The 115,343-nt window shown below is 56.6% G+C and carries 100 protein-coding genes and 1 pseudogene (1 of these 101 cut by a window edge); 31 read left to right on the top strand and 70 right to left on the bottom strand.

What is annotated here, in order from left to right:
- The 26 genes from HMPREF0577_RS09825 to HMPREF0577_RS09700 all read right to left on the bottom strand — a co-directional run.
- Nucleotides 1–525 carry the 5' portion of a flagellar biosynthetic protein FliR gene (locus HMPREF0577_RS09825; protein ID WP_004014131.1) on the bottom strand. The gene continues 225 nt to the left of window position 1, outside the view, so 525 of the gene's 750 nt are visible here — the first part of the coding sequence; its start codon is at nt 523–525; its stop codon lies beyond the left edge, outside the window.
- Nucleotides 526–535: 10 nt separating this feature from the next.
- On the bottom strand, nt 536–808 hold the full coding sequence (locus HMPREF0577_RS09820; protein WP_004013731.1) for a flagellar biosynthetic protein FliQ: 273 nt from the start codon (nt 806–808) through the stop codon (nt 536–538).
- Between the two features lie 11 nt (nt 809–819).
- On the bottom strand, nt 820–2,328 hold the full coding sequence (fliP, locus tag HMPREF0577_RS09815; RefSeq protein WP_004013730.1) for a flagellar type III secretion system pore protein FliP: 1,509 nt from the start codon (nt 2,326–2,328) through the stop codon (nt 820–822).
- Nucleotides 2,325–3,020 (bottom strand): flagellar biosynthetic protein FliO, encoded by a 696-nt coding sequence (locus HMPREF0577_RS09810; RefSeq protein WP_004013729.1) that lies wholly within the window; start codon nt 3,018–3,020, stop codon nt 2,325–2,327. Before HMPREF0577_RS09810 ends, fliP begins: the two co-directional genes overlap by 4 nt.
- Before the next feature lie 154 nt (nt 3,021–3,174).
- A complete protein-coding gene (fliN, locus tag HMPREF0577_RS09805) occupies nt 3,175–3,921 on the bottom strand; it encodes a flagellar motor switch protein FliN (protein WP_004013728.1) in 747 nt (248 codons plus the stop codon).
- On the bottom strand, nt 3,918–4,841 hold the full coding sequence (locus HMPREF0577_RS09800; protein ID WP_004013727.1) for a flagellar motor switch protein FliM: 924 nt from the start codon (nt 4,839–4,841) through the stop codon (nt 3,918–3,920). The genes fliN and HMPREF0577_RS09800 overlap by 4 nt, the downstream gene beginning before the upstream one ends.
- Before the next feature lie 89 nt (nt 4,842–4,930).
- A complete protein-coding gene (locus tag HMPREF0577_RS09795) occupies nt 4,931–5,518 on the bottom strand; it encodes a flagellar basal body-associated FliL family protein (RefSeq protein ID WP_004013726.1) in 588 nt (195 codons plus the stop codon).
- A gap of 79 nt (nt 5,519–5,597) precedes the next feature.
- Entirely contained in the window at nt 5,598–6,575 is a 978-nt protein-coding gene (locus tag HMPREF0577_RS09790; protein WP_004013725.1) for an OmpA/MotB family protein, read from the bottom strand.
- A gap of 90 nt (nt 6,576–6,665) precedes the next feature.
- The gene (locus tag HMPREF0577_RS09785) at nt 6,666–7,445 is read right to left on the bottom strand and encodes a motility protein A (RefSeq protein ID WP_004013724.1); all 780 of its coding nucleotides are present in this window, start codon (nt 7,443–7,445) and stop codon (nt 6,666–6,668) included.
- 3 nt (nt 7,446–7,448) lie between these two features.
- Entirely contained in the window at nt 7,449–7,721 is a 273-nt protein-coding gene (locus HMPREF0577_RS09780; RefSeq protein WP_004013723.1) for a flagellar FlbD family protein, read from the bottom strand.
- Nucleotides 7,722–7,862: 141 nt separating this feature from the next.
- Entirely contained in the window at nt 7,863–9,263 is a 1,401-nt protein-coding gene (locus HMPREF0577_RS09775; RefSeq protein ID WP_004013720.1) for a flagellar hook protein FlgE, read from the bottom strand.
- A gap of 35 nt (nt 9,264–9,298) precedes the next feature.
- Nucleotides 9,299–10,303, bottom strand: coding sequence for a flagellar hook capping FlgD N-terminal domain-containing protein (locus HMPREF0577_RS09770; RefSeq protein WP_004016065.1), 1,005 nt, complete (start codon nt 10,301–10,303; stop codon nt 9,299–9,301).
- 100 nt (nt 10,304–10,403) lie between these two features.
- The gene (locus tag HMPREF0577_RS09765; protein WP_004013718.1) at nt 10,404–12,125 is read right to left on the bottom strand and encodes a flagellar hook-length control protein FliK; all 1,722 of its coding nucleotides are present in this window, start codon (nt 12,123–12,125) and stop codon (nt 10,404–10,406) included.
- Nucleotides 12,126–12,128: 3 nt separating this feature from the next.
- A complete protein-coding gene (locus HMPREF0577_RS09760) occupies nt 12,129–13,154 on the bottom strand; it encodes a C40 family peptidase (RefSeq protein ID WP_004013717.1) in 1,026 nt (341 codons plus the stop codon).
- Nucleotides 13,151–13,630: a flagellar export protein FliJ gene (locus HMPREF0577_RS09755; RefSeq protein WP_004013716.1), complete on the bottom strand. Its 480-nt coding sequence runs from the start codon at nt 13,628–13,630 to the stop codon at nt 13,151–13,153. Before HMPREF0577_RS09755 ends, HMPREF0577_RS09760 begins: the two co-directional genes overlap by 4 nt.
- 10 nt (nt 13,631–13,640) lie before the next feature.
- Nucleotides 13,641–14,966 carry a FliI/YscN family ATPase gene (locus tag HMPREF0577_RS09750; protein WP_004013715.1) on the bottom strand — a complete coding sequence of 442 codons (1,326 nt, stop codon included), beginning with the start codon at nt 14,964–14,966 and terminating at the stop codon, nt 13,641–13,643.
- A 6-nt stretch (nt 14,967–14,972) separates the two neighbouring features.
- A complete protein-coding gene (locus HMPREF0577_RS09745) occupies nt 14,973–15,674 on the bottom strand; it encodes a FliH/SctL family protein (protein ID WP_004013714.1) in 702 nt (233 codons plus the stop codon).
- Nucleotides 15,664–16,692, bottom strand: a complete 1,029-nt coding sequence (gene fliG, locus HMPREF0577_RS09740; protein WP_004013713.1) for a flagellar motor switch protein FliG — start codon at nt 16,690–16,692, stop codon at nt 15,664–15,666. Before fliG ends, HMPREF0577_RS09745 begins: the two co-directional genes overlap by 11 nt.
- A gap of 2 nt (nt 16,693–16,694) precedes the next feature.
- Complete coding sequence (fliF, locus tag HMPREF0577_RS09735) at nt 16,695–18,305, bottom strand: flagellar basal-body MS-ring/collar protein FliF (protein ID WP_004013712.1); 1,611 nt, start codon at nt 18,303–18,305, stop codon at nt 16,695–16,697.
- Nucleotides 18,305–18,733, bottom strand: a complete 429-nt coding sequence (gene fliE, locus HMPREF0577_RS09730) for a flagellar hook-basal body complex protein FliE (RefSeq protein WP_004013711.1) — start codon at nt 18,731–18,733, stop codon at nt 18,305–18,307. The genes fliF and fliE overlap by 1 nt, the downstream gene beginning before the upstream one ends.
- Nucleotides 18,734–18,739: 6 nt before the next feature.
- Nucleotides 18,740–19,138 carry a flagellar basal body rod protein FlgC gene (flgC, locus tag HMPREF0577_RS09725; RefSeq protein ID WP_004013710.1) on the bottom strand — a complete coding sequence of 133 codons (399 nt, stop codon included), beginning with the start codon at nt 19,136–19,138 and terminating at the stop codon, nt 18,740–18,742.
- Nucleotides 19,135–19,482, bottom strand: a complete 348-nt coding sequence (locus HMPREF0577_RS09720; protein WP_004014116.1) for a flagellar basal body rod protein FlgB — start codon at nt 19,480–19,482, stop codon at nt 19,135–19,137. The genes flgC and HMPREF0577_RS09720 overlap by 4 nt, the downstream gene beginning before the upstream one ends.
- 548 nt (nt 19,483–20,030) lie before the next feature.
- A complete protein-coding gene (locus HMPREF0577_RS09715) occupies nt 20,031–20,336 on the bottom strand; it encodes a hypothetical protein (protein ID WP_004013708.1) in 306 nt (101 codons plus the stop codon).
- A complete protein-coding gene (gene fliS, locus HMPREF0577_RS09710; RefSeq protein WP_004013707.1) occupies nt 20,326–20,772 on the bottom strand; it encodes a flagellar export chaperone FliS in 447 nt (148 codons plus the stop codon). The genes HMPREF0577_RS09715 and fliS overlap by 11 nt, the downstream gene beginning before the upstream one ends.
- Before the next feature lie 97 nt (nt 20,773–20,869).
- Nucleotides 20,870–22,582, bottom strand: a complete 1,713-nt coding sequence (fliD, locus tag HMPREF0577_RS09705; RefSeq protein WP_004013706.1) for a flagellar filament capping protein FliD — start codon at nt 22,580–22,582, stop codon at nt 20,870–20,872.
- Nucleotides 22,583–22,748: 166 nt separating this feature from the next.
- Nucleotides 22,749–24,116 carry a sigma-70 family RNA polymerase sigma factor gene (locus tag HMPREF0577_RS09700; RefSeq protein WP_004013705.1) on the bottom strand — a complete coding sequence of 456 codons (1,368 nt, stop codon included), beginning with the start codon at nt 24,114–24,116 and terminating at the stop codon, nt 22,749–22,751.
- A gap of 168 nt (nt 24,117–24,284) precedes the next feature.
- Between HMPREF0577_RS09700 and HMPREF0577_RS09695 the strand changes: the two genes are divergently transcribed.
- The 4 genes from HMPREF0577_RS09695 to fliW all read left to right on the top strand — a co-directional run bounded on the left by HMPREF0577_RS09695 (nt 24,285) and on the right by fliW (nt 29,557).
- Nucleotides 24,285–24,767 (top strand): flagellar protein FlgN, encoded by a 483-nt coding sequence (locus tag HMPREF0577_RS09695; RefSeq protein ID WP_004013704.1) that lies wholly within the window; start codon nt 24,285–24,287, stop codon nt 24,765–24,767.
- A gap of 194 nt (nt 24,768–24,961) precedes the next feature.
- Nucleotides 24,962–28,066 carry a FlgK family flagellar hook-associated protein gene (locus tag HMPREF0577_RS09690; protein ID WP_004013703.1) on the top strand — a complete coding sequence of 1,035 codons (3,105 nt, stop codon included), beginning with the start codon at nt 24,962–24,964 and terminating at the stop codon, nt 28,064–28,066.
- Between the two features lie 5 nt (nt 28,067–28,071).
- Entirely contained in the window at nt 28,072–29,082 is a 1,011-nt protein-coding gene (locus HMPREF0577_RS09685; protein WP_004014113.1) for a flagellin N-terminal helical domain-containing protein, read from the top strand.
- Between the two features lie 28 nt (nt 29,083–29,110).
- The gene (fliW, locus tag HMPREF0577_RS09680; RefSeq protein WP_004013701.1) at nt 29,111–29,557 is read left to right on the top strand and encodes a flagellar assembly protein FliW; all 447 of its coding nucleotides are present in this window, start codon (nt 29,111–29,113) and stop codon (nt 29,555–29,557) included.
- A gap of 263 nt (nt 29,558–29,820) precedes the next feature.
- Here fliW and csrA read toward each other — a convergent pair whose 3' ends face one another.
- Nucleotides 29,821–30,312 (bottom strand): carbon storage regulator CsrA, encoded by a 492-nt coding sequence (gene csrA, locus HMPREF0577_RS09675; RefSeq protein WP_036342831.1) that lies wholly within the window; start codon nt 30,310–30,312, stop codon nt 29,821–29,823.
- Between the two features lie 262 nt (nt 30,313–30,574).
- Between csrA and HMPREF0577_RS09670 the strand changes: the two genes are divergently transcribed.
- The 9 genes from HMPREF0577_RS09670 to HMPREF0577_RS09630 all read left to right on the top strand — a co-directional run bounded on the left by HMPREF0577_RS09670 (nt 30,575) and on the right by HMPREF0577_RS09630 (nt 38,824).
- Complete coding sequence (locus HMPREF0577_RS09670; protein ID WP_004013698.1) at nt 30,575–33,007, top strand: chemotaxis protein CheW; 2,433 nt, start codon at nt 30,575–30,577, stop codon at nt 33,005–33,007.
- Between the two features lie 6 nt (nt 33,008–33,013).
- Nucleotides 33,014–33,478, top strand: a complete 465-nt coding sequence (locus HMPREF0577_RS09665; RefSeq protein ID WP_004013697.1) for a chemotaxis protein CheW — start codon at nt 33,014–33,016, stop codon at nt 33,476–33,478.
- Nucleotides 33,479–33,613: 135 nt separating this feature from the next.
- Nucleotides 33,614–34,741 (top strand): protein-glutamate methylesterase/protein-glutamine glutaminase, encoded by a 1,128-nt coding sequence (locus HMPREF0577_RS09660; RefSeq protein WP_004013696.1) that lies wholly within the window; start codon nt 33,614–33,616, stop codon nt 34,739–34,741.
- A complete protein-coding gene (locus HMPREF0577_RS09655; RefSeq protein ID WP_004013695.1) occupies nt 34,738–35,562 on the top strand; it encodes a CheR family methyltransferase in 825 nt (274 codons plus the stop codon). Before HMPREF0577_RS09660 ends, HMPREF0577_RS09655 begins: the two co-directional genes overlap by 4 nt.
- Nucleotides 35,559–35,933, top strand: coding sequence for a response regulator (locus HMPREF0577_RS09650; RefSeq protein ID WP_004013694.1), 375 nt, complete (start codon nt 35,559–35,561; stop codon nt 35,931–35,933). Before HMPREF0577_RS09655 ends, HMPREF0577_RS09650 begins: the two co-directional genes overlap by 4 nt.
- 115 nt (nt 35,934–36,048) lie before the next feature.
- Nucleotides 36,049–36,510, top strand: coding sequence for a chemotaxis protein CheX (locus HMPREF0577_RS09645; protein WP_004013693.1), 462 nt, complete (start codon nt 36,049–36,051; stop codon nt 36,508–36,510).
- A 12-nt stretch (nt 36,511–36,522) separates the two neighbouring features.
- On the top strand, nt 36,523–36,882 hold the full coding sequence (locus HMPREF0577_RS09640; RefSeq protein ID WP_004013692.1) for a response regulator: 360 nt from the start codon (nt 36,523–36,525) through the stop codon (nt 36,880–36,882).
- Complete coding sequence (locus tag HMPREF0577_RS09635) at nt 36,879–37,367, top strand: hypothetical protein (RefSeq protein ID WP_004013691.1); 489 nt, start codon at nt 36,879–36,881, stop codon at nt 37,365–37,367. The genes HMPREF0577_RS09640 and HMPREF0577_RS09635 overlap by 4 nt, the downstream gene beginning before the upstream one ends.
- Before the next feature lie 65 nt (nt 37,368–37,432).
- Entirely contained in the window at nt 37,433–38,824 is a 1,392-nt protein-coding gene (locus tag HMPREF0577_RS09630; protein ID WP_004013690.1) for a PhoH family protein, read from the top strand.
- Nucleotides 38,825–38,862: 38 nt separating this feature from the next.
- Here HMPREF0577_RS09630 and HMPREF0577_RS09625 read toward each other — a convergent pair whose 3' ends face one another.
- Nucleotides 38,863–39,030, bottom strand: a complete 168-nt coding sequence (locus HMPREF0577_RS09625; RefSeq protein WP_050750041.1) for a hypothetical protein — start codon at nt 39,028–39,030, stop codon at nt 38,863–38,865.
- 194 nt (nt 39,031–39,224) lie between these two features.
- Between HMPREF0577_RS09625 and HMPREF0577_RS09620 the strand changes: the two genes are divergently transcribed.
- Nucleotides 39,225–40,511 carry an adenylosuccinate synthase gene (locus tag HMPREF0577_RS09620; RefSeq protein ID WP_004013688.1) on the top strand — a complete coding sequence of 429 codons (1,287 nt, stop codon included), beginning with the start codon at nt 39,225–39,227 and terminating at the stop codon, nt 40,509–40,511.
- Nucleotides 40,512–40,867: 356 nt separating this feature from the next.
- The gene (locus HMPREF0577_RS09615) at nt 40,868–42,709 is read left to right on the top strand and encodes a phosphoenolpyruvate carboxykinase (GTP) (RefSeq protein ID WP_004013685.1); all 1,842 of its coding nucleotides are present in this window, start codon (nt 40,868–40,870) and stop codon (nt 42,707–42,709) included.
- 332 nt (nt 42,710–43,041) lie between these two features.
- Here HMPREF0577_RS09615 and HMPREF0577_RS09610 read toward each other — a convergent pair whose 3' ends face one another.
- Both HMPREF0577_RS09610 and HMPREF0577_RS09605 read right to left on the bottom strand, forming a co-directional pair.
- The gene (locus HMPREF0577_RS09610; RefSeq protein ID WP_004013684.1) at nt 43,042–44,127 is read right to left on the bottom strand and encodes a sulfite exporter TauE/SafE family protein; all 1,086 of its coding nucleotides are present in this window, start codon (nt 44,125–44,127) and stop codon (nt 43,042–43,044) included.
- 389 nt (nt 44,128–44,516) lie between these two features.
- Nucleotides 44,517–45,944 carry a PfkB family carbohydrate kinase gene (locus HMPREF0577_RS09605; protein ID WP_004013683.1) on the bottom strand — a complete coding sequence of 476 codons (1,428 nt, stop codon included), beginning with the start codon at nt 45,942–45,944 and terminating at the stop codon, nt 44,517–44,519.
- Between the two features lie 1,070 nt (nt 45,945–47,014).
- On the opposite strand from HMPREF0577_RS09605, the gene HMPREF0577_RS09600 reads away from it, so the two are divergent.
- From HMPREF0577_RS09600 to HMPREF0577_RS09585, 4 genes are all read left to right on the top strand, one after another.
- Complete coding sequence (locus HMPREF0577_RS09600) at nt 47,015–47,869, top strand: ABC-three component system protein (RefSeq protein WP_248613783.1); 855 nt, start codon at nt 47,015–47,017, stop codon at nt 47,867–47,869.
- On the top strand, nt 47,853–48,107 hold the full coding sequence (locus tag HMPREF0577_RS09595; RefSeq protein WP_170315179.1) for an ABC-three component system middle component 6: 255 nt from the start codon (nt 47,853–47,855) through the stop codon (nt 48,105–48,107). The genes HMPREF0577_RS09600 and HMPREF0577_RS09595 overlap by 17 nt, the downstream gene beginning before the upstream one ends.
- Nucleotides 48,094–49,782: an ABC-three component system protein gene (locus HMPREF0577_RS09590; protein ID WP_004013679.1), complete on the top strand. Its 1,689-nt coding sequence runs from the start codon at nt 48,094–48,096 to the stop codon at nt 49,780–49,782. Before HMPREF0577_RS09595 ends, HMPREF0577_RS09590 begins: the two co-directional genes overlap by 14 nt.
- 126 nt (nt 49,783–49,908) lie before the next feature.
- A complete protein-coding gene (locus tag HMPREF0577_RS09585; protein WP_004013678.1) occupies nt 49,909–50,394 on the top strand; it encodes a hypothetical protein in 486 nt (161 codons plus the stop codon).
- 65 nt (nt 50,395–50,459) lie between these two features.
- On the opposite strand, the gene HMPREF0577_RS09580 is transcribed toward HMPREF0577_RS09585, so the two are convergent.
- From HMPREF0577_RS09580 to HMPREF0577_RS09550, 7 genes are all read right to left on the bottom strand, one after another.
- Nucleotides 50,460–54,524, bottom strand: coding sequence for a cell wall-binding repeat-containing protein (locus tag HMPREF0577_RS09580; RefSeq protein ID WP_004013677.1), 4,065 nt, complete (start codon nt 54,522–54,524; stop codon nt 50,460–50,462).
- Between the two features lie 205 nt (nt 54,525–54,729).
- Nucleotides 54,730–54,870: a hypothetical protein gene (locus HMPREF0577_RS11610; RefSeq protein WP_004013675.1), complete on the bottom strand. Its 141-nt coding sequence runs from the start codon at nt 54,868–54,870 to the stop codon at nt 54,730–54,732.
- A 22-nt stretch (nt 54,871–54,892) separates the two neighbouring features.
- Nucleotides 54,893–55,570 carry an RloB family protein gene (locus HMPREF0577_RS09575; RefSeq protein WP_004013674.1) on the bottom strand — a complete coding sequence of 226 codons (678 nt, stop codon included), beginning with the start codon at nt 55,568–55,570 and terminating at the stop codon, nt 54,893–54,895.
- Entirely contained in the window at nt 55,563–56,939 is a 1,377-nt protein-coding gene (locus tag HMPREF0577_RS09570; protein WP_004013673.1) for an AAA family ATPase, read from the bottom strand. Before HMPREF0577_RS09570 ends, HMPREF0577_RS09575 begins: the two co-directional genes overlap by 8 nt.
- Nucleotides 56,940–57,148: 209 nt before the next feature.
- Nucleotides 57,149–57,475, bottom strand: a complete 327-nt coding sequence (locus tag HMPREF0577_RS09565) for a DUF2283 domain-containing protein (RefSeq protein WP_244854213.1) — start codon at nt 57,473–57,475, stop codon at nt 57,149–57,151.
- A 253-nt stretch (nt 57,476–57,728) separates the two neighbouring features.
- A complete protein-coding gene (locus tag HMPREF0577_RS09555) occupies nt 57,729–58,124 on the bottom strand; it encodes a hypothetical protein (protein WP_004013670.1) in 396 nt (131 codons plus the stop codon).
- 314 nt (nt 58,125–58,438) lie between these two features.
- Nucleotides 58,439–60,190 carry a CAP domain-containing protein gene (locus HMPREF0577_RS09550; protein WP_050750040.1) on the bottom strand — a complete coding sequence of 584 codons (1,752 nt, stop codon included), beginning with the start codon at nt 60,188–60,190 and terminating at the stop codon, nt 58,439–58,441.
- Between the two features lie 244 nt (nt 60,191–60,434).
- Between HMPREF0577_RS09550 and topA the strand changes: the two genes are divergently transcribed.
- Together topA and HMPREF0577_RS09540 are read left to right on the top strand one after the other, a co-directional pair.
- The gene (gene topA, locus HMPREF0577_RS09545) at nt 60,435–63,458 is read left to right on the top strand and encodes a type I DNA topoisomerase (RefSeq protein ID WP_036342825.1); all 3,024 of its coding nucleotides are present in this window, start codon (nt 60,435–60,437) and stop codon (nt 63,456–63,458) included.
- Between the two features lie 4 nt (nt 63,459–63,462).
- Complete coding sequence (locus HMPREF0577_RS09540) at nt 63,463–64,797, top strand: MFS transporter (protein ID WP_004013667.1); 1,335 nt, start codon at nt 63,463–63,465, stop codon at nt 64,795–64,797.
- A gap of 70 nt (nt 64,798–64,867) precedes the next feature.
- Here HMPREF0577_RS09540 and HMPREF0577_RS09535 read toward each other — a convergent pair whose 3' ends face one another.
- From HMPREF0577_RS09535 to HMPREF0577_RS09505, 7 genes are all read right to left on the bottom strand, one after another.
- Complete coding sequence (locus tag HMPREF0577_RS09535; protein WP_004013666.1) at nt 64,868–66,007, bottom strand: DUF4300 family protein; 1,140 nt, start codon at nt 66,005–66,007, stop codon at nt 64,868–64,870.
- Between the two features lie 369 nt (nt 66,008–66,376).
- Nucleotides 66,377–66,904, bottom strand: a complete 528-nt coding sequence (locus tag HMPREF0577_RS09530; protein ID WP_004013664.1) for a hypothetical protein — start codon at nt 66,902–66,904, stop codon at nt 66,377–66,379.
- A complete protein-coding gene (locus HMPREF0577_RS09525) occupies nt 66,901–67,266 on the bottom strand; it encodes a PadR family transcriptional regulator (protein WP_004013663.1) in 366 nt (121 codons plus the stop codon). Before HMPREF0577_RS09525 ends, HMPREF0577_RS09530 begins: the two co-directional genes overlap by 4 nt.
- Nucleotides 67,267–67,715: 449 nt before the next feature.
- The gene (locus HMPREF0577_RS09520; RefSeq protein WP_004013662.1) at nt 67,716–68,174 is read right to left on the bottom strand and encodes an AAA family ATPase; all 459 of its coding nucleotides are present in this window, start codon (nt 68,172–68,174) and stop codon (nt 67,716–67,718) included.
- A gap of 521 nt (nt 68,175–68,695) precedes the next feature.
- Nucleotides 68,696–69,784 carry a Fic family protein gene (locus tag HMPREF0577_RS09515; RefSeq protein WP_004013661.1) on the bottom strand — a complete coding sequence of 363 codons (1,089 nt, stop codon included), beginning with the start codon at nt 69,782–69,784 and terminating at the stop codon, nt 68,696–68,698.
- Between the two features lie 681 nt (nt 69,785–70,465).
- A complete protein-coding gene (locus HMPREF0577_RS09510) occupies nt 70,466–72,487 on the bottom strand; it encodes an ABC transporter ATP-binding protein (RefSeq protein WP_004013659.1) in 2,022 nt (673 codons plus the stop codon).
- Nucleotides 72,484–74,559 carry an ABC transporter ATP-binding protein gene (locus tag HMPREF0577_RS09505; RefSeq protein WP_004013658.1) on the bottom strand — a complete coding sequence of 692 codons (2,076 nt, stop codon included), beginning with the start codon at nt 74,557–74,559 and terminating at the stop codon, nt 72,484–72,486. Before HMPREF0577_RS09505 ends, HMPREF0577_RS09510 begins: the two co-directional genes overlap by 4 nt.
- Nucleotides 74,560–74,754: 195 nt before the next feature.
- Between HMPREF0577_RS09505 and HMPREF0577_RS09500 the strand changes: the two genes are divergently transcribed.
- On the top strand, nt 74,755–75,717 hold the full coding sequence (locus tag HMPREF0577_RS09500) for a phosphatase PAP2 family protein (protein ID WP_004013657.1): 963 nt from the start codon (nt 74,755–74,757) through the stop codon (nt 75,715–75,717).
- A 104-nt stretch (nt 75,718–75,821) separates the two neighbouring features.
- On the opposite strand, the gene HMPREF0577_RS09495 is transcribed toward HMPREF0577_RS09500, so the two are convergent.
- The 3 genes from HMPREF0577_RS09495 to HMPREF0577_RS09485 all read right to left on the bottom strand — a co-directional run bounded on the left by HMPREF0577_RS09495 (nt 75,822) and on the right by HMPREF0577_RS09485 (nt 79,929).
- Nucleotides 75,822–77,180, bottom strand: a complete 1,359-nt coding sequence (locus tag HMPREF0577_RS09495) for a pyridoxal phosphate-dependent aminotransferase (protein ID WP_004013656.1) — start codon at nt 77,178–77,180, stop codon at nt 75,822–75,824.
- A 166-nt stretch (nt 77,181–77,346) separates the two neighbouring features.
- Nucleotides 77,347–78,699, bottom strand: coding sequence for a hypothetical protein (locus HMPREF0577_RS09490; protein WP_004013655.1), 1,353 nt, complete (start codon nt 78,697–78,699; stop codon nt 77,347–77,349).
- Nucleotides 78,700–78,810: 111 nt separating this feature from the next.
- Nucleotides 78,811–79,929, bottom strand: coding sequence for a cysteine peptidase family C39 domain-containing protein (locus HMPREF0577_RS09485; RefSeq protein WP_004572157.1), 1,119 nt, complete (start codon nt 79,927–79,929; stop codon nt 78,811–78,813).
- A gap of 915 nt (nt 79,930–80,844) precedes the next feature.
- On the opposite strand from HMPREF0577_RS09485, the gene HMPREF0577_RS09480 reads away from it, so the two are divergent.
- The 4 genes from HMPREF0577_RS09480 (at nt 80,845) to HMPREF0577_RS09465 (ending at nt 87,972) form a co-directional block, all read left to right on the top strand.
- A complete protein-coding gene (locus HMPREF0577_RS09480; protein WP_256585205.1) occupies nt 80,845–82,749 on the top strand; it encodes a ribonucleoside triphosphate reductase in 1,905 nt (634 codons plus the stop codon).
- A 317-nt stretch (nt 82,750–83,066) separates the two neighbouring features.
- Nucleotides 83,067–83,903, top strand: a complete 837-nt coding sequence (locus tag HMPREF0577_RS09475) for an anaerobic ribonucleoside-triphosphate reductase activating protein (RefSeq protein WP_004013651.1) — start codon at nt 83,067–83,069, stop codon at nt 83,901–83,903.
- A 166-nt stretch (nt 83,904–84,069) separates the two neighbouring features.
- Nucleotides 84,070–85,569: a variant leucine-rich repeat-containing protein gene (locus tag HMPREF0577_RS09470; protein WP_004013650.1), complete on the top strand. Its 1,500-nt coding sequence runs from the start codon at nt 84,070–84,072 to the stop codon at nt 85,567–85,569.
- A 93-nt stretch (nt 85,570–85,662) separates the two neighbouring features.
- Nucleotides 85,663–87,972: an N-acetylmuramoyl-L-alanine amidase gene (locus HMPREF0577_RS09465; RefSeq protein WP_004013649.1), complete on the top strand. Its 2,310-nt coding sequence runs from the start codon at nt 85,663–85,665 to the stop codon at nt 87,970–87,972.
- On the opposite strand, the gene HMPREF0577_RS09460 is transcribed toward HMPREF0577_RS09465, so the two are convergent.
- The 14 genes from HMPREF0577_RS09460 to uppS form a co-directional block, all read right to left on the bottom strand.
- Nucleotides 87,967–88,938, bottom strand: coding sequence for a ribokinase (locus HMPREF0577_RS09460; protein WP_004013648.1), 972 nt, complete (start codon nt 88,936–88,938; stop codon nt 87,967–87,969). The genes HMPREF0577_RS09465 and HMPREF0577_RS09460 overlap by 6 nt on opposite strands.
- A gap of 13 nt (nt 88,939–88,951) precedes the next feature.
- The gene (locus HMPREF0577_RS09455) at nt 88,952–89,950 is read right to left on the bottom strand and encodes a LacI family DNA-binding transcriptional regulator (RefSeq protein WP_004013647.1); all 999 of its coding nucleotides are present in this window, start codon (nt 89,948–89,950) and stop codon (nt 88,952–88,954) included.
- A 171-nt stretch (nt 89,951–90,121) separates the two neighbouring features.
- On the bottom strand, nt 90,122–90,688 hold the full coding sequence (locus HMPREF0577_RS09450; protein WP_004013646.1) for an RpiB/LacA/LacB family sugar-phosphate isomerase: 567 nt from the start codon (nt 90,686–90,688) through the stop codon (nt 90,122–90,124).
- Nucleotides 90,685–91,716, bottom strand: coding sequence for an ABC transporter permease (locus HMPREF0577_RS09445; RefSeq protein ID WP_004013644.1), 1,032 nt, complete (start codon nt 91,714–91,716; stop codon nt 90,685–90,687). The genes HMPREF0577_RS09450 and HMPREF0577_RS09445 overlap by 4 nt, the downstream gene beginning before the upstream one ends.
- A gap of 4 nt (nt 91,717–91,720) precedes the next feature.
- The gene (locus HMPREF0577_RS09440) at nt 91,721–92,809 is read right to left on the bottom strand and encodes an ABC transporter permease (RefSeq protein ID WP_004013643.1); all 1,089 of its coding nucleotides are present in this window, start codon (nt 92,807–92,809) and stop codon (nt 91,721–91,723) included.
- Entirely contained in the window at nt 92,806–94,314 is a 1,509-nt protein-coding gene (locus HMPREF0577_RS09435) for a sugar ABC transporter ATP-binding protein (RefSeq protein WP_004013641.1), read from the bottom strand. The genes HMPREF0577_RS09440 and HMPREF0577_RS09435 overlap by 4 nt, the downstream gene beginning before the upstream one ends.
- Nucleotides 94,315–94,331: 17 nt before the next feature.
- A complete protein-coding gene (locus HMPREF0577_RS09430; protein ID WP_004013640.1) occupies nt 94,332–95,381 on the bottom strand; it encodes an autoinducer 2 ABC transporter substrate-binding protein in 1,050 nt (349 codons plus the stop codon).
- A 545-nt stretch (nt 95,382–95,926) separates the two neighbouring features.
- Nucleotides 95,927–97,264, bottom strand: a complete 1,338-nt coding sequence (gdhA, locus tag HMPREF0577_RS09425; RefSeq protein WP_004013639.1) for an NADP-specific glutamate dehydrogenase — start codon at nt 97,262–97,264, stop codon at nt 95,927–95,929.
- A 75-nt stretch (nt 97,265–97,339) separates the two neighbouring features.
- On the bottom strand, nt 97,340–97,942 hold the full coding sequence (locus HMPREF0577_RS09420) for a peroxiredoxin (RefSeq protein ID WP_004013638.1): 603 nt from the start codon (nt 97,940–97,942) through the stop codon (nt 97,340–97,342).
- A gap of 107 nt (nt 97,943–98,049) precedes the next feature.
- Entirely contained in the window at nt 98,050–100,371 is a 2,322-nt protein-coding gene (gene purL / locus HMPREF0577_RS09415; protein ID WP_004013637.1) for a phosphoribosylformylglycinamidine synthase subunit PurL, read from the bottom strand.
- Nucleotides 100,372–100,533: 162 nt separating this feature from the next.
- The gene (purQ, locus tag HMPREF0577_RS09410) at nt 100,534–101,229 is read right to left on the bottom strand and encodes a phosphoribosylformylglycinamidine synthase subunit PurQ (RefSeq protein WP_004013635.1); all 696 of its coding nucleotides are present in this window, start codon (nt 101,227–101,229) and stop codon (nt 100,534–100,536) included.
- Nucleotides 101,226–101,474, bottom strand: coding sequence for a phosphoribosylformylglycinamidine synthase subunit PurS (purS, locus tag HMPREF0577_RS09405; RefSeq protein WP_004014057.1), 249 nt, complete (start codon nt 101,472–101,474; stop codon nt 101,226–101,228). Before purS ends, purQ begins: the two co-directional genes overlap by 4 nt.
- A gap of 82 nt (nt 101,475–101,556) precedes the next feature.
- Nucleotides 101,557–102,540 carry a phosphoribosylaminoimidazolesuccinocarboxamide synthase gene (locus HMPREF0577_RS09400; protein ID WP_004013633.1) on the bottom strand — a complete coding sequence of 328 codons (984 nt, stop codon included), beginning with the start codon at nt 102,538–102,540 and terminating at the stop codon, nt 101,557–101,559.
- 115 nt (nt 102,541–102,655) lie between these two features.
- Nucleotides 102,656–103,432 carry a polyprenyl diphosphate synthase gene (gene uppS / locus HMPREF0577_RS09395; RefSeq protein WP_004013632.1) on the bottom strand — a complete coding sequence of 259 codons (777 nt, stop codon included), beginning with the start codon at nt 103,430–103,432 and terminating at the stop codon, nt 102,656–102,658.
- Nucleotides 103,433–103,485: 53 nt separating this feature from the next.
- Between uppS and trhA the strand changes: the two genes are divergently transcribed.
- A complete protein-coding gene (trhA, locus tag HMPREF0577_RS09390; protein WP_004013631.1) occupies nt 103,486–104,454 on the top strand; it encodes a PAQR family membrane homeostasis protein TrhA in 969 nt (322 codons plus the stop codon).
- On the opposite strand, the gene HMPREF0577_RS11500 is transcribed toward trhA, so the two are convergent.
- The 3 genes and pseudogenes from HMPREF0577_RS11500 to HMPREF0577_RS09385 all read right to left on the bottom strand — a co-directional run bounded on the left by HMPREF0577_RS11500 (nt 104,451) and on the right by HMPREF0577_RS09385 (nt 105,654).
- Nucleotides 104,451–104,663 (bottom strand): hypothetical protein, encoded by a 213-nt coding sequence (locus tag HMPREF0577_RS11500; RefSeq protein ID WP_155812137.1) that lies wholly within the window; start codon nt 104,661–104,663, stop codon nt 104,451–104,453. The two genes, trhA and HMPREF0577_RS11500, sit on opposite strands and share 4 nt — an antisense overlap.
- Nucleotides 104,664–104,784: 121 nt before the next feature.
- Nucleotides 104,785–104,985: pseudogene (locus HMPREF0577_RS12090) on the bottom strand (DUF3800 domain-containing protein); the annotation flags it as partial.
- A gap of 336 nt (nt 104,986–105,321) precedes the next feature.
- Nucleotides 105,322–105,654, bottom strand: coding sequence for a DUF3800 domain-containing protein (locus tag HMPREF0577_RS09385; protein ID WP_004013628.1), 333 nt, complete (start codon nt 105,652–105,654; stop codon nt 105,322–105,324).
- A gap of 168 nt (nt 105,655–105,822) precedes the next feature.
- On the opposite strand from HMPREF0577_RS09385, the gene dcm reads away from it, so the two are divergent.
- Nucleotides 105,823–107,097, top strand: coding sequence for a DNA (cytosine-5-)-methyltransferase (dcm, locus tag HMPREF0577_RS09380; RefSeq protein WP_004013627.1), 1,275 nt, complete (start codon nt 105,823–105,825; stop codon nt 107,095–107,097).
- 248 nt (nt 107,098–107,345) lie between these two features.
- Nucleotides 107,346–107,831, top strand: a complete 486-nt coding sequence (locus HMPREF0577_RS09375) for a GreA/GreB family elongation factor (protein ID WP_004013625.1) — start codon at nt 107,346–107,348, stop codon at nt 107,829–107,831.
- A 94-nt stretch (nt 107,832–107,925) separates the two neighbouring features.
- Here HMPREF0577_RS09375 and HMPREF0577_RS09370 read toward each other — a convergent pair whose 3' ends face one another.
- The 3 genes from HMPREF0577_RS09370 to HMPREF0577_RS09360 all read right to left on the bottom strand — a co-directional run bounded on the left by HMPREF0577_RS09370 (nt 107,926) and on the right by HMPREF0577_RS09360 (nt 110,707).
- Nucleotides 107,926–108,789: a sugar phosphate isomerase/epimerase family protein gene (locus HMPREF0577_RS09370; RefSeq protein ID WP_004013624.1), complete on the bottom strand. Its 864-nt coding sequence runs from the start codon at nt 108,787–108,789 to the stop codon at nt 107,926–107,928.
- 39 nt (nt 108,790–108,828) lie between these two features.
- The gene (gene iolG / locus HMPREF0577_RS09365) at nt 108,829–109,818 is read right to left on the bottom strand and encodes an inositol 2-dehydrogenase (protein ID WP_004013623.1); all 990 of its coding nucleotides are present in this window, start codon (nt 109,816–109,818) and stop codon (nt 108,829–108,831) included.
- A 148-nt stretch (nt 109,819–109,966) separates the two neighbouring features.
- Nucleotides 109,967–110,707 (bottom strand): sulfite exporter TauE/SafE family protein, encoded by a 741-nt coding sequence (locus HMPREF0577_RS09360; RefSeq protein ID WP_004013622.1) that lies wholly within the window; start codon nt 110,705–110,707, stop codon nt 109,967–109,969.
- Nucleotides 110,708–110,938: 231 nt separating this feature from the next.
- Between HMPREF0577_RS09360 and HMPREF0577_RS09355 the strand changes: the two genes are divergently transcribed.
- Nucleotides 110,939–111,334: a hypothetical protein gene (locus HMPREF0577_RS09355; protein WP_004013621.1), complete on the top strand. Its 396-nt coding sequence runs from the start codon at nt 110,939–110,941 to the stop codon at nt 111,332–111,334.
- Nucleotides 111,335–111,504: 170 nt separating this feature from the next.
- Here the strand turns inward: HMPREF0577_RS09355 and HMPREF0577_RS09350 are convergent, their stop codons facing one another.
- Nucleotides 111,505–112,614 carry a zinc-binding dehydrogenase gene (locus HMPREF0577_RS09350; RefSeq protein WP_004013620.1) on the bottom strand — a complete coding sequence of 370 codons (1,110 nt, stop codon included), beginning with the start codon at nt 112,612–112,614 and terminating at the stop codon, nt 111,505–111,507.
- An 84-nt stretch (nt 112,615–112,698) separates the two neighbouring features.
- Nucleotides 112,699–113,661, bottom strand: a complete 963-nt coding sequence (gene iolC / locus HMPREF0577_RS09345; RefSeq protein WP_004013619.1) for a 5-dehydro-2-deoxygluconokinase — start codon at nt 113,659–113,661, stop codon at nt 112,699–112,701.
- A gap of 319 nt (nt 113,662–113,980) precedes the next feature.
- Here iolC and HMPREF0577_RS09340 point away from each other — a divergent pair, with 319 nt between their 5' ends.
- Nucleotides 113,981–114,754, top strand: coding sequence for a GntR family transcriptional regulator (locus HMPREF0577_RS09340; RefSeq protein ID WP_004013618.1), 774 nt, complete (start codon nt 113,981–113,983; stop codon nt 114,752–114,754).
- 81 nt (nt 114,755–114,835) lie between these two features.
- On the opposite strand, the gene HMPREF0577_RS09335 is transcribed toward HMPREF0577_RS09340, so the two are convergent.
- A complete protein-coding gene (locus tag HMPREF0577_RS09335; protein WP_004013617.1) occupies nt 114,836–115,060 on the bottom strand; it encodes a hypothetical protein in 225 nt (74 codons plus the stop codon).
- Nucleotides 115,061–115,343 lie beyond the last annotated feature (283 nt).

Genomic DNA, 115,343 nt, shown 5'->3' with positions numbered 1-115,343 from the left:
GGACATGGTTAGTTCCGCGAAGCGATAGACCAAGCGTTCGGCATAGTTCGACATGTCGAACATCATCCCCGGTGGCATCGCGGTAAAAGACCGTGCCAAGCCCATAATCAACAGTTGATACCCGTTGGTGGTGAACAGTAGTGCCATAGCGGTCAGTTCATAGACCCGCCCGAAAGTGGCTTGGTTTGTCATTGTCAAGGGGTCAAAGGCTTGCGCCATCGCGAAACCGCCTTCGAGGTCCAGCAAAGAACCGGCCATCTGGATGGCGGCGAGGATAATCCGCACCATCAGCGCCATGGAAAATCCGATAAACGCCTGGATTACGCATTCCACCACAAAGAAATCTGTTTGTGCTACCGGTCCGATGCGTTGCATGCAGGCCAACCCCAACCCAGCTCCGAGCATCGCCTTGATTCGCCCGGAAAATGCCCGGTTGGAAAACGGCGGACAAAAAACCAGAAACACGGTGGCCCGGATCGAGGCCAACATGAAAGCGGTAAGGAATCCGAGGTGTATCGTTATCACGATTGGCACCTCATGAATTCAACAAATGCGGAATGCGCGCCATCATGTCCAGGGTCGTGTTCACCATCGTTTGCAACATCCAGTACCCGCAAATATACAGGGCGATCCCCACCGCGATGGTTTTCGGCACAAAGGTCAGGGTGACTTCCTGGATTTGGGTAATCGACTGGAACAGGGAAATCACAAAGCCGACCACCAGCGAGGTTATCAGCACGGGTGCGGCCAGTTTCGCGCCCATAATCATGGCGGTCAACGCCAAATCCAAAACCGCAGCGGAATTCACAGCCCACTCCCTTACCGGTATGTCCCAATCAGGGTCTGGGTCAGCATACCCCACCCGTCGACCATCACGAACAGCAATACTTTAAACGGCAGGGACACCATGACAGGCGGCAGCATCATCATACCCATACTCATCAAGGCCGCGCCCACCACCAGGTCTATCACCAGGAACGGAATGAACACAACAAAGCCGATAATGAAGGCGGAGCGTACTTCCGAGATCATAAACGCCGGCACCAGGGTCGTAAATGGGGTTTTATCCAGGCTTTCCGGGTTGGGGCGGTTCGCGGCGCGGGTCATCAAGGCGATGTCTTCTTCGCGGGTCAGCGGTCCCATAAAGTCCCGGAAGGGTTTTTCGCCCAGCTTGAATACTTCTTGTACCTCGATTTTTCCGTCCGTCAAGGGTTGCACCACGTCGGTCCACAGGGTGTTAACGGTGGGTGCCATAATGAACAGTGACAGGAAAATCGCGAGTCCCGACAGGACTTGGGTGGGGGGAATCTGGTTCAAACCCAAAGCGTTGCGTGCCATCGCCAAAACAATAAAAATCTTGGTGAAAGAGGTCATCATCAACAACAGACTCGGCGCGACCGACAGCACGGTTATCAGCAGGAACACCAAGACGGTGGTGGTGGGTTTCTTGTCGAAACCAATCAGTTGTACCCCGATTCCGGGGTCTGGGGGGTTGGCCGGGGGGGTGGGTGAGTCGGGTCCGCCCCGATTGGGGTTGCGTTGTTGTTGGTTGGCGCCCCGATTGGGGTTGCGATTGGGGTCGGCAGCACCGGGGGCGATGCCTGTGGCGGCGTTGGCGCTGGTCGCGTTGGCGCTGGCGGCGGTGATACCGGTCTGGCTGGTCACGTTGGCCACGTTCGCAAGGCTGGTGTTCGAGGTGGTGGCCACGGCTTCACGAGGTGCCATTTGTATTCCAGCGGGGCGGGAATCAACCCCCGCCGGGATTCCGGATGGCACCTCATGAACGGCTGGCGACGCCACGGGGGGCGCCGTGGCCACCGCTCCCGGCAGCGTCAAATAGCCCGCGAACAGCGCGATAACCGCCAGGAACCACGCCACCGCCAGTTTCAAGCGGTTGCGCCACTGGACGGGCGACCACTCGCGGCGCGCCAAGCCGAAACCGAAACGGGAGCTGTCGGCCGGGTTGTTGGCGGTGGGGGTTTGGCCGACCGCATGAGGTGCCGGCTCGTATCCCCGACTTTCCGCACTAAATTGCGGCGTGATGGAACTATAATCCCCCGCCGGAGCCAGGGTGTCGCGGGTGAAATCGAGGGGCATATCCACCCGGAATCCCAGGCGTTGTAAGCGTCGGGCGGTGGTGGCGAATTGTTGGCGGCACAGTTCCTGGGTTATGGCCTGGCGGCGTTCCCGTCGCTGGGTTGTTTGGACGCGACGTGCCTCCCGTCGCTGGGTTGTTTGGACGCGACGTGCCTCCCGTCGCGTCTGCCATTCCTGGAATTCCCGCAAGGAAGCCTCGTGCGAACGGGGGTGGCAACTGAAATCACTCATGACGCACCCCCCAATCCCGGTCGTCCCCCGAATTCGGCGGCGATTTGAGCGGCCAGCGCATCCATCTGTGCCTCGCTAATACTAGCAGGTTCAACTGGTTCGGGGCGGGGGCGAGTCACCGGTTTCGACCGGGACACGATTTCTTGGCCCGGCGTAGCGCCCGGCGGGGTTCGCAGCTTGCCAACCGTCGTGCCACCAGGTTTTCCACCGGGTTTACCGCCGGGTTTACCGCTGGGTTTGCCGGCCGCCATCGTTTCACTCGCGACGGCTTTCCGACTGATTTTGGCTAAAACCTGGCCAAAGGGGCGTTTCACAGCTTCCCGGCCTTGTGCCTCGGCGCGGGCAGCCGCTGTGGCCGCTTGGGATTCCAGTTCCGCAGCCATTTCCTCGGTGTCATAGAGTTCCGCAATGGGGGTCACCGTTGAATCCCCGGCTCCCACCAGGAACATGCGCCCCCCGATTTCCACCACCGCGACTTGCGCGGATCGACTCAAGGCCAAGCGTGAAACCAGTCGCAAACCCGGGCCTTCGTATTCCCCCAGGCTCGAATGTTTCGCCCACCGGTACAACAGCCACATGGCCAGAAACACGACCGCGATGCCCACCAGGAAACGCACCATCACGGTCAAAGGGTCGGGGCCGGAATCGAGGCGTTTAGATTCGCTCGCGACCAGCAGCAACGCCGTTTCCATCTGCCCCTCCTTTCATGCTTCCTTGGGGGTGGCTCCACCCCCGCCCCGCCCGGTCTTGGTCGCCCCCGGAATCCTAAACCGGGGCGCGATCCGGGGAAAGCCGGATGTCCGGGATGGCACCTCGTGAAGCCGCCCGAAACCCCACCCGGCGTAACTATTGCCGATTCTGTTGTTCCGCCAGGGACACGATTTCTGTAATACGAATCCCGTATTCTTCATCGACAACCACAATCTCGCCGTGCGCAATCAAGCGCCCGTTGACCATCACGTCGGCGGCGGAACCGGCGGAACGGTCAAGCTCTATCACCGAGCCGGGCGAGAGATCCAACACGTCATGCACCGCCAGCTTGGTGCGGCCAATCTCGGCGGTCAGGGTCATCTCGACGTCATAGAGCAGCTTCATGGATTCCGCGCGCTGCTCTGCGGTGGCACTGGCTTGGGAAGCCGGCGGCGTGGTCGCAGATTCCCCCTCTTTTTTCGGAGCACCAGCAGCACCAGCGGCGATTTCCCGCACTGACAGCCAGCCTTCCACCGAGTTTTCGGCTTCCAGGGTGGCACTCGTCCAATCCCCGGCGGCTAATTGTTCGGCCGCATTGGCCTGGCTGGTGTTTTCTAGCACCCCCGTAGCCAGGGTGGCGGCCGCAGCTTCAAGCGCGGGAACCAGCGCCTGCACCGGGGTCATGCCCTCGGCACCTTCCAGGGCTTCGGCTATCGGATCCGAGACCGCCAGCATAACCTGCATCGAAGTTTCAGCCGAGAGCGTGGCGATAACAGCAGGAGCACCCGCAGCGGGCAGGGGATCACCGGTTTCCCAGGACGAAGCACTAAGCTCGGTGGTCGAGGGCAACAGGGGAATTGCGGCGCGAGCCGCATCCAATACCTGTAAGGGCGTCAGAGTCATTTCTTTTCTCCTTTGTTAACGGAAACCACCATGGCGGCCAGCCGGGAACCCGAGGTTCCCGCCGCCGCTTCGGCCAAAATCAAATCATCGACCATCAAATCCAGGGGACGCGAAGTGGGGTGAATCAAGGGCAGCGTGTCGCCCACCGCCAAACCATCGAGTTCGCGAGGGTTAATCTTGCGCCGCGAAAAACGCACCGCCACCTCGACGGGAATTTCTTCGAGATTATCCACCAAGCGTTGGCGCATAATCGCGGCCTCGCGTTTTTGTTCCTCCGAGCGGGTATCCGCATTCGCGTCACCCTTGTGGATGGCATCGGTAATCATGGCTACCGGCATCATAATCGAACAATCGTCGACGTGTTCGCCGGTGGTTAAAGTGATGGGAGCGAACAGTATCGGGGTGGATCCGTCATAGGCCTGGACGAACTGGGGGGCATATTCCAGGTTCAACAATTTTGTTTCCAGCGGCAGCATCCCCGCAAAGGCCATATCCAAATCCATCATGACACGTTTAAGGAAGTCGGACAGAATCGAAACCTCGACTTCGGTCAGCTGCCGGTCGGGGGTGGATTCGATATCGCCTTGACCCCCCAAAAGGTGATCGACCCAAGCCAGGGCGGTTTGTCGCGGGAACTGCAAGATTCCCTTGTTGCGCCCGTTTTGGAAATCCATAATCACCATACAGGTGGTAGAGGGCATTTTCGCGATGTAGTCGTCATAGGAACGCATCACCAAGTCACCCGCGCTCCCGGTGATAACCACGTGGAGTCGCCCCACCAACTGGTTTATCCAAGAGCGCGTAAAGGCTTCCAGAGCCAGCTCCATAATCCGCGCATACTCGCGCGGCAGCTTCATAGGTTTACTAAAATCGTAAACCTTCGCCTCCGCAGCGCGGTCAGCCTTACTTTGCTTTGCCATATGTCTTCCAGCTTATCTATGAATGTTTAATCCGTTGGCATAAATGCAAACTAAATCAGAGCTCCACATTCCCCAAAACGAAGCGCTTCCTATTGATAGGCAAAGGTAGTGAACCGCACCTGAACCACGTGGCCGTCATAGGGCGGAATCATTTCCTTATTGATTGAATCCAGGTATTTCTTTTCCAGTTCCTGTATCGCCCCGGGTTTGTCCAGTTCTTCCTTCTTCATGCCTTTGAACAGGTTCAAGGCAACCGCCCGCGCCGGCGAGGCATCCAAATCCCCACTGTGGCCTTCGGTGGTGATGGACTCGTCGAAATACAGCGTGGCCTGGAAGGACAGGAAGCCATCAGCCAGGTTCACGTTCAGCGGTTCACCGGTGGATACGGTGACGGTTCCCAGCTTCAATTCGGTTTTGGTGGGGGTGGGTTCGGCTTGGCCTTCCCCGCCGCCGCCACCGCCACCCAGGATTCCCAGGGCTTTCAACAGGAACAGGGTTCCCACTGCCAGGGATACCAGCAGCAGCACCACCACGGCGATAACGATGATTAGTTTAATTGGTCCGCCTTTTTTGCCTTCCGATCCGGCGGGAGGCGCGCTGGGTGGCGCGGCTGGTTTGGCGGGGGCGGCCGACTTGGCTGCCCCACCGGCTGGTTTAGCTCCAACTCCAACTGGCATATTTAATCTCCCTCCCCGACGCGCGGCTTTGGATTGTTGGCAAAACGCCACCTTAATACTATAAAGACTACCATTGACCTTAGTTCACTGTGCGAACTTCCGAACGCAAAGTGCCCCCGTTCTTGCCGGTCTGGTTGCTGGTTCCGCTGGTTTCGGGGGCATTCCCGCCGCCACCCGCATTCGGCCCTATCTGGGGTGTCTGGGGGCCGTTGGGTGCCTGGGGCAAGCCTTGCGACAGCTGTTTGGCTGCTTCGGGCAGCATGGCGCGTACCGAGTCCTTGGCTCGCGACATAATCACGATGTCGACACGCCGGTTCAGTGACCAGGCATCCTGCCCGGCCTCTACCTGGGTTTGGTGATCCGCGCCATAGGAAATGGTACGCAGTTTCGAGCCTGGAACCCCGCCGTTTCTAAGGTGAATTAATACTTCGATAGCACGCCCGGCAGCCAGGTGATAGTTAGAAGGGTATTTCGCGGAATACTGTGGATTGGGGTCGGCGTAGCCTTCAATAGCCACATCTTCGGGAGTGCCGGCCAATACGGGGGCGAGTGCCGCCAACACGGCTTGGGCGGTAGGTTGCACCTCGGCGTCCCCCGGTTTAAAGTACGTATCACTGGCCACCATCCCCAGCACCAGGCCTTTTTCGGTGATGCGCATCTGCAGCGCTCCGGTTTGTCCGGCAGCAGCCAGGGCTTGTTCCACCTGTTGCTTGATTTGGTTAAGGTGGCTGGCTTCCGCCATGGCCTGGATGCGTTCGGGCTGTCCGGCGGCCGTGGTGGTGTCGTTTCCCATCATGGATCCCAGGTTCACCGCAGAGGTCGACCCGGACAGCAGCCCCAGTCCGCTGGTGGTGTGCAGGGGGCTGACGACTTGCAGGCTCTGGTTGAACCCGGCTGCCAGCGATTTACTCAGTTTCGCCAGTTTCCCGGCATCGACTTGCGAGATGGCATAGAGCACCAGGAAGAGGCACATCATGACGGTAATCATGTCCAGATAGGACACCGCCCAGCGTTCGGTGTTTTCCGGTTCGGGACACTCGTGTTTTTTCTTCGCCATTGGGTTCCTCCTCTCGGTTACTTTGGGGTGTGGCTTGGGTTTATTTTCGGGTTCATGAGGCGCTAGCCAAAACCAGGGGCGTTATTCCACTTAGGCGGCCTTTCCTTCTTTCCCGCCCTTGAGCTGGCTGGGGGGTATCAAGGACCGCAGGCGTTCGCCTACCTGGCGCGGATTCGCCCCGGATTGCAGACTAATCAGGCCTTCGGTAATGATTTCCATTCGCGCGATTTCGAGTTGGCTGATACGCTGCAGGCGTCCGCTCATCGGCAGCCAAATCATGTTCGCGGAAAGCAGCCCCCACAGGGTCGCGACGAAGGCAGAGGCAATCATGGGGCCGAGGGTTTCGGGGTTGGACAGGTTGGTCAATACGTGTACCAGGGATACCACGGTACCGATAATGCCAATGGTCGGGGAATACCCGCCGGCTTGTTTGAACCATTCATAGGCGCCTTTGTCGGATTCTTTTTTGGCTTCGATTTTGTCGCCCAGCATTTCGCGCAGTTCTTCGGGATCCATCCCGTCGATGGCGCTCATCAGGCCTTCACGCATAAAGGTGTCGTCGATGCCTTTGGCGGCGTCTTCCAAGGCTAGCAAGCCTTCGCGCCGGGCTTTTTCGGACAGGGACACGATGGTGTCGATGGCTTCGGTGGGGTCGGGCAGTTTCGCGGTCAGTCCTTTGGGGAATCGCGAGAACGCATAGATGAAGTCTTTCATAGTAAAGGTGGCCATGGTTGCCAGGAGGGTGCCGCCGAACACCAGAATCATGGGGGGCGGCAACAGGATGGAGGTCAAATGCGAGCCTTCCATATAGAGCATGGCGACCACGGCGACCATAGCGCCGACCATGCCGATGATTGATGCGGGATCCATTGTTTACTCTTCCTTCCCTGGTGATGAGTACGCCACCGAGAGTTGCACTGGGGCAGTGGTTTTTTGGTTGTCTTCTTGAATCAGTTCTTCGACGCGTGCCAGCAGACGTGCGCGGTCTTCGCGAATTAACTCTATAACTTCGGTCACTGTTTGTTCCACGATATACCTGGTGGCATCGACCATAACAATTATGGTATCGGGGGCTGATTCGACGCGCTCGATTAGATCCGCGTTCAAAACAAACTCGGAGCCGCCTAGTCTTTTGAGGGCTATCATTATCGGCCTCCTTTCGGTTGGTGCTGGGTTTATCGTGTTACGGGTTCATGAGTTGCGGGTGGGTTGTGGGGTTTCCGGAATTCCGGAAACCCCAAAACCCGGCGGCTGTTAGAGCCCGGCGGGCTCTAACAGCCTTTAGGCTTAACGCTTCATACTGACTAATTCCTGCAGGATTTCGTCCGAGGTGGTAATCACCCGGGTATTGGCCTGGAATCCGCGTTGGGACAAAATCAGGTTCGTGAACTCGGCCGCGAGGTCGACATTCGACATTTCGATGGCCCCGCCGGTCATGGCTCCACGAGTACCGCTGCCGGGCTCCCCGATTTGCGGTTGCCCCGAGTTCCCGGATTCCACGAAGTACGACGCCCCGGCTTTTTCCAAGCCCAGCGGGTTCGAAAACGAGGCGGTGGCAATCTTTGCCAAGGCTCGGGAACTACCATTAGAGAAAGTCCCGCGAATCGTCCCATCGGCTTCCACTCCGAACCCGGTCAGAGTACCAGCAGGGTTACCATCCACTTGGTCAACTGCAAAGTTTTTCAAGCCTGCATAACCTGTGAGATTAGAAAGATTCAACTTGGCTTCGTCATTGGCTACTTTTGTTTTAGTTACATCAGTTTTGTCATCATTTACTTTGTATTCGTTAATCTCAAAAGGCAACGCCTTGAGCGCTTCCTTATCTGCATCCGACAGCTGACCCTGAGAGTCAAAACTTAATTCTACACTGTCTTTCTTGTTTATTTGAATCAAAGCCTTTTCCTTATTAGCGTCCTTCAGTTGTTCATAACTTTTAGAATCGTAGAATTGGACTTTCCATGTTGACCCTGGCGCGCCACCCAGACCCGGCTTACCACCGGCAGGTGCAGGAATGTTCGTACGCGTAAACTTCATTAAAATTTCGTGTGGATTTCCTTTATCATCATGCACTACCAGAACTTGAGCAAATTGCTTAGCGTTCCCGGCTGTATTAGGATTTTGCATACTAGGATCATTGTATAGCTGATCCGCAGGCATATTGCCTCCGAAAATCACTTGCGTGGTAGGATTAGCTTTCATTGACTGGGTTAGAGGAAGAGTTATATTACCCGGTTGACCTGAAGCATTTACTATACCTTTTGTATCCGCTTTCCACCCCTGGACAAAGGAACCGTCGGCGGCGACGACCTGGCCTTGGGCGTCCAGGCCGAATGACCCGTTGCGGGTGTACACCTGGGTGCCATTGGTTTTCTTTAGCACAAAGAAGCCGTCGCCGTTAATCATGGTGTCCAGGTTGCGCCCGGTGTTTTGCGCCGCGCCCCCGGTAAAGTTATTGGTAATGGACTGCAGTTTCACCCCCAGTCCCACCTGGGCGGGGTTCATACCGCCGCGCTCGTTGAGCCGGGGCGCCGCCCCGGATCTCACCAACTGGCTAAAGGTGTCCTCGAACCGGGTGGAAGCCGATTTGAACCCGGTGGTATTCACATTGGCGATATTGTTCGAGGTCACATCGAGCATGGTCTGGTGCACACTCAGACCCGAGATTCCGGTAAACAGTGAACGTAACATTTTTCTTTTCCTCTCTGGTTATGTGTTGCCAGGCCTCATGCCTGAGTGTTACTTACGCCAACTCCGGTGGCGCTTGGTTTCCGATTGCTAGTTCCCGCGGCCGCACTCGCGGCCGCCGTGGCGGCGGGGGTGGAACCCAGGGTGGTGCCCGCCGTGGCGGCTGGCGCCTCATGAACCCCGGCGGAACCAGCGGCACCCGGTGTCCCCGCAGCCCCCGTAGAGCTACCCGGCGTCCCCGCCGCAGCACTCTTGCCGGTTTCGCCAGTTTTCCCGGACTCCTCGGGTTTACCGGTCTTCCCAGCCTCGCCTGTCTTGCCAGTTTCCCCAGTTTTCCCGACTTCACCGGTCTTGCCGGTTTTCCCGGCCTTCCCGGTCTTTTTATCCTGGTTTTGTTCCTGCAGGGCTTTCGCAATGGCCTTAGCCAAATCCGTTTCACCCTCGCTGGGGTCGGCGATACCCAGAATGTCTTCCATCTTGACCTTCTTGTCGCCAATATGCGCCAGCACCTTGCCCTCGGCCAGGAACTCGACCGCATCGACCTTCCCGGCGGTGGTCTTAGCATTACCCTCGTCGTCAATCAGGTCATAGACAGCAGTGCGCCCCACCATCGAAGCGCCCTGGACGCGCTGCTGCGCCTCATAGGCTCGCTTGGAGGCCTCGGTCATCTGAATCATCTGTTCCATGTTAGTCATGGTAGAGGTCTGTTCCAGCAACTGCGCGGTATCCATCGGCTGGGTCGGATCTTGATACTTCAAAGTCGCCAACAACAGCTTCATGAAGTCATCCTTGCCCAGCTTCGTGGGGTCTTCCTTCTTGGTCTGCGCCTTGTCGGTGCGCTGGCCTTCATTCATTTTCTTAAGGAACAAGGCCTCTTTTTCCTTGTCCGTGAGTTTTTTATTCGTCGCCAAGGTCTCGGCTTCGGCCTTTTTCTTGGCATTCGCACCGATAGAGTAATTATCCACGCTGGGGGCTTTATTAAAGGCCTGCGCGGCGGCAGCCGTAGCTCCGCCCGCTCCGCTTCCCACTGCATCTACTGGCATTTTCATCCCTCCTCTATAAGCATCCTGGCTTGTGGTTGTGCTTCCTGCGATTCTATCCGGGATTCCCCGGCTCCGTCGGGCAATCCGCCCGTCCTAAAACTTAGGTATACATATCCACCGATCCATCCGAGCCGTCCTTCAAGACATCCCCCACTCGGGGTGCGCTCTCGCCAATCTCGGAGCCCCCCTCCGGATCGCCCGCACCCCCACCGCGTGAACCCGACGCGCTGCCCTCGCCGCGCGCCCCGGATTGTCCGTCCTGACCCGCTTGGGTGAACTGGGCGAAATGCTGGTCTGACTGCGCGAGGTCAAGCTGCGCGTTCAAGCCCGTAGAGGCCAAATCCCGCCGGATTTCCCCCAAGGCCTGGCGTAGTTGATCGCGCGCGGCCTCGTTGGCTCCCAACAGCTGCAACTGCACCGAGCCATCAGCCTGGAAGTTCACGGCCACCCGCACCGGTCCGAAAGCCTCGGGTTTAATCGCCAGCTTTAACTGGTGCATCCCCTCGCCCAGGGCGCGCAGACGCCCCAGATGATGCTGCAATTGGTCGAAAACCTGCCCCGGCAAATTCGGGGCATAGGTCGGCGCACTGGGATTCACGGCTGCGGGTGCCGCCGAGCCAGCCAGCGGGGCGGGCGCCGCCACAGGCGTTCCCGCCGTCGCATTCCCGGAAACCCCAGACACATTCGCTCCCGCCGTCTGGCTGGTTCCCGCCGCGCTGGCCTCTGACTCTAGGCTAGCCAAGTTCATCGGGGCAAAACCCGCCGCCGTACTGCCGGTGGATTGCCCGGCCAAAACCCCGCCGAAATTATTGACTGCATCCGGCCATGGGGTTGGCGCCTCATGAGCCCCGACCTCACCGGTGGCACCGGGAACCCCGGCTTCACCCCCGGGGGAAACCGCCTCGGCCAAGCCCTCAACCGGCAGCTCGTCGCTGGTAGAGGGGTTCGCGATGCTCGCCAGGATGTCGCGCATCAAGGCCTGTCCGTCCATCGCGGGGGTTTTCGCTTCGGCCGGGGTTTCGCCGCTCAAGGCGGCCAAGGCGGCGGTGTTGGCAGGGAATTCGCTCGCGACAGGCACGCTTGGGGCGGGTTGAGCCGCAACGGGGGCTTCCGTTGGCGTCGCTACGGTTTCCTCGGCACGAGGTGCCAGCTGGGCAACCGGGCTCTCTCCCTGAGTTTGGCTGGCCACGCCCGGGTTTCCGGAAAGTTCCGCCGCGAGGCTCTGTTCCAGCGCCTGAACCTCTGCCTCGGTAACCGGGGTGGCGGTTGCCTGCGGGTCAACAGCACTGGGATTCACCCCGGGCTTCGACCCGGTTTCCCCGCCTGTACCGCTCACCGCCGGATTGCCCGTATTATCCACGGAATTCGGGGCGGTGTCCCCCTCGGATTTCGGGGTTTTAGCGTCATCTATCCGCTGAGGTTTGCGGGGTTCCGGGCTGGATTTCGCGGGGGTCGGCGGATTCTCGCGGGACTCCACCCGGGTAGCCTCCGGGCGGGCGGCGGGCTTGGGGGTGACTCTTACCGGTTTAACCCTGGGTTTCGTGGCGGCCCGATCCGCCGCGCGCGCCGCTAGCTCAGCCGGGCTGGGTACCCCGGAATCCCGGCTGGATGTCGGTGGAGCAAACGGCTCGCGACCCGCGATGGCACCTCGTGAAGCCGGGGCAGAATTAAATATCACGCCACTTGAACGAGCCTCGCTTGCCAAAGCGCTCATCAAGGACTCGAAAGCCGTCGTATCCCCTGACCTCGAATTGTGACCGGACACCGCCGCCCCCACGGGATTCGGCTTAGCTGGCGGATTGTGAACCTGGTTTTGAATCATGATTTACACCCCCAAGGCGGAACGTAGCGCGGACATGGCACCCAGCGAACGGGCGGTAGTATTCAAGGCGGCAGTCGAAGCAGTGCTGCCCAACGGCGGCATCGCGTCCGAGGTCGCCCCGGCCAAAGGATTCAGGGCGGGATTCGCGACTGTTCCCGCGCCCACCAGTTGACTGAGCAAAGCGGCATTGGCCGAAGTCGTACCAATCCCGCCCTGCCGGGTTCCCCCGTAGGCGCCCGACACCCGGTTTTGTCCCGAAAGCTGGTTTACCAGGGTCGACGCCAAATCCCCCGACGGGTTGAATCCCACATTCGCCTCTAGCGGCGCCAAAGCCGCCACAGAAGCCATCCGGCGCGTCGCAGCAGCAGTGGGCTCCGCCGTGACCGTGGGGGCGGGGTCGTTCTCGGAGCGCATCACGCGGCGAATCGTGTCAATCGGCCCCATATCCTTGACGCTGGCCTCGGTCACACTCTCGCCGGGACGCGGGGCGTGAATCACCCGGTTGTCACCGATATATACCGCGACATGCCCCGATTTGTGGCAAATAATCAAGTCGCCGGGGCGAGCATTCTCGATGCCGTCGACCTCCTCGCCGGCGTGTTGCTGGTCATAGGTCACGCGCGGCAGTTTCACCCCGACCTCGCGAGCAGCGGTCTGTACCAGGCCGGAACAATCCAGGCCTTTGGCCGGATTCGTGCCGCCCCACACATAGGGCACCCCAATATAGGATTTCACACGCTGGACAAAGGCTTCGGCGGTGCCGGGTTGGCCTTGGATAACGCCGCGCCCATGAAAGAGGCTCGATTTGCCGACTTCGGTCGAGGTGATTTGTTTGGCGTATTCACTGGCAAAAGGACTGGTGGACTTGGCGGCGGCACTGGCAACCCCGGCGGCACCGGCAGACGCGGGGTTCTTGCCCCCCAGTTCCGTAACAGCTACCGGCGGCCGCCCCTGGTTCGACAGGGCGGCAATCTTTTCTTGGATAGCGGCAATGCGGGATTGCACGCTGGCTACTCCATCCAGGCTCACTGGTGTCCTCTCACGGTCTCGATTTCTTCATGGCGTAATTTGGTTTTAGCGCCATCCGTGGCGTTCGGGGCGCTGCCCCGTTGAGATGCTATCTCGTCGAGGACAATCTGCTCCTTGTGTAAATCATCGGCCAACACGGCCTCGTTATGACGATTTTCAAGCTTTTCCAAGGTGGCAGCCAATCGTTTCGCGCCCTTCCATTCTTGCTGACGCTGTTCCACCACTGCCTCGGCGTATTCCTTACGGGCGATTCCCTCTTGGATCTGCATCCGGGCAGCGTTGCGCATCGCCGCCGCCACCGCCAGGTTGGAACCGCTGGTCGCAGTCATATTGCCCAGCCGGCTGCGAGCCGCTTTGAGTTTCTGGTCGGCCTGGTTCAAATCCGCGTTCGCGGTGGCGAGGTTTCCCTTGGCTTGTTCTTCTTGCAGGTGGCGCAGGTTCAGCAAGCCTTGCAATCTAAATGCTCTTTCTACCATTCACGCCCCCTTACGCTGCCTGCTCTTTTTGGAATGACTGGTACAAATCGAACAGTTGTTGCCAGGCTTCATCGAAGGTAATCTTTTCGTCCGTTTTCTGGGTCAAAAAGGCCTCGATTTCCTCGTCATATTGCAAGGCCAAGTCCACTTCCGGGTTGGTGCCCTGCTGGTAGGCACCCACATCCAGCAGATCTTGTACCCCGCGTTTCGCCCCCATAACCTGGCGCAAAGCGGTGGCGGCTTCCTTTTGTTCCCGGGTGCACACTTTCGAGGCCACACGGGAAATCGAAGCCAGGGCATCGACGGCGGGATAGTGCCCGGCCACCGCCAGTTTTCGATCCAGCACGACGTGGCCATCCAAGATTGACCGAGCCTGGTCGGCGATGGGCTCATTGTGGTCGTCCCCATCCACCAGCACGGTATAGATGCCGGTGACCGAGCCGACCGCGCCCGAGCCGGCACGCTCCAACAGTTGCGCCATCATGGAAAACGTCGAGGGCGGATACCCGCGCGTGGCGGGGGGCTCACCCACCGACAGCCCAATCTCGCGTTGCGCCATACAGGTACGGGTCAGGGAGTCCATCATCAGCAGCACATGGCGTCCCGCGTCGCGATAATATTCCGCGACCCGGGTCGCGGTGAAAGCGGCGCGTTTGCGCAACATGGGGGATTCATCCGAGGTTGCGACCACCACCACGGAACGCGACAGGCCTTCCTCGCCCAGGTCGTCTTCCAGGAATTCGCGCACCTCGCGGCCACGTTCGCCCACCAGAGCGATAACACAGACCTCGGCGTTAGTGCCGCGCGCAATCATGGACATCAAGGTGGATTTACCCACCCCAGAACCGGCAAACAGGCCAATACGCTGACCCCGCCCCAGCGTGACCAGCGTATCCAACACGCGCACCCCCATCGCCACTGGCGTGTCGATGCGGGCGCGCTCCAAGGCATTGGGCGCACTGCCGTGAATCGGAACGTGGTCAGCGACATATATCGGCCCTTTGCCGTCAATCGGCCGCCCGGCCGCGTCGATGACGCGCCCGAGCAGCGCCGGGCCTACCGGCACGGTGGCCGGCAGCCCCGTCCCCCTGACCGGGGACCCGACACGCAGACCATCCAAATTATCCAGTGGCATACACGAAGCCAGCCCGGCATCCAAGGCTACGACCTCGGCCGGGGTTCCCGTGCCATCCCCCACCAAGACAACTTCCCCCACCCGACAGTCCAGGCCGCGCACCTGTACCGAGAGTCCGACCACGGACTCTACTTCACCTACTCGCTGCGGTTTGGTCGCATTCAACAGAGAGGTAAATGCTGGTGAGGTCAGCAGATCCACAGGGCGTCACTCCTCGGCAGCCTGAACTGTGGCCAGAGCTTCGCGGGCACGTTCCACGGCCGAGGATAATCTGGCATCCAGCAATCCCTCCGGCATATACGCGACCGCATCCCCCGGATCGAGTTCAGCATCGGGAACCAGCTTTACCGGGCATTCCACACCCAGGCTGTTCAGCGTCTCCACATCCTGTGGGTTCATGTTTACTTTGACGATTTCTTTCGGATCATTCATCGACAAAGCGCGTTTCAAGGCGGATTTCGCCCCGGTTTCCCGGTCAGATAGCTCCGCTCCCAACAGGGCTTCCGCCAAGGTCAAGGCGGCTTCCATCAGGGCAGATTTCATCTCGTCTACAACCAGGGCGTCGCGCGATTCTATTGCATCGGCCATGGCCTGGATTTCGTCCATGGCATCCACATAGGCTTCGGTGCGGGCTTCTTCCGCGAGGCGGGCATCTTCGGAGATAACCGCGCGTTCCGCTTCGGCTTCACGAGTGGCACGTTTTTGTCCCGCCGCCCAGCCGGAAGAGAACCCCTTGGCATACCCAAAGGCCTGGGAGGACTTGTCGTTGGATTTGTTTTGGTTGGTGGCCGAGGCCAATTGGAAGTTTGCGGCCGGGGAATTGTTGACGGCCGGCAGCACGGTCTTGGCCGCCACCCCCCCGCGTCGCTGGTTTTCCTTGACTTCCAACAGGTCTTGATCAAGCCACATATTCGTCCTCCTCTTCGCGGCGGATTACTATCTGGCCGGATTCTTCCATCTTGCGAATCAGCTGCACGATTCCCGCGCGCGCTTCCTGGACTTGACTCATGCGCACCGCGCCAAGCATATCGATTTCTTCCATCACGTTTTGCCGCGCGCGCTCCGAGAGGTTCTTCATAATGCGCGAGCGCAAATCTTCGTTGGTGCCTTTGAGCGCCAAGGCCAGTTGTGCCCCGTCCACTTGCCGCAACACCAGCTGAATGCCCCGGTCTTCGAGCATCACGATATCTTCGAAGACGAACATGCGTGAGCGTACTTCGTCGGCCAGTTCCTCGTCGTGTTCTTCGAGTCCCGTCAGAATCATTTTTTCAGTGCCGGGGTCAGCGCGGTTGATAATATCCACCAGGGGTTCCACCCCACCCACGGCCTGCATTTCCTCGGAGTTGATAACTTGTTCAGCTTTCTTTTGCAGGGATTCCGCTACCAAGGCCACCATTTCTGGGTTAGCACGTTCCATCTGGGCGATACGCAAGGCGACTTCGCCTTGGAGCTTCGGATTCAATCCGGCCATAACCCGCGCGGCGTGGTCGGGGCGCAGATGCGCCAAAACCAGGGCAATGGTCTGGGGATGCTCCGAAGATACCAAGGTCACGATTTCGCGGGGGTCGGCGGATTTCAGGAAGTCAAAGGGTTGGCCTTGCATCCCTTGCATGAGGCGCTCCATGATTTCCTCGGCTTTTTCCCGACCAAAGGTTTGTTCCAAGACTTTCTGGGCATAGTCCAGGCCACCGTGCCCCAGTTGCAGCGAGGATGCCACCACCGAATTCTCGTAGAATTCATCGATAACTTCGGCGGAAATCTCGCGTGGCACATTGGACATGCGCATAATCTCGGCCGAGAGCGCTTCTACCTCGTCGTCGTTCATTTCGCTCATAACCCGCGCGGCACGATCCTTGCCGATTTGAATCAACAGCAAGGCGGCTTTCTGTAAACCGCTAAGAGCCAAGGCTTGCGCTCCGACTGCCATGTTTAGTGACCTCCCATCCAGGCACGCAACTGTTCAGCGACCAGTTGCGGCTTATCCAAAGCCAGCTCCGCGATTTCTTCACGTTTCGCTTCGAGCTTGAGCATAATCGGATCGAGCTCTGGTTCTGGTTCTTCTTCCGGTTCGGGTTCCGGTTCGGGCACCTCGGCGGCTTCAATCGCCAGGGCTTCTTCCTCGGGCGGGGTAAGGGTGTAGGGATCTGGCAGTTGATCCAGCTCGCCTAGATCCAGCGCTTCACGTTCGCGCGCCTTGGCGCGTTTCTTGGCTACCGCCGCGATAATAATCAGCAACAGGATAATCAACCCGGCTATCACGGCTTGACGAATCAAAGTCGTGGTCTTGGCGCGCTCTGCCGCCGCTGCGGCTTCCTCGGCGGCCTTCTCCCGTGCCTTCTGGGCGGTGTCGTCGAAGGGCGCGCGCGAAACATTGATGACATCCCCGCGCGCGGCATTAATCCCCGTGGCGGCCGCCACCGAGTCCCGTACCTGGGTCATGTCCAAACGTCGGGCAGTTTCCTGGTTCAGCACCACCGAGATGGTCTTGCTCATCGCTGCCCCGGGGCTACGGGTGGTATTGGTCAGTTCTTCGTTGACGGCATTGTTATTGACGGTTTGGTTGTTTTCGTACTTTCCGCCATTGCCGTTACGCAGTTCGTAGGGGTTGCCGATATTATCCGGTCCCAACACGCCGCCGACCACCGCGCCACCGCCCGAGTAATTCTCGGAGGCCTTGGAAGACGACAGTTGTTTCACGCCGCCCTCTGGGTCGGTATAGACTCGAGTGGTTTTCTGTTCGGTTTCCTGGGCTAGCTCGACATGCGCCGAAACCTTGGCATTACCCACCCCCACCAGGGGTTCCACCATCGCCAATGCCTTGGCAACCAGACTTTTTTCTGTCTCTGTGGCGGCAGCCGATCCGGCGCTGACCTTGTCCGACAGCGTGTTACCAGCGGTGTCCACCACGGACACCCCGCCTTTAGCGAGGTTTGGAATCGAGGCGGAAACCATATTCACAATGGCTTGCACCGTGTTATTGTCGACCTCGCGCCCTTTTTTGGGTTCCACCGTCACCGAAGCGGTGGTGGCTACGGGTTTCTTGGGATCGGCAAACACTGTTTCCGCTGGAATAGCCAAAGCTACCGAGGATTTTTCGATTACATCCATCGAATTAATGGTTTTGGCTAGCTCGCCTTCTAGAGCGCGTTTCTTGGCCATTTGCTGTTGGAAATCCGAGGCGGCCACGCCCAGGTTATCCAAAACGGCGTATCCCGTGGTGGGCTCAGCCGGCAGGTTATTAGCCGCCAGATCCATGCGTGCCCGCTGGATGTCATTGCTAGGCACTTTCACGATACCGTTATCGGCAACCTGGTATTTAATCCCGGTGGCATCGAGCTGCTGGGTGACCGCAGCTTGGTCCTTTTCTGTCAGACCGGAAAACAGGACAGTATAGCTGGGGCGTCCAACCCACGAGTACAGCACCACGCCGCCCAGCACCAGCACCGCGACCCCGATAATAACCAGGGTTTTTTGCGCCAGAGTGAATTCCTTAACCGTGTCTTTGACTCTGTCTAAAGTATTGACTATAACCGGTGGCATTAGGCTTGCATCCTCATAATTTCGTTGAACATGTCAACTGCTTTGTTCCGGATAGTGGAAGACAGTTCAATGGTCAACTGGGATTCTGCGGCTGCAATGGTGTAGTCGTGAACATCATTTAGTTGACCGGTAACGGCTTGTACTCCCAAGCGGTGGGCGGTACGTTCGCGCATCTGCATATTAGCCACCACATCAGCAAAGATATTGCCAAAAGAGGTTTCCCGCACATCGCGGATGTCCCCACCTTGAGCCACCCCAAGTCGAGTGGGCTGCAAGGTAGCAGGATTCGCGCCCAGGCGTGCCGCTCCTGCTTGGGTGGCGTACGAGCGGGAAAAACCCAGAGATTGCGCCATTTCATTGGACATCTGCTGGGAGCCTTGCAGGCGCCCAGAGAGGTTAGAACCGATTCCATCCACTGAATAAGGCATCAGGCGTTACCTCCCGATTTGCAGGGCTGACTCGTAGGTGGCCTTGGCTCGATCCACCACCGCCGCGTTTGCCTGATATGCCCTTTGCGCCATAATCAGCTGTGACATTTGGGAGCCCAAGTCAATATCGGGGTGGCGCACATAGCCTTCGGCGTTGGCGTTAGGGTCTTTGGGGTCATAGACGATACGTCCGTCGGTGCCACCCAGGGCGATACCCGCAACCATGGTTCCGGCGGGACGGCCGTAATCAACTGCCTGCGCCACGACGTAGCGGGCTCGGAAAGCCTCTTCGTTCATGGGCTTGGTGGTGTTGATATTGGCAATGTTATCCGAGATGCAGTCCAACCACTTACGGTTGACTGTCATGCCCGTACCTGCAATTCCAATAGCTCCAAAGGTCGTCATGATGTTGTCCTCATCGCTGTGCGGATACCGTTATAGTGTGCGCTCATTGCTTGGGTTGCCAGTTGGAAGCGCAGCACCGTATCCACGGAGCTGATGGTTTCCGTGTCAAGGTTGACATTGTTGCCATCAATCCGGGTGGGTTCCAAGGAGCGCGCAGTAGCAATATGAGCACTTTGCGGGTTGCCGAAGCGAGTGGCACGCGCCAGTTCATCTTCAAAGCGAACCTTGCCGGCTAGAAAGCCGGGAGTCTGGATATTCGCGATATTGTCAGCGATAACCCGCTGACGCATCGATAAACCATCCAGCGCAGTCCTCATGGCTATGTAGTTGATTGAATCAAACACGAAAACCTCACATAGTTTTCACTGGATCATCCTGAAATCCGATTACCCACAATCTCCTGCTGTGGTTCAACGCTTCTTGCCCTGACATTATCATTATCGGCCGAAATGACCGTTTTGTCGAACCCTAATAGCAACTTTCCTTCAGGTTCAAAAATTACTACCGTAATTTTACAGTACTTTTACCGCAATCTCGATTCCTTAGTCGAGAAAACCCGTGCATCACTACTGTTCACGCGGATTCTGAAAAGTTACCCAGGTGGAATTCTGGTTCAGACTACCCTCCACACTCGGCTTTAACCAGAGTTTACTTTATTGTGATATTTCTCTCTACGGCATCAGATTCCACCCCAAACCCGTACGGTAAACCTTACCTACACCGCTATTCTATTCAAGACATGAACATTATCGGGACTTAAGGGATGGGTGTGATATTTATTACATTAACTAATGCATTGCTTATAATCATTCAGGAATCACCCAGCAAAGATAATTCCCAGGAAACTCCCAGAAATAAAGGTGACCTGGTACTATGTGGCGCTAACGCAAGCTCAGCTCTCGGTATCCAAGTAAACTGGCTTGGATTCACGCGGCCGCTTCACAGTCATACGCAACCGGTCACGGTCAGCAAGGTTTTGTTCCATTTGAGCTTGAATCAACACGTTGATATTATCCAGCTCCACTCGAATCTGTTCGGCCTCGAGCCGCAGCTCGGCGGGCAAAGACCCCAACTTTGGTTCCATCCACCGGTCAGTTTCCGGAATCTCTCCCGCCGCCAACGCATCCTTGGCGGCGGCAATATCCGCCCACAGCTGCTCTAGTTCCCGCTGCCACGCCGCGAGATTATCAGCCGACACCAAGATCACCACTAGCGGTGCGCTTAACTTCCCCCGACTTACCCGAAGCCTTGGATCGGGCTTCCTCGGCTTCCAACTGGGCGGCGGCCTGCTTCCAGGCATCAGCCAAGGGTTTGAACAGTTCGTGAATCTCGCGTGCCTTGGTGGCATCCTGGTTCACATTGGCGTTAACCAATTCCTTCATGGCATAGACATAGAGCGCCATCAGCCCCTCGGCACCATCCCACACATCCATGCGCAGCGAGGACATTAGCTCCGCGATAATATCTTGGGCGTGAGTCAGGTTCTTGTGTGCCTCGACCCGGTTCTTGCCCGCCAAGGCATTTTCAGCTCGCCCCAAATCCAACAACAGCCGGTCATAGAGCATTGTCAACAGCCGAGCGGGCGAGGCGGTTACAATCGAATCCTGTTGGAAACGGTTTATCGCAGTCTGCATATCTCCTCCGTGTAAGTCCTTAGCCCTAAGCTTACTTCGGCTGGGCGCGGAATGTGCCACACCCAGCCGAAGTCTATGAAGTTTTCACCTGTGGCGTTTACTTGCCACCCATCATTCCGCCGTTAAGCTGTGCCAGCTGGCCTTGCAACCAGGCCTGCTTTTGACCGAAAGCCGCCAGGGCAGTCTGCAACCGAGCGTACTGCTTCTTCATGTTCTCTTCCTTGGCGTTAATGCGCTGCTGGAAGTCGTCAATCCGCCGGTCGTAATAGTCGCTTTCGCTCTTGCGGCTGTCGATAGTCTTGGTGACCATACCCTCCGAAGAGTCGGAGAGCCGCCTGCCTATTTCCCCGACCTTGTCGCCCAGGGCGATGGCGAGTTTCTGGGCAGTTTCGGGGGATTTCTCCATCAGCTCCTTGAACTTCGCCGATTCGAAGTTCACCGACATCTCTTTGGTGTCTTTATCTATCTTCAGCTCGATGCCCAAGTCATTCAAGGAGTAGGTCTGGCTGTTACCCTTGGCGTCCTTAATCGTGATGCCTTCAGACACCACAGAGCCAATCTGGCTTTGTACCATGCGGCCGATGGAGTTAGACAACGCCCCGGGAGCCTTCCACTTACTTTGGGTGCCGTCCTCCTCGGTACGAATCTTTTCCACCGACTTCATGCCTTGACTCAGGGTACCCAAGACCTTGTTCAAGGCACCCACCATAGATTCAACCTTCTTGGTGGCCACATCCCCATCCTCGGTGAGGTTAACCTTAATCCCTTTAGCGACAAATTCCACGCCGTCCTTTTCCACAAGTTTAGGATCTGTGCTGCTCGGTTTTCCAGCACCAGCCGCTCCACCCTGAGTGGATACAGTCGAGGTTCTCTTGGTCTCCCACTGCAGAGCCTTGCCGGTAACGTTCTTTCCATCGGCATTCTTCTGCTGTTCCACGCCAGAAATATCGATGGTCACCTTGTCCATCAGCTCGAGCTTGTTGGAAGCATAGAAGTAATCCTTGTCATACATCTTGATGTGCGCATCCGCAGCATTCTTATGCAGAGCCTCTAGACCCTGAACCCCTTCTCCGTCGCGCAGCGCCGCCTTGGCTTTTCCGTAATCGGCAAAGGTATAGGTAATAGACTTGGACGCAGCATCGTACTTAATCTTATCCTTGTCCAAACCCGCACTTTTGGCGATATCCCCGGCAAAAATACGGAAGTTACCTTCGTTCTTTCCGGTATCTCTCCCGACAATCTGGAGCATCTTTTCTTCTTTGCCGTCTTGGCCACGCAGCTTCACCACCGTGGCGGACACCCCGGCATCCTTAACCGCGTTAATCGCCTTGGCCATATCCTCCATAGAAGTCGAGGCGGGTTTAATATTGGTCACCTTATTGCCAATATGGATGGAGAAAGACCCGTCCCCCTTAGCCATCTCGTCAGTCAAAACCGCCAGCGTCTTGGCGTCATACACTTCCCTCTCGGCGCTGGCCTTAGACACCACATCGAACTCTACCGAACCCACCTTGGCACCGGTCTTGGCTTCAACCGTCACCCCCTTGTTATTCGAGGAACCCTTGACGGCACCCCAGATATCCATCGGGTCAGAGGTCTTGTCAAACTTGTCTTTCTTCCCAGAAATCCCCCACGCCGCACTGGTCAGGGAAGCTAACTGCGAGTTAAGATTTTGGAACACCTTGGTTCCCGCATTCAAATCCTTTTGTTTCTGCGCCAGCAAGATACCCGGTCGCTTTTCCAGCGCAATAAGCTGCTTGACGATGTTCTCGGTGGGAAACCCGCCAATCCCGTCCAATGAGATACCCATGATTTATTCTCCTTCCATGGATTTTCGTGGCTTTATCCTTGAGATAACGCCTGGGTCGTAAGTATCATGTCACCAAAGACACTACCTCAACAACTATCTTCGGTAAACCCCTAAAATTATTTAGGAAAACATCCGGAAATTCTCGCCAAGTTTTTCGTCTCTCCCGCTACTTGCCGCCGGCTCCATGTGCTCGCAGCGAGAGTCCCCCCAGGTAAGAGGCCATTGGCGGCTGCGGTGAGGGTTCGGGTGGGGGCTCAGCCGCCGGGGTTTTCCGGGTTCGTCGCGCCCGGACTTTGTCTTTACTTTTACGTTTTTCTTCCTCGGCGGCGCGCGCCTCGGCTTCGGCGCGTAACTGGGCTCGAGCCTGGGCGCTGCCCTTGGAGCGGCTGGCCAAGAAAGACGTGGCCGAGGACGTGGGTCGCAAGGGGTCGAGTTTCGCCTGTACCGCCGGGGTTTTCCGGGGTGTCGCCCCGGTTTTCGCTCGGCTCGTTGCGGGCGCGGGTTCATGAGGTGCCATCACCTCATGAACGGAAGCGCCCTTACTGCCCTCTCCCGAACCAAGCGACCCCGCCGATTCCACGGCGGCCGGCGTTTCCGCCTTCGGCTCCACCCCGGATGGCACCTCATGAGCCGGCACAACCTGGCCACCCGACACGGCAAGCCCCGCCGCGACAATCCCCGACGCCCCCACCCCGGCGAAATCCTCGGTGGACGCCTCGCGCAAAGCCTCGGCGGTGTCGGCGACTTTTTTCAGGTAGCTCTGGCGGCGCTTCTCGACGATGCCCACCTTTTGTTGCGGTTCATGAGGTGCCTCCGCCGCATCGTCAGGCTCCAAATGGTGCACCATTCCATCTCGAATCATGGACAAGGCCTCGGTGCGCAACTGGGAAACCCTAGATTGGGTCACCCCCAGGGACGCGGCCACCTCGTTGACCGATTTCTCTTCGAAAAACACCTGTTCCACCACGTAACGCAGGCGTTGCGGCAGCGCCTTTACCGCCGCCTTCAAGTAAACCAGGCGCTCATCAGTTAGCACTGTATCCTCGGGATTCAAGCCATCATCGACAATCTCTATCGAACGCGGATCATCCTCGCTATAAGACACATCAATCGAAACCATCCGACGCGAAGCATCCAGCTGGGCGGCCTCGACCTGTCCCACCTCGATTCCCAAAGCGACGGCCAGTTCCTCGCGGGTCGGCGCGCGACCCGCAGCGGCCGTGAGGGCGGCCGTCATTTCCTCTAGCTGCTTGGTGCGGGAACGAGACCCACGCGTCGCCCAATCCATGGCACGCAGTTCATCAAGCATCGCGCCGCGAATCCGAAAAACCGCGTAACGGTGAAACGGCACCCCGGTTTCCGGGTTATAACTTTTAGCGGCCTGAACCAGCGCCAGCGACCCCGCCGAAGCCAAGTCTTCGCGCTGGACGAAAGAAGGCACACGTCGCAGCAACTCCGCGACCTGGTAGCCCACCAAGGGGAGATTTTTCTCGATTAAAGCATCCCGATCCAGCTCTACGGATTCGGCTCCCACCAGGCCTCCCCTCGGAACTTCGCAGTAAACTCTTCCCCATTTTACCCTTTAACTGGGCTTGGAGCGACGTTTTTAATTACAGCTGGGGCGCGACAGCGGGGCGACGCGCTAGACTTTAGAGTAAGCCGGGTCAGATAAACCGGTAGCAGCCGCCAGAAAGGAGAGGCCGTGTCACTGGACGCTTTATCACGCCAACTGTGGAAACAGCGCGAGATTTTGGAATCGATGCTGTTTAAACTCGAAGAAGAGCGCCTGATTGTCGCCACGGGATCATCCCGGTTCCTGCCACGCGCCACCAAAGAACTAGAGGCCGCCGTGGCCAAAGCCCAAGGCCTGGAATTAGAACGAGCCGTGGAAGCCGAAGCCGTAGCCGTGGAACTGGGGCTGGCGCCTCATGCCTCCCTAAAAGAAATCGCCGCCGCCACCGAAGAACCCTGGCAGACCCTGCTGACCCAACACCGCGAAGCCCTGGTGCAACTGACCAGCGAGATTGCGCAAACCACGCAAGCCAACCAGGAAACCCTCAACAGCCTGCAACGTGCCGTGCAAGAGACCCTGCTGGGCGTGCCAGGCCTGGGCGAAACCTACGGAGCCGACGGGACGGTCAAAAATGCCGAAGGCCAGGCGAGCTTTATCGACCAGGCGCTGTGAAGGCTGACGGCGGGGCTGGGGCGACGCGAGGTGACGCGAGCGGCTAGTGGGCGGCTAGCGGGCGCGCGGGCAGAAATGTCAGGCCAATTCGGAAATAAAACTCATATCTGCAGGCTACGAGCCGATAGTTCGGAGTGACCAAGGAAACATTGTGATTCAAAGGAATATCACGGGCTAAGAGAAAGGACACTCCGATGGGTTCGACGTTTTCCTCGCTGAACGCTGGATTGACCGGTCTGTACGCTGCCCAACGACTGATTGAAGTATCCGGGCAGAACATCATCAACCAAAACACCCCCGGCTATACCCGCCAACGCGTGGAACAAAAAGCCCTGGGGATTGGTTCCGAACCGTCGATTTTTTCCGGTTCCGTGCCGCAAGGCGGCGGGGTCGAGATTACCGGGGAACGCCGGCTGGGGGATTTTTTCTTAGACGCGAAACTGCGGATGGAAACCGGACGGGCGGCCTCTACCAAGGAAATCACCAGCGGGTGGAAGAACGTCGAATCCTCTATGGACGAACTGGGCAAGAAATCCCTGTCGAACGCCATGCGCGAGTTTTACAAGTCCTGGGGGGACGTGAATAATTCCTCGGATAACCTGGGGGCGCGCGCCACCGCGATTGGCAACGCCCGCGCCTTGGTCGACCAAATCAAAACCGGTTACACCCACATCAACGACCTGTGGAAGAACGGGCGCGCGGAACTGGACGCTTTGGTCGCGGATTTGAACACCACCATGGATTCCGTGCTGGCTTTGAACGAGCGGATTCGCAAAGGCACCGCTATGCACGCCAATGTGAACCACCTGATTGACGAGCGCGACAAGCTGGCTTTGCATATCTCAGAGCTGACCGGCGCCACCGTGCGCAAGGGGTACAGCGTGTACACGGCGGAAAACGCCCCGAACGCCTCCATGGTTGGCAAGGGCTACGAGGACGGCTCGATAGAGATTATGCTGGCCGGAAACTCGATGGTCGGCAAGAACTACGTGAACCATTTTAAGGTCGACGGCTCGCGGGACATGCCCGGGATTGATGCCGCGCCGCGCGAGGTGTACCAAAAAGCGGAAAATGAACTTCAGGACAACAAGGTTCTGAATGACGAGGCGGACAGAATCGGGAATGAAATTACCACCATTGGAGATGCTATTGCGGGTAAGCGATTGGATGAGCAGGAAGCGGAGTTGCGGAAATATTTTAGCGCAGAGCAAGCCAGAGCTATTAGTAAAATTAATGGTGCCGCCCAGCAAAAGAAGGCCATTGCAGAAGCTGTGTTGCGGAAACACTTTAGTGATGAACAGGCTAAAATAATCAGTGATACAGCCAACCAAAATGCCGCCATCAGAAAAGCCATGCCCAATGCCAAGTTTGAATTCCACGGGCATAAGATTCAGAAATACCAGGCTTTCGTGGGCGTTTATAAAGCCGATGATAAAAATCCTGATGGCACTAAAATTGACTCTAAGCTTATCGGAAAGAAATACGTGGCTTTCTATGACGTAGAGAAAGTCATGAAGGAAAAAACCAAAGATAAATTCAATAAGGACGTGCCTCACACTCCGGAAACCGCTGTAATTAAGGAAACACGCAAGGATTTCTCGGATAGGGACTTTATTTCCGATGAAGGCCCAGTGCGTTTGACCTGGACAGTTGGCGGGCACAATGTGGCGATAGAGGACGGTCGCATCGGCGGGTTGGTACAGAATCTGAAGCCAGCCGAGGTTCCCGGAGTCTCCGGCACTATCGGTCGCGGCGGCTGCTGGGCGGAAACCGGTAAACTCTACAACGATGCTGCGGCGAATATCGCCAAAGAGGTAAACCTGATTCACGCCAACAATCTGAAGCGGGACAAGGATGGAAACCCGGTTAAGGACGCGAAAGGCAACTTCGTCACTGTGCCCGAGGGCGAGGTGCCGAATAACACCAAGTCCCTGGTGACGAAGTCGACCACGTTCAGGGTCGTGAACACTAGTAACGAACCGGAGATGGTGAAAAACCCGAATTATGTCAAGGGCTCAACGGATCCTGGCAAAAAGGATGAATTCATTCCGAATCCAAAGCTTGCTCCTAAGTATTTGGCCACTCTCACCCAGAAGGAAGGCGAGTCTGATGATGCTTTCAAGTTGCGGGTGGAATCCTTGCGGAAGGATTTGTCTAATTCCCCACTCATCGGTGCTGGGTATGAAGTGAAATCGGGAGAGGGAACCCCGAATAATGGCGGCACCCCGGTGGGCGCCACGGTTGAGGTTGGGTTGAAACTCAAAGAAACCTCGATAGAGATTGCCACTGACGCGACCGAAACCGTTGACAAATACAAAGAACGCGTGGAACAGGAGCGGGTTAAACTCGACAAAGCCCTGGAAGGCACCGGTTGGAAAGTCAAATCCGTGAAGTACCCGCTGGGTAAAGCCGTGGTTCAGTTGGAGTTCGACCCGAAAGCCTCACAGCCCGCTTTGAAAGCTTCTGTCAGCATTAAAAAAGGCGAAACAGGAGAGGCGTTTAAAAAGCGAATCGAAGGTGACGCTACTGCGAATCCCCCAGTTAAGGGTGTCGCTGACCAACTGGAAGAAACTCTTAAGAATAATCTCAATGGCACCATTCTCAAGGATAAATTTGAGACAAAAAGCACGGCCGCTGCTCCTGCACCCGGCAATCCCTCAGCACCTGACAATAAAATCGAGTGGCGCAACGAGGTCGGCCTTACGGTCGAAAAAAAGAAACACGGCGGCGCAACCGAGGACTTCTCGCTGAAAGACATGAAGCTGGAACGTAAGATTTTCGGCTCGGATGCGGAATACGATGTCGCGGTGCAAAAGAGGGTGCGTGAACTAGAAAAGCTCTATCCGGGTAGTTCCGTAACTTTCACCAATGAGAAAGAAGACGGCGGGGATTTCTTTACCTTTGCGGCGGCTGACAATAAACTCCCCCCGGCGTTGCGTCTCGGGGTGGCGATTGACGACCCGATGAAGATTGCGGCCGGAGTGTACAAGAACGGGGTCTATGACGGCTCGGTGGCGCTGCGGATTGGCAACCAGCAGGACTCCGCGACCTCAACCCTGAACGAATGGGGTAAATCCGTGGTGGATGTGGGCGTGCACGCCTCTGGGGCGCGCGATTCCTACAACCTGGCGGAGCAAACCCGCCGGATTGCCGACCAGCAGCAAAAGAGCCAGTCCAGCGTGGATATGAATGAAGAAGTAATGAACCTGATTCGTGGCCAGCACGCCTATGCGGGTGCGGCGCGTATCACCAGCACTGTGAACTCGATGCTGGAAACCCTGATTAACCTAGGTCGGTGATAGCGATGATAACCCGTGTAACCACTTCGATGATGGCCAATGACACCTTGGCCAATGTGCAAAATAACTTCCAGCGCCTGGCGGACGCCAATGAAAAAATGGCTTCCGGCAAGCGCATGAAGTTCGCCTCCGACGACCCGGCCTCCTCGGTGTCCTCGATGCGGCTGCGCAAGGAACTGGCCGCCACCGAGCAATACAAGCGCAATATTGACGATGCCCAGTCCTGGATGCAAACCGCCGACTCCGCGATGGACACGGTCTCGAAGCTCTATCTGCACTCTAAAACCAAGCTGATCAACTCGGTCAGCGGTGCCATGGGCAAGGAATCCCTCCATGCCCTGGCGGCCGACCTGCGGCAAAACGCCCAGGCCATTATGACCCAGGCCAATAAAACCTATCTGGGACGCACCGTCTTCGCCGGTAACTCCGACAAGGGCGTGGTGTTCAAAACCGGCAAGGATGCCAACGGGGACTTGCAGTTCATGCAAACCGAGGCTGACAATGTCACCGCCATGCCGGTGGATCGGCGTATTAATGCCTACACCACCCTGCCGGCCAACGTAGATGGCAATAAACTCTTCGGCACCGGCACCATCAAATATGTTCCCGGCCCGATAGATGATGAAACCGGCTTGCCCACATCCTTCGAGGTGGACGACGGTAACAATCCCTCGGTGATGAACCTGCTGGTGGAAGCCGCGCGCCTCATGGAAACCGGGGATTTGGGCGGAGAGAAGGGCGAAAAAATCCTGGCCATTCAGCGCGAGCTGTCCCGCCGGGAAAAACTGTTGCACACCAACCAGTCTGACCTGGGGGCGCGCCACAAGCAGGTGCTCGAAGCTCAGGATAATGTCGTGAGCGACATCCAGGCCGTGAAAACCCAAATCTCTGGTGTCGAGGACGTGGATATCCAGGCCGCTACCATCGAAATGTCCCTGGCACACATGGCCTACCAGGCCGCCCTGGGATCCACCAGCCGCGTAGTCCAGCCCAGCCTGCTGGATTACCTCCGCTAGATTCCCAAATTTGCTAGACTAGGAAGCGATGAGCAACAACGACCCGAACCCCAAATCCCCCACCGAAACCGGTGACAACGAAGACTTCCCGACCCTGAAAATCCGCATGGTATCCCCCATGCCCGGGCTCGAAGCCCACCTAGATTTCAGCCTCAGCGCCGTGGATGAAACCGGGGTGCTGTGGACCTTGCGATCCACGATGGATCCGAATGTGCGACTCTTTGCGGTGCCGCCCATCGCTTTTTTTGACGGATACAGCCCGATTATTCCTTCCTCCGCGCGGCTGCGCATCGGTCTAGCCGAGGGAGCCGACCCGTTCATCCTGGTGATAGTACATCCCGCCACCGGGTCATACCCGCATACCGCGAATCTGTTGGCGCCACTGGTAATCAACCCCGACACCATGAGCGCGCTGCAGGTCGTGCTCGAAGACCAAGATTGGCCGCTGCAAGCCCCTATCGGCGACCCGAAATAGTCCAGCTCTCGCTTGCCGTCCGTTAGTTTTTCGAAAATCCCTAGCAGCCTAATTTTGACTTCGACTGGCGTTAGGCTCAGTCATCTGGAAGCCAACTATACAGGAACCACCGCTCAAGCTCTCGAAGACGAACGAATTTCCTTGCTTGATGCAAGCCATTTCACCGGCGAAAAGATTCCGACCGTGAAAAAATCTTGCCAAATATAACCGGGTTAGTGCCGCGTAATGGAGTACCCCCTAAACGGCGAAGCCGCAGGAGTCCCCTATTGCTTGCGAGGGTCGCGGGGTTTAGGAATAGGTCGCGGCTTCGGAATAGCGAAACCCGGCGCGCCAGCGGCGGGTTTCGCGGCCGATAAGCCAGGAGCAGCGGACGGGGTCGGCGCGCCAGCGGCGATACCGGACGCGGCGGAACTAAGATCTCCGAGGGACACGGCAGAACCAGGATTTCCGGGGCTATCCGCGCTGACAGCGGCACCCTGAGCCAGGGCTGATTTCTGGATGAGTTTACGCAAGTCGAGCGGCGAGGCAGCAGTAGGTCTGATACCTCGCAACGAAGTCAAAGCCGCCGCATCGATACTCATCGCCGCCACGTTTTCCTCGGAAACAGCCTTAACCAATTCGGCGCGATTCACCGGTACTGAACGTGGAGCATCGACCCCCAGGCGAACCGAATCACGATGCACCTCCACGACGGTGACAACAATCCCGTCACCAATGACAATCTTTTCCCCAATACGTCGACTCAAAACAAGCACGCCTATCACTTTACCGGAAAACCGGTCAAACGTGATGCTTAGACCACCCCCGAGAGAAAACCGCTGCGAGTTTCCCCAAGACTCTACCCTCACGCGGAAGGAACCGAATCCAGGAAGCGGAATGGGCAGGAAACAGAGGAAGCCGGAAAGATACGGGGAACTTGCTGAAAAATTACTGAATTTGATTATTTTTATTGCAAATTTGCCCTATAATTCACGGTAGACGGTGCCATCGGTACCACTTAGTACAGGAGGTCGCTTTATGGGCGAAATGGATGAAATTGTCCGCGAGTTCCTGGTCGAGTCATACGAGAACCTCGACCAACTCGAACAAGACATGGTTTCACTCGAATCCGAGCCAGGTTCCAAAGAACTACTGTCCTCGATTTTCCGAACCATACACACAATTAAAGGGACGTCGGGCTTCCTGGCGTTCAACCGACTCGAAAAGCTGGCTCACCGCGGTGAAAACCTGCTTTCCGAACTGCGCGACGGCGTGCGCGAAATGGATCAAGAAACCGCCGATGTGCTGCTATCCATGGTCGATCGCATTCGCGCCATCATGGGATCCGTGGAAGAAACCGGCCAGGAAGGCGATGTAGACATCGATTCCGTCATTGCCCAGATTGAAGCCATCCAAGGCAAGACTGAATCCGCAGCGAAGCCCGCCGCCGAGCAAGCACCTCATGAAACCGAGGAAACCCCCGCCGAAGTACCATTCATGACCAACGTGCCCGACGAAAAAGGCGAAACTTCGATGGGTGAACCCACCGAAGTACCATTCATGACCAACGTACCCGACGAAAAAGGCCAAACCTCGATGGGCGCCGAAGCCCCCGCAGCACAAGCCGAAACGAAACCCGAACCCGCCCCCGCCAAGCCAACCCAATCCGCCGGCGCGGCAGTCGCAGCGGCCAACTCCAAGAAAGACACCAAATCCGCCGACCACCCCACCAGCGACCACGGACGCTCGGCAGCTGAATCCTCGATTCGCGTCGACGTAGACCTGCTCGACGTGCTGATGCGCGAAGTCTCTGAACTGGTGTTGGTGCGCAACCAAATCGTGCGGCAAACCGACAATATGTCGGATATGAACCTGGTGCAATCCTCCCAGCGACTGTCGATTGTCGCCACCGAACTGCAAGAGGGCATTATGAAGACCCGCATGCAGCCCATCGAACACCTGTGGTCCAAGATGCCGCGCGTGGTGCGCGACCTGGCGAAACAAACCGGCAAGAAGGTCAAACTGGTCATGATTGGTGGGGACACCGAACTGGATCGCTCCCTGCTGGAGGCCATCAAGGATCCCTTGACCCACATGGTACGCAACGCGGTGGACCACGGCGTAGAAAGCCCCGAGGAACGCAAAGCCGCTGGTAAGGATCCGGAAGGCATCGTCACCATGAAGGCCTACCACGCGGGTGGCCAGGTCGTCGTCGACATTATCGACGACGGTGCCGGTATTGACCCGGTGGCGGTCGCGAACAAGGCCTTGGACAAGGGCTTGGTTACCTCGGCACAGCTGCAGGACATGAGTGATAAAGATATCTTTAATATGCTGTTCCTGCCCGGGTTCTCTACCGCCAAAAAGGTATCCAATATTTCCGGACGCGGGGTTGGCACCGACGTAGTGAAAACCTCGGTGGAAGCCATCGGCGGCACGGTGGATGTGGAATCCGAACTGGGGCACGGCTCCACCTGGCGGATGCGCATCCCCCTGACCCTGGCGATTCAGCCCTCGCTGACCGTGGAATCCCACGGGGAACTCTATGCCATCCCGCAAGTTTCACTGCTGGAACTGGTGGCCTTGGATTCCTCGCGCAAAGAAACCTCGATGGAATACGTCAATGCTTCCCCGGTGTATCGTTTGCGTGGCATGTTGCTGCCCCTGATTCGCCTGAGCCACGTGTTACACCCCGAGGAAACCGAGCGGCGCGACGAGGAAGCCAATGGAGTTATCGCGGTGCTGCAAAACGACGACCAGCGCTTCGGCCTAGTGGTAGACAAGGTTATCAACAACGAAGAAATCGTGGTCAAACCGCTGTCTTCCAAGCTAAAGTCCATTGGGCTGTACGCCGGGGCGACCCTGCTGGGTGACGGACGCGTGGCCTTGATTCTGGATATCGGGGCGGTGGCACGACGTTCCTTGACCGGCGCCTCGACCCAGGCTGCCCAGAAAGCCCAGGCTGCCGCCGAAGCCGCCCAGGCTCGAGCCTCGGATGTTATCGGCCAAGCCCTGGTGGTGGGCATCGGCGATGGGCGTCGCGTGGCGATTCCCTTGGCTGCTGTTACCCGTCTGGAACACGTCAACGCGGAAAAGGTCGAGCGGGTGGGTGGCCGCGAGGTTATCCAATACCGCGGCCAGATTCTGCCGATTGTGCGCCTCGACCGGCTGCTCGGGGTTATGGACTACGAAGAACCCAAGGACTTGCAAGTCGTGGTGTACAACCGTGGCGATCGTTCCGTGGCGATGGTGGTACGCGAAATTCTGGACATTGTCTCAGACGACAAGCGCAAACACTCCACCGTGGAAGATCACGGCCTATTGGGTTCTGCGGTGTTGAAAGACCGCGTCACCGAGTTGCTGGACGTGGAGCAAGCGGTGCGCGCCGCCGACCCGACCTTCTTTGACGAAATCGACGATTTCAACACGGAACTCGAACTGGGTTCCCGGCTCGATATGGTAGGGGCGTGATAGCTGATGACACAGTATGTAACCTTTAGGCTTGATGGGGCTCTGTACGGAATCGAGGTGAATAAAGTCACCGAGATTCTGCGCGGCGAAGACATCACGAATGTGCCGCTATCCCCCGAGGCCATCACCGGACTGGTGAATCTGCGTGGCCAGATAGCCACCCTGATTGACCTGCGCAAACAACTGATGCTGCCACCGCGGGGCAACGAGGAAACCACTATGATGGTGGTAGTGGTGCTGGATGGGGAAACCCTGTCTCTGATGGTGGACTCCATCGGGGATGTGCGTGAAGTCGACGAAGGCGACTTCGAGGCTCCGCCGGATACCCTGTCCCAAGAGATGCGCGAGTTGATTCTGGGTGCCTATAAGCTGTCCGACGACCTGCTGTTAGTGCTGGACGTAGAGCGCGTCGTGGCCATCGGGCAAGACGCGCGCGGCCTTGAAAAAGCCAAGGAAACTACTGTGGTATAATACACTGTGATTCCTAAAGCAAGTTTGGGGTGGGCACAGGCCACCCCAAACTTGCTTTAGGCCGTGACTCGCCGCGCAGGCGGTTGCAAAAATCGATAGGCTTGCATATGCAACCCAGTTCAAGGAGAACAAATTATGTCAGGCATCAAAGTCCTGGTGGTAGACGATTCAGTGGTGGTGCGCAAAATCGTCACCGACGCACTAAACGCTGATCCCAGCATCGATGTAGTGGGCACCGCTCCCAACGGCAAACTAGCACTCATAAAATGGAAGCAACTCAGACCCGATGCCATCACCATGGACATTGAGATGCCCCAGATGAACGGGATTGAAGCGGTTCGAGAACTGCGCAAAATGGGGTGTAAAGACCCCATTATCATGTTCTCAACCCTGACCCAGCGTGGCGCCACCGCCACCCTGGAGGCACTCTCGGCCGGCGCCACCGACTATGTGACCAAGCCCGCCAACCAAGGTTCCGTCCAACAGTCCATGCAGGCAATCCGCGACGAACTGGTACCGATTATCGTCGGGCTGCTGCCCGGCAAGGCTCGCGCCACCGGTCTGGGCGGCTCTAGCACTATGTCCTCCGAAGCACGGGCGAAAATCTCTTCAGTTCCCGCGATTTTCGCCGGACCCGTGAAAACCCACGACCGCACCGGGATGCCCGACAAGCCCATCCGGATTGTCGTGCTGGGATCCTCTACCGGCGGTCCCGAGGCACTGTCCAAGGTGATTTCCACACTCAAACCTCTGCCGGTACCCCTGGTGATTACCCAACACATGCCCCCCGTATTCACCACACAGTTGGCGGTACGCCTCGATCGGATGACCTCCGCCGTGGTTCAGGAAGCACGCGAAGGCATGATGCTGGCTCCCGGACATATTTACCTCGCAGCCGGCAATTATCACATGACTTTTGCGGGCAACGCCGGGGCACCCCGCATCAAACTGACTCAAACCCCACCGGTGAACTTCTGTCGCCCCAGTGTGGATGTCATGTTCGAGTCAGCCGTTAAAATGTATGGCGGTGAAATGCTGGGCGTCGTGCTGACCGGCATGGGACAAGACGGCAAAGTCGGATGCAAACAAATCTTAGAAGCCGGGGGACGCACCCTAGTGCAAGACGAACAGTCCTCGGTAGTATGGGGTATGCCCGGGGCGGTAGCCACCGGGGGTTTTGCCGACCAAATCCTGCCGCTCGACCAAATCTCCAGCGAAATCATGCGCCACGTGCAAACCTACTCTCCACAGGAGAAACGATGAGTCTTACCAGACAAACTTTCGATTACGTCGCAGGACTGGTGAAGCAACGCAGCGCCATCCAGCTTCCTGCGGGCAAGGAATACCTGGTGGAATCCCGGTTGATTCCACTGGCACGCCAAGCCGGTTTCGACGGTGCCACTGCTGTGGACAAGTGGATTCAAACCGTTATCGCCACACGCAAACCCGGCGACCTACAAGACATCGCCGAAGCTCTGACCACTAACGAAACCTCGTTTTTCCGTGATGTCACCCCTTTCAAAGGCTTAACCGAATCGGTTATTCCACAATTGCAACAAAACGGGCACTCGAATATCTCGATTTGGTCGGCGGCCTGCTCTACCGGCCAGGAACCTTATTCCATCGCCATGTCGATACTGGATTTGCCCAATCCGCCCCAGTTCTCGATTGTGGCCACTGACCTGTCTCGGGCGGTTCTAACCAAAGCGAAACAAGGCTTTTACACCCAACTAGAGGTCAACCGGGGTCTGCCCGCCCCGATGCTGGTGCGTTATTTCCAACGCGAAGGCGCCAACTGGACTATCAGCCCGAAACTGCGGCAAAAAATCAACTTTATAGAGCACAATCTGATGTCCACCCCGCCCAAAGGCGGACCGTTCCACATCGTGTTTATTCGCAATGTCTTGATTTATTTCGACCTAGATACCAAAAGAGCAGTACTGCGTCGCGTGGCGAACACCATGGCACCCGGTGGCTACCTGTTCCTGGGGGCGGCTGAAACCACTATGGGCATGGATCCGGTTTGGGAGCGTATCACGTTGACGAAAGGCGCAGTTTATCGCCTAAAAGGAGGCGCAAAATGAAGGCACTAGTGGTGGATGATTCCCGCGCAATGCGCAAAATTATCGGGGGAATCCTGCGTAAAGAAGGCTTCGAAATTCTCGAAGCCGCCGACGGGGAGGAAGCCCTGGATTTGCTAAAGAACCCGGAATCAGGCAAGGTCGATTTGGCCACTATCGACTGGAATATGCCGGTTATGAACGGATTGGAACTGGTGGTGAATATTCGGGCGGAAAAAAATCTGCGCAATATTACCCTGATGATGGTGACCACCGAGTCAGAACACTCCCAGATTGTGCGTGCCTTAGCGGCGGGTGCCCACGAGTACCTGATTAAGCCTTTCACCCAGGAAGCCATCAGCGAGAAACTCTTGTTGTTAGGATTGGGTTCCTGACGTGCGTTTTAGCCGGGTTCACGAGGTGCCACTCATGAACCCGAACGAAAAACCAAAACGGACTTCCCTAAACCCAAAAAAGTGACCAAAGGAAACGGAACGTGAAGGAAACGCTATGCAAGACCAGATAAGCCAGGCAGTCTCTATGATTGCCACCGAGCTGTTTTACGCTCTGATTGACAAGATGCCCGACACCGTCTTCGAGTGGGAAGGGGATATTGAAGAATTCAAGCACCCGATTTATTCCTGGGTCGATTCGAACGGCAACCAAAGGATTCGCGCCTTGATATCAATGGAAAAGGCCACTTCCGAGGAACTGACCCGCGCGATGTACACCATTGGATCCGAAGATCCGGTGACTCAAGATGACATCCACGACGCATTCGGAGAAATAGCCAATGTGATTGGTGGTAACCTAAAATCCGTTATAGAAGACACCGGCAATTTGACGATACCGCAGGTCTCGTTGGACAAACCGTGGGTATCGGAATCTCCGTTAGCGTCGCTGACTCTTAACTGGAGAGGAAAATTCCTGGTAGTCTCGATAAGTGACCTTGCTTTGGAACCGCAGGATTAACGGGAGGGGAATATGCGTATTGTAGTAGCAGATGATTCGCGTGTTATGCGCCAGATTGTGGTGCGTACGCTGCGTCAAGCCGGTTTCGACTGGGAAGTAATGGAGGCCGAGGACGGCGCCCAGGCCTTGCAGCTGGCGCTGAACGAAGCCCCCGACCTGGTGCTTTCCGACTGGAACATGCCGAATATGCTCGGCATCGAGATGCTTCAACAGCTGCGAGCCTCTGGATCCAAAATCCCGGTAGGCTTCGTGACTTCCGAAGGATCACCGCAAATGCGGGAAATCGCGCAACAGGCGGGCGCGAACTTCCTGATTCAAAAACCCTTCGATGCCGCCACCTTCAAACAAATATTAGGAGCGTTTAACCGATGAGTGCCACCCCACTACCCACCGCGAAAGAAGTCCGCGACTTGTACGAAATGCTGTTGGGACGAACCGTAGAGGTCTCGCCCGACTACGAGATTCTGAAACCTGACGAAGAATTCGGATGCTGCGTAGCCTTCTTCAACGACGCCATGGGGGCGATTTGTGCGGCCTGCATTATGGACTTGGATTTGTGCGCTTACGCCGGGGCGGCACTGCAGCTGATTCCCGCCGCCGGAGCCCAGGATTGTATTAACAATGGGTGCTTGGACGACAACTACATCGAAAACGTGTATGAAGTATTGAACGTGTTTTCTTCCCTGTTCAACAAGGAGGGTGCCCCGCATGTGTCCATCGGTCTGATGTACACCCCCGGCGAAGAGCTGCCCGCCAATGAATACAAGATGGTGACATCCTATGTGGAGCGCCGCGATTCGATTCTGGACATCGAGGGCTACGGCAAGGGACGCTTCGGGGTAATGTGCTTTAACTAATTCCACCGGGTTGCTTTAGGCGCAATTCCCCACAATAACATGTAGCGAGGGTATAGATTAATAGCATGGCTCATGATGCGAAAATCTATGTTTTAGATACCTCTGTCCTGCTGTCCGACCCTCGCGCGATGACGCGCTTCGACGAACACCAAGTCGTGCTGCCCGTCGTGGTTATCACCGAACTGGAAGGCAAACGCCACCACCCTGAACTGGGATATTTTGCGCGCAAAGCCCTGCACGTATTAGACGAACTGCGCGTGACCTCGGGGCGGCTCGACCAAAGCATCCCCGTGGGCTCACGCGGCGGCACTCTGCGTGTCGAACTGGGGATGACTGAAGACACCGTCTTGCCCAGTGGGATGCGGCTGGGGGACAATGACACCAAAATCCTGGCTGTCGCGGCGCATCTGGCCGCCAACCACGTACAGGTAACCCTGGTGACCAAAGACCTGCCGATGCGCATCAAGGCCTCTTCCATTGGCTTAAACACCGAGGATTATCGCGGCAGGCCACACACCGCCCCCGACGTATACCAGGGCGTGGTTTACGGGGAAATGAGCGAAACAGACATGGCCAAGCTCTATCGGGACGGCACGGCCAGCCCCGAATCCGTCGTGCTGATTCACCCCCCGGTCGAAGGTGCTGGCGACGACAGCGCCCCCGTCGAATCCCTCGACCAAGACGCATACCCGGGGGAAGCCGCCCCCCAACTGGGCGAACAGCCCGTTCACACCGGGGTGATATTGACATCCCAACGCGGGTCCGCCCTGGCCACGCTGGGCTCGGACGGGCTGCTGCATGTGGTGCGCACCGACCGGGAATTGTTCGGAGTCAAAGGGCGATCCGCCGAACAGCGCATCGCCATAGACCACCTGATTAACCCGGAAATCGGCATCGTGTCGCTGGGGGGTCGTGCCGGCACCGGCAAGTCAGCCTTGGCGCTGGCCGCCGGACTGGATGCGGTGGTGGAACGGCGTGAACACCGCAAAGTACTGGTGTTTCGCCCAATTTACGCCGTGGGCGGGCAAACCTTGGGGTACCTGCCGGGTTCCGGCGAAGACAAGATGGATCCGTGGAGCCAAGCCGTTTTTGACACGCTATCCTCGATTGTGTCCCCCGAAGTTATGGAGGAAGTGGTCACGAGGGGCTTGCTGGAGGTTTTGCCCTTGACGCACATCCGCGGCCGGTCGCTGCATGATGCCTTTGTGATAGTCGACGAAGCACAATCCTTGGAGCGCAACGTATTACTGACGGTGCTGTCCCGCATGGGGCAAAACGCTAAAATCGTGTTGACCCACGACGTGTCCCAGCGGGACAACCTGCGGGTAGGACGCTTTGATGGAATCGCGGCGGTGATAGAGGATTTAAAGGGCTCCGCCCTGTTTTCGCATACCACTTTGGTGCGGTCGGAGCGATCCGCGATTGCGGATTTGGTCACGAATTTGCTGGACTATTAGGTCGTATTTCAAATGGCACCTCATGAAAACGCAACCAACTAGCGGGCAGACTCGAGTTCGGCCCATTCAGAAGGTGTTAGGTGAAATACGCCGCGTTCGTCGGACAGGCGCTTCGCGGCGGCACCGGCAGCGATTGCCGCACGCATTAACAGGGACTGTGCCTCGGGAGAAAAAGGCATGTTTTGGGGGTATTCAAAGTCTCGCACGGATTTTAAGTTAACATCTATGCCAAGAAAACCTGGTTGCAACACTCGAAATTCCTAAAAATTCCCTATAAGTAAAAAACTATTAACAATATCTTTGTGATTAAAATCCACAGACTCGGCGACTCGATCTAAATACGCAGTTCAACTTTGCTAGACTTGGGGGGTAAACCGTTAAGTTTAAAGCAAGGAAAGTCATGCCCGCGGTAGTAGTTTTAGGCGCCCAATGGGGCGACGAAGGAAAAGGTAAAGCCACTGATCAGCTGTCCCAACACGTCGATTTCTCGGTGAAATACAACGGTGGAAATAATGCGGGACACACTGTGGTGGTCAACGGGGAAAAATTCGCACTGCATTTGATTCCCACCGGAATATTATCCCCGCGCGTCAACCCGGTTATCGGAAACGGCACGGTTATAGACCTGAAAGTCCTGTTCAGTGAGATTGAAGAACTCGAGATGCGCGGGGTATCCTGCCACCGACTGTTGGTGTCGTCGCGGGCACATCTGGTGACCCCGTATTCGCTGTGTGTCGACGAAGGCAGCGAGATTCTGCGTGGCGACAAGGCGATTGGCACCACCAAGCGCGGGATTGGCCCTACCTATGCCGAGAAAATGTATCGCACCGGGCTCCAGGTGCAAGACCTGTTCGACCCCGAGGCACTGGGCGAGAAAGTCACCGAAATCGCCAGACTGAAGAACCCGATTATCAAGGATGTCTATCGGCTCGATCCCCCCGACCCGGTTCAGGTCACCGAGGAATTGCTCCAGTTCAGTGAACGCCTGCGTCCCCACGTGGTCAATACCTCGCTGATATTGAATAATGCCCTGGATGAAGGGCGCGTGGTGTTGTTTGAAGGCGGGCAGGCCACCATGCTGGATATCGACCACGGGACGTATCCGTATGTGACTTCTTCGAACTGCACCGCCGGCGGGGCATGTACCGGAAGTGGAGTTGGACCGACCCGCATCGACCGGGTGGTGGGCGTGATGAAGGCCTATACCACGCGCGTCGGCGAAGGTCCCTTTCCTACCGAGTTGACCGGGGAAGTCGGCGAGAAACTGCGCCAGCTCGGCGGGGAATTCGGGGCGACCACCGGACGGGCGCGCCGCACCGGCTGGTTCGACACCGTCGTGGGGCGCTATGCAGTGCGGGTCAACGGTTTGACCGATTTGGTGATGACGAAACTGGATATTTTAAGCTACTTTGACCGGATTCCCGTGTGTGTCGGGTATGAAACTCCCAGCGGCCGAACCGACCAGATGCCCGATTACTCGCAAGATTTCGCGGCCGCCCGCCCGATATACGAGGAAATCGAAGGTTGGAAAGGCGCCAATATCGAAGGCGTACGCGACTGGCATAAACTCCCGGCCGCCGCCCAGCGCTACGTGGAATACCTAGAGGAACAGGTTGGTTGTCGGATTTCCGTAATCGGCACTGGGGCTTCGCGTGAAAACGCGATTGTGCGCCACAAGTTGGTTTAATCTGTGCCGGTTCGCGCCTCGGGTTTCCACGGGCGGATTCACGAGGTGCCATTTGAGTTCTCGGCGAATGTCTGTAGGATTCGGGTATCTCGACATCAAGATAACGCCCTGAACTGGGGTTGAACTGGGATTATGAACCTGGAAAGGGGTGGATACCTGAAAGTGTGTTCGCCGCCCGAGCTGGCACCTCATGAACCTGGGGAAAACCCCACCGAAAAACGGAAGAAAACCCGAAAAACCGTCATGAGAATTATACCCCACGCGACCTGCAATTTTAGGGACCAAGGCCCCCAAAAATTCCCGTGATATCAGGGGATAATTCAGCGTGTAAAACCATACTCAATAAGGAGGATTTCATGGCTGTAACCGAAACCGATGTGCGCAATGCCGCCCCGGCCAACGCACCTGAGGAAGTAATCAAGTGGGTCACCAAAGTAGCTGAAATGACAAAGCCGGAAAAGGTTGAATTTTCCGACGGATCGCAGGCCGAGTGGGATCGCCTGACCAGCATGATGGTGGAAACCGGGATGCTAACCCGGTTGAACCCCGAAAAGCGGCCAAACTGTTTCCTGGCGCGCTCGCTGCCGTCCGACGTGGCGCGCGTCGAATCCCGCACCTTTATCTGCTGCGAAAAGGAAGAAGATGCCGGTCCGACCAACCACTGGGTGGCACCGGCCGAAATGAAGGAAACCCTGACTGGCTCCAAAGGCGTATTCCAGGGTGCAATGAAGGGTCGCACCATGTACGTGGTGCCCTTCTCGATGGGACCGCTGGGCGGCCCGATTTCCCAGCTGGGTATCGAGCTGACTGACTCCCCCTACGTGGTGTGCAATATGCGCATCATGACCCGCATGGGCGCGGGCGCGCTCGACTTGATTAAAGAAGGCAAGCCGTGGGTACCGGCCGTTCACTCCGTGGGCGCTCCGCTGGAGCCCGGCCAGAAAGACGTGGCGTGGCCTTGCAATGACGAAAAGTACATCACTCACTTCCCCGAGACCAACGAGATTTGGTCCTACGGTTCCGGTTACGGCGGGAACGCCCTGCTGGGCAAGAAGTGCTACGCGCTGCGTATCGCTTCGACCATGGGTCGGCGCGACGGCTGGATGGCCGAGCACATGCTGATTCTGCGCCTGACCGACGAAAAAACCGGCAAGCAGTACCACGTGACCGCTGCTTTCCCCAGCGCCTGCGGCAAGACCAACCTGGCAATGTTGCAGCCCACCATCAAGGGTTACAAGGTCGAGACCGTGGGCGACGATATCGCCTGGATGCGTCCCGGCCCGGATGGTCGCCTCTATGCCATCAACCCCGAAGCCGGCTTCTTTGGCGTGGCTCCCGGAACCTCCCACAAGACCAACCCGATGGCTATGGAAGCCATGAAGGAAAACACCATCTTTACCAACGTGGCTTTGACCGATGACGGTGACGTGTGGTGGGAAGGTTGCGACACCGAGGCTCCGGAACACCTGATTGACTGGAAGGGTCAGGATTGGACTCCGGCCTCCGGTGAAAAGGCCGCTCACCCGAACAGCCGTTTCACTGCCCCGGCCAAGCAGTGCCCGATTATCTGCCCCGACTGGGAAGCCCCGCAAGGCGTGCCGATTGACGCGGTACTCTTTGGCGGCCGCCGCGCCACCAACATCCCGCTGGTTGCGGAACAGTACACCCCGGCTCACGGCGTGTTCATCGGTTCCAATGTGTCCTCTGAGGTCACCGCCGCCGCCACCGACGTCAAGGCTGGTTCCTTGCGTCACGACCCCTTCGCGATGCTGCCGTTCTGCGGTTACAACATGGCCGACTACTGGGGTCACTGGCTGGAGATGCAACAGAAGTTGGGCGACAAGTTCCCGCGCGTCTACCAGGTCAACTGGTTCCGCAAGGACGAGGACGGCAACTTCCTGTGGCCCGGTTACGGCGAGAACTCCCGCGTCCTGGACTGGATTGTAAAGCGTGTTTCCGGCCAGGTCGACGCGATTGAAGGACCAACCGGACTGTACCCGAAGTTCGAGGACTTCAACACCGAGGGGATTGATTTGGATCGCGCTACTTGGGACAAGTTGTTCGCGATTGACCCCAAGGCTCTGTTGGAGGAAACCAAGGATACCGAGGCTTACTTCGCGAAGTTCGGCGACAAGTTGCCCCAGGCCTTGAAGGACGAACTGCAGGCCTTGCGTGACCGGCTTAACGCCGCGCTGTGAGGGTTTCCCCGCATAGGTCACCTTATTAGTTGAATCGGTGTGGGGTTCATGAGGCGATAGCCCGGGTTTCCGGCAAGCACCTCGTGAACCCCGCCCCTTTTTTTACGGTCATGGACGCATAAGCCACTTATTGAGAATGCTCGACATCAAGATAAGCCTGTGACCTGGGGATTTACCAAGAGTGTTATCATAGCAAAGCACTTATGGGTTCATAATCATAACTGCGGACACATAGGCCATTACAGACCTTCGCTGTGGGGATAACCCCAGGTCAGGGGCTCACGAGGGGACGGCTTGTCAAGGATTGTTGACAATATATGTCCATAGTCGGGCTACGCCAGCGTCGCAATCACGGTATAGACCGCAATCGCCACCAGCAGCCCCACGAAGGCGAAAGTCAGGGTCGAGGCACGCGCCCGGTTCGACAACGGCGACCCAATTGACGCGCCAATCCCCGAACACAGCGCGAACGCCAGCGCCACCAGCCAGTCCACGCGCAACGGCTCGGTGGGCACGATTCCACCCGCCAGGGCCGCCATCCCCGCCAGGGCGGCCATAACCACCGGTTCCAACACTCGGGTCAAAATCGAGGCCACCGACACCACCGACATCACGATAAACGACGTGCCTTGCGCCACCCGAATTGGATAGCGCATCACCAACACCAGCAGCGGCACCACCGCGAACCCGCCGCCAATCCCAAAGAAACTGACCAGAATCCCGGTCAGCGTCCCCAGCACCAAAAACATCGGCAGCCGCCGCCACGTAAACCTGTATTCTTCGCTCGCCGGGTTAGCCGGGTTAGCCGAGTCGGCCAGGTTAGCCGGGTTAGCCGAGTCGGCCAGGTTAGCCTTACCACCGCTTTCACGAGGTGCCACCCCCGATACCGGCACACCGTCCAAAACCGGACTGCCCGAATTTTCGGTGAAACCCCGCGATTCAAAACCGGCCGCATCAGTGGAATCCACTCGACTCGCCCCAGTGGAAGCATCCACCGTCGAAATGGCACCTCGTGAAGCCGAAGCCCCCGCAACCGACGCATCCTCTTTGCGCCGCTCTTGCACCCCGGCGCGCCCCATCAGCGCCGACACCACCGCCAGCAACGCCGCAAACGCCAACATCACCACCTCGCCACTGATGGCGCGGTTCAACCAGGTACCAATCCCTGCGCCCACCAGCGAACACATCCCGAAAATAAGACCCGTCCCCAGCCGAACCTGACCGCGACGAAACCGCGAAGGCAACGCCGCCGCCGAGGACGCCAACACCACCACCAGGGACTCGGCCACGGCCGCATGCGGGTCTTGCCCCAACAGGTACACCAGCACCGGCACCGCCAGCATCCCCCCGCCAATCCCCAACGAGCCGGCTACCATCCCCACGCCAACGCCTATTAAGGCCGCGAAAATCAATGTCATCTTTCCCCTTTCGGTTGCGCGAATCGCGCTGCCAGGTGCCGTCAGGAACCCTATTTTAAGTATAAATGTGGGACACCCGTGACAAAACCAGGAAAATTCGGGGCACCATGGTCGATTTTCCCCTCGTGAAGCCCGTTTTTTCCTGAAACCGTCACGCGCATCCCCACTATCCCTATCCGGCGAATTCGCCTGGTTCACCCCGCAAAGCGGTTTAATGTCTGAATTGGGGCGGTTGCATGAATCCGATTTCTCGAAATTACCAACCGGGAGCTCTCAACACAGAAACATATTTAACCAGGTCAGAGCCTTTTAACTTGGGCCAGGTTCACCCTCAAAACTTCGAAAAGCGCCAAAGCGGGCACTCATGCAACAGTCTCGAATTATGTGTTTTATCGGGCGTGCCGCTGATGGATTTCAGCACGGGTTGGGGCGTACGGCCCGGCATGTGCTACGGTGATTGCGGCGGTGTCCGCCGCGAAATCGAGGCAAGCCTGCAGATCACTGGCATTCAACGCCGCCAGCCCCGCCCGCCCCGCGCCCAACGCACGTCGTTCGGCCAAAGCGGCCAGCAGCCCGGCCATAAACGAATCCCCCGCTCCAATCGTATCCACCACGGTGACTGGCGAGGGCGTGACGGTTAGCGCCGGCACCGCGTTTTGGCTCACGCCGGGATTAGTTGACACGACTGAACCGGATTTACCCGCATCCCCCAGCGACTCGGGTGCGGCGCCCGAATCCGTGCCGGGATTCACACCGGACTCGGGTGGCGTCCCCGCCCCAAAGTACAATTGCGCACCGGCACCGCCCCGGGTCACAATCAGCAGCTGCGGTCCGACCGCCAGCCACTGGGCGGCAATCTGGCCAGCCGCCACCCCGGGATAGAGAAATTCGAGGTCTTCATCCGAGACTTTCACCACATCCGTGCGCGCCACGATGGCTTCCACGGTCGCGCGCGCCGCCGCCAAATCCTCGACCAGGGCGGGACGCATATTCGGGTCATAACTGACAGTCAGCCCCGGAGTCGCGGCCTTAGCGTCCAACAGCGCCGCGAGTTTCCCCGCCCCGGGTGGAATTAGCGCGGAATACGACCCAAGGTGCAGATGCCGGAACCCTTGGGTCGCGCCGGTTACCTCGGCCGCACCGCTGGCCATATCGCTCGCGCCAGCCACGCCGGTCACGCTGGCCGCACCGCTGGCCATATCGCTCGCGCCAGCCACGCCGGTCACACTGGCCGCACCGGCACCGGTCACGCCGGTGATTCCAGTCGCGTTGGTGACGATTACATCGGTCACGTCGGCCATCCCGCCTGTCTCGGTCACGCCGGTCACACTGGCCGCACCGGCACCGGTCACGCCGGTGATTCCAGTCGCGTTGGTGACGATTGCATCGGTCACGTCGGCCATCCCGCCTGTCTCGGTCACGCCGGTGGTTCCGGTTTCATGAGGCGCCATTCCGGGTTGCGCCGCATCCCCACTGGCGAACACTGTGGGTTCAAGACCAGCGGGCAAATCCCATTCCAGGTCAAACTCGTAGGTAGCCGCACCGCTGGCATCCAGGAAAGCAGTCGCCGTGGTGGTGTGTCCCGCCCCGTTAGAACCAGGGAAGACCGCCAACCCGGCGCGAGTGGCGGCGGATTCCAAGATGGCACCTCGTGAATCCGAACCCCACCACGAGGCCAACGCCACCGGCGCCCCCAACCGAGCCAGGCCACAAGCCACGTTAAACACCGAACCACCAGCATGTTCGCCCTGCAGCATGCCATCCGAGCCGACCACCACGTCAACCAGTGCTTCGCCGGCGCACAGAATCCTTACCATGCCCCAATCCTATCGAAAAACCGCTATAACCCGGGTTGTACTGACAGGCTTTATCGTAACCGGTGCGATTTCGGCTACATCGTCTTATATTGCGCCGATGCGACCAAAATCGCACCATTTACGTTATGACCGGGGTTTTCCCAACCTCTGCGACCTGGGACTTCACGATTACGTAGCATATGGCGTGTTTTGGTGTTTATGCTGGTAGACGAGTTTTTGTTAATGCTTTTGACACCCTGATATCCGGGATTTAGAGGATTTTAGGTTGCTGTGACGACACCGCGATTTCAAATTGTCAAGATATAGCGGCGATTTCTGAGCCTGGCGGCAATATTCGTACCCGGGCGTGACAAATTCAGGAAAAATCGCCCCGACCATGAAATAAATCGGCCACCCTGTGTTGAATTTTCCTGATTTTGCTACAAACCCTTTCGTGCCACCCCCAAAATTTCCTGATTTTGCTACAAACCCTTTCGTGCCACCCCCAAAATTTCCTGATTTTGCTACAAACCCTTTCGTGCCACCCCCAAAATTTCCTGATTCTGTCACAAACCCTTTCGTGCTACCCCCAAAATTTCCTGATTCTGTCACAACCCAGACGCACTAAAGCTGTGGAACTCAGGTGGCGAAAATCGCACCAATTACGTTATGGCGCCGGGGCTTTCCCAACCTCTGCGACCCGCCTTCCGGCTCCCTGGCCTCGTTCTTGAGAGCCTCCCGGCGGGAGCGATGCGTCGACCCCGGGGGCGCGGGGCATCCGGTCGACCGCTATCTAGTTTTCGGGTTCATGAGGCGCTTGCCCGCAATCCCCGTTAGCTCAGACATCCACTGTATTCAAAATGAAAGTGCGATGCCCTTTAGGACTGCAGCAATGTTAGAATCACGTTAAAGTAATACAGTGTGACGGTCGTGACTGTTACTTTGGGGTTGATTGTGGGGGTTGCTCTACTGCGGATTGAAGGTGAGATGAGGTGATGGAAGATTCTGCGTGGATGGACTGGTATCGGGCGTAACATGACGCGCGTTGCCGCTATTCTGGAGAGGCCTTCGAGGCTTATGTAGAGTCAGTTTTGAAGCGTTTCCACACGGATTATTTGAACCCCGACCCGATGGGGAGTAGAGGTGACGGTGGTTGTGATGGTATCGCGGATAACGGGTCGGTGTTGTATGCGTGCTATGGGCAGCGTGCGGCTAGCGAAATTGACCGCAAGACTAAGGACAAGTTGGAATCAGATTTCATTAAAGCGCTTGAGAATTGGGATGAGTTTACCACATGGCGTTTTGTGACTAATGCAGGATTTGGTAAGGATTCCACAAAAACGTTGATTGATTTGCGAAATCTGCATGCGCCGGGTACGGCTCGCCCGGTTACGCTTGAAGTGTGGAACCCAGATGATTTGTGGTTCAAGGCTGTTAAGGAACTCTCAAAGGAACAGTTGGATGAGATTATGCCTGGCGTACCTCACTCTCAGAATGTGGAGCTGGCTGATTTGGTGGATTTGATTGAGTCTTTGGAGCAGGTTCCGGACGATGGCGAACAGTTGGAACATATTAATCCAGTCCCGGCTACGAAGATGGAGTTTAATAAGCTTTCCGAATTGACCAGAATAGAGTTTAACGCAGGTAGGGTTTTGTCTCCTCGGATTGACCGATGGTTCGCTGCCCAGGCCGACCCGGGATTGCGTGATGAGAAAGCAGCTTCTTTCCGGAAAATTTACCGGAATACCAAACAAGCAACTCATGAACCCAGCGAAATAGTCGAGCGTGTCTACACGGCTCTTGGGGGACAGGATGTCAGAATGTCTACTAAACGGGCTAATGCGGTGTACGCAGTAACCGTGTATTTTTTCGATACCTGCGATATTTTCGAAGAACCACCGGCTGGCTATATGGAAGGGGGCGAGAATAATGCTATTGCCGACTAAGGGGATTTCACCGCAACGCGCGTTGTTAACGGTGGGTGGCAGCTTGCTGTCTTTGTTGGACTCCCCAGCTACGGTATCGGGTTTGTGGGAACGATTCTCTAACTCCTATAGAGGAGACGAGAACGCCGATAAAGTTACTTTTGACTGGTTTGCCTTAGCCTTGTCAATGTTGTTCGCGATTCGTGTAGTCTCGTGGAATGAATCGGGTCAGTTAGTGAGGAATTATGTTTCTGCATGAACTTGGTTCGTCTGACGGGCGTTTTAAGCAGCTGCGGTTTCATGAGGGGATGAATATTCTCTTGGCTGATAAGACGATGGAGTCTTCCTTGAAGGATAGCCGTAATGGTGCTGGGAAAACAAGCTTTATTCGGATTCTGCGCTACATTCTTGATGGGAGTGCTAGCGATGCTTTGAAGTTGGAAGCGTTGAAAGGACATTCTTTTTGGGCTGATTTGGATTTGACGGGCGCGGTCACCAGGGTAGAACGTCCAGTATCACCTCAAACTAGGGTAAAGGTCGCGGGGATTAGCGAGGATATCAGGGAATGGCGTTTGAAACTCTCGAGACTTTTCGGGATGCCCTTGGATTGCGCTAAGCCTACGGTAGGACAACTTTTCGCTCAGTTGGCGCGTGATTCTTTTATTCCCCTCAAGACATATGCTGCGGAGCCAGCGTGGGAATCTGGTTTGCGTATCGGGTATTTTCTGGGGTTTTCCCCCGAGATTTTGTCTAAGGCTGGAGAAATATCGGCTTTAGAGAAAAACCAGAAGTCATTGAAGAAAGCGATAGCGGCGGGTGCTTTGGGGATGACAACTAATGAAGCCGAGCTGCGCGCACGTTTGGCTCAAATCCGTCAACAGCGAGACCAGTTGCAGGCCAGTATTTCCGAGTTCCGGGTCGACGCGCAATACGAAATGCACCAAAACGAGGCAGATCGTTTAAGCCACAAGATTAGGGATTTAAACGATGACGGTGTCGCGCTGGAACGGCGCAAACACGACCTGGAAGACGCGATTAGACTAGAAAAACCGTCAACTACCACAACGCAGACAGTCAAGCAGCTGAGCGACTTATACCAAGAAATCGGTGTGGTGCTGCCCGATGTGGTGACGCGTCGTTTCGATGAGGTTAGGGAGTTTTACGCCTCGGTGGTGAACAATCGTAGCTTGTTCCTGGAAGGGGAACTCAAGTCTGTTGCCCAACGTCTGGCACGTATTAAGGAAGAACGCGCTAGTCTCGACCAGCAGCGCAGCGAAGTAATGCGAATCCTGGAGGCCTCTATGGCTTTGGAAACCTTCCGTGAGGCCGAACGTAAGCTCGCAGAATTGGATTCCCAAGTCGCTGCCACGGAACAAAAACTGGAGTTAGTACAGTCCTTACACGATGAAGGCCTACATATAAACAACCGGAAATCCGAGGCCGAAGCCGCCCTGCGTGCTGAAATCGGTGAGCGAGAGAAACCTTTAGAAGAATCTATCGGCTTATTCCACCAGTTAGGCGAGGAAATATACCAAGACAGGAACGCGTCACTACTGGTAGAAGCCACCAACAAAGGCGTGTTGAAAGTTGAGCCTAAAATCGATGGTGACGCATCTGCCGGGATTCAAGGAGTGAAAACTTTCCTGTTGGACATGATTTGCGTCACCTCTGCTATCTACCTCGGGCGTGCCCCACGTATCTTGGTACATGACAGTCAACTATTTGACTCTATGGACGACCGTCAGGTCGCCTCATGCCTGAATATTGGTGCACGCCTGGCTAATCAGACTGGCTTCCAATACATAGTCACCATGAACTCCGACCGACTCGCCGCTGCAGAAAGGGAAGGTTTCAAACGTCGAGGTTATCCCATCAAACCCACCCTGACCGATGTAGGCGAGCATGGCGGTCTTTTCGGCTTCCGCTTCGAATAACCACAAAATACCCACGAACCACACCACCTTGCGATGCAAGTACCCCAACCTCCGCCTAAAACTTAGGTTAAGCTCAAAGGTAAATTCAGGTTCCCAGCAAAACGCGCCAAAACCGAAAGGCACCTCATGAAGCCGCCGAAACCGCTAAGAGCAGCCATCATCACCGTCGTGGCCGTGGTCGTGATTGTGTTCCTTCTACCCGCCGCGTTTTGGTTCTATAATTGGCAAAACGACCGCGTCGGTATCGGTGGGAAAACCCGCACCGTTATACAAATGGAACAAAACCCCCTGGTTGCCCCCGAAGTCGCCGGACTCAAACGCCTCAAAATCGAACACTCTGAACCTGCCGGATTGGGAATGTATAACGGCAACGAAGTCACCGCCTGGTATCGGCCACCACAGGGGCAAACCCCGACGTACCTGCGCAAATTCATCAAACTGGCCGAAGCCCAAGGATTTATCCACGCGAATCCGCCCGACGAAAACTCGGCAGTTATGGAACATCCCGGTACCCGCCAGAAACTTTACCTTGACATAGTTAGTGCCGAGAACCAATCGTGGCAAGACCCCTCGGATTACGGCACGATTTGTGTTTTAATCGAATCCCGTTAACCGCGCAGACCCCGGAGCTGCACTCCGGGGTCTGACGCTATGGGCAAATCTTAGGACTATATGTCCTACTTCGTGAAAACCGGCAGGTTCTCCGGCAGAGCCGCGCGACCCCCGAACAGGTGCGCCGCGCGCGTCCCGGTTGGCACATTGACCCGGCGCGAGTCACTCAACACCAGCGAGGCATTCAGCGACGGCGCCAAAGCCCCCGCGACCAGCGAATCCGCATAGGATTTCCCGTTGGCAACCATGACAGTGCCAGTGTTCGGCATAATCTCGGCCAGGCGATACGCGGTTTCGTACCGGTCGGAACCAACCACCTGGTTCACACCCGTCCCCGCCCCGGCACAGGCGGCTCCACCAGCACAAATCGTGGTTTTAGCCGCATTGTCGCTGGCGACTCGTGAACCCGGACGAACCAAGTCAACCATCCCCCCCATCCGGGCGGCGGCGGCCGCACAGGCCAGCGCGTCAGGGAAGTCCCCGCCGGTAGCATTACAAGCGATAGCGGATTTACCCCCCAAAGCCTTGAGGGTCGCAGCCTTCACCGCAGCAGCAGTGGCATACCGGTCAACCCCAGCATGGCGGATTACCTCCAAACCAGCGTTCTTTAGCTGGGCTTCCTTCGCAGCCGACACCGCCTGGTATCCACCAACAATATGAACCGTCTTAGTCTTATACGCCTTCAAAGAATCCAAAATAGACTGCTCCAACACACTACCGGTACTCAACACGACCCCACCCTTATATGCACCCGCCAGAGCACCACCAACCAGGGCATCCGGAAAACTAGACCCGGTAGCCAACACGACTACTTCATGGTTCTTCGCCAGCCCCAACGCCGCCACCGAGGTAGCCACCCGGTCAGCCCCAGCCGCACGCTTCACCGCACTCTTCGGCAAATCCAGCTTCTTGGTGAACTGCTTATCAAACTTGTTTCCCACCGACTGCTTAGCACCGGGCTTCTTGTCACCGGGCTTTTCCTTCCCGCCCCCAGCCTTCTTGGCCGGGGTGGACGGGCTAAAAGACCCACCAAACGAGCCACCATACCAGCTGGAACCAAAATTCCCTGGCACAGCAGGGGTATCGGGAATAATCGGGGCGAATCCGGGGATTAGCTTGTTGACGGCAACCGCCAGGACATGCGCGGAATGCGCGTAGCCTTCCGCGCCGGTGGCGGCCTCATCTATAACCCCGTCACCACCTATAGCCAAAGTAGGCTGTCCCAGGTAGTTACCGATAAACGCCACCGAGCGACCGAAGCGGGCGTGTTCCCCGGTGGTATTCAACACGATGACTTTATCCCCCAGCGCTGTCACCGGGGTAATTCCGGCGGGAATATCCGTCAAGCGCAGCACATAAGCCGCGCCGTTTTCCCCTTGTCCGCTCGCGCCAACAGCCAGCAGCCCCGAAGAGTTTTTACCAGAAACCGGCAAAACATCGAGCGCCCATCCGAAACCGCTTTCTTGACTGGCACCGGTAATTAGTCGAATATTTGAGTCTGTCTTTCCCGCATCGGCGGGGTCAATCATCCGTTTACTCACGGATTCGGTGGTTCCCAAAACCAGTGCCACCCCACCTTCAGTTTGGTTCATTACCGCGCCACCATCAAAGCCAATCACAAAGTCCCCAATGCCGTCCCCGTTCACGTCCCCAGAGGGAGCGATAGAGTTACCCGCCCCCAGTCGATAGGACAGCGCGTCTGACATGACCAGTTCATAGCCGGAACCCGGCATATCATCCTGCAAGTTCACCGGTCGGTGTTCCCGGTTGCCGTAAACCACCCACGCGGTGCCCGGCACGGTGAACTTTTCAGTAAAACTGTTGAAATCAGCTAAAACATAGTCACCCACGCTATCTGCGTTCACATCGCCGACCGGCGTGAAAGCACTGAGCGTGTGGCCCTTGGGGGTGTTGACGCGCCAAATCACATCCGGGTTAGGGGCATTCAGATTCTGTAAGTTGATGGTTCTGCCTGTCGCGTTGCCTTTGACAATAAACGCCGAGCCATAGGTTTGGGTATTGTCCCCCATCGCCAGAGGCGCATTCGACACTACGAACCCCAGGTCGGCCAAACCGTCGCCATCCACGTCGCCCACCCGGGTAACCTGGAAACCGGCCGCCCCGTTTTCGTGGGGCATATCCACTATGTAGCCGCGCGTCGAATCGAGTTTGTTCAAATCTGTTTGCGCCAGGGCTGTCCCGCCATAGATTACCCACACGCGTCCCATAGATACTGATGAGGCCGCAATATCGTCCACTCCGTCACCGTTCACATCACCCAGACAGTCGACACTAAATCCAAAGGCAGCGTCAACCCCCGGGTCGGAGGTTTTTTTCGGCCCCAGAATGCTGATAACCCCGCTGTTGCCTTCGACGCTGCCCCCAGCGGTGCCGCCGGGGACTATCTGTACCTGCCCGGTTACGTTGAAAACCCAGCCGTGCGTGTCAGTGGAATCCTCGTAGAACGAATCGAATTTGTATTCCGAGCGCACCGCCGATCCGGCAACCAAATCTGGTTTGCCGTCTCCCGTCACGTCACAGCTACCTTTAGCTAAGACTGCCCCAAAACCGGAGGTGAATTCGCCCAACCAGGATTTTTGGTCAGCCTCGTCTACCGGCTGATAAGCCGGGGCGGCACTGGGTGCGGGCGGTTGGGGGGACGTTGGCTGTGCCGGGGGTGTGGTCTGGTTTTGCCGACGCATATCCACGGTCCACACATCGACTTTGCCTTTGGTGTCAACGGTATAAATTCCAACCAGGTCGGTATCTAAATTGTCAGCCGGGACGGTGCCGACATAATACCCGCCATCGCCAGAGCCGCCTTCTTCACTGGCCAAAATCGCCGCCTGGCTGCCAGGAATGGAGTCCAACCCGCGACCGGTGTTCCAGTTTTGTCCCAAGGCTTTTTCGCTGACAATCACCGCGCCGGGGTGTTCTTCGTCCCCGGGTCGCGAAATCACCAGGGCACCACGGTTGTCCACGTCATATTGCGGCACATATGCCAGGCTGGTGCCGATATGTCCCCGGTTGGCCTGTCGAATCAAAGTTCCCGCCGGATGGCCATTGCGAACCACCGGGATTTGCGATGCCGAACAAACGTCAACGCTCACCGTCCCGGTTGTCTGTTTGCTGCCAAAAATAATCGCGACTGCGCCGGTGCTGCCATTGGCTTCCGGCGCGCCGACAGCAAAGTCGTCTAAATCATCGCCGTTAACATCCCCTATTGCCACCAAAGACGTACCGAAGGCACCTTCGCTAGCCTGGATGGTGGTTCCAACCTCGGCGGCGTTTCCAGGTTCCGCCTCGGCGGGAATCGCATACACCAAGTTTTGCGATGGTTTCCCCACCCCGATGGTGGTATCCCCGTTCAGGGCATCACCCAGCGGCGCAATCTGCGCCGCCCCCTGGCCAATGTCCCAAGATTTCGCGGCTTTGTCAACACCATTGTCACCGGCCGGTAAACTGTCGAAAAGATACGCCTTGTCCCCGGCGGCAACCAGCATCCCCGGGGTGTCAAGCCCTGGGGTCAAGGGACTCAATGACGAAACCGACCCGCCGAAAGTATAGGTGGCCGCCGTTGGAAACACCTTGCCATCAGCGAGTTTACCCGCTTCGCTGACATAAATCTTGTTTCCGTTGGCCACCGCCAGTACCGGGTTTTCGCCCCGGTTGCGTTTCACGCAGCTAAGCTGCCAATCCCCGTCGCCCTCGGGAAGACCCACGTGTATCGCGCCGGGTTGTTCCGTAATCGAACGCTCCACGTCGTCTTTATCGGAGCCATAAGGGATATAGTCCAGGATGTGAATCTGGTGGTTTTTCTGGTCAAGGAACACCATGTCGGTGTGTATATCCCCCACCACATTACAGGAAACTTGCGGAACCCGCCCCGCATCCGGGTACGTAATACGTGATGTTTTCCGGATGACATCTCCGTAGCGGCTCAGGTCGATTCCTGACCATTTACGAGCGTCGGAGTCTGCCACACTGGCTTTCTTTTCCGGTGCTGTCTCAAGGGGTGCGGCGGTGGCGACGGCCGTGATACCGGCCGATACTGCCAGCCCGCCAGCCAGGAGTGTCGATATCAGAATGCGACTGAATCTGTTGCAACTAAAAAATGGGGAATTCCCCATACTTCACCTCACTGTCAGTAAATATTTAGGTTCACCTAAATATACCTTGACCTGCGCTTAAATGCATATTTGGGAATCATTCCCGGTTTGATTGGTGGTGGTCGTCGTCGACCCGGTTGCGTTTGTCCTCCGCTTCACGAGGTGCCATTTGGGGTTTCGGCGTATACCTACGTGTCGGATGATGATTATCACGGGTTTGCCGCTTCTACTGCTTCGCGTGGCGGCGCGCGGGCGAAGCCCGCATAACGCCGCCGTAACTGGCGAAGGCGGTCAGCGACAGCAACGATTTGCTGTCGCCGCCGAAGCACCCCAAGCGGCGAAGCCGCAAGCGCGCGGCGTATTTCATGGGGTGTTTTCTTCCCATCAACCTAGAGCAAAGAAAGAATCTCGAAGAATCTGGGCATTGCCGAAGCCAAGCTAGATTTCGGGATTTGGTTCTCTTGTAAGCCCCCTGCTGCTCGCAGCGCGTTAGACACGGCGAGTCGGCAGGTCTCTGCGTTCACATCGAATCCAGGATTCAAATCCTTACCCAAAAGTACATTATTTATCTCACATTGTTTATCCAGATTCTTAGAGTCCTGAGTCGGGGTAATCCCTTGAAGATGCCACAAAAGCCAGACTTCAAATTTTAGGCGGGTGACTACCAGATTCACAGCTTCAGACTTGGCGTACTTTACAGCCTTTTGCAAAACCGAGCTGCCGTCCTTACCCGTTTCATTCCATCGGTCATAGTCAACAACCGCAAAACAGTGTGAGAACGGCTTTAAATCTTTTGCCCCTTTCCCACCATATTTCGCTTTGTCCACATCTCGATACTTGACACATTCTTTGGTTACATCCAGCGGATTCGAATGGTGAAATTTCAAGTTCTCACTCGGACGTATGGTGAAGCTAATGTGCTTTTCCCGAGCCAAAGTCACCAGTCTCCTGAAATATGCGGGCTCTGTCACACTGCCTTCACAAACAACCAAGACTCTGGTGTCGATATCGTGACGGCGGGGACGTTTTTGCCTAGTCAGCGGGTTTCGCGGGGGCTTTTTAGCCATGGACGACTCCCCCGAGCGGAGGGCGCTGTCCTTCTTGCACCAGATTCACCAGGGCTTCTTCGGAAATATTGGGGATAGCGCCATAGCGTTCTCCACGGTAGCGTGTCTCGTAGTTGGCGTTTTTGTGTGTCTCGAAACTATCTAGAGGATACAGCTGCGAAGCTCCTTCCGGGTTCTTTTCCACAAACCAGAAAGACTCCGGTTCTAATCCTAATTCCTTCATATACTCCAAGAAATTGGTGTTGTGACTGCTGAAAACCAGCTGAGCTTGATGCACATTGACCTGTGGGTTGGTGAAGGCACGTACAATAACTTCCACCAGCCTCTGGTGCAGACTCGCATCGAGTTCGTCTGCCACCAGCACCCCACCGGTACGCAGCACTCGCAGAATGCTTGGTGCATACGCTAGCCAAGACAGTGTTCCGTCGGATTCATCCGCCGTGGTGAAACGCGTCTTTTCGCGTCCTTGATGCGTAAACACCAGGTTGTATGCAATACTCTCGGCATCTTCCTCGGTAATTGCGGTTGTTGATTCTTGCCCCGACTCACCGCTACTTTCCTTCGCGTCTCCTTCCAGTACCCCACGGATAGCTCGAAATTTTGCTAGCACCTCAGCGGGAATTTTCTTCTCGTCCAGAGCCACCGAGGTAATCCCCGTATCCGCCAAATTCAACAGTCTCGAAGCGTCCTCTAGCCGGAATTCCTTATCCTTAATCATCTGAATCAGTAATTGCCGGCGGCGGTTCTGATGTATCTCTCCCGTAGGAATAAAATCCACAAAATCGGAGGCAACAGCTGCGGACAGGCTCGCGAGCTGTGTTTCCGGAAGACGCGAGGAAAACGGGAATACCAGTTCTTTACTGGTGGCACTTTGCAACACGCGTTTGTCTGCGGCGGTGAGGATGCCTTGTCTCCAGGTTATATTGGAGCGGCCATCTTCGACTTCGCGTTCAAATATTTTGTTCCAATGCCCGGTCTTGTTGTTTACCTCGTACAATGATTCCGCCTCGACCCCTTGTGCGCCGTAGGCAAAATAGTACCGATAGCGCACACCTTCGTGCAGGAAATCGAATTCGAATTCGCTGGGATCTTGCCTCCGGCTCTCCTCCAGCATAAAAGGCATATAAGGCAGCGGCGCTATGAAGCCACGAACCTGCATCGCCATCGCAGCCGCAACATACCCCATGGCATCGATTACATTACTCTTGCCCGCCGCATTGGGTCCCATCAGGATTGTCACCGGCCTGACGTGAGGTTCCCACCCCCCTTTAACCAGGGGGGAGCCGCCTACTCTCCCCTTCACAAAGTCGATGGTTTGCGTTTCATCGACACTGCGAAAGTTCTTGACACTAAAAAACAGGATTCGCACCCCTAAATTCTACCAAATAGACTGATTTCTGTAAATATTACGCAGATTCCATTACTTTCAACCATTTTGACTCTTTTTCTTACGTTTCTTTCGAAGGGTCTTTCCGTACGGTTTCACGAGGTGCCATCCGGGATTTCCGGCGCTCTCCCGGAAATGCGCCGACCCCGGGTTTCCCCGGGGTCATCGCCATAGAGTTGTCCCTGAACGGCCTAGGCGCTGATTAAATCGCGGGTATCGCGCGGCGCAATCAAAATCGCATCAGTGCCGACCGAATAGTGTGCCAAGTATTGGTTCAGAGTGGGTTGCAGTTTTGCAAGTTCTTCGGCCACTTCGGAATGTACGTGGTGCTTCTGTAACAGGTCGGTGGGAACTTTTTCGTCAAAGTCCAGCAATTCCAACCCCACAGCGACACCCATCGCGTCCATATCCAGCATCATAGTGTCCGACAGCTCAATGGTGCGAGCCACCGGCTGGGAAGACAAGCGCATATAAGCAACGCCTTGGGTCATATCAATCTCGAGCCTCACTCTATTCACAAGTCACTCCTCTCCCTTGAAATACGCCGTGATAACAGTATACGGTCCCGTCTCATCGAGCGGTGGCTGAATGACCACGCTCAGGGTCTCCCCGCTTGATAAATTTCCAGAGTAGCGCATTCTACCGGGTTTATTACCGGGGGCAGACAACGAGTATCTACGCAGCAGCTCTCTAATCTGCAGTTCGGTGACACCCCGCATTTCCATGCGTTCACGCGAGTGCGGAATAAAAACAAGCTCCACATCCATGCTGTCAGGCCTCCCAAATCAAATCAAATTTGAGTTCGCGAGGTGTTCCACCATCAACAGAAACGCGAATAACGTGAAGTCCCAGGTTGACAGCGGGAAGGTTGAAACGAAATGAAAACATGACGCCAGCCTTGCCGTCATAACGAACCGCGTTGCTGGTGGGCAGGGCAACATCCACAGCCGCCACCGCGTAATCGCCTGGTAAAACCACTTCAATACGCAGGGGCACGGCCTGAGCTTGCGCGTCTGCACGAATGCGACCCGCCAGAGAAAATTCAATTTTTTGCTGGGTTTGTGGAACCCTCATTTCAGTAAAGCTGGCATCTAAAGCTGTAAGTGAACCATTACGGATTGCTGCGTAACCTGCAAGAAAAGCGTAGTCAAGTTCAGGCTTTCTCATGAATTGATTATCTCACAACAGGATAAAGCGAGGGCAGGCTCTGTGTTCAAAACAGGTGTAAGGTATGGAGTTCCGTTCGCTTCTTCCGTCCGCTCTGTCACTTGCGTTTGTCCTCCGCTTCACGAGGTGCCATCCGGGATTTCCGGCGCTCTCCCGGAAATGCGTAGACCCCGGGTTTCCCCGGGGTCTACGCTATGCAATTATGGAGGACAGACGTCTTACGTGCAGCACCGCGCGGGCGAAAAAGCGAGTCGCAGCGCCGCGCGGGCGAAGCGGGCGAAGCGGGCGAAGCGGGCGAAGCGGGCGGGTGAAGGCTAGAAGACGGATAACTTAGCCAAGCCATCGCTCCACGAGACCACCACGTCGTAGCCTGAAAGCTTGAAAATCTTGGATCGCACCACCAGGCGGAACTGCAAACCGTTGTCAGCGGGAGTAACCCGGTTAATCACCAGACGATTCGTAGTGGTGCCCTCGAAATGGCCATCGTCATAAATCGGATCCCACCGGCCGGAACGCATCACCTGCCACTCGAAGGTCGTGTCAAACAGCGACCCGTCGGGGTCAAGAATCGGGGCGGCCTCGAAAACGGCACGCGACCCAATCGTGGTGCGAGCCGAGGCCGGCATATTCTTCAGACCCTGCACCGCGACCCGAATCGGGTCAGAGATAGCCTCGCCTTCGGTAGAGGTCGCTATCAGGCGGTATTCGGTGGTTTTCGAACGTTTCCACGTCCAAATCCCGTCGGGAATAAAGGTCTCGGAGGTGGCGCCGGGGATGTTGGTCCATTCGCCGCCGTCGATACGTTGCTGCCACTGGTATTTGGCCATGGGCCAGGCTTCGATTTGCATGCGAATCGGGTTAATCATCTTGTAGCCAACCCCGGTCAAAGGCTGTTCGAGGATGTGGATTTTCGGGGCGGTTTTCTCGAGGGGAGTCAGCGGGTCGAACAGGGCGACTTGATAGTCGTAGGTGGATTTGGCGGTGCCTTTCACGCCTTCGACGTGGACGTTGTACACGCGGTTTTCTTGACCCATCGGGAGACGCTCAATGGTGGGGAATTTCATGAGGAGCGTGGAATAATCCGCAATAGCCCGGGGGGTGAAGGCTACGCCGGGTTGGCCGGGGCGCACAACGGTGAGGGGAACTTCGCGACCGTCAGGGTCGATGATTTTCGCGGTGGCTTCAGAGAGGTCGCCGTTTAGAACCGAGAAGCTCCAGCGTTCCATGTCGGGGCCGTCTTTGGTTAGGCCGACCGAGGTTAGTAACTGTTTGGGGAAGAACCCGGCGGAGGGCCAGCTTATCCAGGCGGGAGTGGGGGCTTCCGTATTGCGCATTTTATCGGCGGAAAGAGCCGGGTAGGGTTCGCCGGTGCGAACCGAGATGGCGGTGTAGCCCTCTGCCGCCCCGATAGAGGTGACGGCCAGTTGCGGATCTTGCATGAACAGACGGTGGCCGAGCTGGTCATTGACAGGGTTTTTCGGCGAGGAATAATCCATATAGTACCACAGGGCGGTTTCCGCCGAGGTTTGAGACACGGATTGGGCAAGGTTGGAATGGCGGGCACCACGCACCGCGTTTTCGGTGGCACAAGCGAAGCCCTGAGCGGCCGGGTAGTGGGAAAGTTCCCCGTTGCGGGCGCTGACCATCGCCGCAGCCTGGGTGTAGGGGTTGATGGCTTGGGTGTCGTCAAGGGTCACAGCGTTAAGTCCATTGAGGCCGCGCAGGAAGTTCCAGGATTCGACGATGGGAGCAACCCCATCACGTACAGCCTGCCCGGCTTCACAGTCATTGAGTTTGACCCCAACCGAGGTGACGGGGCGAATCATGTTTTTTTCGTAGCGCTTAAGAAATTCGCGTTGGACTTCAGATTTGATGGTGGTATCGATGGCGTTGTTGCCCGGCGCGGCGGGCTCCAAGAGTTCCCCGGAATATCCGGGGTTTGACCCGGCGGCTCGCAAGGTTTTCATGTCGCTGGAGTGCTGGGAGGCGGCAAAGGTGGAAGATAAAATGGTCAGCACAGCGAAACCAGCTATGATACTGGTTGCTACGGTTGCTGATGCACGCATTTTTTCACGTCCTGTAGGGTTTCCCCGCCGGCTCGCGGCTTTCCAATACTGTCCCGTCATAATCGTATCCGCTGGGAGCAAGCGATATAAAGACTTTACTAAGCCCCGAATCCGGCACGGGGCAAAACCCAAGGTATGACAACGTTTCTCGATACCAAAACGCGAGTTAATGTGTGTACAATTTCCGGCCGGTGCTAGTTTGCTGTATGTTTCGTCTAGGTTAATTAAAAGGAGTACTGATTTAGTGACTGGTGTGACAGATCGTAAACTTGTTATTGTCGAATCCCCGGCCAAAGCGAAAACTATCAGCCGTTTCCTGGGCAACGACTACGATGTAGAGGCCTCGGTGGGGCATATTCGTGATTTGGCGCAGCCTTCGGATTTGCCGGCCGAGTTGAAGAAAACCGGGTACGCGAAGTTCGCGGTCGACCTGGATAACGATTTCGAGCCCTACTATGTGGTGGATGCCGACAAGAAAAAGAAAGTCAGTGACCTGAAGGCTCGACTGAAAGACGCGAGTGAACTGTTCCTGGCTACTGATGAGGATCGCGAAGGGGAGGCTATCGCCTGGCACCTGCTTGAGGTACTCAAACCCAAGGTACCGGTCAAACGCATGGTGTTCCACGAAATTACCAAGGACGCGATAGACGCGGCTTTGGCGCATCCGCGCGACTTGGATCAAGACCTGGTTAATGCCCAAGAAGCCCGCCGTATCCTGGATCGTTTGGTGGGATACGAAGTTTCACCCCTGCTGTGGCGCAAGATTCGCACGGGTCTGTCTGCGGGTCGGGTTCAGTCCGTCGCCACCCGCCTGGTGGTGGACCGGGAACGGGAACGTATCGCGTTTAAACCAGCGGAATATTGGGATCTAGTCGCGACTCTGCAAGCACCTCATGAAACGGGCGCGAACGGAATTACCGGGAGTGGTTCGAACGACCCAACCTTCGACGCGACCCTGAAAACCCTGGACGGCAAACGCGTCGCCACCGGCAAAGACCTGGGCGACGATGGCAAACTGACCCCCGCCGCCCAACGAGCCGGAGTGGTTGTGTTGAGCCAAGCCGCCGTGACCCGCCTAGGCGAAGTGTTCGGGGCGCCGGGCGCGACTTGGATCGTGACGGAAGTCGAATCGAAGCCGTATCGGCGCCGCCCCCCCGCGCCTTTCACCACGTCTTCGCTGCAACAAGAAGCCTCGCGCAAACTGCGCATGAATTCGCGCGACACGATGCGTGTAGCGCAGACCCTGTACGAAAACGGGTACATCACCTATATGCGTACCGACTCGGTAAACCTGTCCGACCAGGCAATTCACGCCGCAAGATCCTTGGCAGTGGCGCGTTTCGGGGCGGATTCGGTTCCCGCGAAACCCCGCAGGTACGAAACTAAAGCCAAGGGCGCCCAGGAAGCCCACGAGGCGATTCGGCCGGCCGGTGAACATTTCCGAGACCCCGCGTCCTTGCAGGGTACCTTGACCCCCGGCGAGTGGCGGCTATACCACCTGATTTACCAACGGACCTTGGCGTGTCAAATGGTGGACGCCACCGGGACTACCTCTACGGTTCATGTCGAGGCACGCAACCCGGATTACCCCGACGTAGGCGAATTCGGCGCCTCTGGCACGGTTATCAGCGAGCCGGGATTTTTGGCTGCCTACCAGGAAGGACGGGATGCGACGGCGCCCGGGCAAAACCCAGACTACGCCGTTATCGACAGTGCGGAAGCGATAGAAAACGCTCCCGTGGAGCGTTTTAACCGTAGCGCCTTAAGCGGCGAAGTCGCCACGGCGGGTGATGCCGGTGGAGCGGGTACGGTTAGGGTCGCCTCGGGTACGGCGGATTCATTAGGTGCCATTTCGGAAAACGACGCCGCCGCCACGGCGGGCGGGTCAAAGAATTCCGGGAAGCCCGCCAAGGAGCGGGAAGTCCGCCTGCCGAGGCTGGCACCTCGTGAACCCCTAAACCTGATCCACCTGGACTTTTCCAAAGAACGACAACACTTCACCACCCCCCCGGCCCGGTTTACCGACGCTACCTTGGTCAAAGCGATGGAGGAACGTGGGATTGGGCGACCCTCAACCTATGCTTCCACGATTTCCACGATTGTCGACCGGAGCTATGTCTATCGGCGCGGACAAGCCCTGGTGCCGTCGTGGCTGGCGTTTTCCGTGGTGCGGCTGCTGGAAGAAAATTTGCCGGGACTGGTGGATTTCGATTTCACCGCCGATATGGAAACCGATTTGGACAAGATTGCCGCCGGGGACGGCAACCGCAGCGCATGGCTGCGTGATTTCTGGTACGGCACCGGGCACGGCTCGGGGTTGCACGGAATCGGGCTGCAACGCGCCGTCGAGGAACTGGGTGATATCGACGCGGCCGCGTTGAACTCGGTGGATTTGGGGGAAGGAATTACGCTGCGCGTCGGACGCTACGGGCCGTATTTGCAGCGCGGCGAAGAACGCGCCTCGGTGCCGGAAACGATTGCCCCCGACGAACTGACCGTCACGAAAGCCACCGAACTGCTGGCGGCCGGCGCGGAAGGCGAACGAGTTTTGGGGCGGCATCCCCAGACCGGCTTACAAATCGTGGTGAAGAACGGGCGTTTCGGGCCGTATGTCGAAGAGGCTTTGCCGGAACCCAACGAAATCGGCGCGACTAAAACGACGAAATCGAAGCGAAAAACCAAACCGCGCACCGCTTCCCTGTTGAAAACCCAGACGATTGAGGGTTTGACCCTGGAGCAGGCCGTCGATTTGTTGAGCCTGCCGCGCGTGGTCGGGGTTGACGCCGACGGGGTCGAGATTCTGGCCGCCAACGGCCGCTACGGCCCGTATATTAAGCGCGGCACCGACACCCGGTCGCTGGAAACCGAAGCACAGCTGTTTACTTTGACGGTAGCAGAAGCCTTGGCGCTGTTGGCCGCGCCGAAGACCCGGCGGGCAAGCGGGACTTCCCAGTCAGTTATGGCCGAGTTCGGCGACGACCCGGAAACTGGGAAGCCCGTGAAGTTGAAGAACGGGCGTTTCGGGCCGTATGTGACCGACGGCACCACCAATGCTACCGTGCCGCGCGGCACCGACCCGGCAACGTTGAGCGAATCAGAAGCCTTCGAGTTGCTGGCCGCCAAGCGCGCCAAGGGGCCGGTGAAACGCCGGGCCTCGACCAAGAAGACTGCGGACAAGAAGACTGCGGACAAGAAAACTGCGGCGAAGAAGACTGCGGCGAAGAAGACGAGCACGGCCAAGAAAACAACCCCTAAGACCAAGGCCTAGGCAGATGGCTAGCAAAACATTTCGCTCGCTGAGCTATCCGAATTTTCGGTTGTGGTTCGTGTCAAATCTGTGCGGCGCTACCGCCGTGTGGATGCAGCGCGTGGCGCAAATCTGGGTTGTGCTGGTGGTGTTGACCAGGGGTGATGCCTTCGCCGTCGGGATTACCACGGCGCTGCAATTCATGCCGTCACTGCTGGTAGGGCTGTTCGGTGGGTCGCTGGCAGATTGGGTCAACCGCCGGAAATTCATCCAGATTACCCAACTGTGCATCTCTACCTTGGGGCTGGTTCTCGGGATGTTGATTCTGGGGGGCTGGGCGCAACTGGGACACGTGTATCTGATTGCCTTTGTCGCCGGCATGTTCGACGCGGTGGCGGTTCCGCTTAGGCAAACCTTTCTGTCTGAACTGGTGCCCAAAGATGCGATTCCCAATGCGGTGGGGCTGAACTCGACGGCATTCAACATCGCCCGGCTGATTGGACCGGGACTGGCCGGCGTGCTGATTGCCGCCATAGGAGTCGGCTGGGTTTTCGTGTTGAACTTCGTGATTTTCCTGGTGCCGATTGGGACGCTGGCGGTGATGCGCGAAGAGCATTTCTATCCGGTGGAACGCGGCGAGCGGCGGCGCGGCATGTTTATCGAGGGCTTGCGCTATGCCCATTCCCGATCGGATTTAAAGGCAATTTTCCTGTTGGTTTGCATCACCAACGCCCTGGGGTTCAACCTGCAGATGACCCAAGCCTTTATGGCCACCGAGGTTTACGGGCGCGGGCCGGGGGAATACGGCCTGTTGGGCACCATGCTGGCTGTCGGGTCACTGACCGGAGCCTTGGCGGCGGCGCGGCGCACCCGCCCGCGGTTTGCCCTGGTGGTTGGCTTTGTGTTCCTGTTCGGAGTGTTCGAGGGGCTGATGGCTGTGTGCCCGAACTACTGGGTGTTCGCGCTGGCCTCGGTGCCGACGGGGTACGCGATGATAACCCTGTTGACCGGGGCAAACGCGTTGATTCAGGTGTCCACCCCGGAGACCTTGCGCGGGAGGGTGCTCTCGATTTATTTCCTGTTCAACCTGGGCTCCACCCCGCTGGGCTCGCCGCTGGTGGGTTGGGTGGGTAATCACTTCGGGGCGCGCTGGAGCCTGGGAGTGGGGGCGCTGGCGTGTATCGGGGTCGCCTTGGTGGTTTTCGCTTGGGCGATGCACACGTGGCGGGTGCGGTTGGGGTTCATGAGGCGCTGGCCGTTTTTAGAGATTAATGGGCCGCGAGAACGCTATTATCATCGGGGTCACGGCGATATTCCCGCAGTCGACCCGAAAGACCCGGGGTATACCGGTGGATCTTAGGGGTTTGGCGCGGGAATGGGAATGGCGCCTCGTGAATCCGACCGGAAACCACGGCCAGCCCAACCCGGGATTACTGCGGATAAACCAACCGGCCGTTTTCCATAACAAATGGCTTGGCCGCACCATCATCGGCGTAGTCACGATACTTGTCAGCCAAGTAACGGTAACAATCCTGGGGACTGTCGAACTTCAAGACTTGGTAGGGTTCTTGAAACGAGACTTTCTCGACAAAGAGCCACTTGCCTCTTGTTGACACCAGCACCCCGGTATGTCCCACAAACAGATAGTTTCCATCCAAATTATCGTTAATCACCACCGTGATCACCCGGGAGCGGGCTGGGAACGTGAAAGCTTTGAAATGCGAGGCCATCTTAGCGGCGTGTGCTTTAACGTCGGTGGTTTTCGTTGTTTTCACGCGGGAAAACAGTTGTTTGAAATGTTGGGTGTCGGCGGCGTTGAACAGTTTCCCCGTCTGGATAGCTTCGAGGTCTTGGAACAGCAACGCGGCATCGGCGCTGCCGGCCGGAGGCGTTTTCAGCTGGCTTTTCACCAGCCCAAATGTGCTGATTCGGCAATCCACCCCAATGAATTTGCCTTTCGCTCCCTGCCAGAGTTTATCGATTTTATCCAGGTCATACTGCGGAGCAATGGGGGTAAAACCGCTGGTCAAAGACGTGTTTTGAATTGTATCATTGTAGTCTTTGACCGCAGCTAAAAACGCGTCAACATCCGGGGCTGGAAGCACGGCTTTGAGCGCCGCGGCGGTTTCAGCCCGACTAGCTGCGTCTGCCAGGTTCGAGACCTGGTACTTTATCGGCGCGCCTTTGGAGCCGGGTTCCCCAGCCTTGTCCGCGTGGCTTGCGGACATATCGGTTTCGTTTTCGCTGGCTTGATTAGACTCGGGTTTGCGGTTTTGGTCGGTTTTGCGGTTGGTTGGGTTCCCCTTTTCATGAGGTGCCAGTCCCGGATTTACGCCGTTTTTCCCGGATGGCGCCTCGTGAATCCGCGCAGCTGACCCGGCGGGAATACTGGAAGTACACCCCGAGAGTCCCACCCCGGATAAACCCAGCACCCCGATTAGTGCCAGTACCACCAGTCGCACGCCAACAAGCCGGACTCGACCCGGTGTCCCCGCCACTGACATTCCCAATGCTGGCGCGAAACCGGGGGCGAATCCGGATTGCCAGCGCCGTGTCCCCGCGTTTTTCATGCAATTCAGGATACCGCAGTCGTGTCAACCCGGTCAGACCAATAGTGCTGCAGAATTTAGCCTCCTGGCCAGCAGCATGGCCGCCGCCACCGGCAGTTTCGCTTGGCGGCCCTTCATCCAGGGAAAGTCGGTCAGCGGAACTTCCCCCGAACATAACACTTACATAACACTTAACTTCCCCAGGTGTTATGTCGGGTGGGAAGTTAAGTGTTGGGTTCATGAGGTGCTAGCCCAAATCCCTAGCCACATCCCCAAATTCAACCGGTACCACCGGAATTTACGCCCAGAATCCCACTGCCCGCATCCCCGCGTGAGACACATCACGGGACTTGGCAGGCCAACGGTTCACGGCAGAATCCAATCGTAAGTCTAGAAACCACCTGAACTATGCACAGTTTCCATCAAGGCTCCGGCGGTTGTGAACGCCAAAATCAGGTACACTAACGCTATTGCCAAAACGGCGGCATTGACTGTCAATAGGATTCCCCGCGCCCGACTGGAACTCAGTTTTACGGTCAAGACAATTGCGAGCACCGACAGTAGCATAGAAAATCCTGCCCCAAAAGGAACGAGCAGGGCAGATACCGCAGTCAGCGCCGAGATGAGTAGAATACGTGATTTGCCCATTACTGGCTCCACAGCGCCGGTGTCTTTTCCCGTGAGGCCAGCGGTGATTGCCTCTACTGGCCCCAACTTGTCCAGCGCTTTACGGATTACTGTCTCTGGAGTGCCCCCCGATTTATCAGCGGCAAATTCGGAGACGAGATGCTCGTTCACAGACTGGCGTATCATGGTCGCCTCGTCGCTAGCGACACCCTGCAGAGCACAATCAAGATCACGAAGATAGGCATGCACTAGCGGGTGCTCCATATAATCGGTTTTCGCGGCGTTACTCATGATGCAATCCCTTCCATTAGTTTGTCTACTTTGCTGGTGAAGTCACGCCATTCAGTGCAAAAGTTGCGCAACGCGGCGTGCCCCTCGGCAGTCTGTCGATAGTAGCGCCGAGGCGGTCCTGACTCGGATTCTTCCCAAAAGGTTTCCACTAGTCCCTGTGTTCGCAACCTGGTCAGCAAGGGATACAGAGACCCACCATGCGCTATTAACCCCTGGTCACTGAGTAAATTGGCTAGCTCCAGGCCATAGGCTGGCTTGTCGTCAAGGTGTCGCAGCACGCAGTACTCCAAAACCCCTTTGCGAAGCTGGGTAAGCATCCCACCAGCGTTTTCAGCCACCACAACATCCTTTCTTCCCGACACGGCACTACCTTACATTAAACACTACCTAACATTATAATCATCTGTCAACTTCCGCCTTGGCCTATGTTGTAGTGTTAGGTACTATGCTGTGTAAGGTACCAGCTGGTGCCTCTACCCCCGAAACAAAGGAGTTAATCCATGACACGAAGTCTATTTAGAATAGCTTGCCGGATTCATTGCCGGCATGCTGGCGCTCTCATTTGCAGCAGCTGTTCCAGCAGGTGCAACTTCCCTAGAAGAAGGTCGTAGCCTGCTAACCATACAGACATATGCCACTTATCTGGCCAAAGAGGCTCCAGATGTGCTGCCTAAATTTGAAGCTCTAAGTGCTTCAGACAAGGAAAGGTATCTGGAATTGCTGGCCAATCCCATTCTGTACACTGACAGGGCAGAAAATCTTGATGGTGTAACGGTTGGCGGCAATACAGCAGCAGGGCTCGGAAGAGAACTCACGGCTGCTGCGACAAGATCGACGGATCGCATGGTGGCATCCGCAGCCACGCAAAACGTCCCGTTCCCGAATGCACTATCTGGGAAGTATCCGGCGGAACTGCCGACCCGGTGAAAATAAATTGCCCGGTTTCGCCGCGCTGATCCACTTCCCGCCGCGCCGCATCCCACAACTGTGGCAGCACCTGCCATTCATCGAGCAAACGTGGGGTTTGACCCTGGAGCAGACGTGCGGGATTCAACTGTGCCAGGCTGCGATACTGGTCAAGTTGTGCGGAGTCATCAACCCGCAAAACGCTGCCTGCCTGCTGCAACGCCGTGGTGGTTTTCCCACACCACTTCGAGCCTTCCACCAAAACGGCACCCTTAGCTTCCAGACGAAACTGTAGTTCCGCATCCACCAGACGTGGTCTGTAGGCTTGCATAAAAAGCACCCCCGCAAAGTCGAAAACCAGCATATCCTTATACCTAGATTACAAGATATAACCACAGGTAATAAGGTTTTGCCCCGGCAAATGACAATGTTTCACCCCGGGAGTTGGCAGGATTTCACCCCGGTAAATAGCGTCATATTTCTGTGCCAACATCGCCGCACTCTCGTCGAATTAGGAACTTCCCACCGAACATAACACTTAACTTCCCCAAGTGTTATGCAAGGTGTGAAGTTAAGTGTTGGGTTCATGAGGTGCTTGCCCGGTTTCCTGGCTACATGGTTGGATTCCGCCACTACTGGCGGAATCCAACCATGATTCGCTTACCTGCATCTTGAAGTGGCCTGGTTTGAATCCTTCCGAGGTCCTCGCTTCTATCAAACCCGGGCGAGGTGACGGGAAAATCCCGAACCTAGGGGTATCTGCCGACTGCCCCAAACAACTTAGGAAATACCACACCGAGCATGTGTAAAGAAATCACGGATTTTTTTACACGTCCCGACAACGTGTAAAAGCGTTTTACACATCGCGGGTAGCCGCAAAATCTTTCACTGCGGCAAAGGAGTGTTGAACAGCTCTTCTAAGTATTTGTGATTAATCAAAATGACGTGTCTGCCCACTTTTTCACGCACCACCAGCCCCATCTCTACCAGGGCGGTCGCCCATTTCGCGGCGGTAGGTCGGGAAATCCCCATGGTTTCCATCAAATCCGCATACCGCAGATAGGGCTGGGTAAACAGCAAATACGCCAGGTCTCGTGCCGGAAAGCCAGTTCCGTCCAGAGACTGCACACTTTGTTCCATCAGCCCATAAATCCGGATAACCCGGGCATCAGTCCACCGGGAAGTCTGTTCCACTGCCTCGAGCATAAACTTGACCCAAGACCCCCAATCCCCGTCCTGGGTGACACCATTAAGCCGCCGGTAATATTCATCTTTGTGTTCCACAATGTACCCAGATAGGTACGTTATCGGGTGTTCCAGCAAGCCGCTGTGTACCAGATATAGCACATTCAGGATTCTGCCGGTGCGCCCGTTGCCGTCGCGGAAAGGGTGGATGGCTTCAAACTGATAATGCAACAATGCCATCTTTATCAACGGGTCTATTTCAGATTGCGCCTCATGCAAAAACTCCTCCCACCACGAAAGGTGACCCAGCAGCGTCTGTTTGCCTTCCGGTGGCGTGTAAATCCGCTCGTGGGTGACGGGGTTGCCGATATAAGTTCCGCTGTCCGCACGGATATCAGTGGTAGTCCCGGTTACCTTGGAGCACACGAGTTTCGCGGTGTTTATGGAGAGGGGGCGGCTTTGAATCGATTGCAGCCCGGCATAGAGCGCCTCGCGATAGTTCAGGGCTTCCCGCGTTGCTGGGGTGGGGGTGGCGATGTTGCTGGCGGCACGGAACAGCTCGTCATTGGTGGTCACGATGTTTTCAATTTCGCTAGACGCGCGGGCTTCCAGCAGGGGAATGGCATGTATCAAGATACTCGGATTCGGCAGACGCTTAGCGGCGGCGTTAGCGGTGGCCAGCGCCCGCGAAGCCGCGATAGTTTGGCGCACAATCCTGGAACTAAGCAGGTTTATTGCCGGGGGGAGCGGCGGCAAATCTTGGTAGGGCTTCCCAGGGTCAACACACATACGCCTAGTTTACCGTCACTAACCGAGCATGTGTAAAGAAATCACGGATTTTTTTACACGTCCCAGCAACGTGTAAAAGCACTTTACACATAATGCGGGGGTTAAAGCTATAAATGTGTGTCTAAAAATCGGATTTTCGCCTGGTATTCCAAGGAAAAGTCGGAGCGTCTAAGCTTTTTGGGCTTCAGCGGAACTTCCCCCGAACATAACACTTAACTTCCCCAGGTGTTATGTCGGGTGGGAAGTTAAGTGTTAGGTTCATGAGGTGCTTGCCCGGTTTCCTGGCTACATTGTTGAAATCCCCAGCCCGCATCCCCACGTGTTAACCGTCGCGTCGCGCTGCGGCGCTTACCAGGCAGTGCCAGCGGGGACGCCACGCCAACGCGAGGCTGCGACAGCGCGCCAGGGGTGCGACACAAAAAGCATAAAAACCACGGTTTCCCCAGCCCACATCCCAAACTTACACCCAAATTCCCCAGCCCACATCCCCACGTGTTAACCGTCGCGTCGCGCTGCGGCGCTTACCAGGCAGTGCCAGCGGGGACGCCACGCCAACGCGAGGCTGAGGGGGGAGCGATGTGCGAAAATAAAATCGCACATCGCGGGGGGATACTTCCCCCATCGCCTCGCGGGCGGGCGTCCCGCGCACTGCCGAAACAAGAGCCGCAGCGCAGCAGGTTTTCACGCTAACCTCCAGCCGGAGGCCTGCTCGCGTTGCCGCCAATACCGCTGGTAGGTTCCGGGCCGTGCCAGCAAATCCTGATGCGTCCCCACGGCCTCGACGCGCCCGTCCTCGCCCAGCACGACGACCTGGTCGGCACCAGCGATGGTTTCCATCTTGTGTGCAATAACCAACAACGTGGCGTGACGGCGCAACTCTTCCATGGCCGCAACAATATTGGCTTCATTCTCTGCATCCAAGGCGGAGGTCGCCTCGTCCAAGAGCACTATCGGGGCTTGTTTCAGCAGCGCCCTGGCCACCGAAACCCGCTGGCGTTCCCCACCGCTGAGCGCCCGCCCGCCTTCACCGACGCGGGTGGTGTAGCCTTCGGGCAGCCGCGCCACGATTTCGGTTACGCCCGCCAGGCGCGCGGCACGCTCGACTTCTTCATGAGTCGCCCCCGGATTCCCGACCAGGATATTGGCTTCTAGCGTGTCATCGAACAGGTAAACGTCTTGGAATACCAAGGATAGCTGTTTCATGAGGTGCTCGGTGGATTGTTCGCGTACATCCAGGCCACCGACCTTTACCGAGCCCCGGTTTACCTCCCAGAAACGTGCAATCAAGCGGGAAATCGTGGTTTTCCCGGAACCCGAAGGCCCCACCAGCGCACACATAGTCCCGGCGGGAACACTAAACGATACGTCTTGCAACACGGGGCTGTCCGCATCGTATCCGAAGGTAACATGTTGCAGCTCGATAGCCCCGGTTTCCTGGCCGGGGGTTATTGTGGCGCTTTCACTGGCACTGCTCGGTTCGGGGGATGGGGAAACAACGGCGGGGTTTCCAGCTGGCGCCTCATGAACCCGGACGGAACCAGAAACAGGCTTATTACCAGGGATTTCAGGCTTATTGGTAGCGGCACAACCGGCGGATTCCCCGCCGGGTTCGGGCAGTTCGGGAGCATCCAGAATCTCTTGGGTTTCAGTCAAGAGGTGGCGGCGATCCTCGATGCCGATAATCGAGGTGCCGACGTCTTCGATAAACGTCACGAAACGCAGGGAAATCCCGATGAACGCCACGGTTTCCACCGGTCCCATCACCCCGCCGATGGCCAGCGACCCGGCGATTACTATCATTGCCACCAAGACGATTTGGGCGAAAGCCCCGGTAATCAGGTTCGCCAACAGCGACCACCACAGGTTTTTGCGCCCCTGTCGCTCGTTTTCCGCTACCGCGAGTTGCAACAGCTCGAAGTCAGCCCCGACTCCGGCGGCTCGCAGTGTGCCTTGGCAGGTGGCGAATTCGACTAGCCGGTTGGCCAGTTCAACTTCGGCGGGTTTGGCCGCTCTGTCCCCGCGTTGCTTGCAATACTGCGAGGCTCGTGCCAGTCCCCAATACACGGGAATCGCCACCAGCAGTGTCAGCCCCAGGCGCCAATCCCAGAAGAACGCGCCGACCAGGATGGTCAGCAGGGATGCCACCGAGGTGCCCATCTGCCACAGTTGATGCGCCATAATCTCGCCCAGTTGCATCAGTTCGTTGGACACCAGCCGCGAAAACCGTCCGGCGGTGCCCGGGCGGAACCACCCCAGCGGGATACGCGCGATTTTATCGCCGATAATCCGGTGTACCGACTGGATGAAATCGAGGGCGGCGTAAAAGACTTTCATGGACATGACGTAGTCCAGGATGGCTCCCGCCACGGCAACGATTGCGAATACTACCAGCCAGCCGGTGATTCCCAAGCCCCAGACGGGCTGGGCTTTGGCCAGCGCGGTCGCAGCCGGCAGCAGCAGCACCAGGGCAACACCTTGAAAGACACCCTTGGCTATGGCCAGGTTTCGTGACTGGTTCACGTAGGGCAAGCCGCGCGCAGAGATGGTGCGCCGGTAAAACTGATAGGCAGAAGACAGCGTATTTTTCTTGGTTTCTTTGGGGTTAGCGGTAGACGTGGTTGACGGTTTCGCGGCACTGGTCGCGCTGGTCGGGTCGGCCGCGCTGGTCGTGTTGGTCTGGGTGTTTGGGTTTTGCGGGTTCATGCGTGGCTCCCTTCACTCGGGGTGGCGGGTCTTTCGGTTGCGGTCGGGATGGCGGCTGGCGCCTCATACACCCCGTCGTCCTCGTGGTAGCCGGCCAACTGCAGGATTTTCTGGTAGTGGGGTTCATGAGTCGCTAGTAGCTGTGTGTGCGTCCCGCAGGCCACCAATCGGCCGTGATCCATAACTGCGATTTGCGCCGCGCCGAGAATTGAGGCGGGGCGATGCGCCACCGCCAACACGGTGCGCCCGCGCGCCAGGTTAGACAGCGCGGCTTGGATTTCGGCTTCGCAATCCGGGTCGGACATGGCGGTGGCCTCATCCATAACCAAAATAGGCGCATCTGCCAAGATGGCGCGGGCAATGGCGATGCGTTGTGCCTGGCCACCCGACAGGTTCGTGTCCACCCCGATGACGGTGTCGTAGCCCTTGGGCAGACTCTGGATGTAGTCATCGATTTGCGCCGCCCGGGCAGCCGCGCGGATATCATTTAAGGAAACAGGCTTATTATCTGCGCCGATACCGCTAAATCCGAGTGCAATATTGTGGGCAATCGTGTCGCGCAACAGTTGCGGATCTTGTAACACGAAGGACACCAACCGATAGAGCTCCCGGCTAGGGATTTCTCGCAAGTCCACCCCGCCGATAGTGACCGCCCCGGAATCCGGGTCAGCGAAACGTGCCAGCAGGGTCGCCAAGGTGGATTTTCCGGAACCCGAAGGTCCTACCAGCGCGGTTACCGTGCCGGGTTGCAGTTCCAGGCTGACATTGTCCACGGCCAAAACCTCGCCGTAGCTAAAGGACACGTCCCGAAAAGCGACTTCGAAAGACCTTGGGATTCGCGGGGTCATAAACCGGGGTTTAGACTGGCCAGCAAGCGATATATCATTGACGTGGTTGACAGATTTCTGGGACTTGGACGTGCCCGCCATGGTGGTTTCGCCCGCCACCCCGGCCAGCCCCTCATGAATCGGGGAACCAACCTCGGGCAACACCGGCGTATCCAGCGTGTCTTGCAAACGCAACGCGGCCGCCCCCGCGAGTTGATAAACCCAAGTACCCATCGAGAGTACCTGCAGCGAATAGGGCACCAACAGGGCAATCAGGGTCGTGGCCAACACGTCCACGGCGCTGACATACCCGGCTTGCACCAGCAGCCACCCCCCACACAGGTTCACAAACAGCAACACCGCAATCGAAACCACCGAAAGCGCCACCGCGTTACCCGTCAACAGGGGTTTACACCACCCGACATAAAAGTCCGCGAATTCCTTGGCAGCCTTAGCGTAGCGCGAGTGGGCGTGGCCGACCCGCCCGAAAGCCTTGACCACCGCCAGGCCGGTGACGAATTCAACCATGGTGGCACCCACATTGCCCAGCTTGGTGTCCATTTCCGCGGTTTTCGGCCCCATGTCGCGCATCATAACCCAATACAACAAGGCGAAAACCGGCAGCGTCGCGATGGACAGCAGCCCCAGGCGCCAGTCGATAATAAAGGCATAAACCAGCAGGCTCAGCGGCATTACCACCGCCGAGGTGACCTCTACCGGGGCGTGGGCGACCAGCATATGCAACTGTTTGGTGTCATCTTGGACGGCTTTGCGGACTTTCCCGGAGTTCGTGGCCGTAAACCAAGACAGGGGCGCATGGGCGATGCGATCCAACAGTTGTGTTTGAATGTGGCGGCTTAGACGCACATCCGCGAAGTGTGTCATTGCGAGTGCCAGCATATAGATGCCCACTCGCGCCAGATAGGCGTCAATCAGCAGCCCGAGGATAAACCAGACTTGCCCAGAATCGACCGGAGTGTGGGTCTGGAAGGCCGTAAGCAGCAAGGCTCCCAGGTGCACCAACGCCACATAGGGCGCGACCGCGAGCACCCCGGAGATGGCCGCTAAAACCCGCGCCGCCAGCATGGTACCGGCTACGGGACGAGTGATTTTTTTCAAGGCGGCTTGCCCGGAGTGGTGTTTGGCCGCGTCCGTATCGACCGGCGTTATGGTCGCATCGTCGTCGAACAGGAGGTTTGGTTCCGAAGATTCGGTTTCAGCGGTTTCAGTAGTTTCAGTCGTCATAATCCATTCCTAGAACGTCGTTCTAATTTCAGACCCTCTTAGCATAGCGCAAAATTTAGGATATCCTAAGCCACCAGGTAGCTTTATTCCCCGGCTGTGGCTCAGCTCCGAGATTCAGCTCCGGGCAACTGCCCCTATGCTTTACCTGGACTACACTGCACCTCGCCCAGCCGGCAGGGAGGCTAAGCTTTAAACGTGAGCAACGCAAACCAGGGGTCAACACCGGGCGGCAATCCCGGCGACATGCGCCGCCCCGGCCAGCACCTCATGCACCGGGTGACGCAGCGATTGCGACCCGTTAAGCTGACCCGCTACGCCACCCAAACCCGCAACCGGGTCTGGCGAGTCGTTTTTGCACTCGCCTTCGCTGCTCTCGCCACCACCACCGCCCGCGTGGCACTCGCCACCGTGCGCGGCCAAAACCTGGACGGCGCGACCCGTTTTGCCCTGTCGCGCGGCAAACACCTGTTTCGCGGAGCGGATGCGATGGCACTCGACTCGATTTCCATGAAAGCCCTGGTGGCGCTGACCGTCGCTGTGTTCCTGGTGGCGTTGTTGCGCCGTCGCTGGCAGTTGGGGGCACGAGTCGCCCTGCTGGTGGCGGGGGCGAATCTGAGCACCCAGGTGTTGAAGCACTGGGTGTTGCACCGCCCTGACCTGGGGGTTGATTATGCCGGGCTCGCGAATTCGCTGCCCAGCGGGCATTCCACCGTGGCGATGAGTGCCGCCCTGGGGATTATGCTGGTCGCGCCGCTGCGGGCGCGCTCGATGGCCGCGTTTTTAGGCTGGGCGACCGCCAGTTTTGTCGGGGTTTCGGTAATGTTGAACGAGTGGCACCGCTTGTCGGATGTGCTGGTGGCATTTTTGGTAGCGGGGATTTGGGGGGTGCTGTTGGCGCCCCGGGAGCGGGTCGGGCGGCGTTTCGGGCATCTGCACCGGGTCATGTTGGTGGGTTCGGCGTCGGCTGCATTAGGGGGTATCGGGATGCTGGCGTTGGCCTGGCCGCGAATTGGCGGGCAACCCCTGCGGGAACCTGCCTTGCGGACGCTGGTAGCGGGGGATTTCGGCTGGCTCATGGCCGCCGGGTCGGTGGCTTTGATTCTGGGCTTATCCGGCTTGATTCTAGCGATTGTCAACACCCAGGCTCGCGCCTCATGAACCTGACCCCCAACCCTAAACCGAACCCTAAACCGAACCTTACACCTTGGTTAGGTAGGTTAAGGGTAGGTTTAAGGTTCGCGCCACCACCGCTACCCCCTAGGTCAGGCGGTAGCGGCTGTTGCGAGTTCAGAAAGGAGCACACCGACGGCAGGGGCGAAAGTTTCGGGTTCTAACAGCAACGACACCGAAACCACGCCGGGAAAGGGCATATCGAAGAAATACCCGGGTTGCGCTGTGATGCCGTGCCCGGAAATCAGGCTGGCGACTAATGAATCCTCGTCCACCACCGCCGGGAAACGCAGCAGCGCATTCCACCCGCCCTCCGGGGCGAGCACCGTCACCGTTCCCGTAGGTTCCCCCGCCACCAGTTCCCGCAAGGTCGCCAGGTTTTCCTGGCAGCGTCCCCGCACCCGCGCGGTTTGCGCCGGAACCTCCGCGAGCCACTGGGGCAGCCGCGCGGCCAACACGTCGGAAAACGGCAGGTAGGCGTCGGCAATCCGGTCCAGGCGCGCCTGGGCCGCCGCCACCAAATCCTCTGGCCCGGAAACCTCAATCCACGCGACTTTCGCGCCGGGCGCCGCGAGGTTTTTCGACAGCCCATCCAGTGCGAAGGTCAGCACGCGGGTTTCGCCGGCCAGGCGGCGCGGGTTGGCGCAGGTCGCCGGGGGTTCATCAGGTGCTATTCGCGGTGGGGCCGCGTCACCCGCCGGTAACGGTTTCGCGGCGGGTTCACGAGGTGCCAGCCCGGCATCCAGCCAATAGTCGAAAAAGACCTCGTCGGCAATCAGGGGTATGTCCTGGGTGGCGGCGTAGGCCACGAGGGCTTCACGCTCGAAATCGTGGACATATGACCCGGTGGGGTTATTGGGGTTTATCGCCACAATCGCGGCGGGTCGAGACCATGGAGTCGACTGGTCTGAGTCGGTGGCACGAGCCCCGCGAGTCGCATCCACACCTTGACCAGCAACCAGCCGAGAATCTGGGGTCGGCGCGTTTACTTCGGATGGCACCTCGTGAACGGGCGACGCGAAATCCGCGAGATTCAGCTCCCAGCGGCCCACCCATTCCAGCGGGTAGGGGGCGATCCGCGCGGACTCGAGGCGGGCGATTTCCGCCACCAGGGGATATCCGGGGGTCGGCGCCAACACCGTGTCGTCGGGGTCGCAAAACAGTTTCATCAGCCACGAATACCCCTGTGACGTGGAGCTTAACAGGTACAGGCGCTCGGGGTCGACCTCGCGGTTGTCGCGGCGGGTCAGGAAGTCGGCTAGGAGTTCACGAGTCGCCAGGGGGCCACGTGGCGTGGCCTGATATACCGGCAAATCCGGGTAGCCGAGCCCGTGGCGGGTCGGGTTGGAATCGGCCAGGCGCACCAGTTGTTGACCGCGCGCCGCCGCTGCGCGTTCAGCCTTGGTCACCGCATTGGGAGCCCCGAGTTCCGTCCGCTTCGAAAATTTCACCCGTTTATCCTAACCTCTGGGAGCAGTTCTTGGTGCCAAAAGTGAGAGCTCGACAAGCCAAAATCGGTTTCCACCAGCCCGGGCAATAGCGGTGTCGCTGCCACGTTGAATTCACTCAGTTAACACCCATAAGTAATAAAAATAGCAAACTGTATGTAAATCTAGATTAGGGCTTTACCGCACTAATCACCGCCTTATGCAATATAGGACGGCCTCCATCTTTTTCGGCCACGTCAAGAGTCACATCGTTATATCGATAGGGCTCAATTAGCCAGTATATATAGTTCCCTGATATGGTTACGCTCCAGCGAGGATCTAGAATTGGTGGAGAAACAAGAGGATAGCTATAGTCAACTAATAACGTTTGTGTATTATCCTTTGGATTAACCACCCAAAGTTTTTTTTCTTCTGTAGCGTATATTATAAACCGTTCGGAGGGTAGCGCAAAATCCATGCGCGAAGCTTCTCCCAGGACTTTGATAGAATCACAATCGTCAATATTAAAAAACTTCCGATTATCTGAATAACCTATAAATATGGGATTGGAATTGGTATCTTGCCAAGTAACATATTTATCTCCGGAAGCAAATACTGCTCCTTCATTAGTTTTTAAACCTAAGGTTTTAATAACTTTATATTTAGGGAAATCCTTGAATGAGGTTTGCCTAAATTGAACTGGAAAATCCCATCGATCTTTAATATTATAATTTGTGCACGCAAACTTCTTGCATCCCCACTGTCCAATCAGCACAAAAGTTTGTGAATCGCGCCAAAAGAAGTCATAATCGAATGGTAAATCCTTCAAAAGAATCTCTGCTTTAGCGGGTGATGCGGACATATCCAAATGGAATAAGGAATATTTCCCCCAGGGCGATGCTTTTGTCTCTGAATTCTCTTTATTCTCTTTATGGAACCAGCAGAGTAGGTTATCACCATTGACAAAGTAGTATTTGCAGTTGAGAGACGTTTTACCACTATTTTCTTCATATAGCACCACCGGTTTGCACTGTTTAGCATCAGGACATGCCTTTATACGCCACGGCAGGTGGTAGTCATCCAACACCCGTTTCTCAGGATTATAGGTAGTTATACCTACTCTGTGTTCAATCCAGCCGACACCTTTATCACCGTATAAAAATATGCGCTTTATTGCCCATTCTTTACTGCCAGTATCGGCAATTTTGGTGAAAACCTCTTTATCTGGATCCGCAAATACTAAATCAGTAGGACTGACCCGATTACGAATAATTCGTTGGGGTTGGCAATCCTTTAGGCAGGTTCCAAGATAAACCCCATTCTTTGTGGCACTAATCGCGTCCACACTAAGCACAGGTAGCCCAAATTGTTTGATTCGTTCAACCTTCAAAGAGGGCTTGTCATTCTGGTGCTTTTTAAGTAAATTTCGTGAAAAAAATCGAGGGTGAGGCTTCTTTGTTTCAGAAAACAGCCAGGAAGTGTCGAAACGTTCCTCTACCGGGAGTTTGCCGTCACGTGCCACGTCCTCATCTGCTTGTGACATGCCTAAGGGGCACACCTTGTAGTCTGGGGTAGAGGTTTGTCCACAGGCCGAAATTGAAAGACTTAATAAACCGATGCAGGCTACTAATATAAATCTAGGCTTCATGAGACTTCAACGCGTAGAGTAAATCACCGTGCCAGGGTTTCCGCGAACCATTGACATTACATTTGTAGAATCGACCCAGTGGAATGGACCATTCGAATTATTTCTGTTATATTTACCATAAACTTCTCCCACCAAAATCCAATCATCATTAAAATCAACTCCTACACCGACATCATAATGCCCTTTAGAACCTTCCGTTCCTGTCCAATATCCTAACGCCCCAACCGGAATACCATCTAAAATTACTCCCTTACTATAGGATTGCTTTCGCACGGATGTATAAATCATGTTCTTCAAATCCACCTCATGTGCAGGCTTTCTATGCGTCCAATTTCCATATCCCTGGAATTGTACTTCATTGAGGTAATTAATCACTTGGTACACATACGTGCTACCACTACGAAGAATTCCCCATTTCTGAGCTAATCCACGCTGGGGAATATTCCAGCTCCCATTCGTGAATCCATGCACCACGTTACGAGTAGCTGCTGGTCCACACCACCATGATTCCTCTTGTTCCTGAAAATCAGTTATGCGGGCGGTGTAAACACCACTCCTAGGTGCCTTTTCCTCGCTTCCATACTTACTTCGAATTAATCCCACGTGATACCCTATAAGCGATAACATACTTGGATTCTCATCAAACTGAGGTTCTTGGCCGGGGCAATTCTGAAAACCATTGATATCCCTATCACAAGGCTGATTCGCATTTTCCTCAAGCAACTTCTGATACTGCATTTTTTGCTCGGCAATATTTTCAACCCACTCCTGTTCCATCTGCGGACGTAGCGCGTCCAGCTCGTAGCGAGCCGCTTGCTCAGTAATCGGAGTCTTGCTCTGAATATTTGACATAGCCTCAATATATTCAGGATGGTTACGTATTTCCGGAGATATGTTTTCAGCCGCATCTCTTAAGTCATTTACGTAATACCAATATAACTCCAGATAAGAGGCATCGTGTCTGGGAGGCGGTGGCACATTATTCCTACTGGTACCAGGCCAGCTATAACTCCGGGGTATGTCCTCACTTTCTGGATCTGAGGGGAATGCCTGTGACGGCGTAGCAAAACCGCCAGAAACCAGCATAAACATTGCCAATGTAAAAAAACCAAGTTTATGTCTCATTTGTTACTCCTCCCTTGAAATAAAAACTTCTATTATTTTATCATCTCTTTGTGTCGTATTTCAAGCCTTCGGCGTACCTTACGTATATTGAGCGCGAAAGCAGAGTGGTGCCTCATATAGTTTGAGCGTGAAAATACACTGTTGGGTATGAAACCGTGTCGTCGGGGTCGCAAAACAGTTTCATCAGCCACGAATACCCCTGTGACGTGGAGCTTAACAGGTACAGGCGCTCGGGGTTGACCGCGCGCCGCCGCGCTCTCGACCCTGGCCACCGCATTGGGAGCCCCGAGTTCCGTGCGCTTCGAAAACTTCACCCCTTCATCCTAAACCCTGGCAAAAACTAGTGAAAAGATTGATTTTGCCGTAAAAAAATCGCCCCAAATCGCAAAAATTCTCACTAATTTCTGCCATCCTCCAAAGTTACGAGCCCCGACTGCATCCCGTAACCCCGGTTTTCACCGCTCACCATCCGGACATACGCCCAAAATCCCGGCCCGCCGCTATCCAGCAAACATTTGGCTCCCCGGCGTGTCTTACTCCCTGCGCCGACGCTAGAGTAAGCGAAGGTGGCGCAGTGGAATGCGCAGCGCAGCGGGACTGGGGGGTGAAACTTTTGCGTAAGCAAAAGTTGAGGGGGTGCTCCCCCTTCCCGTCCCGCTAGCGCGCATCCACGAGCCACCGCAGCGGCACGACGCGCGGTGCCGCGAGACACGCCGAGGGGGTCGCGTGTGACAATTTTCACATGCCGCTTCAAATCCCAGGTGGCACCTCATGAGCGCGCATCCCTACCACCTTCCAACCACTATATATTGTGGTCTAATTGAAAACACACCCAAGATGTAGTTGATTTTCTGTCAAACTCGCCTAGAGTAGTAACCCGATGCTCTAAGTCAGAGAGCGCAGAGAAAAGAAAAAATTATGGAGAGAGAACCTATGAAGCAAGCAAAGGACGGCGCTGAACGTCACCTGATTGACCCGATTGAAACCGTGGACGAATACTTGGATCGTGCGGACTGGCGGGTGAATGCCAACGCCAACCAGGGGTATTCGGTCGGCGGGTTGATTCTGAACGCGGCCGGCAAGATGGTGGCCAACTACTGGTTGGACAATGTTTACAGCCCCGAGGCCGGCGAAGCACACCGTGACGGCGACTTCCACATCCACGACCTGGACATGTTTAGCGGGTATTGCGCGGGCTGGTCGCTGAAACAACTGTTACAACAGGGCTTCAACGGGGTCACCGGGGCAATCGCCTCAAACCCGCCGAAGCATTTTTCCTCGGCTTGCGGCCAGATTGTGAACTTCCTGGGCACGCTGCAAAACGAATGGGCTGGCGCCCAGGCATTTAGCTCCTTCGACACTTACATGGCTCCCTTCGTGCGCCTGGACAACATGACCTACGAGGAAGTCAAACAACAGATGCAAGAACTGATTTACAACCTGAACGTGCCCAGCCGGTGGGGATCACAGTGCCCGTTCACGAACCTGACCTTCGACTGGATCTGCCCCGATGATCTCAAGGACGAAGTGCCTTTCATTGGCGGGGACGTGTGCGATTTCGCTTACGGCGACCTCCAGGCGGAAATGGACATTATCAACCGCGCCTACATGGAGGTCATGACCGCCGGGGACGCGAATGGGCGCGTGTTCACTTTCCCGATTCCGACCTATAACATGACCAAGGATTTCGACTGGGATTCCCCCAATGCCGACTTGCTGTTCACGATGACCGCGAAGTACGGGCTGCCGTATTTCCAGAATTTCATTAACTCGGAGCTCGACCCCGGCCAGATTCGCTCCATGTGCTGCCGCCTGCAGCTGGATCTGCGCGAGCTGGTCAAGCGCGGCAACGGCCTGTTCGGTTCGGCCGAGCAGACCGGTTCCATCGGCGTGGTGACCATTAACCTGGCTCGGCTGGGATACCTGTACAAGGGCGACGAAGCCGACTTGGTTAAGCGTCTGCGCGAGCTGGTTGCCCTGGGTTCGCAGACCTTAGAGGCCAAACGTGAAATCATCCAATACCATATGGATCACGGGCTGTTCCCCTACACTAAACGCTATCTGGGAACCTTGGACAATCATTTTTCGACCATCGGCGTCAACGGTATGAACGAGATGATTCGCAACTTCACCGATGATGCTTATGACATCACCGACCCGCGCGGACACGAGATGGCCATGCGGATTCTGGACGGGGTGCGCGACCAGATGGTGGAACTCCAGGAGTCTACCGGCCACATGTACAACCTGGAGGCCACCCCGGCCGAGGGCACGACCTATCGTTTGGCCAAGGCTGACCGTAAACGCTTCGGCGATAAAATCATCCAGGCCGGCACCAAGGACAACCCGTATTACACGAATTCTTCCCAGTTGCCGGTTGGTTTCACCAACGACCCGTTCTTGGCCGAGGAACTGCAAGAGGAGCTGCAAACCAAGTACACCGGCGGCACCGTGTTGCACCTGTACATGGGCGAGGCGGTTTCCAGCGCCCAGGCGTGCAAGCAACTCGTGAAACGTTCCCTGACTACCTGGCGCACGCCCTATATCACGATTACCCCAACGTTCTCGATTTGCCCGTCCCACGGGTATCTCTCGGGCGAGCACTTCACTTGCCCGCAGTGCGAGGCCGCCGGGGAACACCAGGAATGCGAGGTGTGGACGCGGGTGATGGGGTATTTCCGCCCGGTACAGTCCTTTAACATTGGCAAGAAGGGCGAGTACGCCGAGCGCGTCAGTTTCAGCGAGTCCGCGGCCGCGACCCACGGCGAGTTACACTCGCACCTGTTGGAAAAGACCTCGGGCGTGCCGGCGCTGGTTTAGTTCGCCTGGTTTAGTTCGCTGCGCCACGTATCGGGTGTTTCGGTTTTGGATTCATGAGTTGCCTCTCGGCATTCTGGTGGGGGGCGCGACGTAACCGCCGCACCCCCCACCAGGCTTAGCGTCGAAACCCACCCCAAATAGGGTTGGCGCTGACTCTGTCAGCGCAATCCTGAGCTTAGAGATAGAGGCTTTTGTGGGTTGGTTGGGTCGGCCTCGAGGCCGACCCAACCAACCCACACCGGGTGTGGCGTGGCCCCGGCCACGCCACACCCTCTCGCCGCTAAATCCCTAATTCCAACAACAGTAAGGAAGCGACCGTGTCAGATACCGGCCTTGTTATCGCGGGTTTGACCCCGTTTTCCACGGTGGATTGGCCGGGGAAACTCGCCGCTGTCGTTTTTCTCCAGGGTTGCCCGTGGAATTGTGGTTACTGCCAGAATTTCGCGATTATTGACCCGAAAGCCCCCGCCCAGGTTCCCGAATCCGAGTTGTGGAGCCTGCTGGAACGCCGCGCGGGTCTGTTGGATGGGGTGGTGTTTTCCGGCGGGGAGCCCACCCGCCAGCCCGCCTTGCTGGAGGCCGCGCGTCGCGCCAAACAGCTCGGTTTCCAGGTGGGGTTGCATACCGGTGGGGCGTATCCGCGTCGGCTGGCGGCTTTGCTGGCGCAAAACCTGGTGGACTGGATTGGCCTGGATATTAAGGCGCTGCCGCAAAACTACCCGCGCGTGGTGGGATTGGGACAGACGCAACCAGCGACCGCGACCCCCACCAAATCAAGCGCGTCCACCGCTAAGCTGCGTCTGTCGATACCACCCCTGAATAAAGCCGGGCAAAGTGCCTGGGAGTCCCTCGACATGGTGGTGGGGGCATACCAGGAGGGGACGCTGGCTAATTACGAGGTGCGTATCACGGTTTCCCCTGGTCACGACCTTGATGATACCAATCCTGAAACTCTGGTACCACTCGCGGAGGCTTTACGGCAACGCGGGGTACAGACCCTGGCGGTGCAACAGGCGCGCCCCGACGGGACTCGTCCAGAGTTCGCCAGTCGCTACGAGTTGCCTGGGGCGCGCGATTTTGCCGCTGACTTGACCGCCGCCGCGAGCCGTGTGAAATCCCTGGGATTCCAACACTTTACCTATCGCGGAGTTTAGTTGCGAATACATAAGCCATATGATATAATTGCGCCCCGGATAAATCCCCAGGTCACAGGCTTGTCTCGATGTCAAGGTTTCTCAATAAGGTGGTTATGTGTCCATAACCAGAAAATCCGCGCCGCCACGCCGATATGTGGAATAATGGGCAACGGAAAGGACTTCCATGAGTGATATGAATCAGAAAAAACGAGCTTCAGATCCCACGACCCCCGCCACCGAGTTGCAGCAACTGGCCACCGATCCTGACTTGCGCCCGCTCATTGCCAAGAACCCCGCTGCCTATCCCGAACTGCTCGCGTGGCTGGCTTCGAAGAACGAGCCGGCCGTCACCGCCGCGCTGCAGGAACGCGAAGCCATGTCGCCCTCCCTTTCAGTGTTTCCCATTCATGAGGTGCCATCCGCAGAGACGACTCTTTCCAATGATGAACCACTAGTTTCAGGGGAAACGCCGGACACGCCGCACAACCCCGTTGCGCCATCCCCTGATTCTGAAACCCCGGATTCAGGCTCCCCAGTGCCCGAGGAACCCAACACCCAGTCCGCCCCGCAAAGAACCTCGATTCTGGGCGGGTACACGGCTGGCGCAACACCGGACAACCACCCGGATGCTACCACCATTTTACCGGCGCAAGATTCAGATCACGCGGGAAATCCACCCCGTGATACAGAATCCACCGCCGCTGCGGGTACCGCCGCGACGGCCGAAACCGGCACCCCAAATTACCCCGATGCCAGCACAACCGCAGCGCCCCTCGCAACAGCGGGTGGCGAAACCGCCGGTTACTATCCCACGAACCTCGAAGTCCCCACCCCCACAGCGAGCCCCGCTTCCCCCAATACTCCCGCCGGATACGTCGCTAATTCCACTGGCTCCTATGCCCCGGGAACTCCAGGTGTCCCCGGAACCTACGTCACCCCTGGCACTCCGGCTGGGGCTCCACCGGCGTACCCCGCTCCCGCCGGATACGCTCCCGGTGCTCCCGGTGCTCCCGGTGCGTATCCCACCTATCCCACCGCCGGTTCTGTTCCAGTGATGGCCATGCCCGCTGCGGCCGCCCAGAAATCTAAATCCAACACGGTTTTGTGGGTAATCTTTGCCGTGTTGCTGGCGGCAGTGGTTGGACTGGCGGTAGTGGTGCTTATGACCTTCCTGGGAACCACATCCGAGACCGCCGCACCCAAGGAAACCACCACTACCCAGACCACCGATGAAGATCCCGCCAAGGCAAAGGACAAAGACAAAGACAAGGACGCGAACAAAGATAAAGACGATAAAAGCCAGAAACCCAAGGAACGCGAAGTCCGCTTCCCCGCACCCGCCGGCGCCCAGTCAGCCACCACTTTCACAACGAAAACCGGCAACACGACCTGTTCCGCTTCCGGGAATACCCTGACCTGCGCCGTCAAGGATCACGAAGCCCAAATCGGGAATTGTGACTCCCAGACTTCCGCCGTGGTAACCATACAGGATGGGAATCCTGAAATCTCTTGCCAAATAAAGGAACAGTATTCCCCTGGCGGCGTGGTTCCGGACTACAACCAGTCCGTGAACCTGGGTGATTTCGTATGCACCTCGCTATATGACTACACCGAGTGTTGGAATATCTACACCGGTGCAGGTTTCCAACTCGCCCGTCAAATGTACCAATCGGTACAACACTAGGGTCGTGTTACCCGATAAAAACCGCCTCGATGTGATGCCCAGCCGCCAGCCCGGCTCGCGCCTCATGAATACCGCAGTAAGGAAATAGGACAGATGCCGAAGTGGGGAGAGGATTTCGACACCTGGGAACCGACCCAGGATTATCCCGCCGCGCCCCCCGCCAAGTCCGCGCAGCTCGGACAGGTCACGCCGCGCCCCGCCGACCCGCGCCCCCACGGCCTGCCGCCCTCTTCCACCGGTGCCCGCGCGGCTAGTTTCTTCCAAGAGTTCAACGCCGCGAACGAAGCGGCCGATCAAGCCACGGCGGAACGCCTTCCGACCTTGCCATACGGGGATAATCCCGGTATCGCCGCGCTGATTGCCAATGCCCAAAACATGTTGAACTCGGACGGCCCGGATGCGCCAGGCAGTTTCGGGGACGGTTTCGCGGCGGGGGTGTCGCGGCGCGCGGATTCCTCGGCTTCATTAGGCGCCACTTCACGAGGTGCCAACGCCTCCCCCGGCGATTTCTCTGGAATCCCAGTCGAAAACCAGCCCGAAGCGTGGCGTTCGGCCGGGTCGGCGGGCTCCCTGAAACCAAATAGCGGGGATTTGCGGAAAAACGGTGGGGCGGGGATGACACCTCATGAAACCGGAAACAAACGCCGCCCTCTAGACATCGGCTTCGACTCGGGCAACGGCCTGGCCTATGGCGCCAGCCTGGAAGAAGGCACGCGAGGCGAGGCGAGACGCCCGAACCGCGCCACACCGGCGCCAGACACCCACTCCGAAGGGTGGCAAAAACTGGTCTCGGGATGGGAAGACATGAAGAATAACCAGGAACCAAACCACAACTGGACCCAAGGCCTAGGCTCGGCATTCCCTGGAAATGATGCTTTCGCACCCCAGCCGGGCACGGCTGGCGGTGCCGGTGGGTTCGCCAGTGCCAGCCAGCCCACCCCAGATTCAGCCCGGGGGGATTCCAGTGACGCGCTCGGTTATGCGATGGCACCTCATGAACCCCGAAACCCCACGAAACCCACCATCCGCGCCGCGAACGAAACCAACGATGGTGACACCGCCGCGAATTCCCGCGACTTTTTCGACCACACCACCGCCCCGGGTGCGGGCACCAACCCCGCACCATCCGGGTGGAAAAGTATCTCCGCTGCCACCCCGGAAGGACCGACGAAACTGCGCTTTCGGCGCGTCGACGACAACGGCTCCACCCCGCCACCACCCGACCGGCGCTCTGGCGGCGACGGGCTGTCCCCCGTCGCGATGATAGCCGCCGCAGTATTACTGTCCCTGATCAGCGTCGGTATCGGCGTGGGAGTCGGCATGAACCTCAACCCCACCCCGACTCCAACCGTCACCGTCCCCGCCACCCCCAGTTCTACTGTGGAACCCAGCACCGAGAATCCCGATTCGGTCAGTAACAAAGACAAAGGCTCCGGCGACGATTCCCCGAAAGACACCGCCAGTGGCTTAAGCGGAATGAAAATCGTGCTAGACCCCGGACACAACGGAGGCAACGCCGCCGCCTGGCAACAAATTGGACAAAACGTCGACGACGGACGTGGCGGACAGCGGGCATGCAACACGACGGGAACCGCCACGGACGACGGTTTTACCGAACACGAGTTCAACTGGAAAGTCGCGGGCTTGTTGAAAACGAAACTGGAGGCGGCCGGGGCAACGGTGTTGTTGACGCGTGATTCGGATGTGGGGGTGGGCCCTTGCGTGAACGAGCGGGGAGCTTTCGCGCAAAAAGTCGGGGCGGATGCGATGGTTTCGATTCATGCCAACGGCACCGCGAACACCTCGGTTCACGGGTTCTTCGCGATGATTTCCGACCCGCCTTTGCATGAATCGCAAAAGGAACCTTCGTCGAAGCTGGCGGCAGCGCTGGTGGGAGCGCTAAAGGACAGTGGTTTCACCCCGCAAAACACCGGGCCGATTGCGGACGGCTTGTGGAAACGCTCCGACTTGGCGACCCTGAATTTTGCCGAGGTTCCCGCCGTGATGCTGGAGTTGGGCGAGATGCGCAACCCCGCCGATGCCTCCTTGATGAAAACCGAGAACGGGCGGGAAAGATTCGCCACCGCCATGTTTAACGGGCTGGCAGCCTGGGCGCGGGAAGCACGCCCCGGGGCAAACTCCGGCGGTGCGCCGGCCGGCGGGACTCCGGCCGGCAGTACGGGAACTGGCGGCACCCCAGCCGGCAGTACCCCGGCCGGCAGCACGGGAACTGGCAGCACTCCGACCAGCAGTACCCCGACCGGCAGTACGGGAACTGGCGGCACCCCGGCCGGCAGCACTCCGACCGGCAGCACGGGAACTGGCAGCACCCCGGCCGGCAGTACCCCGGCAAACCCGGCGGCTCCAACAACCCCAGCCACCCCAGCCGCCCCGGGTTCATGAAAAATCCAGGAATTCCCGCACTTCGCGGGCATTCCGATACGAGGCCTGCGCCCCTTTTCGCAGCGCCGCCACCCCGGCTACGGCGCTAGCCAGGCAAGCACCTCGTGAAAGCGGTTCCCCCGCCGCGACCGCCGCCAACAGGGACCCCATAAACGCATCCCCGCAACCGGTGGTGTCCACCGCCGCGACCGCGAAAGGCGGGACGGACACGAACTCGCCACCCTCCAGCACCAGGGCACCATCCGCCCCCAAGGTCAACACGGCACGCTCAAAACCCAAATCGCTCAAAGCCGCCCGCAACCCCGCCGCGTCACCGGAATCCAGCGGGCGGCCAGCCAACACCGCCAGCTCGTGTTCATTGACTATCAACACGTCCACCAGGCGCAACAGGGAATCGGGAACCTTGGTAATGGGCGAGAAATTCAGCGCCATCGTCACCCCGGCCTCGCGGGCGATAGTGGCTGCGGCCGCCACCGCCTCCAGGGGGGATTCCAGGCACAGCCCCAATACCTGTGCCCCTCGGATAATCTCGGTTTGCGCCGCGACACTGGCGGCATTGAGCGTGGCATTGGCGCCCGCCGAATAGACAATAGTGTTTTCCCCGTGCGAGTCGACGGTAATCAGGGTGGATCCGCTGGGCTGGTTGACGCGGCTGACCCCGGCGGTGTCCACTCCGGCGCGGCGCAGGGACTGATAGAGCAGGTCGCCGTGGGCATCGTCACCTAGGGCTCCGATGAAACTGGTGGCGGTTCCCAGCAGGGCACAGGTCACGGCCTGGTTGGCGGATTTGCCGCCAGGCAGGGTTTCCAACGGCCCGCCGACAACGGTTTCCCCGGGACAGGGCAGCTGTTCGGTTTCCACGGTCAGGTCGGCGTTGATGGATCCGACTACCGCGACCCGTTCGCCGTGTCCCAGCGCGGCTAATACTTCACGGGCAGTGGTTTTTTGGTTTTGGATGTCTGTCATTAGGTTGCTCCGTTTAGGGCGTGCCGTGGGGGGCGCCGGGTTCGGCGGGCAGTAACAGTTGGGAGGTAACGGTTTTCATGAGGGGCTTGCCAAGATCCCCACCGATTCGCTGGCGTAAAATCCGCATCGCGATATCCGCCATTTCGTCAATCTTGGTGTCGATGACGGCGATGGAGGGCATCGTGGTGACCAGCCAGGGGACCTTGTCGAAGGTCGCGATGGCGACATCTTCGCCGACTCGCAGGCCGTGACGGTGCAGGCCCGCGATAACACCCAGGGTAATCACCGCCGAGGCGCACAGCACAATGTCGGGGGTGTTTTCCCGCAGGGCTTGTGCGATGGCCTCGGCACCGGATTCTTCGTGATAGGTGGTGCGGTAAGTGCGGGTTTTCACGCCGATATCGCGCAGGCTCTGGCTTAGCAGGCGTTCCCGGTTCAGGCCGGTGCTGGTGGTTGCCGGTCCGGATATCACCACCGCCGAACGGTAGCCTTGGCGGGTGACGTGCTTCATTAGTTCGTCTACCGCCGGGGAGTCTTCGGACAGGACGGTGTCCACGTTCGCTCCCGCCAGGCTGCGGTCGATGGCCACGGTAGGGATTTCTTTGACATAGTTCCGCAAGGTGTTTGTCGGGGTGCCTGCCGGGGTCAGCAGCAGTCCGTCTATCTGATGTTCCATCATGGTGCCGACGACTTGTTCTTGTTGGTGGGGGTCTTCCCCGCCGTTTCCAATCATGAGGCGCAAGTCGAGGTCTTGGGCTTTCTTCTCGATACTGTCGGCTAGTTGAGCGAAAAAGGGGTTGACAATATCGCCGACGACCACGCCGATAATCCCGCTTTTCCCGGTGCGCAGCGCGGTGGCACGGGCATTACGGCGGTATCCCAAACGCCGCGCGGCTTCGAGCACCCTGTCGCGGGTTTGCGCCGAGACGCTGGGCGAGTTGTTGAGGCTGCGCGACACTGTAGAGATATTAACCCCTAGTTCTTTGGCAATCTCGCGGATTGTGGTTGCCATCGCTATCCTCTCGCATTTCTAAAGTCTGCACTGAATTATATGGTAACACACGTTTAGACACGGGTGTAGCCACTAACCGAGTCGATACAATCCCCAGTTTGTTGCAATAGACTTATGGGGCTCGTTTACATACGGAAGTGCAGAATATTAATATATTTGGAATTTATTATATTAATAGGCCAGACCCTCCGGTTCAGATCCTAAAACAGCCGTAGCGGGATTTACCACTTGGAATCCATTTGCTTTATAGGCCTCGTAGTCAAAGTGTTCACATTCATTGAAACCGATTTGATGGTATTCCAAAAATCCTTCCCAGTCCTCGTAGCCGCTACCAAGATGGCTTTCTAGAAAGGCATCAGCCATGGCCATACCTAAGCGGTGACCAATCCAGAATCCCCCCATAGCCAACAGATTACAGCCGTTAGCCGCAGCTGCCCGTCTCGCGGCTCGAACCGATTCAGCTACAGCTGCGTGCACGTGGGGAACCTTACTGGCTGCCACGTGGATGCCCATACCTGTTCCACAGAATGCCAGAGCCCGCTCAAATTCGCCTTCGGCGATTTTGGAGCCCAGGGCGAAGCCAACCCGATGGTACATACCACTTTCAGCCTTGACAGGGGTAAGGTCGGTCACTTCCCATCCGCGAGCGATCAGGTGCTTTTTGACGGCTTCCTTAAGTTCAAAGCCGGCAAAATCGGCACCAACCACAACTTGCTTGTTTGCTATAGTCTTTATCATTTCGATATACCTCTTTTCTTGAATCTAAATAGGGATTTTTCACTGGTCCAAATCACGAATAGCAATACCGCGCCGAAAATGAAGGGGCGATAGAAGTTACTGATATTGGGAAAAGTATTTAATCCTGAAGCTAAGATTTGCAGGATTACGATAGCTAGCAATACCCCCCAGATATTGCCTCTGCCTCCATAGGGGTCTACGCCTCCAAGAACCACAATCAGAATCGTCATCAGGGTGTAACTCAAACCGTAATCTGGCTTGGCCGAGTTATAGTTGGCCAGCATGACCAGCCCGGCAGTCGCACCACATAACCCCGAGATGGCATAGCAAACCACCAGCAGTTTTACGGAATGCAAACCGCTGAATTTAGCGGCGGTCGGATTGGTGCCAATCGTGAACAGTTTCAAACCGTAAGAGTTGCGGTGCAAAAGCAACCCTACAATAACAGCCACCACGACGAATATCACTAACTGCATGGGGATGATTCCACCGAGCCGAGCTCCGATAACCTCGCTGTAGGCTTCCGGCAAGCCGCTCAGTGCCTTGCCACCGGTAGTCATAATGCCAATACCGCTGAATAATTCCAAGGTGCCCAAGGTTACCAGAATAGCGGGAATTCGCACATAAGCAACGAGCAGACCATTTAATATACCGGTGGCGAATCCAACCGCCAAAGCCACAACTATCGCAGTAAGAATCGTTACCGCCGGGTTTTGTCCCTGAGCTTCTAAGGATCGCATCGTAATCACCGCCGCGATACCGCTGAGGTTGGCTATGCCGACAATAGACAAATCAATCCCGCCAGTTACCATGGTTACCAGCACGCCCAAGGCCATGATGCCAAATTCAGGAAATTGCACACCGATTGAAACCCAGGTGTTAAGGCTGGTGAAAGCATCGGTTCTTACTATCAGGAGTACCACCGTCAGTGCAATGAGGGTCCAAAGGAGCCTCGAAACCTGCGGCTCGATAGGAACCCGGCGTAACTTGGCTTTCGGGGCGGTTTTACTAATCGTAGTAGTCATCATTACCTCACTCTGCTGTCAAACGTTGCCGCTTCCGGCTCCGGGTTAACTGCACGGCTGAAATTCCAGTGCCGATAATAATCATCAGACCCAAGACGAAGCGTTTACCGGTAGTTGGAATGCCGGCCATAATCATGTTGGTTTGAATAATGGCAATCAACATGGTTCCCATCACCACGCCCAGCAAGGAACCTTTACCCCCGGTGATGGCAGTGCCCCCAAGCACCACTGCAGCTATCACCATCATTTCCATACCCAACAAGTCGGTGGGATTCATCTGGTGGGTAACACTGACGGACATGAGACCGGCTATAGCCGCTATGACTCCGACGATGACATAGAGCCAAAATTTAATCCATTTGACGCGGAATCCCACCCGGATAGCGGCCTGTTCATCGCCGCCCATGGCGTACAGGGCTCGCCCAAACATCGTATATTTCATCACGAAGCCAATCAAAACCAGGACGATAACAAAGAAAATGAAGGTTGCCGGCAGGATGGATTGAGTGCCTTGGTGAACATTCTCAACCCGAAGCAGGACGGCTCTGCCGAATTTATCAATTGGTTCAGGCAGTCGACTGATTTGCACCGCGCCAAGGGCACCTTGCATTATTCCGGCGAATACGTTCATCGTCCCTAAAGTAATAATTAAGGTTGGGGCTGCTAGCTGCGAGGTGAACAGGCCATTGAAAGCCCCCAGTAAAGCCCCGACTGCCATGATAATCAGCAAGACAACCAGGAAGGGGCCGCGGAAATCTATGTCTACCATGAAGCGAGCCACGGCATAAACCGCCAGAGAACCTAGAGCAGGGAAAGAGACATCGATACCCCCAGAGACCAACACCATGTGGGCTCCGATGGCAAACAGTCCCGGTACTATCATCGCGTTGGCCAGGTCTAAGAGGTTATTGATGGTGAAAAACTGTCCGCTGCGCGCCTGGATTAGCAGGCTGACACCTAAGAGCACTAAGAATAGATAGAATTCATTGGCATGAAGAACACGTCGCAGCATTGTTGGTGTCGAATTTTTAGGTTTCTCGATGTTGGACTCAGCTAGTGTCTGTGTTGAGGTTGTCTTATCAGGATTTTCTGTCATTTTTCTACCTCTGTCAGGTTTTTACCGGTAACCATGGCGGAGACTTCCTGCTCGGTGGTTGTACTGGGATCGACTTCACCCGCGATTTTGCCCTCGCGCAGCAACAAGATTCGTCGCGAGATTTGCATGAGCTCCGGGATATCGTCAGAAATAACGATTACCCCCATGCCTTGGCGAGCCAGGGCTAGCAAGGTGGAATGAATTTCTTGTTTGGATCCAATGTCCACGCCAACTGTAGGACCGTTCAAAATCAGAATATCGGGCTTGGTTCTCAGCCACTTCGCGAGCACCACACGCTGTTGATTGCCCCCGGAGAGTGTACTCACCGGATTGTAAGGGTTGTTAGTGGCAATTTTAAGTGATTCTACCGAACTTGTAACTGCGTCTTTGATGCTCGAGCCATTGAGCCAACCCCAGTGGGTTAAATCGTCAATAGTGGAAATGACGATGTTATCGGCAATGGACTGCTGCAGCATCAGTCCTTCTGTGAGGCGATCTTCGGGAACATAGGCAATCTTGTATTTCATGGCCTGGGAAATGGAATCTATCTTGACGGGCTTTCCCGCTATCCGACTTTCCCCAGAAGTCGCAGGAAACACTCCAAACATAGAGAGTGCCAATTCTCTTCGACCTGAACCTAATAGGCCGGTAATCCCCAGCACTTCGCCCCGATGTAAAGAAAGATTCACCTCACTGAAAGCACCCTCGAGGCCGAAGTTTTCTAACTTCAGCAATTCCTCACCGAGTTTTTCAGGCTGTTCAAAGCGGGATTCATCTACGTCATGACCGGTCATATAGTTGGCAAACTTGGCTCGAGTCAACTCTGCGGGATTAGCGGTTACAATCAGCTTCCCGTTACGTAAAATCGTAAACCGTTCACTGATTTCGAATACCTCGTCCAGCTTGTGACTGACGAAAAGAATCGCTATGCCGCGCGCCTGCAGGGTGCGAATCACCTGGAACAATGCTTCAACCTCACGGTTGGTCAACGCAGTTGTAGGTTCATCCATAATCAGGACTTTGGCATCCTGCAGGAGCGCTCGGCAGATAGCGACTAGTTGTTTATCAGCTACTGACAAATCGCCTAGATATGCATCCAAATCTACTTCGAAGTTGATTTTATGAATAGCTTCCTGGGCGAGTTTTCTAAACCTCTTCCAATTTACTAGTTTCCGTCGATTAGCGACCTCACTTGATATCGCAAGGTTTTCCATTACGGTCAGATTCGGAAACACCGAAAAATCCTGGTAGATAACCTGGATGCCAGCTTTGATGGCTTCGGCGGGTTGCAGTGCCTTAAAGGTCTGGTCACCTATCCTAATTTCCCCTTTATCTGGCTTGTGTACGCCGGATATAACCTTAATTAAGGTAGATTTACCGCAACCATTCTCGCCAGCTAGACAATGAATTTCACCGGCGCGAATCTCGAGATTCACATCATCAAGCGCTTTCACACCCGAAAATTCTTTGGTCACCCCACGCACTGCCAGGACTACATCGCTCATTCCGTCTCACAACCTATCTAGAAGTTGAAGTCGTCAACGTTATCAGAGGTGATAGCTATCCAGCCCTTACCCTCAAGAACCTTGTCGTTGTCTTTGTTGAACTTCATATTTTCGTAGCCTTTAACACCCAAATCCAAGCCTTCACTGATTTTTTCACCGTCAAGGACTTTCTTAGCCAGAGCGGCCATAGCGTAGCCGGCATCTGCTGGATCCCACAGGGTCAAAGCGTGTACGGTACCGTTCTTGAGGATTTCCTTATTGGCTTGAGGCATCCCAGTTCCGGAAGTGAATACCTTGCCTTTGAGACCCATTTCTTCGATGGCGCGAGCCACCCCGGGGGCATCAAAGGAGGAAGTGCCGAAAATACCGCGAACCTCAGGGTGAGCCTTGAGGACTTCCTTGGCTGCCTGGTAAGCACCTTCGGCGGTATCACCGGATTCGACCCGAGGTTGCGCTTCTAGCAGTTTCATCTTGGGGTACTTTTCTTTCTGGTGTTTAACCCCACTGTCAGCCCACTCGTTATGCGAGGCGTTCGTAATGTGACCCACCATGGTGGTGTATACACCTTCCTGTCCCATCCCATCAGCCAGGTTGTCCATAATAAACCCGCCATAGGCTTCATTACTAAAGGCTTCAATATCGTACTGGGTGTTCTTCTGTGAAGCGCCTTCGTGAGTAATCACCACAATACCGGCATCCCGAGCCTCTTTGAGGACTGGCTCCAAGGCACCCGGGTCTACTGGCACTACCCCAATGGCACTAACCTTTTGCGCAATTAGGTCACGGATAACCTGAGCCTGTTGCGTGGCATCAGTGGCAGCCGGTCCCCTTTGGAACACGTCAAGACCGCTGTCAGCGGCGTACTTCTTGACGCCTTCTTCCATCCGAACGAACCAGGGATTCGTTGCGTCTTTGGGTACGATTGCAATCCGAACCTTGTCGCTTTTTTTGCCGTCGGCACTGGTACTCTTGCCGCTTTCACAACCCGTTAGAAGCGCGGAGCCGCAGGCTAGGGCTGCCATAACAGGGATAGCTATCATTCTCTTCAAAAAGCCACTTCGCTTCATCGATTGTCTCCTTTGGTCAATCAGATACTAAAAGTTACGCAAACGTTTGCGTGCAACCAAGGCTACCACAGCGAGTCGCGGCGTACAAGGAATTTCAAAAATAAATCTAGATTTTTCGTTCACTAAGCCCACACAAGGCTAAAAACTACTGGTGATACGGTACTCTCAGCGCACTGCGACTCTGCGAGGATTCCGCTACAGCCTGATCGACATCCAGGCTGACTCGCGCCTCCGTGGCACTTTCGCGGGCACTGTCTGAGATGCTGACAATGGATTGCGCAATCCCCTGGGTGTCGTCTGCGACACCTTACCACTGCCGACATTTCGTTGGTGGCGGCGATGCGCTGTTCTACTGCCGAGGCGATGGTGGTTTGGGAATCGTTGATGGCCTGCCGCATTCCCTCCATAGACAGATTCAGGTTTTCCATATTTGCCGCCCATAGCGATGTGCGAAAATAAAATCGCACATCGCTATGGGGAAACTTTCCCTTTGCCTCGCACGTGTACACCGCGAGCCAAAGCAATTCGGCGCTAGATAGCTAGAATCAGACGACCCCGTGCGCCAGCATCGCATCGGCAACCCGGCGGAAACCGGTGATATTCGCCCCATACACGTAATCGCCAGGTTTACCGTATTCTTCAGCGGTCTCCAAGCAATCGTCGTGAATCGACTTCATCATGTCACGCAACTTACCCTCGGTGTATTCGAAGCTCCACTTGTCGCGCGACGCGTTTTGCTGCATTTCCAGCGCGGAAACCCCCACACCACCGGCATTCGCGGCCTTACCTGGCGCATAGGCACACTTGGCCTCCTGGAACAGTTCGATAGCCTCGGGCACACAGGGCATATTCGCGCCTTCGGCCACAATCTTGACACCGTTCTTCAACAGTTCGCGGGCATCATCGGCACTGACCTCGTTTTGGGTAGCAGCCGGCAGCGCCACATCCACCGGCACCACCCAGACATTGCCCGAATCGTGATATTCAGCGGACGGACGCGCGGCGGCGTAATCGCGCACGCGACCACGTTTGACCTCTTTGATTTCTTTAAGCAAATCCAGGTCAATCCCCTCTGGATCATAAACCCACCCATTAGAATCAGAGCAGGTCACCGGCTTGGCACCCATCTGCTGTGCCTTCTCAATGGCGTAAATCGCCACATTGCCCGATCCGGAAACCGCACACGTGCGACCCTCCAACGACTCGCCACGATCCTCGGCCATAAACTGAGCGAACATGACTTGGCCGTACCCGGTGGCCTCGGTTCGCACCAGCGAACCACCCCACCCCAGGCCTTTCCCAGTCAAGACCCCGGCTTCATGCACCCCAGTCAGGCGCTTGTATTGGCCGAAAAGATACCCGATTTCGCGCCCTCCCACGCCGATATCCCCAGCCGGCACGTCAGTGCGCTCTCCAATGTGGCGATACAACTCGGTCATAAAGGACTGGCAAAACAGCATCACCTCATTGTCGGATTTACCGTGCGGGTCAAAATCCGAGCCGCCCTTGCCGCCGCCGATTCCCTGGTTAGTCAAGGCGTTCTTGAAAATCTGTTCAAATCCCAGGAACTTGATAATGTTACGGTTCACCGACTTGTGGAAGCGCAAGCCGCCCTTGTACGGCCCCAAGGCGGAATTAAACTCCACCCGGTAGCCTCGGTTCACCATGACCTCGCCCCGGTCATTAACCCAGGGCACGCGGAAAATAATCTGGCGTTCTGGTTCGGTCAGGCGCTCCAGTAACCCGTAATCGGCATACTCGGGATGCCGCTCAATAATGGGATCGAGGGATTCCATAACCTCGGTCAAAGCCTGCAAAAACTCAGGTTCTCCCGGATTGCGAGCGGCGGTTTCTGACAATACTTTCTCTAGTTTAGGATGCACTTTAACGCTCCTTTAGTTAAATCTTTTAGGACAACCCTAATTTACCATCCCCACAGGTAAGGCTAAAAATACCCGCTACAGATTCAAAGAAACCAGATTCGTAGCCGCCTTGAACACATCCAAGGTTGGTTCGCCAGGATGCCATCCGCAAGAAGTCAATCCCCCGGATTGCAAAGCATCAAGCTGACGCAACAGTTCCTTGGCGTTACGCCCCACCGAGTCCGCGTCGACGCATACGAACTGAATCTTGTTGTTCGGATCGACCAGGAATGACGCCCGGTCGCACACGCCCTCGACGTTCAGCACCCCAACAGTCTTCAAGAAATCATGTTTCGGATCGGTAGCCAAGGGGAAGGGAATGCTGCGCAACAATTCATCCTTAGAACGCCAGGCCAGGTGGACATATTCCGAGTCGGTGTTCACCGCGACTACCTCGCAGTTACGTTTCTTCAGTTCGTCATAGATTTCCGCGATTCCAGCCAGTTCGGTGGGACACACAAAGGTGAAATCCTTGGGCCACATCACCACCAGGCGCCACTGGTCTTTCTTGACATCGGCAGAGCTGACTCGACAGAAATAGTCCTCTTCCCGGTTCACCGGTAAATCTGCAAGCACACCGCCCACAACAGCCTGGAAATCATACTGCGGAAAGTCATCTCCGACTGTCAGCACTGCCATATCTAGCTCCTCCTAAATACACCTACGCGTAAATCTTCTGCATCCTGCTTCAAACACATATTGTACCTCATATGTGACGGGTTGCCACTTAAAAATGCCAGCAAATATTAATCAAAACAGCCTGGCAACACGGCTTCCCGCGCGGTTTGCAACTGAGTCACTGACAGTTCCACCACGCCGCCATCAACCATTAAACGCAAGGAATCCCCGCCAGTCACACCAATCTCTAAGGCTGCAATTCCGACGGCTTCGGCTCGGGCTAGCACCTCATGAAGCCGGTCTGGCGCCACCGCGACCAACGCACGTGCCTGCGACTCCGAGAATAACTTTTCGGTCGAACCAAGCTCCCCACCCCACTTTGTTAGGTCAATTTCGGCGCCGCACCCGCCCCGGCACACCATGTCCACCAGCGCGCCGGCCAATCCCGCTGTGGACAGGTCATGAGCCGCTAGGTGTAATCCCCGCTCTGCCCCAAAAATCAGCACTTGCCCCAAGGCTTCTTCCGCATCGAAATCCACCACCGGCGGGTGTCCCCCGAAACAGCCGTGACCCCGCGCCCACGCCGAGCCGTCCAGTTCTGGTCGGGTCGTCCCCAACAGCACTACCCGCCACCCCGGCGCGGCAAAACCGCTGGGCACCGCGCGACGCACATCGTCCATCAGCCCCAGCATCCCCACTACCGGGGTGGGGTTAATCGAGTAATCCTCGGTACCCATCACGTCGCCTGACGAATTGTACAGCGACACGTTTCCGCCGGTCACCGGTACGCCCAGGCGCTGGCACCCGTCGGCCAGGCCGGTCATCGCGGTCACCAGTTGCCACATGGCATCGGGGCATTCGGGGTTCCCGAAGTTCAGGCAGTCGGTGACCGCGGCCGGGGTCGCCCCTACGGTGCACACATTACGGTAGGCCTCGGCCAGAGCTTGTTGCGCGCCAGCATAGGGATTCAGTTTCGTGTACCACCCGTTCGCGTCAGTACTCAGCGCCACCCCACGCCCGGTTTCTTCGACCACGCGGATTACGCCGGCGTCATCGGGTTCCGCCAGCGCGGTGTTACCGCGCACATAGCGGTCGTATTGGTCGGTGACCCAGGCCTTAGAGGCCGCGCCTGCGTCGGTGGCGCAAACCGCCAGGATTTCTTCGGCTAAGACCGCCGGGTCGCCATCGCCCCGAAAGGCCAGTTTTCCGGCTTCACGAGCGGCTGACACCGTACGCGCGTTCAAATCATCTTGCCAGGCTGGCCGAGCATAGGGTCGGTCATAGACTGGCGAGTCAATCGCCACAGTTTTCGGATCCACATCCACAATCCGGTGTCCATCGTGGTCAATCGTCAGGCGTCCTGAATCGTTGACCTCGCCAATAACCGCGTATTCCACATCCCATTTGCCTACAATCTCTTGGAAACGCGCCAGGTTTTCGGGTGTCACCACCGCCATCATGCGTTCTTGGGATTCACTCATCAAAATCTCGCCGGCCGTCAGGCTGGGGTCACGCAACAGCACACGCTCCAAGTTCACGTGCATCCCGGAATCCCCGTTCGCCGCCAACTCGCTGGTGGCACACGAAATCCCGGCCGCCCCCAAATCTTGGATGGCCTCTACCACCCCAGCAGCAAACAACTCCAGGCAGCATTCAATCAGGACTTTTTCCATAAACGGATCCCCAACCTGCACCGAGGGACGTTTGGTGGGCATGCCGTCCTCGAAAGATTCACTGGCCAAAATAGATGCCCCGCCGATGCCGTCCCCGCCGGTGCGCGCCCCGAACAAAATCACCAGGTTCCCCGCACCCTGCGCATTCGCCAGGTGGATACTGTCACAACGCATCACCCCGACACACAGGGCGTTCACCAAAGGATTCCCCTGATAGGACGGGTCAAACTCGGTTTCCCCGCCAATATTGGGTAACCCCAGGCAGTTACCGTAACCACCCACGCCCGCCACCACGCCGTGCACCACCCGCGCGGTATCCGGGTGGTCAATCGCCCCGAAACGCAGCTGATCCATAACCGCGACTGGACGCGCCCCCATGGACATAATGTCACGCACAATCCCGCCCACCCCGGTGGCCGCCCCCTGATAGGGCTCCACAAAAGACGGGTGGTTGTGGGACTCGACTTTAAAAGTCACCGCCCAGCCGTCACCGATATCCACGACTCCGGCGTTTTGTCCCATGCCCACCAAAAGCCGCCGGCGCATTTCAGGCGTGGTTTTCCCCCCGAATTGTTCTTTCAGGTGTTTCTTTGACGACTTGTATGAACAGTGTTCGGACCACATCACGGAGTACATAGCCAGTTCCGCAGCCGTGGGGCGGCGTCCCAAAAGCTCGCGAATCCGGGCGTATTCGTCGTCTTTCAAGCCCAGTCCGCGATAGTCTTGCGCCTGGTCAGGGGTGTTGGCAGCGTCGGTGATGGTGTCGTAAGTCCTCATGTTTGCGTTCCTCCGGGTTTCTGTTGTTCCTGTTGTCGTCTTGCCTGTGGTTTTTGTCCGCTCACTACTGTTTTCGGTTGGGCGCCAGCGTGGTTTTCGTCGCCGTGGCGGCACGCCCCTCGTGAAACGGCGGTTTCATGAGGGGCCATCCGAAAAACCGGCTCACCCCAACACCGCCTGGATGGCCGAAACAAAAATTCCCAAGCCGTCCACGCCGCGTCGATTCTCGCCCCCGAGGCTCGCCCCGAAACCGGGTTCCACGGCGTGTTCTGGGTGGGGCATCAGCCCGACCACGTTGCCTTTCGGGTTACAGATTCCTGCGATGTCATTCAGCGAGCCGTTGGGATTGTCCTGGTAGCGGAACACGACCTGGCCTTCGCCCTCCAGGCGTTTGATGGTTTCCGGGTCGGCTCGAAAGTTTCCTTCGCCGTGTTTGAGTGGAATCACAATGGTTTTCTGGTCTCCCAGCGCCCGGGTCCAGGCGGTGTGGTTGTTTTCGACCACCAGGGTTTCGTCGCGGCAAATAAACTTTTGTCCCTCGTTGCGCATCAGGGCGCCATCTAGCAAATGCGCCTCGGTCAACACCTGGAAGCCGTTGCAAATCCCCAAAACGGGCATTCCCTGGCCGGCGGCCTCGATAATGGAATCCATGACGGGGGAAAACCGGGCGATAGCCCCGCAACGCAAATAATCACCGTAGGAAAACCCCCCGGCCAGCACCACCGCGTCGACCCCGTGCAGGTCTTTGTCTTTGTGCCACAGTGACACCGCTTCGGCTCCGGCCAGGCGGGCGGCGCGCCGCGCGTCTTGGTCATCCAGGGTTCCCGGGAAAGTCACTACCCCGATGCGTGTATTCATGCGTCCTTCCTTACACTGATGACGTCTTCGATAATGGGGTTAGACAGCAGGGTTTCGGCGGCCTCGCGGGCGGTTTCGAGGTCGGCCTCGGTCACATCCCCCGCAGTGGTCAGTTCGAAACGCTTGCCTTGGCGTACATGCTCGAAACTGGTGATTCCCAGGCGAGCCAGCGAACCCTTGATAGCTTTGCCTTGCGGATCGAGGATTTCTGGTTTCGGCATGACCTCTACAATTATCTTTCCCATGTTTCCCTTTCCTTTGTGTTTTGCGGTGTTTTTAAGGTTTTTTAAGGGGTGGCGATGTGACATCGTTCACCCCTTGCTTTGCTTACACCAGTGACTTCCCGGTCAATATCCGGAAGGCCTCCAGGTACCTGTCGGTAGTTTTTTCCACGATTTCTGCCGGCAGGGCGGGTGGCCTGGTATTGGAATGCCGGTTCCACCCAGAGGCCGGTGATTTCAGCCAGTCCCGCACAAACTGCTTGTCAAAACTGGGGGTGGGTTGGCCTTCCACCCACTGGTCGGCGGGCCAGAACCGGGAAGAATCCGGGGTGATAACCTCGTCAGCCAGGATAAAGGCGTGCGCCGCGCCCTCTAAGTTGTCCCCATAAGCGCGCCGGCCAGGCAAAGCCCCGAATTCGAATTTCGTGTCCGCCAGGATAATGCCACGTTCCGCCGCGATTTCCGCCGCCTTACGGTAAACCAGCAAGGTCAAGTCGGTCAGGCTTTTCGCCACGGCACGCCCGTGAAGTTGGGCGATACGGTCGGTCGAAACATTTTCGTCGTGCTCCCCCTGGGGGGCTTTAATCGCGGGGGTAAAGATAGCTTCGGAAAGTTTCGAGGCTTCCTGCAGCCCTGGCGGCAGGGGAATCCCGCACACCATTCCGGTGTCTTCGTATTCGGCGCGAGCCGAACCAGTCAGGTATCCTCGCGCCACGCATTCCACGGGATACATGTCCAGTCGCCGGGTTACCATGGCGCGACCCGCTACGACTGTCGGCACGTTTTCATCCAGGTAATGCGTGTCAATCACCCCGCAGAGTTGGCTGAACCACCAGCGTGACATTTGGGTTAGCACGGCGCCTTTCCCTGGAATAGGGGTGTCCAACACAAAGTCGAAAGCGGAAATCCGATCAGTGGCAACCAGCAGCAGTTTCTCGGCACTGCTCAGACCCGCCGCGTCCTGGGGAATAAAGATTTCGCGTACTTTCCCGGTTGCGACCCGCTTCCATCCGGGAATATCGGGTGCCTCGACAAGGGGATGGTAGAGAATATTTTCGGGCACGAAGCCCGGATTTATCGAATCTGCCATGCTCCCATTGTTTCACACCCCCGGGTTTCACCCAAACACGCTCGTTTTCCCGTCATGGTCGCATAAGAAATATACGCTTCCAACCCGGGCTAGCACCTCATGAATACGAGGAAACCTACTTGCCGTTGCGCCGTTCCCGCGACGAATAGTCACGCAACGCCCGCAGGAAGTCGATATGGCGAAAACTCGGCCAGTACGTCTCGCAGAAATAGAACTCCGAATTTGCCGACTGCCACAGCAGGAACCCGGACAAGCGCTGCTCGCCACTGGTACGAATCACCAGGTCAGGGTCGGGTTGCCCCTTGGTGTACAGGTGCGCCTCGATATCCTCGAGGGTAATCTCGCGCTCGACCTGCGCGAGTCCACGCCCTGCTGCGGCCTGCTCGTGCAGATATTCTTTGACAGCGGCGACAATTTCTTGGCGCCCCCCATAGGCCACCGCGATGTTCACCACCATCGCCTCTGCCGGCCCGGTTTCATGTGCCGCCGCCAGAATCTCCGCTAATTTCGGGTCAATCAGGCTGGTATCCCCCAAAACCCGTAGCCGATACTTTCCGGCTCGCTGCAGCCGCTGCACGGTTTTCCCAATCGTATCCTGCAGGGGCTCCAGTTCCGCCGCGTCGCGTTGCAGATTGTCAATCGAGAGCATCCACAAGGTGACAACCCGCACTGGCCAAGCCTCGCACCATTCCAGGACTTCCCGGATTTTCAGGGCGCCGCGCTGGTGTCCCTTCACGTCCGGGGCACCCTCGGCACGCGCCCAACGCCGGTTGCCATCCAGGATAATCCCGATATGCGCTGGGACTTTGCCAGGGTCGATTTCGCGCGCGAGCCGGCGGGCATAAATCTCGTAAAGCAGCCCGAGTTTTGACTTTTTTGGGGCGGTATTCACATAATCAGTTTAATCGTAAAATGGGTGTGAATTGTGGCATCGGAGGTGGCTTGATGGTTCCAGCACCAGAAAATCCTGGTAATACTGGGAATTCAGCGGGTTCGCCGGTGTCCGCTGCGGTTTGTGGGGTGCCTGCCGATGCGGGGGGGTTGGCCGCCGCCCCGGTCGCCCCGGTTCATGAGGTGCCACCCGCCACCCTCGACTTCGTCCCGGAAGCTACCGCTGCTCCGATTCCGATTTACGGGTCGGACGTACATACTGCCCATCCGGATGCCACCACGGCTCACCTGGAACGGCGCAACCGCCTCTCTCAGCGGATTCCCAAGGGTTTCCCGCATCCGATTAACCCGAAAACCGGCAGGCCTTACCGTTTTCCGCGTTGGGATTGGAAGACGATGCGGCGTAAACCCGCGTTGCGCGGCTGGATTCACACCGTGGCCACCCCGCTTTCCTTGGCGGCTTCAATCGTGCTGCTAGTGTTGGCTCCGTGGGGGCTAAAGGCGGCGTGTGCCATCTATCTGGCGGCTTCCCTGGTGCTTTTCGCGATGAGCGCGGTGTACCACCAGGGGTCTTGGTCGCGCCGGGTGGACGGGGTGTTGCGCCGGTTTGACCACGCCAATATTTTTCTGTTGATTGCCGGGACTTACACGCCCGTGTCGGTGGGTTTGCTCACGCCCGCCCAGGCCACGATTTTATTGTCTGTAGTGTGGGTTGGCGCGGTTCTGGGTATCGCGGTGTCTTTGATTTGGCCGGGTTCGCCGCGCTGGTTTTCCACTCTGCTGTATGTGATTTTGGGGTGGGCGGCGGTAATGTACCTGCCCCAGATTTTCGCGGCTTCCCTGCCGGCCTTTTGGCTGCTGGTGGCCGGGGGGTTGGCCTACACGGTGGGCGCGGTGGTTTATGCGCTGAAGTGGCCTAATCCTTCGCAAAAGTATTTTGGTTTCCACGAGATTTTTCATTCCTGGACGGTGGCGGCCTGGGCGTGTCACTGCGTGGCGGCGTATTTCTCGATCCTGGGCTAGTCGAGGTTCGGGCAGCGGGCTCGCCACGGCATACGGGTTGTGGAATCAGTTTGGCGATAGACCAGGGATTGCGACGGGGACATTCCAGAATCAGGATAATTCGGGCTACCCTGTCGGGCTACCTTGGCCGGTTTATCCCACTTATACCGCTTATCCCACTTATACCGCTTATCCCACCTATCCCACGTCGCGCCCGTTTTTTCCTGCATTTGTCACCAGCTGGGCGCATGCCGAGCCATTGATTTTTCTGTCGGCATCTGCCTATAATTATCCTACGACGAGTCCCCCCGGGAAGCGTTGTCGCCGGGTCCTCTTGGAGGATCCGAGCTTTTATGGCCGCCATTTTCTGGCCGAGACAATGCTGCTTTCTAGCACCTTGTAAACACGTTGGCACGCTCGCTGTGTTTGCTTCGATGAACCCGTAGTCCCGTTCAGTCGCCGGTGCAGGTACGCTACAATGTCGGCGCTTTGAACCCCGAAATACTCACGGGAATCAACAAAATCTATCGTCCTTTCAATGCAAACCAGCTGCCGGCCCTGGTATCCCGGGGTGACAGCATCACAGTAGTAATCGAAGCGTTGCTGACTTCCACAATTACGTAGCATATGGCGTGTTTTCTTGGGTGTTTGTGCTGGTGGTGGGGTTTTGGTTAGTGTTTTTGACACACTAATATCTTGGATTTAGAGGATTTTAGGTTGCTGTTACGACACCGCGATTTCAAATTGTCAAGATATAGCGGCGATTTCTGAGCCTGGCGGCAATATTCGCACCCGGCCGTGACAAATTCAGGAAAAATCGCCCCGGCCATGAACTAAATCGGCCACCCTGTGTTGAATTTTCCTGATTCTGTCACAAACCCCTTCGTGCTACCCCCAAATTTTCCTGATTTTGTCACAAACCAGACGCACTAAAGTTGTGGAACTCAGGTCACAATAGTAATCGAAGCGTTGCTGGTAGGAATTCTCGTCGGACACCATGTCGGCAATAACCTTGCATTTCGCTCCGGTTGACTCTAGATACTCATCGACTCGTCCCAGCAAGTTACGCAAGCACACTTCGTGGGGCGAGTCCGGGTACCGGTAACGCGCGTTCAATCGTTTCGTATCAACACCCTCAATGAAAATAGCGACTCCAGAATCCGAAATTGCCCTGGCCAACCGCCCCAACAAGGCAATAGCCGACCCGAAGTTTTCTTCCAATTTCTCGGTTCTTTCTTAGGGTTCACGAGGCGCCAGTCCTGGTTTTCCGGCTCTCATCTGGCTCAGTGGCTGAACCCGGGTACCCTTGCAAGTAAATCTGTCAAGGCGTGTTCGTCTTCACCATACGTAACCCTTGCCTAGGCAGGGGTTATTTGGTTTACTGGAGTCGTGGATTTGCTTTCGATTTCGCAAGCCTCTGCCCAGGTGGGGGTGTCTATCGACACCTTGCGCCGCTGGGACAAAAGCGGGATTATCCGGGCAACCCGGGATTCTCGGGGCAAACGCTTCTTTGACCGCCAAGAAATCGAGGCACTCATAGCGAAGCGAGATTGCCGGGTGCACGGTGATGAAACACGTCGACACTTCCGGGTACTCAACGACCCAAAGCCCAACGGTTTTACCTCGGTAGATCTTTTCGCCGGGGCGGGTGGCACCGCGCTCGGCCTGGAAAACGCGGGTTTCCGGCATGTGCTCCTCTCCGAGTTGGACAAGGATGCGGTGGCGACTTTGCGACTCAACCGCCCGAATTGGAATGTTTCGGCTGGTGACGTGGCCAGCTTGGATTTCCGCGCTTTCGCCGGGAAAGTCGACCTGGTAGAGGGTGGTTTCCCCTGCCAGGCTTTTAGCTATGCGGGACACTCCCGGGGCTTCGAGGATACTCGCGGCACTCTGTTTTTCGAGTTTGCCCGCGCGGTGTCAGAAATTACGCCCAAGGTGTTTATCGGCGAGAATGTCCGCGGCCTCTTGCGCCACGACTCGGGACGCACGCTACAAACCATGCTCCATACCCTCACCGAGATACGCGGGAAGCACGGGGAACGCTACCGTGTGGGCTATCGCCTCATGCGTGCGCAATACCACGATGTCCCGCAAAAACGTGAGCGACTGATGCTCGCCGGGGTGCGCAGCGACGTCGGGGACGAATTGTTTTTTCCGCGCGAGCGCAACTACATAGTGAGCTTGTGGGACGCGATAGGCGACCGGCCGCAAAGCCCGGGGCAAACATATCCCCAGCGCAAACGCGAGGTGTTGTCCCTGGTGCCGCCCGGCGGGTATTGGCGGGATTTGCCAGATGATATTGCCCGCGAATACCTGGGCGGCTCGTATCACCTGAGCGGGGGCAAAACCGGGATGGCTCGCCGCCTTTCTTGGGACGAACCATCGTTGACCTTGACGTGTTCCCCCGCCCAGAAACAAACCGAGCGTTGCCATCCCGAGGAAACCCGCCCGCTCAACGTGCGCGAATACGCCCGAATCCAGACCTTCCCGGATGACTGGCAGTTCAGCGGCGGCATGAGCGCCCAATACAAGCAAATCGGCAACGCAGTGCCGGTGAATCTGGCGTATTACATGGGTAAATGCGCGGCGGCCACCTTAGGGGATTCCCGCCCCGAGATTCTCGATTTCGCCGCTCCCGCCAGCCCCCAGGATTACGTTAACTAGGGTTCGCGAGGTGCCAGCCCCGAAGTTTCTTGGGGAAACAGAGCAGAGCCTCATCAGCTCGAACCGCCGCCGCCCGTGCACCGCAGCCCCCGTCACCCTTGTCAACTGTTGTTGACATTATGTGTCCATGGGTATATATCTCTTGCGGGTTTCTGGTACAGTGGAAAGCGCTTGCGACAGAAACCCGGTTTCTAGCTCGCAGGCGCTGTTTTTTTATCATCCACACTGTTTTAAGGAAGGTGAGACCCATGAGCGAGGCAGGAAAGAAAAAATGGATGACCCAGGCTGCTTTTGACCGGCTCCAGTCGGAGCTAGATGAACGCAGCGGTTCGATTCGCGCTGAAATCACCAAGAAAATCGACTTGGCGCGCCGCGAAGGCGATTTGAAAGAAAACGGTGGCTACCACGCGGCTCGTGACGAGCAGGCTCACAATGAAACCCGCATCCTTGAGCTGCAAGAAATCCTGAAACATGCCGAGGTCGGCGAGGCCACCGACGATGGCACGATTTCCCCCGGTTGTGTCGTGGAAGCCAAGGTTGGTAAACGTAAAATACGTTTCCTGTTAGGTTCGCGCGTCGCCGACGAGGGCATGGATATTGACGTGTTTTCGCCCGATGCTCCCCTAGGGGCGGCACTGCTCGGACACCGGGAGGGCGACCAGGTGGAATACCTGGCACCCACCGGCAAGAAGATTCAGGTCGAGGTACTCTCCGTCAGCGTCTTTGAAGGCTAGGCTGACTGCCGAAACGGGCATGTTTTCCCGCTATGACTAAGACGCGCTAAGGGCACCCCCTTGGCAGGGGTGCCCTTAGGTCTATTCAGCTACTCTACTTGTCAAAAGCTCTCAAGGCTTCCAACGACTTCTTCACATCGATAACAGGACCGCCACCCGCTGGTGGCTCACCATCAATCATGATGTCTTGTTCCAAAACCCAATAGCCGTCAAAACCAACTTCATTGAGCTTCTTGACAATAGCACCAAAATCCATGTCGCCTTCACCAATAGGAGCAAACATGCCGGCGCGCACGCCTTCGCCCCACTTGAGTTCCCCGGGCAAAAGCTTATCGGTCATCTCTTTGTGAATATCCTTGGCGTGTACCACGTCAACACGATTGGCATACTTGCTAACCAAGGCCACTACATCGGCACCGCCACAAGCCAGGTGACCGGTGTCAAGACACAAACCAACTTTGGAATTATCCATAACTCGTTCAACCTCATCCACATTTTGCACCATGGTGCCCCAGTGAGGATGCAGGCAGGCAATCACATTGCGCTTAGCGCAAACCGCCGAAATCCGATCCAAGTTAGTGAACAGGGTTTCCCAGCCTTTTTCGTCCAATACCGGGCGACTGTCGTAGCCTTCCGCCCCGGAATCCGCTGCCAGAATCAGGTATTTTCCACCCGCGACCTCAAATGCATCCAGTTCCTTTTCCACGGCTGGAATCGGATCGACCTTCGGGTCGTGCATAATGGCCAGGAAGAACGCCCCCACCACGTCTAAATCGTATTTCGCGACTTCTTTGCCGCGAGCCTCGGCATCCAGAGGCAACCAGCCTTGTGGCCCAAATTCGGTGGCAGTCAGACCGATTTCCTTCATTTCAGTCAAAACCCGCTCCGGTGTCATCTGGTATCCCCAGCCCGGAACTTCACATACACCCCAGCTAATCGGGGCTCCCGCAATCTTCATGACATGTACCTTTCTTCTCTTTGTGTGCTAACTTGTGACTTACGATAATTTGATTGACTTGCCGGTTTTGGCGGATTCCTCCGCTGCTTCAGCAATCTGCAGCGCTTTAATACCGTCACTGATACCTGGTGTTGGCGTTTCGCCTTTGGATATGGCCGTCAGGAACGTGTTGAGCTCATTGGTGTAAGCCTGGGTGTAACGTTCCAGGAAGAAATTCAAGTAGGGCTCTTTCGAGGCTGAAAATTCTTTCTTCGCAACCTGCACAGTGGTGGCGCGCACGTTATCGGCGTTCAGTACGCCGTCGGCACCGAAGACCTCCAGGCGCTGGTCATAGCCGGGGGCACAGTGGCGCGAGTTGATAATGGTGGCAACCACGCCCGCCGCGTTGCGCAGCAAAATCATAGCGGCATCGAAATCGTTGGCGGCTTTAATACTGGGGTCAAAGTTTTGCCCGTAAGTAAAGACTTCTACAATGTCTCCTAAGAAAAAGCGCGCCATGTCAAAGTCGTGGATTGTCATGTCCTTGAAAATCCCGCCGGAACTGGCCACGTATTCGGCGCTGGGTGGTTCGGGGTCACGCGAAGTAATGGTGACCTGTTCCACTTGGCCAATTTCCCCGGCCTCCACCAGTTTCTTGATGTGCGCGAACGAAGGGTCGAAACGCCGGTTGAATCCCAGCATCACCTTCGGGTTCAAACCATTAAGGTCGTTTTCGAGCTTAACGGCAGCCTCGTAGCTCAAGGCCACGGGTTTCTCGCACAGGGCGGGTAAACCGGCCTGAGCCGCAGCCACGACGTGTTGGGGATGTTGGGGGGTGGGTGAACAGATTACCACCGCGTCGAGATTGTCTAACGCAAATAAATCTTGGGCATCAGAGAAAACGCTGGCACCAAAACGCTCGGCTATCTCCTTAGCTGCCGGCTGGTAAGGGTCGGCAATCGCCACGATTCTGGCATCCGGATTCCCCGCAATCGTGTTGGCGTGCACGCGCGCTATTCTTCCGGCACCAATGAGACCAATATTGACCATAACAAGACCTTTCTTATCATCACAGATAGCCGACTTTGGCTATCTGATAGCCTCTCTATGTCATATAGACTACCACTACTTGTACTAACAAGTAAAGGGGTAATCGGCACTTTTTAGATTTCTAAGGCACAAATTTTAGTAACTTGTCTTAACAGCTTCCAAAACAAGCGCGGCACAAAACCGGGATTACCCCCACCAAACCTAAGAATACCGCCAGGTTACGAGCCCAGCTGGATTTAACGATTTTGCGCAGCACGATAGACATAAAATTCCCCGTGATTACCGCCAAAACCAGAAGCCCGATAATCCCCCAAGACAGTTTTTCGGAAACCCCCGCCATACCCGTCAAGTACTTGGTGGGCACCACCACCAGGTTCATTGCTACGAAAACCGGTTGCATCGAGGCCGAAAATTCTCGCTGACTCCAGCGCGTGGTTTGGGCATAGGCCGTGACAGCCGAGCCGGCTTGTGCCACTGCCGCCGAGAGAGCCCCCGCCAAGGCTGCGAAGCAGAACAGGGGTGTTTTGCCGTGCAGGCGCGGCAGTTTGAAGGAAAACACCGCCGCTGCCACCATTGCCAGCATCAAAACACCGAGCGTAATCTCTAAGATTTTTATGGGGAGTACACTTAACAACAAAATTGTAATAACAATTGCGGGAGTTTGCGCTAATATGAACCATCCCACAACTGGCCAGTTGATGTCTTTGCGCAGCATTACGGCCAGGCTGGTAGAGTTAACTAATCCGAGGATGTTGACCATAACTATCCCGTCTATGGAGCCGAAATACCAGACGAAAACTGGCGCTAACACCAAGCCAAATCCCATTCCGGCCACACCTTGCACACAGGCTCCCAGGATGGTCATCAGTATCATGAATGCAATGTCCACCTGCTAATACTATCCGTTTGCTCGAGGTGCCTCAGTTACGGTACCAGGCGCTGGAGCCCTGGCGGCGCAAGCAGTCTCGGCTTCGATTGGCATCAAAGTCTATAGCAGCGGAACCGAGCTGACTGCCGACACCACCATTCGCGAAATCGACAACATGCGCTGGATGACTGGCGAGGAAATTACACGGGTGCGCGTTGATCTGGTGCGCCGACCTCGCTGGCACATAGCACCTTGAAAGAACCGATAGTGCTGGTTATGTACACCGAGTCCGGGATTCGTCTCGATGACGAGGTGTATGTGAACCTGGAGTGGGGTTATTCGATTGAATTCGAGGTGGTTTTAGAGAATGCCGCCGCACGATTGGGCGATCAAGAGGGGATTTATGTGCGCGACGGCTACGGCAACCGTAACGCCATCTGCCGCTCGCACATCGACCGTTTTCAGACGGTCTTCAATATCGAGGTTCAAGAGTGGATTAACGCGATGGCTCGCGGAGAACACACCGGTTCTACCTCTTGGGATGGCTATGCGGCTACAAGCGTGGTGGATGCCGCACTGGAGTCACAAGCAAGTGGTGGAATTGAGATTAACGTCAAGATGATCGACAAGCCAGAGTTCTATGCCTAGTAACTATGGGGGGAGTCCCCGCAGCGGAGGATGTCAAATATGGCACTGTAGAAGGCCTGGAAATGAGTGCCAAGACCCTGGTTGAGGCGGCTAAAGGTCTGTGATGGCCAAACAAATCTGCGGTGGCTGCGAGTATCACCTCGCAGCCACCGTTTTTCAAAATGATATTTTTACAATGACATGTCAACCACTGCGCGGCCTTGAATCTTGCCCGCAGCCAGCTCATCGTAGCCTTTACCGGCATCCTCTAGTGAGAAACGCCGGGTGACAATCCGAGAGTAATCGATGTACCCTTTGGCGGCCATCTCGATAACTTTGGGCAAATCCACGCGAGTCCGTGCCCCATAGGATCCCAAAATCGATTGTCCGCGGCGCACCGTGCGGTTAATTTCCACCCCGGCCGTCTGAACGCCCGCGCCTAAACCAATCGGAACCATGCGACCACCATCGGACAAAGCATTCAAGGCAGATTCCCAAGTTTCCGGACGCCCCAAAGCTTCAAATGCCACATCAACGCCTTTACCACCAGTAAGCTTAAAGACCGCTTCGTGGACATCCTCCTTGGTGGAGTTAACCACGTTGGTAGCCCCCAGCTGCTTGGCGGCTTCCAACTTGTCATCCGCCACATCCACGGCAATAATCTGGCTGGCTCCGAAGGCTTTAGAGATTTGGATAATGTTAGAGCCGACTCCACCAGTGGCTACCACGGCTACAGTTTCCCCGAAACGTAAGTCAGCGCCACGGCGTACCGCACCGTAGGCGGTCATCGCCGCGCATCCCAAAATTGCCCCCGGAACCAGGTCGATATCGTCTGGCAGCACTGCCACCGAGGTGGAGGGAATCACGCAATACTGCGCCAGGGCACCCATCGAGTACATAGCGATTTCTTCCCCGTCTGTCCCAAACAAGCGGGTCTGTCCATCGTAGAGTTTTCCTTGCAGACGGTTCAGGTTAAAGAACGTGTCGCACAAGTCATCGCGACCTTCGGCACAGTGGCTGCATTGCCCACACGGCATCAGGAAAGCTCCCGATACCTTTTGCCCCACCTTCAACCCAGTGTGGTCGTTATCAGAACCGAGCTCCACAATCTCACCTGTCACCTCATGACCAAGAACACACGGGTAGGGGAAGGCTATCTTGCCGTGGATAACGTGAAGATCAGAGTGGCACATTCCACACGCGGCCACTTTGACCAGCACCTCGCGACTGCGCGGCCGGGGAGTCTTTATTGTCTCCACGCGCAAACCCTCCTGGGGGTCACGCAACACGGCAGCCTTCATTGTTTCTGGGATATTTCCTGACATTTTTCCTCCATTTAATATTTCAAGAACTTAGATATTTTTATGCAACTGGCGGGAAAGGGTTCAAGCTTCCTGGTTCAGGACATCACACGTACCGGCAGTAATTGCCTTCCAAATTTCTGCCTCGGTGGGCATGGCCGTAGAACATTCTAGACGCGAGGCCACAATTCCCCCGGCAGCGTTGCATCCCTGGATAATCTTTTCCAAGCCCCATCCTTGCAGTAAACCGTGAATCAGGGAACCACCGAAAGCATCGCCCGAACCACTACCATTGATAACCGTAGCGGGAAGCACCGGTACTACCGCTCGTTCATCCGCAGTCTTAGCTAGGGCTCCTTCACTGCCCTGCTTTACAATAGCAATCTTCACGCCGCGTTCTAGGAGCGCATCAGCAGCGCGATCGGGTTCTTTTTCTCCTACCGCTATCTCACATTCGGCACGGTTACCCACCGCCACATCCGTAAACTCTAAACACTGCGCATAGCGTTTCTTAGCTTCCTCGGGGTCTGCCCAGAACATGGGGCGCCAATCCATATCAAAAATCGTGTATGACTTACGTCCCCGCATCTTTAGAGCCTCAATATGGGTGGTATAGGAAGGGTCTTCGCACAGGCCGGTGCCAGAAAACCAGAAAACCTTGCAGTTCTTGACGGTTTCCTCAGGCAAATCAGACACCTTGATTTGCAAGTCCGGCGCGGAGGGTTCTCGGTAGAAGAAGAAAGGAGCCTCCGCTACCAACTCACAGAAGGTAACCGGGGTGTTCAAGTTCGAGTCAGTAATGACAAACTCATCGCTAACGCCAAGACGTCGCATCTCGTCGCGAACATACTTGCCAAAGGGGTCATCACCCACCCCAGTCAAAATCGCAACATCCTCACCGAGCCTCGCGGCCGCAACCGCCACGTTCATCGGCGAGCCGCCCAAGAATTTCTGGAATGTTTTCACCTCATTCAAGGGAGTGTTTACCTGCAGCGGATACACATCCACCCCGCTGCGACCAACTGTCAGAACATCATGAACTACCATGCCTACATCTCCTCACTTCGTCGTGTATCCAAGCGGAACATTCTCAACCATATAACAAAGTTTCATATTTGTCAATACAACTGGGCTTACAAATGTGCGGTATTGAAATTAGGAATGCTGGAAAAGTAGGTAAATCCGCGATAAATCCCACAATTTTACTGGTTTGTTATTAGTATTTGACAGTAGATGGTATTATTCAGAATAGGTTATGTGCGTGTGAACTGCGGCACTCTAAGAGAGCCTGTGGCGTTTGTACACCCGTGAAGCCAGTGAGTATTACTGCCGCAGAGATGCCCCCCTATGCGAACGAAAGAGTGACATGAAAGCTGCCAAATCCGATAAGGAGAACTTAGACGAACCCCACATCCTGAATTTTGCAATTGATCGTGACTCACACACTGCCCTACATCAGCAGATTTCGCTGCAGTTGGAACATATGATTACCAAACACGAAATTCAGCCCGGCCAGACAATCGAAGACGAAGTTTCCCTGGCAAATCGGCTGAAAATTTCTCGCCCCACGGTGCGACGTGCCTTCCAAGATTTAGCGGCCAAAGGGTTGCTGTCACGTCGTCGCGGGGTGGGCACACGAGTCTCCCCTACCCCAGTGCAACGCCAGGTGAAACTCTCGAGTCTAAATGATGATTTGATTCGCGCGGGACACACCACCCGCACGGAAGTGCTGCGTTACGAGGTTCGTTTCGCTGACGATGACATTAGCGAAAAACTTGGCTGTGAAGTCGGCAGCGAGATTGTTTTCTTTGAGCGGCTGCGCTGGCTAGATAATTCACGTTTTGCCCTGATGCATAACTATGTACCCTCTGACATTGCGCCCTCACTGACAGACCTGGCACGCGATGGCTTCTACCAATGTCTGGCTCAGTCGGGAGTGCAGCTGCAATCGGGGTACCAGCAGGTTGGGGCTAAGAATGCCACGGAATATGAGGTAAAAATGCTACATGTCAACCCCGCAGCCGCTCTTGTTACCACGAAACGAACCGCCTACGACGAGACGGGGCGTATTATCGAATACGCGAGTCACTGTTATGATGCAGCGCAATACGCTATAACAATGCCGTTGGTGACAGCCTAGCATCACCAACGGCATACATCTAATGCTAAAGTAAACTTCGCCTGGATAAAATCCAGGACTTAGCATCCACGCAATATTTTCTTAGCCATTAATAAGGTAGCTAATAATCATGGTGGGAACAGCAATCCCGGTAGCCAAGCCGGCAACTATGGTCAAAATCGGGTTGGTAAGCAGACCCCAAAAAACGACCAAAATGGCAACAGCCAGCAGCATTAGCAGCATCGTGGCCAGTTGCTTCCCGCGCGCCTGATTGCTCGTCGCGAGGTTCTCTACAGAAGCCGTCTTTTCAAGTGTAATCGCGCTCATGCGGTACTCCTTTATTCTCCGGTGCGAAGTCCATCTTGGTGATGCACCTCGCACCACCGTGTACTTTCGCCCCGAGGAGTTTCTCGCTCGCGGCATCTACTACTATACAGCCCTCTTCACTTGAGGTCTAATGGCTGTCGTTTTTGTTACGGTTCATGAGGTACTTTGTTCTGATTTAGCCAAATTCTTTAAACATAAATGTAAACACAATTCACTTTTCGCATCACCTCATGAACGCAAACGCCACCCCCAAAGCGAGCTTCCCAACCCAAAATCCCACCAC

The organism is Mobiluncus mulieris ATCC 35243 (genome assembly GCF_000160615.1).
Lineage (GTDB): Bacteria > Actinomycetota > Actinomycetes > Actinomycetales > Actinomycetaceae > Mobiluncus > Mobiluncus mulieris.
The sequence above is the reverse complement of the archived record's forward strand: the minus strand, read 5'-3'. Positions and strand labels throughout refer to the sequence as shown.

What these genes read in the sequence shown, in the direction of transcription:
- HMPREF0577_RS09640 (WP_004013692.1), top strand. Translation starts at nt 36,523, where the DNA reads ATGCGTATTGTAGTAGCAGATGATTCGCGTGTTATGCGCCAGATTGTG.
- HMPREF0577_RS09685 (WP_004014113.1), top strand. Translation starts at nt 28,072, where the DNA reads ATGATAACCCGTGTAACCACTTCGATGATGGCCAATGACACCTTGGCC.
- HMPREF0577_RS09630 (WP_004013690.1), top strand. Translation starts at nt 37,433, where the DNA reads ATGGCTCATGATGCGAAAATCTATGTTTTAGATACCTCTGTCCTGCTG.
- HMPREF0577_RS09770 (WP_004016065.1), bottom strand. Translation starts at nt 10,303, where the DNA reads ATGCCAGTAGATGCAGTGGGAAGCGGAGCGGGCGGAGCTACGGCTGCC.
- HMPREF0577_RS09420 (WP_004013638.1), bottom strand. Translation starts at nt 97,942, where the DNA reads ATGGCAGTGCTGACAGTCGGAGATGACTTTCCGCAGTATGATTTCCAG.
- HMPREF0577_RS09660 (WP_004013696.1), top strand. Translation starts at nt 33,614, where the DNA reads ATGTCAGGCATCAAAGTCCTGGTGGTAGACGATTCAGTGGTGGTGCGC.
- HMPREF0577_RS09510 (WP_004013659.1), bottom strand. Translation starts at nt 72,487, where the DNA reads ATGAACCCGCAAAACCCAAACACCCAGACCAACACGACCAGCGCGGCC.
- HMPREF0577_RS09800 (WP_004013727.1), bottom strand. Translation starts at nt 4,841, where the DNA reads ATGGCAAAGCAAAGTAAGGCTGACCGCGCTGCGGAGGCGAAGGTTTAC.
- iolG (WP_004013623.1), bottom strand. Translation starts at nt 109,818, where the DNA reads ATGGTCAATATTGGTCTCATTGGTGCCGGAAGAATAGCGCGCGTGCAC.
- HMPREF0577_RS09575 (WP_004013674.1), bottom strand. Translation starts at nt 55,570, where the DNA reads ATGGCTAAAAAGCCCCCGCGAAACCCGCTGACTAGGCAAAAACGTCCC.
- HMPREF0577_RS09535 (WP_004013666.1), bottom strand. Translation starts at nt 66,007, where the DNA reads ATGAAAAACGCGGGGACACGGCGCTGGCAATCCGGATTCGCCCCCGGT.
- fliG (WP_004013713.1), bottom strand. Translation starts at nt 16,692, where the DNA reads ATGGCAGTCGGAGCGCAAGCCTTGGCTCTTAGCGGTTTACAGAAAGCC.
- HMPREF0577_RS09490 (WP_004013655.1), bottom strand. Translation starts at nt 78,699, where the DNA reads ATGTCACAAGCAGATGAGGACGTGGCACGTGACGGCAAACTCCCGGTA.
- iolC (WP_004013619.1), bottom strand. Translation starts at nt 113,661, where the DNA reads ATGGTAGTTCATGATGTTCTGACAGTTGGTCGCAGCGGGGTGGATGTG.
- fliF (WP_004013712.1), bottom strand. Translation starts at nt 18,305, where the DNA reads ATGCCACCGGTTATAGTCAATACTTTAGACAGAGTCAAAGACACGGTT.
- HMPREF0577_RS09595 (WP_170315179.1), top strand. Translation starts at nt 47,853, where the DNA reads ATGCTATTGCCGACTAAGGGGATTTCACCGCAACGCGCGTTGTTAACG.
- HMPREF0577_RS09555 (WP_004013670.1), bottom strand. Translation starts at nt 58,124, where the DNA reads ATGAGAAAGCCTGAACTTGACTACGCTTTTCTTGCAGGTTACGCAGCA.
- purS (WP_004014057.1), bottom strand. Translation starts at nt 101,474, where the DNA reads ATGGGAAAGATAATTGTAGAGGTCATGCCGAAACCAGAAATCCTCGAT.
- HMPREF0577_RS09790 (WP_004013725.1), bottom strand. Translation starts at nt 6,575, where the DNA reads ATGGCGAAGAAAAAACACGAGTGTCCCGAACCGGAAAACACCGAACGC.
- HMPREF0577_RS09645 (WP_004013693.1), top strand. Translation starts at nt 36,049, where the DNA reads ATGCAAGACCAGATAAGCCAGGCAGTCTCTATGATTGCCACCGAGCTG.
- HMPREF0577_RS09520 (WP_004013662.1), bottom strand. Translation starts at nt 68,174, where the DNA reads ATGCTGGTTTTCGACTTTGCGGGGGTGCTTTTTATGCAAGCCTACAGA.
- flgC (WP_004013710.1), bottom strand. Translation starts at nt 19,138, where the DNA reads ATGACGACCTTTGGAGCTATTGGAATTGCAGGTACGGGCATGACAGTC.
- HMPREF0577_RS09530 (WP_004013664.1), bottom strand. Translation starts at nt 66,904, where the DNA reads ATGAGTAACGCCGCGAAAACCGATTATATGGAGCACCCGCTAGTGCAT.
- HMPREF0577_RS09550 (WP_050750040.1), bottom strand. Translation starts at nt 60,190, where the DNA reads ATGCGTGCATCAGCAACCGTAGCAACCAGTATCATAGCTGGTTTCGCT.
- HMPREF0577_RS09430 (WP_004013640.1), bottom strand. Translation starts at nt 95,381, where the DNA reads ATGAAGCGAAGTGGCTTTTTGAAGAGAATGATAGCTATCCCTGTTATG.
- HMPREF0577_RS09765 (WP_004013718.1), bottom strand. Translation starts at nt 12,125, where the DNA reads ATGATTCAAAACCAGGTTCACAATCCGCCAGCTAAGCCGAATCCCGTG.
- HMPREF0577_RS09450 (WP_004013646.1), bottom strand. Translation starts at nt 90,688, where the DNA reads ATGATAAAGACTATAGCAAACAAGCAAGTTGTGGTTGGTGCCGATTTT.
- HMPREF0577_RS09460 (WP_004013648.1), bottom strand. Translation starts at nt 88,938, where the DNA reads ATGACAGACATCCAAAACCAAAAAACCACTGCCCGTGAAGTATTAGCC.
- HMPREF0577_RS09375 (WP_004013625.1), top strand. Translation starts at nt 107,346, where the DNA reads ATGAGCGAGGCAGGAAAGAAAAAATGGATGACCCAGGCTGCTTTTGAC.
- HMPREF0577_RS09505 (WP_004013658.1), bottom strand. Translation starts at nt 74,559, where the DNA reads ATGACGACTGAAACTACTGAAACCGCTGAAACCGAATCTTCGGAACCA.
- fliS (WP_004013707.1), bottom strand. Translation starts at nt 20,772, where the DNA reads ATGCAGACTGCGATAAACCGTTTCCAACAGGATTCGATTGTAACCGCC.
- HMPREF0577_RS09690 (WP_004013703.1), top strand. Translation starts at nt 24,962, where the DNA reads ATGGGTTCGACGTTTTCCTCGCTGAACGCTGGATTGACCGGTCTGTAC.
- fliD (WP_004013706.1), bottom strand. Translation starts at nt 22,582, where the DNA reads ATGGGTATCTCATTGGACGGGATTGGCGGGTTTCCCACCGAGAACATC.
- HMPREF0577_RS09485 (WP_004572157.1), bottom strand. Translation starts at nt 79,929, where the DNA reads ATGAGACATAAACTTGGTTTTTTTACATTGGCAATGTTTATGCTGGTT.
- HMPREF0577_RS09610 (WP_004013684.1), bottom strand. Translation starts at nt 44,127, where the DNA reads ATGACATTGATTTTCGCGGCCTTAATAGGCGTTGGCGTGGGGATGGTA.
- HMPREF0577_RS09335 (WP_004013617.1), bottom strand. Translation starts at nt 115,060, where the DNA reads ATGAGCGCGATTACACTTGAAAAGACGGCTTCTGTAGAGAACCTCGCG.
- HMPREF0577_RS09340 (WP_004013618.1), top strand. Translation starts at nt 113,981, where the DNA reads ATGAAAGCTGCCAAATCCGATAAGGAGAACTTAGACGAACCCCACATC.
- HMPREF0577_RS09780 (WP_004013723.1), bottom strand. Translation starts at nt 7,721, where the DNA reads ATGATAGCCCTCAAAAGACTAGGCGGCTCCGAGTTTGTTTTGAACGCG.
- HMPREF0577_RS09350 (WP_004013620.1), bottom strand. Translation starts at nt 112,614, where the DNA reads ATGAAGGCTGCCGTGTTGCGTGACCCCCAGGAGGGTTTGCGCGTGGAG.
- HMPREF0577_RS09540 (WP_004013667.1), top strand. Translation starts at nt 63,463, where the DNA reads ATGGCTAGCAAAACATTTCGCTCGCTGAGCTATCCGAATTTTCGGTTG.
- fliN (WP_004013728.1), bottom strand. Translation starts at nt 3,921, where the DNA reads ATGACTCTGACGCCCTTACAGGTATTGGATGCGGCTCGCGCCGCAATT.
- HMPREF0577_RS09445 (WP_004013644.1), bottom strand. Translation starts at nt 91,716, where the DNA reads ATGATGACTACTACGATTAGTAAAACCGCCCCGAAAGCCAAGTTACGC.
- fliW (WP_004013701.1), top strand. Translation starts at nt 29,111, where the DNA reads ATGAGCAACAACGACCCGAACCCCAAATCCCCCACCGAAACCGGTGAC.
- HMPREF0577_RS09655 (WP_004013695.1), top strand. Translation starts at nt 34,738, where the DNA reads ATGAGTCTTACCAGACAAACTTTCGATTACGTCGCAGGACTGGTGAAG.
- HMPREF0577_RS09650 (WP_004013694.1), top strand. Translation starts at nt 35,559, where the DNA reads ATGAAGGCACTAGTGGTGGATGATTCCCGCGCAATGCGCAAAATTATC.
- trhA (WP_004013631.1), top strand. Translation starts at nt 103,486, where the DNA reads ATGGTTCCAGCACCAGAAAATCCTGGTAATACTGGGAATTCAGCGGGT.
- HMPREF0577_RS09455 (WP_004013647.1), bottom strand. Translation starts at nt 89,950, where the DNA reads ATGGCAACCACAATCCGCGAGATTGCCAAAGAACTAGGGGTTAATATC.
- HMPREF0577_RS09370 (WP_004013624.1), bottom strand. Translation starts at nt 108,789, where the DNA reads ATGAAGATTGCGGGAGCCCCGATTAGCTGGGGTGTATGTGAAGTTCCG.
- HMPREF0577_RS09440 (WP_004013643.1), bottom strand. Translation starts at nt 92,809, where the DNA reads ATGACAGAAAATCCTGATAAGACAACCTCAACACAGACACTAGCTGAG.
- HMPREF0577_RS11610 (WP_004013675.1), bottom strand. Translation starts at nt 54,870, where the DNA reads ATGAAATACGCCGCGCGCTTGCGGCTTCGCCGCTTGGGGTGCTTCGGC.
- HMPREF0577_RS09605 (WP_004013683.1), bottom strand. Translation starts at nt 45,944, where the DNA reads ATGGTAAGGATTCTGTGCGCCGGCGAAGCACTGGTTGACGTGGTGGTC.
- purL (WP_004013637.1), bottom strand. Translation starts at nt 100,371, where the DNA reads ATGAGGACTTACGACACCATCACCGACGCTGCCAACACCCCTGACCAG.
- HMPREF0577_RS09515 (WP_004013661.1), bottom strand. Translation starts at nt 69,784, where the DNA reads ATGTGTGTTGACCCTGGGAAGCCCTACCAAGATTTGCCGCCGCTCCCC.
- HMPREF0577_RS09635 (WP_004013691.1), top strand. Translation starts at nt 36,879, where the DNA reads ATGAGTGCCACCCCACTACCCACCGCGAAAGAAGTCCGCGACTTGTAC.
- HMPREF0577_RS09775 (WP_004013720.1), bottom strand. Translation starts at nt 9,263, where the DNA reads ATGTTACGTTCACTGTTTACCGGAATCTCGGGTCTGAGTGTGCACCAG.
- HMPREF0577_RS11500 (WP_155812137.1), bottom strand. Translation starts at nt 104,663, where the DNA reads ATGCAGGAAAAAACGGGCGCGACGTGGGATAGGTGGGATAAGCGGTAT.
- HMPREF0577_RS09665 (WP_004013697.1), top strand. Translation starts at nt 33,014, where the DNA reads ATGACACAGTATGTAACCTTTAGGCTTGATGGGGCTCTGTACGGAATC.
- HMPREF0577_RS09400 (WP_004013633.1), bottom strand. Translation starts at nt 102,540, where the DNA reads ATGGCAGATTCGATAAATCCGGGCTTCGTGCCCGAAAATATTCTCTAC.
- purQ (WP_004013635.1), bottom strand. Translation starts at nt 101,229, where the DNA reads ATGAATACACGCATCGGGGTAGTGACTTTCCCGGGAACCCTGGATGAC.
- HMPREF0577_RS09435 (WP_004013641.1), bottom strand. Translation starts at nt 94,314, where the DNA reads ATGAGCGATGTAGTCCTGGCAGTGCGTGGGGTGACCAAAGAATTTTCG.
- HMPREF0577_RS09620 (WP_004013688.1), top strand. Translation starts at nt 39,225, where the DNA reads ATGCCCGCGGTAGTAGTTTTAGGCGCCCAATGGGGCGACGAAGGAAAA.
- HMPREF0577_RS09580 (WP_004013677.1), bottom strand. Translation starts at nt 54,524, where the DNA reads ATGGGGAATTCCCCATTTTTTAGTTGCAACAGATTCAGTCGCATTCTG.
- HMPREF0577_RS09470 (WP_004013650.1), top strand. Translation starts at nt 84,070, where the DNA reads ATGAGTGATATGAATCAGAAAAAACGAGCTTCAGATCCCACGACCCCC.
- HMPREF0577_RS09465 (WP_004013649.1), top strand. Translation starts at nt 85,663, where the DNA reads ATGCCGAAGTGGGGAGAGGATTTCGACACCTGGGAACCGACCCAGGAT.
- fliP (WP_004013730.1), bottom strand. Translation starts at nt 2,328, where the DNA reads ATGAGTGATTTCAGTTGCCACCCCCGTTCGCACGAGGCTTCCTTGCGG.
- HMPREF0577_RS09585 (WP_004013678.1), top strand. Translation starts at nt 49,909, where the DNA reads ATGAAGCCGCCGAAACCGCTAAGAGCAGCCATCATCACCGTCGTGGCC.
- HMPREF0577_RS09795 (WP_004013726.1), bottom strand. Translation starts at nt 5,518, where the DNA reads ATGCCAGTTGGAGTTGGAGCTAAACCAGCCGGTGGGGCAGCCAAGTCG.
- HMPREF0577_RS09670 (WP_004013698.1), top strand. Translation starts at nt 30,575, where the DNA reads ATGGGCGAAATGGATGAAATTGTCCGCGAGTTCCTGGTCGAGTCATAC.
- HMPREF0577_RS09755 (WP_004013716.1), bottom strand. Translation starts at nt 13,630, where the DNA reads ATGGTAGAAAGAGCATTTAGATTGCAAGGCTTGCTGAACCTGCGCCAC.
- HMPREF0577_RS09810 (WP_004013729.1), bottom strand. Translation starts at nt 3,020, where the DNA reads ATGGAAACGGCGTTGCTGCTGGTCGCGAGCGAATCTAAACGCCTCGAT.
- HMPREF0577_RS09785 (WP_004013724.1), bottom strand. Translation starts at nt 7,445, where the DNA reads ATGGATCCCGCATCAATCATCGGCATGGTCGGCGCTATGGTCGCCGTG.
- fliE (WP_004013711.1), bottom strand. Translation starts at nt 18,733, where the DNA reads ATGCCTTATTCAGTGGATGGAATCGGTTCTAACCTCTCTGGGCGCCTG.
- HMPREF0577_RS09615 (WP_004013685.1), top strand. Translation starts at nt 40,868, where the DNA reads ATGGCTGTAACCGAAACCGATGTGCGCAATGCCGCCCCGGCCAACGCA.
- HMPREF0577_RS09745 (WP_004013714.1), bottom strand. Translation starts at nt 15,674, where the DNA reads ATGTGGCTTGATCAAGACCTGTTGGAAGTCAAGGAAAACCAGCGACGC.
- HMPREF0577_RS09590 (WP_004013679.1), top strand. Translation starts at nt 48,094, where the DNA reads ATGTTTCTGCATGAACTTGGTTCGTCTGACGGGCGTTTTAAGCAGCTG.